Below are 115,343 nucleotides of genomic sequence, written 5' to 3' on the forward strand. Positions count from 1 at the left end.
GCCCACATAATGTAAAAAAACAGAATAACGCCAATTATTAGAGCTAATAGCCAACCTAAAACCAAACTTATAATAAAGGTAATATGTTTGTGTTGAAAAAATGTTGTCAATACTTCCGCCAAAGCTGATAGTAGAAGACCTAAGGCGCAAACGCTTAAATCAACAGATTTGAAAAACGGTAAGATTAAAACCAATAAGAATGCGCCTAATACAATAAACCATAAATATTTATAGCCATGATCTTGTAACAGTTGTTCTTTTATCGTAGTCTGGTTTCTGGTCATTATCGATAGTTCCTCTAATCATGATGTTGTCAAAATTTATTATGCACAAAGCAATATTAAGTTTTTCACAGATACAAGAAACAGTTATAATTTAATTTAAGCTTTTAGTTATATCAGTGATAATAATTACTTATAGGTTAGTACATAAATATTAAATTGTAAAATTTTTAATTAGAGATAAATTAAGCTGATTTTTGACCAATCTGAAACAGATACAATAGCTGATATTTCTAACGGAACAACTGCAGTGACTAATAGAACCTTTGATTAATACCACATTTCATTTATAATTATAAATAATAAAATAATTAAAATAATTCGAAAAAGAAAGGCTGTGGGAAATAAGATGAAAATGAAATTAGCAAGAGCTGCTTTACTATTGTTGTGTCCATTTGGAATGGCGCTTTTTTTCTCCAATAAGCCGAACTATAACTTAATATGGTCAATTAGTGCGTTCATCATGACAATAATTGCTACAGCTTGGTTTGAAGTAAAAGAAGATACATTTATTGACCAAGTCGAAAATGATTTAATTTACTGTTTGGCATTACAAGGCGTACCCATTAGTTTTGAAACTTTATATTTATTGAATATGACAGATGAGCAAGAAGACCACCCGTTATTGATACTCTTGATTATTGTCTTAAATTTAATCTGTGTGTTCTTATTTGACTATTTACTTAATCGAGTTAAATTTTACAAGGCTGAAGGTAAAAATGAGTAAAATTTAACAGGATTTGAGTACCAGGCATATAAAAATGCTTGGTACTTTTTTCTAGCGTAAAGTTCGTCAGATTATTTGATATATATCGGTTTTTTAGTTTAGAGTAGTAAAAGTTACGAACTTTTATTTGATAAAAATTGCGTCAGCCTTGTAAATATAATTTGCAATTTACAAAGCAGAGACATTAATAATATACTTAAATAAAGTAGCAGTGTATGCATAATAACAAGCGATTATATGAATATAGGCAAAAAATGAGTAGCACATCAGTAATAGAAAACGTCATAATTAACGGCACTAAACTTTATTTTTCAATTAGTTCAAAGCAAGGCCGGAAACCAATCATTTTATATTTGCATGGTGGACCGGGTGATGCCTGCATCCCCTTGACCAAAAAATTTAATAGCGAACTAGAAGATCATTTTATCTTTGTCAATCTGGAACAAAGAGGCAGCGGACTATCGTATTACAAATTTTCACCTGAAGAAAACTTGTCCATTAATACCATCTTGGCAGATATTCATCAGTTTGTGCTTTATTTATTAAAACGGTTAAAACAAGATAAATTGATTATCATGGGTCATTCTTGGGGCACGGTTTTAGGGCTCAATTTTATTCAAAAGTATCCAGACCTAGTTACGCAATATATCGGAATTGGTCAAGTCGTTAATATGAAAAAGAATATTGCTTTACAAAAAGCTTTTTTACGAACAAAAATGAAAAATACTGCCAAACTTGACCAACTTGATTTTGTCCATGAACCAACTAAAGCCAGCCTCAAATTAACTAAAATGATTGTGGCTTATGGCGGCTCAATCTACGGCGCTAAAAACTACCGCAAATTAATTGGTCCTTTTATATCGGCTAAAGATTATTCTTTTAAAGACTTAATTCATCGTTTGCAAGGCTCGAAGCAATCAATTCAATATTTTTGGGAAGAACTGATGAACGTTAATTTTGAAAATATCCTGCATTTTGCCGTTCCCATCGCTTTCTGTGAGGGCAGGCATGACCACCATGTGTCCTCGCAATTGACTGCAGAATATGCTGCTAAAATTACTAGTCCGTGCAATATAATTTGGTTTGACCATTCCGGACATTTCCCGCAGTGGGAGGAACCAACTAAATTTAATCAGGAAATTATTGGACTTTTAGAGCCACAAGCAAACTAAAAAACTGATAAATCACGTTATTCATCACGTAGATTTACCAGTTTTTTATATTCAATTAGACCTTATTAATTATTCTGAAAATTACTCAAAAACTTGACGGTTTTTTCATTTTGCGGGTGATTGAATAATTGATCTGGCGTGCCTTGTTCAGTAATTACGCCATCGCTAATGAAAAACATTTGGTCGGAAATCTCCTTCGCAAACGCCATTTCGTGGGTTACGATAATCATCGTTAAACCAGTAGTAGCCAGATTCTTCATGACGCTTAAAACTTCGCCGACCATTTCTGGATCCAAAGCACTAGTAGGCTCATCAAATAACAAAATTTCAGGATCCATGCAGATTGCCCGGGCAATCGCAACCCGTTGTTGTTGTCCACCTGAAAGTTGGCTGGGACGAGCATTAACGTATTGCTCCATACCTACTTTTTTCAGATTAGCAAGCGCAATTTTACGTGCCTCGTCTTTTGACCGTTTCAATACTAATTCTTGACCTACCATACAATTAGCTAAAACGTTCTTATTTTCAAACAAGTCAAATTGTTGGAAAACCATGCCGACTTTAGCACGATAAATATTGCGGTTGTAGTTTGGTGCCAAAACATTTTCACCATGAAAATCAACTTCACCGGCAGTAGGTTCTTCAAGCAGGTTAATACAGCGCAAAGTAGTTGATTTACCGCCACCTGAAGGACCGATAATGGTGGCAATTTCACCTTTATTAATGTCAAAAGAGATATCTTTTAAAACTTGGTGTTCACCAAATGTTTTCTTGATGTGCTTTAAACTTAAAATAGTTTCGTTTGTTTCAGTCATTAGTTCTTAGCCTCCATGTCTTTTGGTGTGCCCACTTGAACTTGGTTTGCCATTAAGTTGTAATTCTTACTTCCTTGGAGGTGTTTTTCAATTAAGTTGAATATTCTGGTAATGGTAAAGGTCAAGATGAGGTAGATAGCAGAAATTGTCAGGTAAGTTGGGAAGAACTTAAATGTCTGACTCGCAATCGTCGAACCAACGAAGAACAACTCTGATACGGAGATGATACTCAAAACTGAGGTATCCTTGATATTAACGATAAATTCATTAGTAATTGAAGGAAGACAATTCTTGATTGCTTGTGGCAGAATAATATGCCACATTCTCTGGTTGTGGGTCATTCCTAACGCACTGGCTGCTTCAAACTGACCTTCGGGTGTAGAAATAATTCCGCCGCGGATGATTTCTGCTAAATACGCTCCAGTGTTGATCGAAACAATGATTAGTGCCGCGACCGTTCTATCAATATTCAGGTGCCAGAATTGGGCAATACCATAGTAAATCACAGCTGCTTGCACCATCATTGGCGTACCCCGGAAAATTTCAATATAAACCGAAAGCAGCCAGTTGACAAACTTGAGCAGCCATCTTTTACCACTGGTAGTTGGTGTAGGAATAGTTCTCACAATACCAACGGCTAAACCGATAAAGAAACCTGCAATGGTACCAACTGAAGCCAAAAGTAAGGTCATACCGATACCGTTTAAAATCATGCCGCCATATTGGCGCCACATTGATACTAACCACGGTTCTGACTTAGCCTTTTTACCTTTTTTATCATTATCAGTTTTAGGCTGCTCCTTAACAGCTTCAGTCATTAACCTAACCCTTTTTGCTTGAGGAATAGTAGCTAAAATTTGGTTGACACTCTTGAGCAGCGCCTTGTTGGGCTTGGCAATTCCGATTGAGGTAACAGATTCTTCCTTAGTAGCGTGGAAACCAGCCATTTTGCTGACAGGAATTGACTTAATGTCAGGATCAACCATCTTAAAGGAAGTTGATTCAGTGTCTTCGGCAACATAGCCGTCAATGGTGCCGGAGATTAAACTTTGCCGCATTGCCGCAAAATCGCGCATAGCTGGTTGTCTTTTAGCGCCTTTTAACTGCTTGATCAGGTCATAGTGGAAAGTACCTTGTTGCGCCGTTAATTTAGCACCCTTAAAGTCAGTCAGCTTTTTAGCATTGGCATATCTGCTGTTAATCTTGGTAATTACCACAAAAGTACTGTTTCTGTAAGGCTGGGAAAAATTAATGGCTTTTTCACGTTCAGCAGTTGGACTCATGCCGGCAATAATCAAATCGGCTTTGCCACTAGTCAAGGCAGGAAGTAAACCGTCCCATTCAGTCTTAACAACTTCGACTTTTCTGTGTAATTTTTGCCCAATGATTTTAGCAATCTTGACATCATAACCATTGGCGTATTCTTTTGAGCCCTCAATTGGCACAGCACCGTTGGCATTATTAGTCTGCGTCCAATTGTACGGTTGATAATTAGCTTCCATGGCTACTTTGAGCGTACCGCCGTCCTTTTTGGCATTAACTTCATTCAGGCTAAAATCAGCCCCAATGCCTAAACAAGTGAATAAGGCAACTAAGGTAGCCAACCACTTAAATCTTGACTTCATTTTGAAAACCTCCACAAAATATGTTTCAAATAAAGCCAACACAATAAAAGCGTAAATAAAAAACTCGCTGTTACGCAAAACAACGAGGTTATAATCTATTATTAGAACAAATCATATAGCGCTCCCCGGGGACTAACCGGGACAGTCTGCAAAATATTCTCTTGCAGCCCAACAAGAAGATTGAAACGAACAACATCCTTGTTTCGGCGGTAATTCTTACGTTAACCTTCAAAGTGTTCGCTCACTCAGATTAGTTTCGTAACAACCGCGACCTCTATTGCATTGGAAATTATTTAACTTAGAAAAATAATAGGCTATTAAGAGTGACTTGTCAATAATTTTATTTAAAAAATATTTTATAATTATCTCATTTATTTTCTTTTACTATTTTAAAAGACTTCTGCAAGCTGCTCTTATTGCCAGCCATTACCCGCCTGATAAGCGCTCTTTTTCATTCTAGAAACATAGGGGTTACCGGCAACATAATAACGTAATTCTTTGTTAGCCCATTCTAATTCAGATTGACTAACACCAATTCTGGGGCTGGTTTTAATCTCCTTAGCCTTCTTTTTGTGACTGTCATCTAAGTCAATTTTGAAAGGGGAAGCGGTTAAGAAATGTAAATTCCATTTTTTATCGTGAATGCCAAATGCCTGCATCATTTTGGCTGGTCCATTAGTTAAAAGCACGCCATTTTTGCCCCCACGGTTTTTAATCATCTGCTCTATACCCCAGGCTGGTTCGATAGCCCTGATTAAAACTCCTTGCGGCTCATTATATTCCTGTGTTGCGATATCGAAAAAGAAGTACTGCCTTTGAGCGTAAATATAAATGGTTCCGCCTTTACGATAAAGGCCTTCATTAGCTGGGCTGCGATGACCGCCGTAAGAATGTGCTGCCCGGTCTTTGACCCCTAAATACGCTTCAGCCTCCACAATATAGCCGCCCATTATATTCTGACCATCATTATATGTTAATGGTCTGCCGATTAAGTCTTTAGTAATAGCAGCAGTTGGTTTATTAGTAAAATAAGTTGAATAATTCATTTTTCTTTCCGTGTAGTAAACTTAAACTAAAAGGAGATATTATGATGACAAAAATAAAAGTAGTGCGCATTTATGAACATGAGCAGCCTGCTGGCTACCGCATTTTAGTTGATCGTCTGTGGCCACGAGGCAAAAGCAAAAAAGATGCTAATTTGGATGAGTGGGTCAAAGAAATTGGTCCCAGCACCGAATTGCGTAAGTGGTTCAATCACGATGATACTAAATATCCTGAGTTTAGGCAAAAGTACATTGCTGAATTAGAGCATAATTCTGTGACTGTTAGTTTTGTTACCCGAGTGAAAGACGAACTTGCAAAACAAGATGTCCTTTTTCTTTATGGTGCAAAGAATAAAGAGCACAACCAGGCAGTTGTGCTCAAAGAATACGTTGAACAAAGATTATAGTTTCCGTCTTTTCTTTTTTGCTCGTATAAAATGAAAAGCAATAGTTAAGAGAAGAATACCGAACACAATAAAGGCAAAAGTTGTATTAGGCAGTTCGTAATGTAACGGTGGTAAAGACAATAAAAGTTTAAGAGCAATGATAGCAATTAAAACGTAAGCCATTGGTTGCAGTTCAGGAATAATGTCCATCAATTTGATTATGATTTCGGCAACACCGCGCATACATAAGATACCAATCATGCCACCAATTAATACTACTACCGGATTATTGGAAACCGCTAGGGCAGCTAAAACTGAATCAATTGAAAATACGATATCCATTGCTTCAATTGAAATAACGGTTCGCCAGAAAAGTGACAGAAAATGTTTGCCCTTTTTGGAAACATGGCTGGTGCTTTTTTCAGTTGTAATTTTTGTGTTGGCTGCTCTTTTTTGGGGATGCTTTTGCTCGTAAAAAAACTTGAACGATAAATAGAAAAGATAGAGACTTCCTGCTAATTTAATTTCCCAAAAATTGATTAGATAAGTACCAATGCCAATCACAATGAAACGAAAAATGTATGCGCCCCAAAGACCATAGAATAATGACTTTTCCTGTTGTTTCTTGTCAGGCAAAACCTTGGTTTGAGCTGCCAAAACGACTGCATTATCAACAGAAAGCAAGCATTCCATTAGAATCAGGGTTAAGATGACGAGCCAATCTTTGCCGCTGGTCAGTACGTGAATCCAATTACTTCCACTGAAAAAGGGAGCATACATTTTAAAAATTGCCATTTAAAAGCTCTTTTCTAGTTCAGAATTATTTTTAATTACTGAGTCGTATTTTAGCACTAGTAATTTATAGCATCCGGGTAAAAAAGCAATTCTGATGGTTTAAAGTGCTTTCTTTTTAGAAACTAGTTAAAGCTGTTTAAAAACATCCAGTGCGTCCGCAATAATAGCAGAAATTCCTTCTGCTGGAATGGCAGTTTTATTAATTGCCCAAACTTTAGCTCCAGACTGTCTGTAAGATAAAAGCTGGGCAAATGGATACACAACAAAACTGGTGCCTGAAATAATTACGAGGTCAGAATTTTGCATTGCGTTGACAGACTTGGCTAAACTGTCGCCGTTAATTGCTTCACCGTATAAAACAATTCCTGGTCTGATAATACCACCGCAATTTTCATGACGGTAAGATTTGGCGTATTCAGCGTAGTCAACGGCTTTATGACATTTAGTGCAGTAGATATTATAGAGACAGCCGTGAAATTCAGTCACGTGTTTATTGCCCGCTTTGGTATCTAAGCCGTCAACATTTTGGGTGATTAAATCGCCTTTTTCGTTGCAGATAGCAGCAATTTTCTCGTGGATTTCGTTTGGCTTGGCGTCAGGGAAGTACATATTATCCATTACGAACTTGTAGAAAAAGTCAGGGCGCTGATAAAGAGTTTCTTCGCTCAATATTGTTTCTGGACTTTCAGAAACGCCGTCATAAATGCCGTTTTTAGAGCGGTAATCGGGAATACCTGAATGGGTCGATACTCCCGCACCAGTCAAAAAAGTAATGTGGCGCGCCTGATCAATATCATTTTTTAACTCAGTTATCTTGTTAGAATCAATCATAATTTTGCCTTTCTTAAAACTAGTTCTGCTACTGCTAGTTTACTACAAGATTTTGTCTAACATATAGGGTTATTGTAATAAAACCATGCCATCAGTTATTGACAGCATGGTTTTTATTTATTAAAGAATTTGGATACCGTGTTCTTGGCACTTGGTAATCATGTCATGCGGCCAAACGCTGGCTTGAACTTCTCCTATGTGAGCTTTGCCCAGCAAAAGCATACATAAGCGTGATTGCCCAATACCACCACCAATGGTATAAGGCAATTCCCCGTCAAGCAGCATCCGGTGAAATTCCAGCTTTTCGCGTTCAAGGCAATCAGCCTTTTTTAATTGTGCGTGCAAACTTTCAGGACTAACGCGAATACCCATTGAAGAAATCTCGATTTTTTGCTTTAAAGGTTCATACCAGAAAATCAGATCGCCGTTTAGTTGCCAATCATCATAATCCGGGGCACGACCATCATGAGGTTTGCCGCTTTTCTTCAGTTTGTCGCCAACTTTCATAATAAAGACTGCCTTTTCTTCCGCGGCAATCTTGTTTTCTCTTTCTTCAGGACTGATGTCTGGCCAGCGGTCTTCTAATTCCTGTGTAGTGATAAAGTAAAGTTTTTCCGGTAAACGATAAGTAGAGGCAGGATAGCGGAAAGCACAGCCAGCTTCAATTTCTTTAATTGCAGCAAAAATTTTAGTAACAGTATTTTTAAGGGTTTCTTCTGTTCTTTCCTCCTTGGCAATAATTTTTTCCCAATCCCATTGATCAACATAAATTGAGTGGAAATTGTCTAAGTCTTCATCGCGGCGAATGGCGTTCATGTTGGTATAAAGACCTTCGTGCATGTTAAAGCCGTATTTTTTCAGTGCCATTCTTTTCCATTTAGCAAGGGAATGGACGATTTCAACTGTATCATCTGCCGGTAAGTCCTTCGCATCAAAAGCAACGGGACGTTCAACGCCATTTAAGTTATCGTTTAACCCCGTATGTTTTTCAACGAACAGCGGGGCAGACATCCGTTGTAAGTTTAATTTTTTAGCCAAGATCTTTTGAAATTCTTCGCGAATGAAAACAATCGCAGCTTCAGTGTCACGAATGGTAAGAGTAGGGTGATAACCTGCAGGTAAAATTAAAGTCATTGTGTTGACCTCCTATGAATTTAAGGAAAAGAAAAAGCCTCCATCCCGTTTTTAATAAAACAAGGACGAAAGGCTTTTTCCGCGGTACCACCTTAATTGCCCCAAATAAGGGCCAACTCATGAAGCACTAACATGCTCCACCAGCGTGGTAACGTACTGGAGACGACACAACCTACTTTCACGTAAATTTCAGCGTGCTGCTAAAAGTGTTTTTCAATAATTCAGGGTCTAACGGTTTTGCACTATCACCATTTCACTTAAAGAAATAAATTATTTACTCGTCTTTTTCACTGCATTTAATTTAATAGTAATTTAACAATAATTTCAATAAAAATTCAAGTAATATTTTATTTATTTTGTGAATATTTGGTGAAGAAATGCTACTCGTTAAATTTTATCTGCCAGTACGTGCTTAACGTCAGAAAGCGAATCAACTAAATAATCTGCTGCAGCTTGAGAAAAGGGAAAGCGTTCCTCTTTTAGGGCAATAGTGAACATTCCGGCATTTTTACCAGCCGCAATGCCATAATCCGAATCTTCAATGACCACGCATTGTTTGTTTTTCAAGCCTAGTTTGGCTGCCACAGTATTATAAATTTCAGGGTTGGGTTTTGATTGCTTGAACATGTTGCCACTGATCACCGGATCAAAAAATTGCGTTAGCTGACACTGCGTCAGTACAGTCTTGATTTTTTCTGGAGCTCCAGAAGACGCCAAAGCAAGTTTTAACGCCTGCTTTTGCAGCCACTTTAATAACGGAATCGCATCAGGATTTAATAATTTCCGGTAGTTAATTGGGCGGTCTTTAAAGTATTGTTGAAATTTTTGATAATATGCACGGTAATTAGGTTCACCAGAATAGTATTTTGAAATAATGTCAAAGTACATTTTTTTATTTCCGCCAACCATTTTGATGAGCTCCTGATCGGGAACGGCAACACCTAAATAGTCCAAGTATTCTTTTTGGCGTTTCAACTGTAATGGTTCGCTATCAATTAACACGCCATCCATATCAAAAATAACAGCTTTGAACATTATATTTTTACCTCTGCTTCTTGATCTTGTCGTATTCTGCAGCAATTTGCTGAACCACAGTATTAGTGGTTGGTCGTTCAATGTACTTGGAAATGGTCTTGGTGATACCCATTTCTTTGATATCTGCTTGAATTTTCATCGCTTGAGAATCACGAGGCTCGTCATAAGCAAATGCTGCTGCTAATGCTTTTACGTGGGCGGTATATGGCAGATGATATTTTTCACACAGATTGATTACGCCCATTAAGCGGTCATTTTTACCAACTTTACGGATAGGATCAAAGCCTACACGATAAATTGAATCTGACATTTCGTCCTTTGCTGCCGGTAAATATTCCAGTTCCCGAATTTGATCACGTGTTACCGGATATTCATACAGGACGGCTTCTATTGTTTCATCATGGACACCCTGAACTAGTTGGTGGACTTTCTCGTCAGTTTCAGCTTTTGCAATATCATCATATCCTTGCAGGTAGCCTTCATAGGCAGTCGTAGCATGGGGACCATTAATGGTGAAAACTTTGATATCTTTTAACATTTCTACATTGTCCCGCACATCAAGCCACTTAACATCGCTAAAATCTGAGTATACGGGACCTTGGATAATAAGGGAAGCTACAGCCGTTGTCACTAACTTAGTTGCATAATTTGAGTCAGCGTCGGTTGAACGGCGAACGATCGAGTCTCTTATTACCACGTTTTGATCAAACCAGTTTTTTACTTCGTCATCAGCCAAGTGACTGCGGAAGTCTTGGGTTATTTGATTAATCAAATGGTTTTTATTAGTCAGGCAAATTAGAGTCTTTTTTGCAGAGGGATCAACTTTAAATTGTTGGTTGAAGTAAACAGCTAATTCATTTGCTGCTGCTGGAAAATCACTGGGATAGAGGGGCAGCATCAATAAATCTGCCTTTAAAAAAGCCTTTAACACATGCTCGTAATCGTCTACCAGGTAGGCGTCATAATTTTTAATAGTATTCGTGAAGACGCGCTTGGTAGTGTGAACACTTACTTCATAGGTATGGGTCCGGTTCAATTCCTGAATAACGCGGGGATCATTATCTAAGAAAGTAATTTTCCACCCGGCATTATAAAATGTTTCTCCCATAAAGCCTTTACCTAAACGACCTGCACCAACAATTATTACATTTTTCATGTTTAAAATAATCCTCCGATAAAATTTTTTATTCAAATACTGCTAAAATTTCTTCAGGACTTTTGGCAGTCCTGATTTTTTCTACATTTGCTTCATCCATTAAAGTCTGAGAAATCACTTTCAGAATATTGAGATGATCATCGCCTTCGCCGGCCAATCCCAAAAGGACATAAGCAATTTCGTTTTTACCAAACTTGACTCCGTCAGGAACTTGAATAATTGATATTCCTGTTTTCTTAATTGCACCCCGTGTGTCTTCAAGACCATGGGGTACAGCAACGTGGTTACCAATATATACCGGCAAATCTTGATTTCTTTCAATCATTTGGTCGATATAATCTGGTGTAACGTAGCCGTTATCAACTAATATTTGCCCCGATGCTCTAATGGCATCATCAACACTGGCAAATTTTTGATTAAGACGGATATTGTTAACGTTTAAGATTTGAGGATCAAGTTCTGGCTTTTTGGCCTGCTCCTTAGCGGGAGTTTCTGCTGTACCGCTGCTGTTTTGCTTTTTAACAAAATCAATTACTTCTTTATAATTAGTATCTTTTAGAAAGTTATTGATTGGAATAAAAGTGGTATCCGGGTTATTACTGCTTGCTTTAGCCCGGTCAATTAGAGAATCAAGTGTAACTACCAGATCCGCATCTTGATCAATTTGGTTGGCAGAAGAATTTTTAACCTGAATGTCCGTTAAATTCTCCTTTTGCAATAATAACTTTAAGACAGAAGCACCCATTGCACTTGAACCCATTCCGGAATCGCAGGCAACGATAATTTTCTTAATTTTGCCTTTTGCAGGCTTAACAACAAAATCATCTGTAGTTTTAACTTCATGATCGTCAACCGTGAAGGATAAAGTGGGGTTAACATCTTCTTTTGGTGGGAAGACCTTTAGTAAAAACGTACCGATTGCTGCAGCTACAAGGAAACCCGCAACAATTGAAACTAAATTAGCGAAAATAGCATCACGTGGAGTCATAATTGCAATATTGATTAAACTGCCGGGTGATGCTACACCGATTAGACCGCCACCAAAAATAACTTGCAGATAAAGGGAAACTGCCAAACCACCCATTGTGGCAAAAATCATGATTGGGTTTCCCAGCACAAATGGAAAGTAGACTTCACCAATTCCAGCGATACCAGCAATAAACATTGCCATAGGTGCAGTATTTTTTGCCTTACCCTTGCCAAAGATCGAGATTGAGAGCAGAGTGCCAAGAAGTGGTCCACAGTTACTGTCGACTAAGAACATAATTGATTTTCCGGCTTTAGCTGCTTGTGCAAAACCGATAGGAGCTAAAATTCCGTGATTAACAACATTATTTAAAAATAAAACTTGTGCGGGAGCCATGAAGACAGACAATAACGGAATTACCTTATTCTTAGTGGCCCAGTTAACACCTGCTGTAATTACTGAAATTAAACCCCTAATTGCGGGCCCAATCGTGATAAACGCTAAAATACAATAAAATGCCCCGATAATGCCTAAACTGAAATTATTTACCAGCATTTCAAAACCGGGTCGGATTTTGTTTTCGACGGCATGGTCAAACTTTTTCAATGTCCAAGCTGCTAGTGGCCCAATAATCATCGCACCACTAATCATTGTGATATTTGAACCCACGATAACGCCCATACTGGCAAAAAGCCCGATGACGCCACCTCTTTGTCCGTGAATGTTATATCCTGCTGTATAAGCTATTAATAAAGGAAAAACGTAGTCCAAGATTGGTGCGATCAGCTGATTTAATTCCTTGTTAGGCATCCAGCCATGCGGAATGAAAAGAGCAGCCATCAGCCCCCAACCAACGAAAGCGCCCAGGTTGGGCATGACCATTGCGCTCATAATGCCGCCAAAACGTCTGATTTTGGTTAAAACGGTTGAACTATTGCTATTTTGGTTCATAATCTCCACCTCCTATCTAGTGGATTTAGCTCCTGTAATGTTAATGGTGGTGCCAGAAATATAGGAAGCATGGTCGGAAGATAAATATGTAATTAAATCAGCAATCTCACTGATTTTTCCGGGACGACCCAAAGGAATAATCGCTTTGTAGTCTGAACTGATATTATTAGGATCCTGTCCTCTGGTGTAAGCCAAGGCTTTGAAGGCTGCGTCATTATTCATTGGCGTACGCTCATTAACACCGGGTGCCACAGCAACTACTCTGATGTTAAATTGACCTAGTTCTTTGGCCCAGGCTTTGGTGTAAACTGCGACTGCTGCCTTGTTTCCTGAATAACAGCTCTGACCTTTAGATCCTTCTAAACCTGCTTCAGAAGACATGTTAATGATCACGCCTGATTTTTGTTTGATCATTACTCGTGCAACAGCTTGGGCACAGAAAACCACGCCTTTTTGATTGATATTGGTCATGAAGTCAAAGTCATCTTCACTAAGTTCATATTCGGGATGTGTGCCGTAATAATCGACTAACATACGTGGTCTGCTTACTCCCGCGTTATTAACTAAAACATCAATGTGACCGTATTGGTCGACAATTTGTTTGACAACCGCTGCAACTTCTTTTTGATGTGAGACGTCACAAGTCATTGTTGCAACATTTGCCTGATTTTTATGTGCGTCATTTGCGGCAACATCTAGTGAAATTACTTGAGCCCCATTTGCGGCTAATTCATTAACCATTGCTTCGCCAAGCCCCATACTGCCTCCAGTAACGATTGCAACTTTACCTTCTAAACTAACCCATTGTTGAGTCATAATCTGTATCTCCTTTTCTATATATTTCGGTCAAAATAGATACCGCTTTCATTAACCACCTGTATTCTATATGCGATTTATGCAAAAATCAATATATTTTTGCATGTTTGTTCAAATTAATTGCATAAATGTGCAAAAATGTGCTGAAAAAGCTCATTTTTTCTGCTAAAATTGAAACAAGTTAGTAAAAAGAAAATATGTTAAAATTAGTGAAGATAAACACGTTAAACGTAAACTAGGGATGCCTAATGTTAAAGAAAGAGCGCCAAAACCTGATTATTCAGGCAATTAATTTTCACAAACACGTTACTACAGCTGAATTGGTGGCTAAGTTTAACTGCTCAGAAGATACTATCCGCCGTGATCTGCGGGAGCTGGACCAAAAGGGACTAATTAAAAGAATTTATAATGGAGCCATCCGCATAGGACCTCCTGTAACTACTTTTGAACAGCGCTTAACGATTAAAACCGAGATTAAAAAGCAGTTGGCCCAAAAAGCCTTGTCTTTTTTGCGTGAAGACACGGTTATATTAATTGATGGCAGTACAACCAATTATTATTTAGCACAAGCTATACCCGAAAATTTTGCTGCTACGTTTATTACCAACTCGCCTTATGTAGCAATTCAGCTATCAAATAAAAGAAATGTTAATATCATTACTTTGGGCGGTATTTTTGCCAAAAGAGCAGCTGTCAGTTTAGGAGTAGAAGCACTTGATGCCTTGAGAACGTTTAGAATTGATACCTATGTCATCGGCATTCATAATTTGGATCCTGATAACGGCGTATCATTTCATAGTCAACAAGAAGCGCAGGTCAAAAAGAAAATGATTGATGTTGCTGATAACATTATTGCCTTGGCTACTAGTGATAAGTTGGGCTTGTACAGCAATTTTATTTGTTGTGCCGCAGACAAAATTGATCAATTAATTACTGATTCTCAAGATGAAGAACTTTTAGCTCAATTTGCTAAAAAGCATATTGAAGTTGATCAAATAAAAAAAGCTTAGAGCCGCTTATTTAGCGGGCTTTAAGCTTTTAATGTATTAAATTTGTTTTTTACGTAAACTGGAATCTCTTTTAAGAGATAGCTATGAAATAATTTGCTGAATTAATTTTAAAAAACTATGTAGTTACATTTACTTTATCCAACCAAAACGCCCCAGTCTGTTATAATGAGAATGAACAAATGTGAGGAGAATTCTATGGTAATTTTTTATCTTATTTTAGATGCTCTGCTTTTAGGCTATACTTGCTATAGTTGGTACTGGCAGGCAAACATTGATTTAAAAGGGCATTATCGCTCCTCTTCAATTATTTGGGCAATAATTTTTATTTGGATTGGCTTTACTTGGCAACTAATTGAAAAAAGTGATCCGGGACTGAGCTTCTTTTTAGCTATCTTTTTAATGATTGGAATTATAGACGGCTTTACGGGGTTCGCTCCCAAAAGGGCTGTCGTGTCGGGCTACTTTCGCCGCACCATTTCATACGCGGATGTGGTGATGGTGACTTTAATCAAAGTACCTAACCCTAATAAAAAACAGGTAATTTGTATCTTGACAACCCAGAAGAATAAACAATATTATTTACGCTTTTCTTATGGTGTAGCTCAAATTATTGAAGCACTAAAAAATCATATTCATCATGATATCCGCATTGAAGTACAGGATATCTTTTAAGACCACGCGGTTAACGTGGTCTTTTTTGATGGCAAATTATTCTTCCCAGTTCATTTCCAAAAATTTACTGAAGCCGCCTTTAAGAGCGCGTTTCTTATTAACTTGCTTTAAAAAGGTCTCTTGGTCAACATTTTTGAATTTAAGGTAAGCTAAGATTACCTCATAAACATCACCCAGTTCTTCAACAAGGTTTTCTTCGGTTTTAGCAGCAAGAACTTCATTAGTTTCTTCAATTAATTTTTGCTTTAAAGCCGGCTCAATTTCTGCAGGTGCAAGTTCACGATAAGTCGCATAATGTGCAAATTCTGGAATTTTGTCTCTGACCAATTTTTTCATCTTTTAAGCCTCTCATACAAACTAAATTTTAGTATTATTATACTGCTAAAAATTGTAAAAATATTGTGAAATATGTAACAAAAAGTAAAAGAAGCTTAATTTAGTTAAGAAAGTGTGACTGCTATCCGCAATAATGATTTTAATGATGTTGTTCAAAATCGTCATTCGGTTCGGAATTTTGATAAGACGGTCAAAATCCCGCGCTCAGAATTTAAAGAAATGTTTGCCGAAACGATCACAGCGTCAACTGGTTGCTATTGACAAGAGTAATGAAACTGAAGCAACTTTAGCAAGGACAATTCGCTATCCGGTTGAAACTGTTTATCACTTTGCTGAATAAATAAAAAATTTGTACTTTAAAAACCTTCCCTGAATGGAAGGCTTTTTGCTTACTATAAAATTGGTGAGAGCATCCGTGAAAAGCTCTGCAAGATCTTAAGCCACCGACCTTGTTTGGCAATATCTTCTGGGGTTAGTAGTGATGAAACTTTCATATCATCTTCAAATGATTTGGCAACCTCAAGCGTGAAATTTTTATCATAAAAAACGGCAACATCTTCAAAATTGAGATCGTATGAGCGGTAATCTTGGTTCATAGATCCGACCGTAGAGAAAGTATCGTCAACTACTATGGTTTTGGCATGGATAAATCCCTTGTTGTAAATGTAAATTTTGATACCATAACGGGATAGTTCGTTAGCGTACCACTGCGTTGCCCGGTAAATGAAGGGGTGATCCGGTTTACAAGGAATCATAATTCTGAGATCTACTCCTGAGCGCGCAATGGTCTGTAAAGTCGCAAACATCGCATCGTCTGGAATTAGGTAGGGCGTTTGAATCCAAACCCTTTTTTTAGCCAGCGACATGAGCCGCATAATCCCATTGCGCATATTAGCATTATAACTGTCTGGCCCATCTGAAACTATTTGGGTTGCCACGTCACCACGATGAATGTCGTTTTCATCCAAATTTGGGAACAGAATAGTGTTAAATGTGATTACTTGGTTCTCTTTTTGAATAGAAGCATTCCAATCCATGACAAAACGCTCTTGCAGTAATAATGACGCTGAACCAACAATTCTGACTTGACTATCACGCCAGTAGCCAAATTTCTTTTTTCTGCTTAAATACTGATCACCGATATTAAAGCCACCAGTCCAAGAGGTTTTACCATCTACTACGACAATTTTACGGTGCAAGTGGTAGTTAATCCGGTACCGTGTAATCATGTTGCGCGAGGTAATAAAGGGCAGCACAACCCCGCCTGCTTTTCTTAATTGGTCAAACCAAGCTTTGTTAGCTCCCATGGAACCCCAAGCATCATAGAGCAAGCGCACAGATACGCCTTCTTGGGCTTTTTTAATTAGTAAATCAAGAAAGTCATTGCCAATTTCATCATTATAAAAAGTGTAAAACTCCACGTTCACCGATTGCTTGGCTTTTTTAATATCACGCATCATGTCGTGAAACATGATTTCACCATCGGTGTAGAGCTTAACGTGATTGTTTTTACTTAAAGGTGATTCACCATCATGGTCAAAAAAATGTACTACCATCTTGGCCTTATTAGAGGTGTCAGAGGTGCTGATCTTTTTGGGAGCCGCAGTAATGGACTTTTGAACGTTGCGCAGACCAATGTGGTGCTGTTTGTTAATCGCAAAAATATTTTCCTGCGAAATTCCCCGCCCGAAAAAGCCGTAAATAATCATTCCTAAAACTGGAAAAACCAGCAGGATAATCAACCAAGCCCAAGTTGTTGAAACAGAACGCCTTCTGTGAAAGACGATGTAAAAGGCTAAGATAGTATTAGTAATAATGATGATGCGTCCTATGTCACGGAGCAGAATCACACGTATTTCCTCCAAAAATTAAGTTACTTTTTAAGACCAATAAATTTATCAATAATATCAATCACAAACGGATTATCATGCATCCAGCTGTGTTCGGCGTATTTTTGCCCTCGTATTTCAACTTCATGGTATGACTTAGCATACGGAGCTAAAATATAACGGATGCTCTTAGCAGAAGTTACGGAGATAAACTTGTCGCTGTTTGTGTTATCTAAGACATTGCCGTAAATATTTAACACAGAAATGTTGGGATTGAACCGTTTGCGTCTTAGTAAGAGGTAAAGATAATGCAAATTTACTACAGCTGGACGACCTTTTTGGTTAAAGGCGTTCACATTGGGAATATCTCCTAAATAAACTACCCCGTCAAACGGTCCGGCTATAAAAGCACATTTTACCAGATGGGGAAAATTCTTTTTACGATATTCACGCATTTCTGTCCGCACTATACAAGGGCAAGCCAGAGAGTGGGCAATTGCCGAATAGTGTGAAAAGTGGTACCTTTGAGCTAAAAAGGGTAGGGTAAAACGGAGATAATAGTCGATTGCATACACTCCGATCAATCTCTGCCGAAAAACCACTTGTACAATCGGATTGCGATCTCCGGTCCAAGTACCTTCCAACTTAAAGTTACCAAACAAATCTGCGGTAACTTTAAGATATTTCGAAGTCCCTTTATCGGCAAGTGCCTGTTTAACCATTACCCTTGTAGTATAGTCACCGCCGCGAAACCCGTGAAAGTAAATAATGGGTATCTGCTCAAAGTTGCCTTCTTTTGGTTCAACCGTGGCATTATCTTCTATTCTTTTTTTATGCAGGCGTAAGAAAACGCGAGTGGGTGCAAAAGTTGCTAAAATAGCAAGAAAAAGCATGCTAATCTTACTTGGTTCTTTTGCGAGGTCGCGCTTGTGGTTTTTCTCTACTTCTTCCTTGTATTTTTTAGTATTGAAGAACATAATACCACCTTAAAAATAGAACTAATTCTATTTTAGCATTGACAGAAGAATTTAGTGATAGGGGAACATATGAAATTTTACGCAGTCAAAAAGGGCCGCCAACCAGGTGTTTATCGCACGTGGGAGGAAGCCAAAAAACAAGTTGATGGTTTTTCTGGTGCTGAGTTTAAATCTTTTGCCAAAATAACCGATGCCACAGAATACTTAAACTGGGACAAAGAAACAGTTAATCAGGTCTTTCAAAAAGGGGAAGACACTTTGCAAGAAGCGATTGCCAAGATCCAAAGAGAAAGCCGAAAAATTAATAGCAGCAATGAAACTGCTATTAATTCCGAGCAGGCACCAAAATCTGCAGCAATAAACAAAGCTGCGAGCAACTATTTTGCCACGATTTATACTGATGGCGGCACGCGCAATACCGGCAATTTCAAGGGTGGTCATGTGCGTCAAACAGACAAGGCAGCTTGGGCCTATTTAATTGAGTGGCAAGAAAATGGTCAGTCTAAGTCAACTTACAATTCAAATGGTGAGTTTGGCGCTACCAATAATAAAATGGAACTGACAGCTCTGATTGAAGCCCTTAAAAAATTACTGGAAATGGGTTTTAACGACAAGCCGTTATTATTTGTGCTTGATTCCCAGTACGTTTTAAATCCAATCACCAAAGGCTGGCTTAAAGGTTGGAAAAAGCGTGGCTGGACCAAGTCTACTCCGGGAGCGATTGCCAATCTTAGTTGCTGGCAAGAACTTGACCAACTATTAAGTAAATTTACTCAGACCAAATTTGAATGGACTAAAGGGCATGCCAATAATCGCGGCAATGAATTTGTTGACCAAACTTTAAATAAGTTTATGGATCAAATGTAATTAGTTAGTATTAAGCAACCATTAAGCCACTGAAAAGGTGGCTGAAGAATGCAGTGATATTATGCCAAATTTGTTCAAGCCAGTTACGGTTTTCTGGTGTATTGATCTTATCAAAAATGCCTTTGGCATTCTTTTTAATGTTTTTTGAAAGTGCATCTGCCTGATCTTTAAATTTGTGATTTTTTAAAGCGCCAGAATCGCGTACTTCAATGAGAACGTTAATAATCTGTTGTTTCTGGTTATTATTAATCACATCACCAAGATGATTGATGTTGATTTGGTTTGTAACAATGTCATGAATTTGACTATCGGAAACGTTGTTGCCGATTTGTCCCATTTCCTGTTTGGCACCGGCAACGGCATTGTTTAATTGGGCATCGCTATAGCCGTCTTTATCCTTATTTTCTTTAGTGATTTTGCTTAAAGTGTTCATTTCATCTTGAGCAGCATTAACTTGACTTTGGTTTAAGTTTTCGCCAGTTTTACTGTAAGCAGCGTAAACACCGGCTAAAGCACCGGAGCCATCAATCGGCACAGCGCTGGTAACGTAGATATTGGCATCAGAGATGCCGGCGGTTAAAGCCGCATTTTTGTATTGGTCGGCAGTAATGGTAGTAATGTTGTTGTGCCCGTTATAATCAAGAATGTGGACGTTAATACCATTACCTGCAGCTGTTTTTTCGATCATAGCACTGGACCAGACGCCCGATTGGGTCGTGAAATTAGCACCAGAAGGGTTGAGATACTTCACTAGATCGGCACCTGTGATAGTTATAGTTTGATAGCTGCTGCCGCTTAGTGGATTGCTAAGCGTTTTTAAAGTACCGCTTTTTTGAGTTTCAGTCAGGGATGTTCCCAAACAAATAACAGGCAAGTCGTCTGCTTTAACCGTCTGTTCAAAGGCACCGCAGACAATTGTACTTAAAAATAACATGGTAACAATAGTTAAAAAAGTTTTTGCTTTTTTCATATAATAATTAACTCCTTTTGAATGAACTAATTATACTAAATACTTAAAACAAAAGTTTAAATTATGGTTATGTACCACCTAGTTTACGTTATTTTTAAGATTTAAGATGGTATAATAACAAAAGTGAAGGAGGGAACTATGATTCAGCAACCTGAATTAACAGTTATCATGCCAATTTACAATGTTGAAAAATATTTAACTCGGGCTCTTGACCATTTAGCTAAACAAGATGATCCGAATTTCAAATTGTTAATTGTCAATGACGGTTCAACGGATAATACCAGAAAAATAGCTGAGAGCTATCGTGAACGCTTCCGTTACTTTAAAATAATTAATAAACATAATGGCGGCTTGTCTGATGCCCGCAATGTAGGCATTGCCAACGTTGATACGCCTTATTTTACATTTCATGATGGTGACGACTGGGTTGATTCCGGTTATACTGCCTTTTTTGTCCGTGCCTTTCACGATCATCCTGATGCAGCGATGGTTTCTTGTGGCTTTTGGCTTGATTATGAAAATAAACAAGGTTCAGTTCCTGTAACTAAAAAAGAAGTACGGGGAATGAAAGGTAAAGCGCGAACATACCAGTTAATCAGCAATCCTTTTGGCTCTTTATGTGATAATCATTGCTTAGCTACCCCAGTAAAGGGCTATACTTGGAACAAAGGCTATAAGTTATCAGTTGTACGGCAAAATCATTTGCATTTCATGAAAGACTTAGCCTTTATGGAGGATCAGATTTTTAACGTACAATACTTGGCACTGACCGAGGGCTTTTATTGCGATAGTACTCCTATCTACCATTACTGGCAGCGTAAAGACAGTATGGTTCACCACTTCAACTTAAAAATGATACCCGACAATTTTAAGGCAAATTATATTGTTGCTAAAACTATTGTCCGCAGTCTATGGCAAGAGCATAGAAAAGAAAATGGTTCTGAACAAAAGTTAATAGAGGCTAGTGAAAGAGACCAGAGATGAGAGTAAAAGTTAATGGTAATGAGCTTTATTATAGTAAATTAGGTAAAGGTGCCCCGCTTTTGTTACTGCATGGGCACCATTTAGATGGTGGCATGTTTGACCAGATTGTTGCACCGCTATCTCTTTATTACACTGTTTATGTACTGGACATGAGAGGGCACGGATTGAGCCAGGGAGAAGCAGCAGAACACTATCAAACAGAAGTTGAAGATCTGTCTGCTTTTATTAATCAGGTAAATATCAGAGGGTGCTATTGCTTTGGCTTTGATGCCGGTGGTTTGGTGGCAATGATGCTTGCCAGTCAAGATCAAACTGTGTTTCAAAAATTGATGGTAGCCGGTGTCTTTGTCAATGGCAACGGTATTAGGTCATATCATTATCTGACTGAAGGGTTTCTGCGTTTCTTGCGGATGAACCGCGATAGTAAGGTAGAACTGTCAGAAAGTTTTATGTCGGTCGACAGCTTGAAGGCAATCAAAATTCCAACCTATTGTGTTGTAGGAGAAAAAGACTGGGTTAAAGTTGAACACGTTAGATGGTACAGCCAAATTATCCCTCAGGGTCAGCTTCTCGTTATGCCTAGACAAAAGCATGACAGTTATGCCGTTAAGAGCTTCAAATTACTGAACTTAATGGAAGATTTTTTTAAATAGATTACTAAAATTTAAAATAGAAACTTGAATAAAAAAAGCCGAAAACTACTTTCGGCTTTTTTTCAATTTATTACTTTGCTAGGCACTAGGGACTTTTTTGGTTATAATAGACATGCAAAGATTGTATTTTAAATAAACGAGGTAGCTATGAACAAGGAAGAACTTCTTCAGTTAATGCACCCAATGAAGCTGATTGGGTTAGGCGGAAATCCCGCTTTAAATGAAAAAATTGCGCAAATTTTGAAAAAACCGTTAATCGAAACTGCTGTGCAGCATTTCAGTGACGGCGAAATTCAAGTCAATATTGGTGAAAGTGTCAGGGGATGCGACGTTTTCGTTATTCAATCAATTCAAGACCCTGTAAATGAAAACTTTATGGAACTGGAAATTGTTTTAGATGCTTTACACCGCGCGTCAGCTCATCGGATAAACGTAGTGGTGCCATATTTAGCATATTCGCGCTCAGATACCAAAACACGTTCGCGGGAACCAATTACTGCTAAACTGGTAGCTAATTTGTTGCAAATTACTGGTATGGATCACTTAATCGCACTGGATTTACACGCTTCGCAAATCCAAGGTTTTTACAATGTTCCGGTTGACCACTTACATGCTATGCCGTTATTAGCACAATACTTTATTGATAATGGTATAGCTACTAAGGAAGAAGACGATATTGTAGTTGTTTCACCAGACCATTCTGGTGCTAAGCTGGCTCGTAATTTTGGGCAATTCTTTGACGCTCCAATTGCAATTGTAGATCAGCGCAGGGCTCGTTACGATGCTGATGTGCATAGCATGATTGGTGATGTGAAGGACAAGAAATGTATTATTGTTGATGACCTGATTGACACTGGTTCACGTATTTCTTCTTCAACCAAATCAGTTTTAGCAGCGGGTGCTAAAAAGGTTTATGTTGCTGCAACGCACGCACTGCTCTCACAAAATGCACTGGAAGTTCTGAATGAATTACCAATTGAACAAATCGTAGTAACAGATACAATTAAACACAGCCATTATCCAGATAGAATGGTTCGTATCTCAGTAGATTTGCTTTTAGCGCGGGGAATTAATTATGTATATAATGACCGCTCAATGCACTCATTAAGTGAAAGTGATTTGAAATAATCACATGATAAATGGCTTACTTTTTGTACGTAATTAAAATAGTTAAATCTATAAGCTAATAATATACCAGTGCCTTTTTGTTTATTTATTCTATATCATTGGTATAATTAAAGCAAAATGTATAGGAGCTGAGAAAACATTATGGCACGACGTAAAAATTATAAAAGAAGACGTACTATTTTAAGTAATACTTTTCACTTAATCAGAGAAAACGGAATGGATAGCGTTTCGTTTCAAATGATTGCAGAAAAATCGGGGATTTCTAAATCTTTGCTGCAATCTTATTATCCACATAAATCTGGCTTAATTGCAGATGTTGTCCGCAACATTCTCAATACGTTAGACAAGCAAGTGCAAAAATTTAGTGCTACTAAAGAGGACGAAGTATGTGCCCGCACCAAAGCCTTTATTTATGCAATTGAAATGTTGGGAATTTATGATGAAGGTCTTAAGCGGATCATTACAGAGGTATTCAAGAGTAATGAATCACTCGACTTTTGGAGTCAAACAATCAATGATTGGTTAAAAGAAAAACAACTATTTGACCATCTTGACTTTCAACCTAAAGAAGTACGAATGGGAATTGCCTTTGTAGTGACCGGTATTAGTCGTCTTTATTATGATAATAGGAAATATGAAGTTTCTCCTGAAGAAATAGCAGATTATGGTACAGAATCATTTATGTACAGTTTTCTGCATTGCTCAAGAAAAACTATTGAAAAGGCGCTCAAAGAGGGTCATGATATCATTGAATCTACTGATATCAAGACCATTCATCATGCAATAGATACAATGTTTGATGAAGACAAGGAGATTGTCTGTTAGGAAGGAAAAATATGGCAAATGGCGCGCGCAATGGTTTGCACAGAATGAGCGAAGAACAAAGCAGTCAATATAAAAAAGCTTTGTCCTTTATTATCTTTCTGATTGTATCGCTAACCATGATTACCGCGACTTTCCTTAATCCCTTTTTTATGAAGGGACAAATTAGAAACAGTAGTAACGAAGCTGTAGTGGTTAGACAGGTTAATAAGCATTTTGATACATTAGCGGAAATAATTGGTGCTAATAAAAATGGTAGTGCCAACCTGCTAACTACTAAGCAAACGCAGCCGATTGCTGATCATATTATTGATTACACGTTGGGTACTCCCTGGTTTAAATTTAATAACATGAATTTAGCTAAACAAATTTTGCATGATATTGAATTAAATATTGACCAGGATTCTTCTAGTGATGCGCAACTAGTACAACACAAATTAAAAGAGCAAGCAAATAATGCTCCCTTTGACGTGAAGGATGCTTTTAATCTGAACACGATCACTTTGGGAGGCAATATTGCATTTATTTTGTTAATCGTTAACGTAATTATACTAGTCATGGCATTTATTAGTTTGCACTCACTGATTAGTGATATGAAGTTATTGCTTAATTCAAAAATGCTGACCCATGAAGTTACCGCATCTGGGATGTGGGCAGGATTTTGGCTAATGCTAAGTGCGGGAATATTAGCTATTATTCCTGTCATATTTGATGTCGAAGGCTTGGCTGTATTGGGCTATGTCTTAGAGATCGGTAGTAGTATTTTCCTCGATTTTGTCATTGCAGGTGTCATTCTTTATATCCTGAGTGCAATTCCGTGGGAAATCAGCTCGCCAAATAATTAGGCAATTTAGGTGTCAAAGAAGCAACTTATCATTGCTTGCCAAAGGAAGTTCAAATGAAAATTTATTTTGCTAATGCTCTGTTTTCACAGGCAGAAATTAATTATAATGCGCAATTGGCTGCTAAAATTCGTCAAATTGATGATGCAATTGATTTATATTTGCCCCAAGAAAACGCGTCAATCAATGATAAACAAGCGTATGCTGATTCTAAAATGATTGCTCAAGCAGATACCGAGAAGTTGGTTAATAGTGATTTAATGATTGCGGTGCTTGATGGGCTTAGCATTGATAACGGTGTTGCCAGTGAAATAGGCGTCGCTTATGCAAAAGAAATTCCGATAATTGGCTTGTACACAGATACACGTCAGCAGGGCGCTGATAATCAAGAAAAGTTGCAGGCTTTGACCCAGATTGCTGAAAACCAGTTTCACTACGTTAACTTGTATACTACGGGTCTAATTAAACTTAATGGTACCATTGTCAATAATGAAAATGATTTATTGGCAGCCGTAGCCAATTACATTTAAAAATGTGCTCAGTTTAAAGTAATACATTAAAAAACCGCGAAGAATTAACTTCGCGGTTTTTTATATTGATCTATTTAGTTGCAAGTTGAAACAGTTTAAAACTATAACTGATTAAGCCCGTGATTTTTACTTCATATTCATGGCCAACTATTAGCGGCATTGATCCAGGATAATAGGTAATAATCGTTTCAAAGTTGCCGTAACCGGTCTTACTATAATTGTGTACGTTTTTTGCTTGATAAGTTTCACCATTATCTTTATCGGTAATAGTAATGGTTGGCGTTCCCTCAAAATGACGGCTAGAAAGATAAACTGACCAGGCAATATTTTCACCTGCTAAAAGTTCAATAGGGAAAACGCCAGCACTAGGATATGTGACCATTTCTTGGCTCGGAGAGCGGAAAACGTCAACCGGATTGAATACTTTTTGCACAGAATAACGGTAGCCGTTCGTACCATAAGCCGCACCGATACCAGTTGTAGTTAAGCGCGTTGATAGCAGCCAAGCACGATGACCGGTGTCTGCTCCGCCTAAGTTATAGCGGTCAGTCAATAAATCAGTGATAACTTCTCCTGCAGATTGGTCAGTGGTATTGAAATTAAGATTTGCTTGATTAGATGTGTTACGAGCAAGTTGCCAAGTATCTTTGCTAATCAATTTGGGACGCTTATCATGAGGTAAATTATGCTGGTTAATCATCGGGTTAGCATTTAAGGCAGCTAAAACAGCTGCGGTTTTTTGCGCGGCAATATTGTCCTCCGAGTTTTCATTTACCGGATTTAACCCAAACAATTCGCGGTAATAGTTTGTGTACGCCAATTGACTAGTGAGATATGCAGGTACAAGCACACCCTGCTTAAATTTGGTTTTAAAATGGGGTTTAGTTAAATAAAGGTTATTAAAGTTAAAAGCAGTTTTATCAAGCTGCGCGTATTCCTGTTGCAGCTTGTTTATCTTGCTCGCTTCACTTGGTGTGAGTTCCGCAGCGTATGTTTGTGTATTGCTAAAAGGAAAAAAGAAAAGCAAACATAAGAGGGCAGTATATATTTTTTTGAACATTTAAAGATGCTCTCCTTTCTTTAACACTAATTATAGGGCAAAATAAAAATAGGTATGTGTAAATTACCAAATGATAGTTATATTTAATAATTTGAATGGCTTTTTGTAAAGAACTTTTATAAGGAAAAGATTTTGACTAACAGTGAAGGTATGCGACTAGCAAAAAATATCAGTATCACTTTAACAGCTAATTTAGATGACTGGGACGGGGTCACTGGACCAGTAGACCAGGACTTGCGACAGGTAGTAGTGCAAAAAACCAGTATCAATGATGGCAAACTCTATGCTATGCAGCGCGTTGCGGGTGATACTCTGGTTTATCGCGGGCAAAATAACATTAATGCTGCTTTTAATAAAAAGATACCAGTTTTACATTTAACCGGTTCAGCAGCAGGACATACACAAACATTGGAATTTGCCGGCAGATCTGGTCAATGGTTTATAGGCACCAAACCGAATGATTTAAATCAAAGTTGGTCGACATGGTCTAAGCAAGTCGCACGTATCAAAATGCCGCATTATTTTAAAATTGCTGCCAATACCAAAATGCAGCAGCGATTATCAAATTTGAATTATGCAGGAGCAGATTTGGGCATCAGCTGCTCTGGAGAGCAGTTTGCACGTGTAGAAGTCGCTGTGTCACCTGATCTGCGCTACTTTTTAGTAGCTTATGGCGATAATGACTACACCGGCTATTTTGCGCTTTATTATCTAACTGATATTAATAATGCTCTTGATCATGCTGTAACTACAACCAAACATGTTGATATTAGAACGATAAATTGCATTGCTGCATTTAAAGCGCCCAATTTTTCTGGTCATGGTGGGTTAGTTGGTTCGCTGCAAGGCTTTGCTATTAGTAATAACCGTGATATCTATCTTTCCAGCCAATTTGCAGATGATAGGTTAGGTCGGGATAGAAAGATTATTAAAATTCCTTGGGCAGCAGTTGATCCTCAGGCTTGGGAATTAGTTGACTTAGCTGGTGCAAACAAGCTAGAAATTCCCGGCTATTATACAGAACTGGAGGGCTTACAACTAGCTAGTACGAATGATGTTTACCTGACTGTAGCTTATCATCAGTCTTTTGTCCCAGCTGCTCCGGACAAACACCCAACAAAGATCAATAAACTTTATGAAATCACTTGGGATTCAGATAACGATTTTTAATATAGTATAAATTTTGGGGATATGATTTTGCTTTATGCAAGACTTTTTGCTTATAATAAAAAATATTCCTAAAAAATTGTCTAATTTACAATTCTTCGGGTTTTCTTGCCGTATAATTAAAAGTTAGAAACAATGACTAAGAGGTAAAAATAATGACTAAGAAAACACAAGTTGGTTTAATTTTTGGTGGTAATTCATCCGAATATGAAGTATCAATTATGTCTGGCCATAATATTTATAATGCCATCGACCAAGATAAATTCGATGTGCATCCAATTTGGATTACTAACGACGGCTATTTAGCAAGTGAAGAAGACTCTTTTAAAGTCTTAAAAAATCCTAAATATACCATTGAAAATCCTCATGAAGTTGCCAACATTTCAAATTTAATTCAATTAAAGAATTTACCGGAAATTGATGTTTTCTTTCCGATTGTACACGGCAATTTAGGTGAAGACGGTTGTTTGCAAGGGCTATTCCGCATTTTAAATAAGCCTTTTGTCGGTGATGATGTGTTAGCTTCGGCTGTGACAATGGATAAGGAATTTACCAAAATTTTAGCACAACGCGTCGGCGTTCCTGTAGCTGACTGGATCGCGATTAAGCGGTTTGAATATGAAGACGCTGCTAATGCCAAGCGGGACTATGACAAGGTCAGTGCTAAACTTGGTAGCGACCTCTTTGTTAAGCCGTCAAACCAAGGTTCTTCAGTTGGGGTTCATCATGTTACTAACAAAGAGGAGTTTGATGATGCTCTAGCCGATGCTTTTAGATATGATGATAAAGTTTTAATTGAGGAAACTATTCACGGTACCGAAGTTGAGACTGCGGTTTTAGGTAATGATCAACCAATTGTTTCCGGTGTCGGACAAATTATTAATGCAGCTGGTACTTTCTACAGTTATGAAAATAAATATGATGATGATTCCACTACTACCTTGCAGATTCCTGCCAAATTACCTCAAGAAATTGTAGATAAAGTTAGAGCTAATGCCCTAAAAGTTTACCAAGTCACAGAATGTAGTGGGTTAGCTCGTGTTGACTCCACACTGCGTGCCAGCGATAATAAGATCATCTTAACTGAAGTGAACGCTTTACCCGGCTTTACCAATATAAGTATGTATCCTAAACTTTTTGAAGAAGCAGGTATTTCATATTCTGAATTAATTACCAGCTTGATTGAGAAAGCCCAAGAGCGTTTTAACCATAAGAAAAACTTGTTACATAAGATTGGTTAATTTAATTGTGCTAGGGAGTATATCTGATGAGTGAAGATAAGCATAATTTTGAAGAATTAACCGCACCGGCTGCAACGGCTAAGAGATTGCACATTAGTGTGGCTACTTTACGCAAATATTCTTTAATTGTAGAGAAAATTACCGGTAAACCCGATTATTATGCACGTACTAAGCAAAATGCCCGCTTATACAGTAAGCAAAATGTGCGTGATTTGGAAGATTTTCACCAATTGGCTCAGGATAACGGCTTAACCTTGCAGGAAGCCGCACAGCAAATTTTTGCAGTTACTGACAAAAATGAACGGATTAAGAGAAAGGAAAGTGGCAAAAAACAAGAAGTAATGTCCACTTCCCAAATGGTGAAATTGCTGAACGCTTTGCAGCAAACGATTGGCCAGCAAAATACGGCTCTTAACAATCTGCAAAAACAGTTAAACCAAATTGAAGAACAGAATAAAGAGCTGCTCAAAAAGCAGGAGCAATTAGAACAGCCTGCTGCCAAAACAAGTGGTGCTGCAGAAGATTTTAGTGTGTTACCGGATATTTCGGGAATTGTGACTGATGATCCTATCACGGATGTGCAAGAAATGCCGGCAACTAAACCGCTAACTGCGGCTGAAAAGCGGGCTCAAGTAGCGCAGGATGAAGGAAAGTCAAGTGAGCAGATGCATGAGGAAATCTTGGCCAAGGCAAAGGAAAATGCGGAAAAGAGTGCGAACGCCAATGCTCACCGCACTTTAGCAGATATGCAGGTGGAACCGGAAAAGACACATTGGTGGCAGCGGTTCTTAGATATGTAATAATTGAAAACGACTTTTAACCAAAAGTCGTTTTTTATAATAGTTAAATTTTGCAAATTTAACTAAAAATTTATTTATATTGACTGCTTTTAAGTTACAGTAGGTAAGTATAAATTGATGGGAATGATTTTGATTGAAAAAAATTAAGAAGCGCTACTTATTTGCGGTATTAATTGCAGTCGTGGGTTTAATTTTAACCACTTGCACCTACTTTGCGACAGATATTTATTCTAAAAATGATGTAGCCGTAGTGACCGATAGTCAAATTAAGGATGCTTTAGAAGAAAAAAGTACCGATGTCTATGGCAACAAAGACGAAACCAGAAAGCAAGTTCTTCATTTAAAGGTCTTGTCAGGAAAATTTAAGGGTCAGACATACAAAACTACCAATATGTATTATCCGTCACAATTAGTCACCCAGAAGTTCCGTGCCGGTCAGCGATTATTTGTTAATATCAAACATGGCGAGCCGATCATCCAAGACCCTAAGCGTGATTGGGTATTAGTTTTAGCAATGACTGTGATGTCTACGCTATTAGTGGCAGTTTCAGGTAAGAAATCTTTGAGTTTAATAGCTTCAATGATACTTAGCTGGGTAATTTTCTACCTCGTGATCATGCTCGATATTAAGCTGAATGGTTCTTATATTGTCTTGCTGTTTGGCTTAGCCGATATTGTCTTCTCCTTCTTTAGTTTATTGGTCGTTCAGGGCTTTAACCGCAAAATGTTGGCAACTTGGCTCGCGACTATTCTAGGCACCTTCGTTTCTTTTGCACTATGCTATTTAATTATGCGTCTGACAGGGGAATCGGAAATTAAATATGAAACTGGAGATTATGCCACCCAAGATCCACGAGGTATCTTTTTAGCACAAACCTTATTAGGTATTTTAGGAGCGGTAATGGATGAGGCCACCGATATCATTTCCAGTCTTTACGAACTAGTTCAGACTAAGGCAGACTTAACTGCCAAGCAATTAGTTCACAGCGGGCGCACAATGGGTCAGGAAATCATGGGGCCACTGATTAACGTTTTGGTATTAATTTTTATGTCTGAGGAACTGCCACTGACAATTATTTATTTACGGGATAACAACAGTTTGCGCTCCACTTTCGGTTTTACACTCTCTCTTGGTGTTACCCAAAGTGTCATTTCCGCGATTGGAATCGTTTTGACAGTGGTCTTCGCGACTGGATGCAGCCTGCTATTTTTAGAAGAAAAAAAGTGGAAAGCGGGGAATAAAAAATGAGTACGTTAACTGCTTTATTAATTGTGTTAGCAATTTTAATGACAATTGTTGGTGGAGAAACCGGAATTCGCAGTTTTTTCAGCGTATTAATCAACACATTGTTGTTAATTTTAGTGGCTATTCTAATTTCTTGGGGCATCAATATTCCACTTCTGATTTTGATTTTTGTGCCGCTAAAACTGGTAACCATAATTTTTCTTGGAACACATGATTATCAAGTTGCGAAAAACTCTTTTTATTCCTCACTAATTGTGTGTCTGGCAGTTAGCGTAATTATCCTAGGCTTTGAGTGGCTGGCACAAGCTGCCGGTCTTGGTCCTGAAGCGGGCGAAATTCTGGTGGGCTTATCGCAAATGCCGGGATTGAGTTACCCTTTAATTGCAGTAGCAGTTGCTATCTTTTCCACACTGGGTGCTGTAGCTGAATCTGCCGTTGCGATGAGCTCCGGTTTGCTCGAAATCAAAAAGCATAATCCGAAAATATCGTATGAGGAACTCAAGGCCAGTGGTGCTAAAATTGGTAATGACGTATTGGGAACGGCGATGAATACCATTTTGTTTGGGATGTTCGGCAGCTTTCTTTCGTTATTTTTGTGGTACATACGTTTGAATTACACTTTGGGTGAAGTATTAAATGAGAAGATGTTTGTCAATGAAGCTTTGATTATAATGTATTCTTTAATTGGTGTATTATTAACAGTACCATTAACAACAACATTTTTGGCGAAGAATATGATAAAAGTGGGGCAAAAAGATGAAAGTAAATGATCTAACGTTAACTAATTTTAACCAGCGCAAATTCCAGCTGCATACATATACATTGGGATCAATTGGCGAATTGGTGACTCCCAAACATCCCCTCGCAATAGTAATACCTGGTGGTAGTTTTGACCATTTATCAAAAAGAGAAGGCGAGCCGGTTGCATTGGCTTTTAACAATTGCGGTTTCAACAGCGTGGTGATGGAATATAACTTGGTGCAAGATGAAGGCGACATTTATCCAGATGCTGGTCTTGATGTCTTGACCACTGTTAAGTATTTTCGTGAACATGCGCAAGAATACCAGATTGACCCTGAAAAAATTGTGACGATCGGCTTTTCAGCCGGTGGACACGTTACTAGTTTTGCCAACAGTATGGCTAATTCTGCCAAATACCAGCAAGAATTTGGCTTTAAGAGTGAAGAAGTTCTGCCTAATAAGACTATTTTGGGCTATCCCTTAATTAATTTGACCAAGATCGGTTTTGATATTCCGGCAGATGAACAAGATAAAGTTCCCGCTGATGAATTTATTAAGGACAGTTCTTTAGGTGTGACTGCAAATACGCCGGCAACTTTTATTTTTCATGCTTGGGATGACCCCATTGTTCTTGTGACTAATACGTTTGAGTATATCGAGGCCTTACAAGAAAAGGAAGTGCCGTGTGAAGTTCATATTTTCAATCGTGGTGGTCACGGTTTTTCTTTGGCACGTAAAGACATGGTGGTTAAAGGCAGAAGATGGCAGGAAAATCCGCATGCGGCGCATTGGTTTGAACTAGCGCAAGAATGGTTAACAAGTGAATGGCAATAAAAAGGAGTACGAGTTTTGTACTTCTTTTTTGTTCGGATTTAGAAGATTTAATTATAAAATTCTAATAATATTCATATTAGAAACAAAAAATTTAAATTATTTTAAGCAAAGGGGTTGCATTTATTTTTAAAGGGTATATAATGCTGGTATTTAAATCGAAAGAAAGGACATGATTTTTTGAAGTTAACGAAGATGAAAATTTTAACGGCAATTAATGGTTTACTAACTCTAAGCAGTCTAATCATGTTATTCTTTGGATTATGCAACCAAGTTAATGAGTCAAAGAATCTGCTAGATGAGGAACAGACAATTACGCTGAACAATAATAATATGATTATTTTGGCAGCTGTAGTTGCGTTGATGGTCTTCGGCTATGCGTTCTTTGCGACTTGGTTAAAAGGTGAACCCGCAAAGGCTCATTTGTTAAGACACAGAGCGTAGCTGATTAGGAAAAAGCGGGCTGTACTTCAATAGTTGAAGTATAACCCGCTTTTTTTGCGCCCAAAATTAGGGAGCGAGCTTATTCTAATTACTTTTTTAGATAAAGTTGCTTGTTTAAATAAAGATATTTATGATGAACATAGTAGTGAAATAATAAGAAATGCTGAAAAGGAATTTTGCCAATGAGTAAAATAAAAGATGAAGTTTATGATCCATTTTTACCCACTTTACTAATATCTCTACATCAAGAGTATGTAAAAGAAATTTTAACTGGTCAAAAAATAATTGAATACCGCAAAAGTTTTTTCAAAGATAGTTTTCAAGCCTTTGTCTATACTACTGGCAGTGCTGGCGGCATTCAATTATTTATTAAGTGTGCCCCGCTAATTCGCAATAATGCTGCTAATTTAGCGCAAATTGGTCAGGAAATTCAAAATGATGATTATGCTGAAATTTATGACTATTTTATGCCTAAAGATGATGGTTGCATTATTCCGATTTTAAAATCTAGTGCTGTTAAAAAAATTACGCTTGAGCAGCTGCGAGCAGTTTTACCCCAAATTGTTGTTCCGCAAAAATATTTGTTTTTAGATCGACCTGATAAAGCAGATTTGCTCAATTTTTTATTAAACCAAGAATGCGATAATTTAATCATTAATAACTGGGATAAGCGGTATGCGCTAATTAAAAATATACTTGCCGGCAAAAACTGAGTGGTAAAAGAAAAAATAAGTCTTGAAGGACCTAAATCTTTCAAGGCTTATTTTTATTGGCAATTTACCAGATAAGTTCAATATCATGCTTATTGCAATACTTGATCGTATCTTTAGGCGGTTTCTTGTCAGAGATGATCGCCTTAAAAATCTTTAAAGTACTTGCTTTAATAAAGTCGCTTTGTTCAAACTTGCTGCTATCCATTAGGAGCAAACTTTCCTTGGCATTGGCAATCATTGCCAAACGAAAGTTGGCCTGCTCCTTGTCAGTGATATAAACACTGTCGTTTAGCAGGCTGCCAAAAGAAACAATTGCCAAATTGGTATTGTAATTATTGATTTGAGCAATCGTGTCACTGCCAACGGTTCCTCCGAAACTTCTGGGGTTATGCCCGCCCAAAGTATATAACGTCACATTTTCTAATTTACTCAATTTATAGGCATGCAGCAGCCCGTTGGTAATAAACACCAGCTTATTCTTTCTAAATAAGTAGTCTGGAATAAAGCTGGTGGTAGAACTTGAATCCAAAAATACAGCCATATTGTTGGTAATAAAAGAAGCTGCTTTTTCACAAATGTATTTCTTGCCCTTAACATTCTCTTGTTCACGCACGGAATAAGGAAACTCTAAGTTTGTCTTGCCTAATAAGCTGACATAGCCAAACTTCCTGCTAATCATGTTTTGCTTTTCCAGTAAGACCAAGTCCCGCCGCAGGGTTGACTGACTAACATAAATTTTAGTGGCTAGTTCTGACGTTTTAATTTTTCCAACCGAATTAAGAATATTCATAATTTGTTGCAATCTACTATCTTTATACAAAATTTATCCTCCATTCACAACTAATTTACTAATTTTGATGACTAAGTATGAACAAAATAATCAAAAAAAGTGAACAAAAATCATAATACGTGAAACGTATTGCTTATGAAAAATAGTGTCATTACAATTAATTTTGAAATCGGTTTCTAAAAAAATTATATAGAAAAATTAACGTTAATGAAAGGAAAAGTAAATTGATAAATTTTGTAAAGGCGCTTAATGATCTTTTTTTGGGCAATCTGGGCAAAGGAATCATCCATAATATTTCAACAAACCGAATATTTTATGCAATTGGCTTCCTAATTTACGGCTTTTTACTAATGTATGCTCACATTATTTATCTTTTTTATGTTCCTAAGGAGATTGAAAAAGTTGTATTAAAGAATCGAGATTTGGCTCTTGGGCAAATTTATGAGTTATGGCTTAAGCATAAAATGGCAATGAGTTTTTGGTTGCTAGTACCAACTAGAAATGAGCTTTGGGTACAAACACTTAGCTCCTCAAGCGGTAGTTATGATGTTTTGTTTTTTAACAAAAAGAATAGTTACCAGTCTGAATATGATTTATTAACTGCTATCTATCGAAAACTCTAAGGAGTTAGCTTTTGGTCAATTAAATACTGGGAGAACAATTATGAAAAAGAAATTATTATATGTTTGTTGTGGTACAGGGATAGCCACATCAACAATTTTAAACAAGAAAGTAACTGATATTGTATCGGACTTGAAAATTCCCTTTGAGATAGTCCAGTGTACTGTCGCTGATATACCAGCAAAAGTAGCTAGTAGAAGGCCAGATTTGATAGTGTCTTCGACAATGATTTCCGCTGATATTGGTGATGTCCCCGTAATTTTAGGGCAATCACTTTTAACAGGTATCGGCAAAGAAAAGACAGTCGCTAAAATCAAAGAAATATTCGAAGGCTAAACGGAGGGCAATACATTATGGAACTAATTCTCAATTTTTTCCAATATATCGTAAATTTAGGTGTTAGTGTCATGATGCCAATAATAATTACCATACTAGGTCTCATTTTTGGCAAAAAGATTGGGGTGGCTTTTAAAGCAGGATTGACTGTTGGAATTGGCTTTGTCGGTATCAACGTGATGTCGGCAATGATGATGAATTCAATTTCGCCAGTAGTCAAAGCTCTCGTGAAACAGTATCACTTTCATCTGACAGCAACTGATACTGGTTGGCCGGTGGCTTCATCAATTGCTTGGGGGACTCCGGTAGTACCCTTTGTTTTCTTAGCAATCATTTTGACTAATATCATTATGATTGCATTCAACTGGACCAAGACTATGGATATTGATATCTGGAATTATTGGCAGCCGTTGTTTACAGCCAGTGCGCTTTATTTAACTACTAAAAATATGTTTATAGCAGTATTAAGCGCGGTGATTAACATGGCAATCATATTTAAACTGGCTGATTATACGCAAAAGGATGTGGAAGAAAATCTAGGTCTGGAAGGAGTTTCGTTTCCAGGATTGCAAACTACGAACTGGGCGGTGATAGGCTATCCCTTAAATTGGCTGCTCGATCAGATACCGGGCGTGAAGAAAATTAGCTGGACGCCGGAAAAATTACAACAACATTTGGGTATTTTCGGTGAACCAATGATGATGGGCTTAATTATCGGTGGTGCTATGGCGGCAGTTGCGAGAATGTCTGTTGCCAAAATATTGACTACAGCAGTAGCAATTTCTGCGAGTTTAGTCTTAATTCCGCGCATGGTAGCCATTTTAATGGACGGACTATCAACTATTTCCGAAGCAGCGCAGGAATTTATGCAAAAAAGATTTAACGGTAAAAAGCTCTACATCGGGATGGATGCAGCTTTAGGAATTGGCAACCCGTACGTCTTAACGTTGGGATTAATCATGGTTCCGATCACAATGATTTTAGCTTTTATCCTGCCGGGCAATAAGGCAATGCCACTTGCCGATCTAACTGCCTTACCGTTTTACGTTATTTTTGCCATTGTGCCTTCAAAAGGCAATTTGTTCCGCGGCATCATCATTTCCTTATTTATTTGTAGCATTACGCTTTACATGTCGAGCTTTGCCGCACCGCTTTTGACTAATTTAGCTTCTTCAATCGGCTATCACGTTCCGTCTGGGATAACACAGATTACTTCTCTGGCAATCGGTACGCAGTGGTATTCATGGATAACATATTACCTGCTTAAGTTGTTAGCCGGAATTTTGTAGCTGAGGTGGTAACAAATTATGATTCATTTAATTTGCCCTAATCCGGCAATTGACCGGACTTTACTTTTTGAAAAAATTGTACGGGATAAGCCTAACCGCCCGTTAAAAATGAAAGAAGTGCCGGGAGGCAAGGGTTTTAATGTGGCTTATGCACTGAGTTTTGACCACGATGTTGACTTTAAAATTCACACAATTCTGGGTGGTAAATACGGTGAGCACTTTATTCAGCTGGCTGATTATTATCATTACCCCATAGTCAGAACAGCCGTTGATACTAATACTAGGCTATGTCACATATTAGTTGATGAAAGTGACAGATCGCTGATTTTGTCACAGGAATATGGTTTTAAACTTAACCAGCGCTTATTTAACAGTTTTACTAATACATTGCTGGATAGTGTTAAAAATGGTGACTATATCGTTTTTTCCGGCTCTTTAATGCAGGGAATGCCTGAAACCTATATCAGTGATGTGGATGAACAGCTGCAGCAGCGCGGTGTTAAAGCCAGAATGGTAATTGATACTAGTGGGGCGCCGCTTAGGCAGGCGTATAAATTAGCTCCTTACATGATTAAGATCAACAATGAGGAAATTCTTGATATTTTTCCGCAGAAGAAATTAGAAACAATTCAGGACTACCTTCATCTTCTTCAATCTGATGTTGATCCCGCAATTAGCAATTTTATTATTACTCTGGGAGGCAAAGGAGCGATTGGCAGAATTGGGCACAAATACCTTTATGGTTATTCACAACCGGTAGAAGTTAAAAACCCTAATGCCAGTGGTGACTTTTTCTTAGGGCGGTTCATGCACGGATTGGCACGAAAAGAAGAAGAAACGACAATACTGCGGGAAGCGTTAGCTTTTTCAACTAGTAATGTGGAAAACTGGTTCCCAGAGGTAACGCCAAAGCAATTAGCAAATGCAAAGATAGAGATACAAGATTTAGAACTAGGAGCAAAAACTAAGTAATGAAAGCATTAGTAATTACTGCCAAAAATAAAATGGAATTACAGGATATTCCCGTTCCAGAAATTGAAAATGACCAAGTACTGATTCATGTAGCGTATGCAGGAATTTGTGGTTCAGACTTGCCACGTTACTATGAAGGCAAGGTGCATCATTTTCCCCAGATACCCGGTCATGAATTTTCAGGAACTGTGACCAAATTGGGCAGTGCGGTTACCGGTTTAAGCGTCGGAGATCGCGTTAGCGTGGCGCCACTTATTCCCTGTGGCAAATGTGCTGAATGCCAAGCGGGCTTACCGTCAATGTGTACCAATTATACTTTTATTGGTTCAAGCGTCCCGGGAGCATTAGCTGAATACGTGGCGGTGCCGGCACAAAACTGTCTAGTCTTACCCGACAATATTTCTTTAACTGAAGCAGCAACTATTGAACCACTTACGGTAGCTATTCATGGAATTGAGCGGGTCAATTTTAAAGCGGGGGCAAACGTTCTGGTCTTAGGCGTGGGCTCCGTCGGCTTATTGACCGTGATGGCACTTAAAGCAAGAGGTGCAGGGAAAATTACGGTGGTTGACATTAAAGATGCCAGTTTAAAGGTCGCTCAAGAATGTGGTGCAGATGTTGTCATCAATTCAGCCAAGGTCAATTTAGACCAATATTTGTCAAAGCGTAAATTATTTGATGCGGTTTTTGAAACTGCGGGTAACCCTATTACTCAAGTTCAAGCATTGAAGTATGCCGCTAAACATGCCCAAGTGGTTTTTATCGGTAAGACGACTAAGCCCACAACGTTTCAATATCAGGAATTTGAACAGATTTTGCGCAAGGAGTTGGAGATTACTGGTTCGTGGCTGTCATTTTCTGCACCGTTTCCCGGGTACGAATGGCAAGCTGCTATTGCTTATCTTTCATCAGGCAGGATCAGTACGCAAAAACTGATTACGGGAGTCTATTCACTAACAGATCAAGATAAGCCGTTTGCAGTATTAAGTGATAAAAACGCTGGCGCAATCAAAGTAATGTACAAAATAAGCTAAGGAGAAAAATAAAAAATTATGCTATACCAAAGTGAACGTGAAAAACTGGTTAAATTTGTCAAAAACATGTATGAACGTAAAGTAACTAATTCCGCTGGCGGAAATGTCAGTGTGAAGGTTGATGAAAATCACTATATTATGACGCCCAGATTGATGGCAGAAGATTTTCACTGTGATTTGCGTCCTGATCAAATTCTGGTTTTAGATAAAGACGCAAACGTCATTGAAGGCGACGGCAAAGTAACACGGGAAGTTAACATGCATCTGGCTTGTTATGAAGAAAATCCGGAAATAGGTGCTGTTGTCCACGCTCATGCTCTTGAATCAATGACTTTTTCAACGCTGGGGATTGATATGCCTAACTTAACCGAGGCAACCCAGAAGATTGGGACTATTAAGTGTTTTAAGTATCATCAGGCGATGACAATGGATCTTGCTAACACTGTGCGGGCACAAGTACGCGCTGATCAACAAGCGACTAAGGCATATTTACTTAATCGTCACGGCATCTTAGTAACGGGACCAACCCTTGAAAAAGCCTATGATATGGCGGAAAGGCTGGAATGGAATGCCAAAATTGCCAAAGAGAGCTTTGTTTATAAAAAGCTTTCTTAAAAGTGAAAAGAGAGTTGACCAATGAGTTTGCAGGATATTTTTAAAACTGATTTGATAGATATAAACATTGAGGTAGACAATGAACCCGATTTGTTTGCTTATGCGGCTAAAAAGTTATTAGCAAAAGGTTTGGTAAAGCCGGGATATGCGGCGGCTTTGACCAAAAGAGAAAAAGAATTTCCCACCGGCTTAATGACTAAAAACTTTAATATTGCAATTCCGCATGCCGATCCCGAAAACGTCAATGCACCGTTCATTTATATTTTGCGCTTGACTAAACCAATTGTCGTGGAACAGATGGCTGACAGAGAAAAGATTAAGGTTAAAGATGTCTTTATTCTAGGGATTAAAGACGGCCGCAAGCAGGTTGATGTTTTAGCAGCGCTCATGAACTTATTTGTGAACGATGCATTCGCCCAAGATTTTTTGGCAGCAACTACAGCTCAAGAAATATCTGCCAGTGTTACCAAACATTTACAAGTTGATTAAGAAGGTGCAGTAATAAATTGATCAAGATTGAAAATGACAAATATCAAGCAGAAATAAACGAGGTTGGAGCAGAATTAACACATTTTGTGCTTAAAGATGTCAATTATGACTTAGTTTGGAATGATCCAGACGGCTCAATTTGGAAACGCCATGCACCAATTCTTTTCCCTGCTATTGGTCGGTCAAATGAGGGCAAATACCTACTGAACAATAAATTTTATAAGATGAAACAACACGGCTTTGCTCGTGACTACCGGTTCGACGAAGTTAAGCGGTATGGTTCTGCTAAAGTAGAGCTGGTGCAACATGCGACGCCTGAAACTAAAAAGGTTTTTCCTTTTGCTTACGTATTACGTGTCATGTATGAGCTGGTTAGTGCAGGTTTGAAAATCAGTTTCACTATAGAAAATCCCAATCAAACAATAATGCCGTTTGCATTAGGCTTTCATCCGGGCTGGAACATTAAAGGTTTTCTGGAAGAATACAGTATAGAACTTGAGGGTAGTGCTACCCCTGTTGCAAGATACGGTGTGGGTCCAGTACCCTTTCGCAATGGCATGATTGCACCGTTAGCCGAGGCAATCTTTAATAAAATTCCGCTTGGTCATAGTTTCCTAGATCAGGGCTTGGTCATTCTGGATGCGCATAACGCTAATTCAGTCTTACTAAAACGCAAGCCTGACAGCAATATTTTGCGGATTAATATTAAAGATTTTCCGTACTTAACTTTATGGAGTCCAGAAGGCAAAAACGCACCGTTTGTTTGTATTGAGCCATTTGCGGGATTGCCGGATAAAGCCGGAGAACCAGTAGATTGGTATCAAAAATTGGGCAATAATTTGCTTGCTCCGGGAGAAAGCAAGCATTTTGAAACGGTCATCGGAACATTTTAACAAGTGATTTTTACTAATAAAAAAGGCAGCCTAACAATTAGTTAGGCTGCTTTTCTTAATGGGATATTTGTATTAAAGAGGTATTTTCTAATACCAATGATGTGTTAGCCAGAAGTTCTTGGCATTAACCCATGAACCATAACGACCGTAAACGTATCTGTCAGCGGTTCTTTCTTGGTTCTTCTTAGAGTAATTACCGTTCAGGTAAGCAATGTTTAATTGATATTTGCCATAACAAACACCGTTGCGTGCGTAGTAATTACCGCCTGATTCACGCATAGCAATCCATCTTTTAGCTGCACGTTCAGCTTTTGACATCTTACGAGCGGCTTGTACAGTTTGTGTACACGAGCCGGTGTTAGTTGTTTCTACCGCAGTGACAAAGCTAAATGAAAGCGCCAGTGCTGTAATTAACTTAAGTATTAAACTTTTACTGTTCTTCAATATATTTCAATCCCCACAATTAACTATATTAATTCTATGGATAATCATACACAGTCAATGTGTCATTGTTGTTACAGAAAGAACACGCAACTCTTACAATATTTTTTAAAAATTTAATAATTTTGCCACTATTGAAAAATAAAAGCAGCCTAACTATAGTAGTAGTCTGCTTTATTTAAATTTTACTTTTTTACAACATTGACGGCGCGAATGTAGCGGTTTTTAGCAATGCGGTAGTATTTTTTGCCTTTAATGCGGTAGGTCTTGCCGTTGATTTTGACAATTGAGCCTTTCTTGAGTTTCTTCTTCGAAACACGTTTTCCTTTGTGGGTGTACTGGTAGGAGGCTTTACGTAATTTTACTTTGCGTGATTTAGATTTTGGCTTGGCAGAGTTAGTTGTGGCATTGGAGCCAGAACTTGAATCACCGCTCACAAAATGACCAGTTTTCTTATGATTAGCAACGGCATCATTAATTTCTTTTGTTAAAGCATCTACGCTTTCTTGAGTGGCACCCATTGCTTTTGCTGCACTGTAGCGCTTATTCATTGATTCTTCCCAAATTTCATCTGCTTTTGAACGGTGAGGAGGATCAACTACATCAGTATAATGTGCAAAGGCAGCATCAAGTGCATCGGTATTTGCATAAGGTACATCAGGATTATTGCTATCTACAGGATGATAATCACCAGATTTAAGATCAGTATAATCAGTAGTATTTTGTACTAAAACCGTTGTATCTGATGGATAATCAATTTCATGCCAGTCTTCATAGTTAACATAAGCTTCGGCAATTTCACCGCCACCAATATCCTGTAATAATTCATTACCAGGTAGACCACCAATTTGCATAGTTAAATAAAATGGTCTTCCGGGAAATGAAATAACTGGTTTATCATCATTACTTAATTTACGTACCACCTTAGTTCCCGCAGGGTAAACTCTGCCTGATGGTCCTTTTAAAGCGTACTTTAAAGTACCGTATTGCAGCCAAATCTTTGTTCCTTGGTGGTTGGCTGAAACAGTTTGAACATTGTCAAAGTTAAAGACAGCTGTCATTGGTGCAGCCAGACTTAACGCGGCAATTGTCGCAAAGATTATGCGTTTATTCTTTTTCATTCTTTACTCCTTATAATTAATACTTTGCAACATTGACGGCGCGAATGTAGCGGTTTTTGCCAATACGGTAGAAGGTCTTCTTCTTAATACGATAAGTTTTGCCGTTAATTTTGACAATTGCGCCTTTCTTGAGTTTCTTTTTCGAAACACGCTTTCCTTTGTGAGTGTATTGGTAAGAGGCTTTACGTAATTTTACTTTGCGTGATTTAGCTTTTGGCATGGTAGGGCTGCTTGAATTACCAGAGCTTGTATCACTACTTACGAGATGACCAGTCCTTTTATAGTTAGCATATGCACTAGTAATTTCATCAGTAAGTGCATCAACTGTAGATTGAGGAACGCCCATTGCTTCAGCTGAACCTACGCGCTTATTGATATCTGCAACCCATGCCTTATCAGTGCTATCTAGTTTTGAAAAGTTTACATTAAATACGTATTCATTGTAGGCAGCGTTCAGCTTATCAATATTTGCATAAGGTACATCAGGATTATTGCTATCTACAGGATGAAAATCACCAGATTTAAGATCAGTATAATCATTAGTATTTTGTACTAAAACTGTTGTATCTGATGGGTAATCAATTTCATGCCAATCTTCATAATTGACATAAGCCTCGGCAATTTGTCCACCACCAATATCCTGTAATAGTTCATTACCGGGTAGACCACCAATTTGTAAAGTTAAATAAAATGGCTCGCTTGGAAGAGAGGTTGGCGGAATATTATCGTTGCTTAGTTCACGCACAACTTTTGTTCCAGCAGGATAGATATGACCTGATGGCCCTTTTAAAGCATACTTTAAAGTGCCATATTGTAACCACACTTTGGTTCCTTGATGATTAGCAGAAACTGTTTGAACATTGTCAAAATTAAAGACTGCCGTCATTGGTGCGGCGAGACTTAACGCGGCAATTGTCGCGAAGATTATGCGTTTATTCTTTTTCATTTTTCACTCCTTAAGCATAGCTGGCTTATTTCTTGGCAACATTGACAGCGCGAATGTAGCGGTTTTTGCCAATACGGTAGAAGGTTTTCTTCTTAATGCGGTAAGTTTTGCCGTTGATTTTGACAATCGCGCCTTTCTTGAGTTTCTTCTTCGAAACCCGTTTGCCTTTGTGGGTGTACTGGTACGATGCTTTACGCAACTTTACAAAACGTGACTTGGACTTGCGCTTTGCCGGAGTAACTGTGGTAGAGCCAGAGTTACTATTAGATGAGTTAGATGAACTGCTAGAGTTACCAGAATCTGAATTACCACTTACGAGGTGACCAGTTTTCTTGTAGTTGGCAACAGCATCATTAATCTCTTTAGTTAGAGCATCAACAGTTGATTGTGGAACACCCATTCCCTTAGCTGCATTATAGTCCTTCTGCAACTTTGCACATAAATCTATATCAGCTTTAGATAATTTTGAAAAGTTAATATCATCAGTATAATGTGCAAAGGCATCATCTAATTTATCAATATTAGCATAAGGTACATCAGGATTACTGCTATCTACAGGATGAAAATCGCTGGATTTTAAATCTGTGTAATCTGATGTATTTTGAACTAAAACCACATTATCTGCTGGATAGTCAATTTCATGCCAGTCTTCATAATTAACATAGGCTTCGGCAATTTGTCCACCACCAACATCTTGCAATAACTGATTGCCGGGAATACCACCAATTTCAAGCGTTAAATAAAATGGTTCACTTGGAAGAGAAGTAGGTGGAATGTTGTCATTACTTAGTTCACGTACTACTTTAGTGCCGGCAGGATAAACTCGACCTGATGGTCCTTTTAAAGCATATTTTAAAGTACCATATTGTAGCCAGACTTTAGTACCTTGATGATTAGCAGAAACTGTTTGAACATTATCAAAGTTAAAGATTGCCGCCATTGGTGCAGCCAGACTTAAAGCGGTAATTGTCGCAAAGATTATGCGTTTATTCTTTTTCATTCTTTACTCCTTATAATAAAAAAATAATTGTTTCACAGGCAGAAAGGCACCTAACCGAACTGAGAGTAAACTGCTATCTTTTTCTATCAGTATACTACATGAAAGTACCGTAATGGTAATTATTATGTGAAAAGCAAGTCTTAGCTGCAATTAAATTTTAATGTTATTTCCATATATGTCTGTTAAAATTGATAATAACTATTATTTTAGGAGGTAAATATGGCTGCTAAACATTTTTATGAAACTTTTCACCCTGAACACTATGACTTGTTCATAGACATTAATCGGGCACAGAAAACTATTAACGGTACTTCAACAATAACAGGTGAGGCACTTGAAAATACTATTTTAATTAATCAGAAGTATATGAAAATTGCTTCTGTTACCAGTGCGGGCAAGGATGTACCGTTCACTGTCAATGAGGACAAAGAAGCAATTGCTATTGAACTGGGTCAGACCGGTAAAGTCACAGTTGAGATTAAGTATTCGGCACCGCTGACTGATTCTATGATGGGAATTTATCCGTCATACTATCAAGTTGATGGTGTTCAAAAACAGATTATCGGTACTCAATTTGAAACAACAGCTGCACGTCAGGCTTTCCCATGTGTTGATGAGCCGGAAGCCAAAGCTACTTTTTCTTTAGCACTTAAGTATGATGAGCATGAAGGTGAAACTACGATTGCCAACATGCCGGAAGTTAAAGTTGAAGATGGCGTGCACTACTTCGAGCAAACCGTTAGAATGTCCAGCTACTTGATTGCCTTTGCTTTTGGTGAATTACAATCAAAGATCACTGAAACCAAAGACGGCGTTAAAGTGGGAGTTTTTGCGACTAAAGCACATCAAGCAAAGGAATTAGACTTTGCTTTGGATATCGCAAAACGGGCAATTGAATTTTACGAAGAATTTTATCAAACCAAGTACCCGCTGCCACATTCTTGGCAATTGGCGCTGCCTGACTTTTCTGCCGGAGCAATGGAAAACTGGGGCTTAGTCACATACCGTGAAGTCGCAATTTTGCTTGATCCTGATAATGCTACTCCTTATCAAAAGGCGTATGTGGCAACGGTTATCACTCATGAATTAGCGCACCAATGGTTTGGCGATCTAGTTACCATGAAGTGGTGGGATGACTTATGGCTCAATGAAAGTTTTGCCAACATGATGGAATATGTTTCAGTTGATGCTTTGGAGCCGAGTTGGCATGTTTGGGATAATCTTTACCAAATTTCTGAAGTGCCAGCAGCTTTAAAACGTGATGCCACTGATGGTGTCCAATCCGTTCACGTTAATGTGGAGCATCCAGCTGATATTGATTCGATTTTTGATAGTGCGATTGTTTACGCTAAAGGTTCAAGAATGTTGGTTATGGTACGGGCACTCTTAGGAGACGATGCTTTACGTAAGGGACTTAAGTATTACTTTGAGCAGCACCAATATGGCAACGCTACGGGTGACGACTTGTGGAATGCTCTTTCGACTGCCACCGATTTAGATATTGGTAAAATCATGCATACTTGGCTTGACCAACCGGGTTACCCTGTTGTTTCCGCTAAAGTAAACTCAGCTGGTCACTTAATTTTGAGCCAAAAGCAGTTCTTCGTTGGTGAAGGCAAAGAAGTTGGGCGCAAGTGGGCTATTCCTTTGAACGCAAACTTTGAGGCACCGCAGATTATGTCTGAACGAGAACTGGATCTGGGAGATTACCAAGAATTACGCAGTGCAGCTGGTCACGCTTTGCGTGTAAACGTAGGCAATAGTTCACATTTCATTGTCAATTATGATGAAACCTTGATGAACGATATTATGGCTGAATTTAATCAGCTTAAACCGGTAGATCAATTGCAATTATTGCAAGATTTAGGACTTTTAGCAGAAGGCAAGCAAATCTCATACGCTGAAATTGTACCGTTGCTGCCGAAATTTGCGGATTCCAAATCATACATTGTCATTAGTGCCTTGTTATCTAGTATCCGTTCATTATTTAAATTTGTTACACCTGATTCAGCTCAAGAAAAAGATTTGAAGGCGTTTGTTAATAAATTAGCCCAAAAGCAAGTTGAACATTTAGGTTGGCAGACAAAAGATTCTGATACAGATGATGATAAGAGAATTCGACCACTAGAAATAGCCTTAGCTTTGTATGCCGATAATTCTGCTGTGATAAAAGCTGGTCACCAAATTTTTGCTGAGCACGATCAAAACTTAAACGAAATTGATGCTTCAGTTAGACCGTATGTTTTAATGAATGAAGTTAAAAACTATAATAAAGCGGGTCTAGTTGATCGTTTGCTGAAAGAATATCAAGCTGCCATCGATCCTAACTATAAGGACGATCTTACTGATGCTATTACCAACACCAAGAATCCCGCTGAAATCAAGAAACTTATTGAGAATTTTGAGAATGCTGCAGTTGTTAAGCCTCAAGATTTGCGTTCTTGGTTTGCGAATGTCTTAGCTAATCCAAAAGGCGAACAATTTGCTTGGGACTGGTTACGGGACCAATGGTCATGGCTGGAAAAAACAGTCGGTGGTGATATGGAATTTACCACTTATATTACTGTGGCTTCAAACATTTTCCATACTGAAAAGAGATTGGAAGAATTCAAAGAATTCTTTGAGCCAAAGGTTGATCAGCCGGGTCTTGGTCGTGAGATCAGAATGGATACCAAGAATATCGAGTCCAAGGTTGACGTGATTAATGCTGAAAAGGATGCTGTCAATCAAGCAATTAAAGCTGCTCTTTAATAATTAAAATTTAAGTAATCTATTAATTATATATTCAAATATTATTTCAGAAAGTTGGTAAGACAATGCTTCAAAGGCATGATTTACCGGCTTTTTTAATACTATTACTAACTTCAAGCTTTAAAAAAATAATACTAAATTTGAGTGCTTTTAGTTGTGGCAGAAAATAAAAAATGCTATATTCTAGCGTGAAAGAGCTTACAAATAAGTAATGATATTTCATACGGAAGGAGTTGTAAGTAATGAAAAAACGATGGTCTAGATTGTTAACAATCGGAGCAGGCGTGTTGCTCGGCTTGGGGAGTGCACAGGCAGTCAAGGCTGCTGATGAAGCACCAGCTAAACCGGGATATACACTTGATTTTGATGATGAATTTAACGGTCCAACTTTAGATAAGTCAAAGTGGACTGATTATTATTTACCTCATTGGACTGCTGATCCAGAAACTGCGAAGGCAAACTATCGCTTTGAAGATGGCAAGTTGATAGAATATATTGCTAAAGATCAGAAACCTTGGTCACCAACTTTGGATGGTACGGTGAAATCAAGTGCGATTATGTCGTTTAATAAGAATTGGATCCATAATTTCAGTGGCAATAGTCAGATCTTAAGCAACCAGAAAGAGTGGCAGGGCTATGTCACAAAATATGGTTACTTTGAAATTCGTGCCAAACTTTCCGATGTTGGTGGCGGTGGTCACCAAGCTTGGTGGATGGTTGGTATGCAAGATGATACTAATGACTGGTTTAATTCCAAGCAAACAGCCGAAATTGATGTTTTGGAAACTTTCTTTAGAAGACAAAACACTTGGCGAATTGCGGCTTTTGGTTGGAACGATCCGTTCTTTGAAAACCAATGGGAACTATTTGAAGATCCTGTTCCAGAAGGAAACCCAACAAAGGAATACCACACCTATGGTCTTGATTGGGAACCGGGTTCATTAAAGTTCTACTATGATGGCAAACTGTATAAGCAAATTAATCAGGCACCGGATTACCCAATGGGTACGATCTTGAATATTTATACTGATGCCGGTTCTGGTAAGGGGAATGATATCTTCCCTAAATCATGGTCAATCGACTACTTCAGAGTTTACAAGAAGAACGGTGGCTATGATCTGCCAAAGAAAACGCTGCAAAATTCTGCCAGCAAGAAGTATGTCACTTTAGATCCTAATTCTGCTGCAGTGCAGATTACCTCTGAGCCAACAGAATATTCGACTTGGCAATTAGTGCCAAAGGGCCGCTACTTCTTAATTCAAAATGTTGCTACCAAGGAATTACTCCATATTGAAGATATGAAGGACTATGTAGAACATGGCAAGGTACCAGCTACTCATTGGAGCGCGCAATGGCAAAAGATTACTAAGGATAACCAAATTTATTTTGTCAATCGCTGGCAGCCAAATAAGACAATTGCGGTTGATTCAACGAGTAGTAATTTGCAAAATAAAGATTTTACCAGTCCAGCTGCAGACAATCTCTGGAACAATTAGTTCAAAACTAAAGAAAATTTAGCTAAAGTCATAAAAATAATAGTCAAGGTTAAAAGAAAAATAATTATATAAGTAAAAATTCCTAACAGATTTGTTGTTAGGAATTTTTTTATTTTGTTATAAATACTGGTTAACAATATTTTCAATTAAGTTAATAGTATTGCCGTAAAAATAGTTGAGGTTGGTATTTTCAGGATCAGGCACGCCACTGCCACTGTCTACGACAAAGGCAAGGTCGCCAATGTTAGCATAAGTGCTATGCGGTGTAGCAGTGATGGTAATGATATTGCCTCCATCCTTTTTACAACCTGCAATTTTGATTAAACCATTTTTATTTTCTCCTGATTGCGAGAATGTAATCAAAGTGTGGGGTAATTGGTCAGACGCAATTGAAATTTCAACGCCATCAAGATCGACACCATAAATTCTTTTGAGTAAGAGCTTGCGGTAAGTGTAATTAACCAGAATTTTGCAAAAACCCTCACCAAATAAATAGGTTCTTTTTTCCAGCTTGATTTTCTGAAAAAAGTCGGCAACTACTTCAGTACCTACATTACAGTGGACATACGGCAGGTTGCCATAAGTTTTTAACGGCTGATTTTTATACCGAGAAGAAAGAAAAAAGATAAATTCTTTAAAATTGGCAAAACCTGCCCGCTTGACCAATCTGCTGATTGAAGCAGTAGAAAGATAGTTTTTCTTAGCTATAAAGCGAATATCTAAATTGTCGTTTGCGGTAATTGAGTCAATAATCGATTCAATCACTTTAATATCTTGGGGACGCAAATGATTATTAGGGAATAACCGGTCAATTTGGAAGATTTTGGTCATTTATTATATCACCCTGAAAATATTTTCCTTTTTTGAAAATCACATCATAATTCGAGTGATTTATTGTTATTACACTTTCATTATACTATATTAACTTTGTTGAAAGAAAGCGTTTTAAATAATTTGAAAGGCGTGTGTGCATGAAGCAAGTTGTTATTAATGCCGATGATTTTGGCTATTCACTGGCTGTAAATCGAGGAGTTATTAAAGCGTATAAAGATGGGATGGTTTCTTCTACAACACTTATGGCGAATATGCCAGGTTGTTTAGAGGCAATCAAGTTAGCAAGTGAAAACAAAGATTTAGGAGTTGGTTGTCATCTCAACATCACAACAGGTAAACCCATGACGGACGCTAAGTCACTAGTTGATGAAAACGGCGAATTTTATCATTTGGCCGGCTATAAAGAGCATCGCAGTGAAATGGATCCGGAGGAAATTTACCGTGAGTGGTGCGCGCAAGTCGATTTCTTATTAAGTAAAGGAGTGAAACTGACTCATTTAGATAGTCACCACCATGTTCATTCTTTTCCTGAGAACTTAGCTCTTACTCAGCGTATTTCTGATAAGTATCAGTTACCGGTTAGAAATTGCTACGGTATCGAAGATCAAGTTAAGTTGTCATATCAAAGAGGAATTACTGGTTTTGATGATCTGATGAATTACCCGCATATTCGCAGTTTGGATAAATCTTATCATGCGGATCAAGAGCAATGTTTAATAGAAATACAAGCGGTTCTTGATCGCCTGCAAGACAATCAAATAACTGAGTTTATGGTTCATCCCGCATTTGTGGATGAAACTCTTTACTTTGGTTCTTCATTTAATATACCCCGAATTAAAGAAGTGACAGTTCTTTGTGATTCGGCTTTTAAACAGAAGCTGCAAGAAAATCAGGTAGAAGTGATTCCATATCCTAATTTTTAAATAAAAAAGTGTAAAGGAGGCAAAATTATGAAGGGTAAGTTTATGAAGTCCGCGAATGTATTTTCGCGGGCAATAATTCAACCCGTTATGTTTATGGCGGTAACTGGTATTATCTTATCAGTTTGTGCCATTTTGAAGTTGGACTTAATGCCGATCGTTTTGAAAGATACCGGTAATTTTATTTACAATATTCTCTCAAGCGGTATGATCGGACAATTAAGTTGTATTTTCTGTGTAGGTATCGCTGCAGCTTTAGCTAAGCCTAAATATAAAACTGATGCTGCTATTTTAGGTATCGTTACTTATTTAATCTTTTTGTTCGCCAACAACTCTTGGCTGCAATTGACTCACCGCTTGGCTAAGCCAAATTCTCAGGGACTATATGGTACTGGACAAAACATGGTTTTCGGTATTCAAGTCACTGATATGGGAGTTTTCCTCGGGATTATTTTAGGAATCCTAGTAGGCTGGATGGTAAATAAATGGGGTAATATTAAGCTCCATAAGTATTTATCACCTTATGCAGGAACAAAATCTGTTTACATTATTTTAGTATTTGTCACAATTCTGTTCGCAATTGCGATTACTTATGTTTGGCCAGCTGTTAACTGGGTCATTGAAAACATTGTTAAGGTAATGTCAACTACGGGATCCATTGGGTTCTTCCTCTATGGACTTTTGAACCGTTTGCTGTTACCTGTTGGTTTGCACCACTTCTTATGGATGCCTTTGTTCTACACGCCACTTGGTGGTACTGCCAGAATTGCCGGCAAACTATACACTGGTGCGTTTAACATCTGGCTAGCTGAATTAGGTAACCCAAGTCATATTACTACAATGCACCAATCTATTGGTTATCTGTCTAACTTTGGTTCAATTTCATTACCTATCGGTATTGCTTTTGCCTTCTGGAAGATGGCAGAGCCGAAGAATAGGCAAAAAGTTGCGGCTATTCTAATCCCAACTGTTACTACAGCCTTTTTAGCAGGTGTTACTGAACCTTTGGAATTTATGTTCCTGTTCTTGTCACCATTACTATGGCTGGCTCACTCAGTTGTTTACGGAATTAGTCTATTTTTGACAAATATAGTTGGTATTGATATTCAGTTTGATACCGGTATTAATATGATTATTAACAGTTTTGCCTTTCCGGCAAGGCTGGGGCACCAGTATCTCATACCAATAATGTTTGTCGTCACCGGTTTACTTGAATACTTTGTCTTCGTCTTTATGATTAAGCGTTTCAACATTCCAACTATTGGACGTGCTAATGCTGACGAATCACTACTTAATGGTGCAGAAAGTGAAGATGAATCTGTTCAAGAGGCAGAAGAAGAACTTGCTCAAAGTGACAGTGATGCAGAATCTGCAGACACTGCAAAATTTGATAATCAAACTAAAAATATTGTAACTGGTCTAGGTGGTCCAGAAAACATCGATGAAATGGTTAATTGTTATACTCGGCTTCGTGTTGATGTTAAAGATACAAGCAAATTGGATATGGATCTATTGAAGCAAAAGACCGGTACTAAAGGCGTCATGCAAGATGGTCATAATATTCAGATTGTATTCGGAGTCGATGTCGAGAATATTCATGATAAAGTCGATGAATATCTTGATTATCTGAAAAAACACCCATCCCAAAGCGGAAAGTAACATAGGAGGCTTATTGAAATGGCAAATAAATTTGTAATCATTGGTGGCGGATCAACTCAATCACCAAGTATCTTGGAAGTTTTACGTCAACGCTCTGCTGACTTGGATATGAACCAATTGGTTCTGTATGATACTGATGAAGAAAGAGTATCTCTTTTAGGGCAATACACCAAAATGTATTACAAAGAGACAGGTTCACCGGTTCATGTTTCTTATACAACCAATTTGGAAGAAGCTCTGCAAGATGCCGACTTTCTCTTTATGCAAATTCGTCCAGGTCTAAATAAACAACGGGCAATAGACGAAAAAATTTGTATTCGTAATGGCGTTATTGGACAAGAAACTTGTGGACTTGGCGGTTTTTCCTTCGCGATGAGGGTAATCCCAGATATTATTGCTATCATCAAGAAGGTTAAGCAAATTTGTCCAAATGCGTGGATTTTAAATTACACTAACCCTGAAGCGATTTTATCAGAAGCAATTTACCGCGAATTTCCAGAAGCAAAAGTTATTTGTATCTGTGATATGCCAATTTCAATTGAGGGCGCAATTGCACAATACTTCCACAAAGATTTAAAAGATATTACCTTTAAATACTTTGGCATGAACCACTTTGGTTGGTGGACGTCAATGATTGATGAGAATGGTAAAGACTTGTTGCCACAACTGCGTGAAGATGTGCAATCCGGTAAGATTGACACCCTTGCACAATGGAATGACGAAACTCTTGATGACCAATATTGGATTGATACGTATAAGCGTATGATTACCATCTTCAAGCGTTTCCCTGAATATTTCCCTAACTGCTACCTGCAATATTATCTGATGCCTGATGTAATGATGGCTGAATCAGATGTTAACTTCACACGTGGTGACTGGGTAATGCAGGGACGTGAAAAGAGAATCTTCACAGAATGTCGTCGGGTTTTAAAAGCCGGCACAGCTAAAGGTTCTTCACTTAACTCCGGTGTTCACGGCAACTATATCGTGGATATTGCCAACGCAATTATCCATAACACCCGCGAGCGTTTCACTGTTAACCAAAAGAACAATGGCGCAATATCTAATTTTGATACAGATGCTGTTGTAGAAGTGCCGGCATACATTGGCAGTATGGGTGCAGAAACCATTAGTATTGGTAAGATTCCAACTTTCCATAAAGGACTGATGGAACTGCAAAAGGCTTATGAGAAACGGACAGTAGACGCCGCTCTGTCTGGTTCATATCAAGTCGCTTTGGAAGCAGTTGTTCTTAATAAGACTATTCCAGATTATCACGTTGGTAAAAAGGTTTTGGATGAATTATATGAGGCCAATAAAGAATACTGGCCAGAATTGCACTAATGTGTTTGAAATAAAAATCTAATTACTAAAAAGATTAGCTTTAACTGTAGTTATCGCTAGTCTTTTTTATGTGAGTAATAATTTTGGGGAACAAAGAAAAAGACTAGCTTTGAACTGAAAGCTAATCTTGCAACGTAATATTTTGACTTTTTTGTCTAAAATTTAGTCGTAAATAATAACTGGCTGGTGCTTACTTACATTGCGCCAGACTTGTTTGATTTCTCTAGGCTTAATATTAATGCAGCCATGTGAACCGCCTCTTAAATAAGCTTTTTTACTCCAATCACCGCGCCAACCGGCATCGTGAAAACCACAACCAGTTAAAGTAAATGGCATCCAGTATCTGACTGGTGAAGCATATTTAGAGCCGTCATTATTGCGCCCGCGTAAAACTGCATGACCTTGTTTATAGTGAATATACCAGACTCCTTGAGGAGTGCGGTTATTTTTATTACCGTCTTTTGTTCCAGTAACTACGTCATTAAGGTGAACGACCACCTTGCCTTTACGCACAATCCACATTTCCTGCTTTTTAATTGAAACTACAATATAGTCATTGCCTATGCCATGATTGCTTTTGCCATAGCCTAAACCATAAGTGCTGTAGCCAAGACCATAAATATAGTTCTTGCCATCCAGATTTTTAGTTCCGTTCAAAAATGCTTGTTCTACGGCTGTTTGGGCTCTTTTGACATGTATACCCCAACCATAGCTTTGATTTTTAACAGTAATTTTCTTTCTTGCTATTTTATTACCTTTTGGCACCGCAAACTTATAACTCTGGTGAATTGTTGACACTTCTTGATCAATTTTATTCAGTTCCGCCGTTAAATTTTCGGAATTAAGAAAACTGTACTTGCCTTTTTTATAAATTGCCTGGTTAATTAACTTTTGTGCTTTGAGCTGATAATCTTTGCCGGCAACATGATAATTAACTACAGCATGACTGACTGCATGCATCTTTTTGTTTGCGGCATCCAAATCAGTATTGCGGTATTCATAAACTTGTTTGTCAGGCATGGTTGTATGTTGCTTTTTAAAATAATTTGCAACTTCCTGCTTTTTGATAGTGTCAATATTGGGATCGCGTTCGATCGCAACTTTGCCGTTTTCCAAAGAAACGATATTATTCGCTTTCCGATTAATCTTGGCAGTTGCTTTAGTAATTGTTAAGTTTCCAACTTCGACGCCATAAATATTAACATTAGGGTTAAAATGATTTGTAGCAAATGCTTTGGCCTGCTTTTGCGATTCAACATGATTATTATATAGAACCACGCCAAAGACAACTGCTAGAATTAAGATTATTCCAATAATAATCAGAAACAAGTTATTGCGGTTATTATATTTTTTTAAGTTTCTTTTTGATTGCATAGTCCTACCACCGTCAAACGTAATTTCAAAAAATAATTGCGGTTACAGTTTACCATCTATTGCGGCTCTAGTAAAATGCAAGCTTTAAGAAAAATTTTTAGGAGGGATTGCCAAATGGAAAACGACCCATTAGTATTTGATGTTAACATAGCTAAAGATAAACCTAATTCTTACCGTAAAGTTAAAAATAATTCCGGCTGTCCCTTTTGCGACCCCGCAGGGCTCACTCATATTTTTAGGCGTGAGGGTGGCATGATTTGGCTGCTTAACAAGTATTCCACACTCCATGACACTTTCCAAACGGTTCTAATTGAATCTAGCAAACATCAAGGTGACATCACTTCTTATTCAGTGGACTATAATCGCGCTTTAATGCGTTTTTCGCTATCCTGCTTTAACCAAGTGAACAATTCTGGCAAATTTAGGTCTGTCTTATGGTACAAAAATTATGGTCCGCATTCTGGTGGTTCATTAGAACATCCCCACATGCAGATAGTAGGATTAAAAAAGCTGGACGGCTACCAATTCATTGGACCCAGTGCTTTTGCCGGCATCACTTTATATCAACATAATGGTTTAGAAGTTAACGTTTGTACTCATCCCGTTCAAGGCTACATCGAACTCGATTTTAACCTGCTTGAAGAAAGCAGCATCGATGAGTGGTCTGACTGGATTCAGAGTGGGGCAAAATACATGCTGCAAGTTTTGTCAAATGGCAGGTGCGATTCTTATAATCTGTTTTTCTATCCGCGCAGCGATCGGGGCATTTGTGCGAAACTAATTTCGCGTTTTACTGTGTCACCGTATTTTGTCGGTTATAAATTATCGCAGGTAGACAACAGAGAAAAGTTAATTATAGAAGCAAATAAGTTCAAAAACTTTTTTGCCTCCGGCTCGATTGTTCAAGAGTAATTAGCAGCAGACACTAATTAAAAGCATTTAAGTATTTTTAAAATTCACTAATAGCGACGCTAATATTTGCGGCAAATAACTGTAAGCAATATAATAGCAAGGTGTTTTTTAAGGAGGACTTAGATGCGTAGAAAAGAAACTAAGAACCTGGCTATTACAGCCATATTTGTCGCAATCTTTTTATTGCAAACTTTCATCCCTAATATCGGTTATATTCGAATATTGCCAACACTTCCTGCTATCACAACTGTTCCCTTGACTGTTGCCGTCTATTCTTTAATTATGGGACCAATAGCCGGGACTTTCTTTGGTATTTTCTGGGGTATTGCCCGTTTGGTGCAGGCTTATACCCAGCCGGGAGATATTGTGAGTTTAATGCTCTTTCAGAATTTTGTTATCGCCGTGATTCCAAGTGTCTTAGCGGGACTATTCCCCGGACTAATTGGCAAATTAACCGTTAAAAAGAAAAACCGTTTTAAAGAAGTAAGTTATACCGCCGCTGGTGCTATTACTTCTTTGACCAACACCATTTTTGTAATTTTGCTAACCAGCCTTATTTTTATGGGTAATCCCGCTCAACTAGTAGGGCACTTAGGCAATTTTAGCCACGGCACGCCCTTAATTAAAGCTTTAATAATTGCTTTAGGCATGAATGGTCTGGTTGAAGCAGTGTTTACTGCGGTGGTGACACCAATTATTGTTACTCCGCTCAATAAGGTTTTAGCTCGACTAGGGTAAACCCAGTAAATTTTTAAACAAAATTTAATATTTCTTGTTTACCAGTAGCATCAAGGAAAAAAGCTGCTATAAGTCTTTCAATTTTTGAAAGGCTTATTTTTTTATTGACAATGTTAAGTGGTTAAATTAGTGTATTAGATAAATAGTACACAAGTATTACAAAGAGGATTATACAAATGACTGAAATTTTACGAGTAGATCAAGTCACTAAGACGTACGGCAAGCGGGGCGAAAAGCAGTATCAGGCTCTCAAAGGAATTAATTTTGCGGTCAATTCAGGCGAATTTGTAGCAATTATGGGTGCTTCTGGTTCTGGTAAAACTACGTTGCTCAATATCTTGTCGACTTTAGATAAACCAACAACGGGCAATGTTTTTATTAATCACGAAGATAACAACACGCTCAATGCTAATCAGCTGGCTGATTTTAGGAGTCAGCAAATTGGCTTTATTTTTCAAGACTTTAATCTCTTGGAAAATTTAACTAATCGCGAAAACATTGCTTTACCTTTAAGCTTACAGGGTATTTCTCCCAGAAAAATTGATCCGCTGGTTGACAAAATTGCGTCTAGGTTGGGGATTAGAGAAATATTGGCTAAATATCCTGCTGAAGTATCTGGTGGGCAAAAGCAGAGAGTGGCAGCTGCTAGGGCGTTGGTGCATGAACCGGCAATTCTGCTGGCGGATGAGCCGACGGGAGCCTTGGATTCTAAGAGCGCGCGTGAATTGCTTTTTACTATGGCAGATTTGAATCAAAACGACGGTATCACCACTCTCATGGTTACCCACGACCCGTTTGCCGCCAGTTTTGCCAGCCGCATTTTATTTATTAAAGATGGCAAGATTGGTGAACAAATGTTGAAAAACGGGCAGTCGAGGCAGGAATTTTATCATCTGTTAATTGATCACTTAGATACTGCTGAATAAGGAGCACAAAAATGATTTGGAAGTTGTCCTTAACGGGAATCAAGAGTCGCTTTAAAGATTACGCGGTTTTGTTTTCCGGCCTAGTTGTTGCCAGCATGATTTTTTACATGTTCCTCACAATCACTATTAATCCCACCTTTATTAAAAATGATATTGCAGCACCAAGTAATTATGTCCGTTTCACCTTTGGCTTTGGTATTGTCTTGCTGGTAATCATTACTGCTATTTATTTGGTTTATGCTAATTCTTTTTTATTGAGCATGCGCAAACACGATTACGGCATGTACATGATGCTCGGAGCTAAGAGTACTAAAATCGGGGCACTAATTTTTCTGGAAACTTTGATAACCGGTATTTTTGCCACAATAGTTGGTATTATACTGGGCGTTGGTCTGACCGCCATTGTATCGCAGCTGCTGATATCTCGTTTAGGCTTGACGGTAAAACATTTTGCCGTTATTTTACCCAATGCCATTATCTGGACGATTATCTTCTTCATTTTCATCTTCTTATTTGGCGCTTTGAAAAATGTCCGTAAATTAGCCAAGACACCGATAATTGAATTATTGCGTGATGACCAAAAGCCGGTTGCCTACAAGCGCCAGCCGGTCTTGCACTGGATTCAAGGAATACTGGGGCTGGTGCTCTTAGCTGCAGGCTACTTTATTCTGGGTCTGCCGGGTAACGCTATTTTGTTTATTATTCCAGCAGCGTTAGTGACCATAGTTGCCGGTTCATACTTCACATTTAATGCTTTTTTCAGTGCCTTAATTGGGTTCTTGCTTAACCGCAGAAGCTATTCTTATCATGGCATTCGGGTATTTACTTTAGGCCAGTTGAAGTTTCGGCTGCATGATTATACGCGAATTTTGACAGTAGTTTCACTGCTTTTTGCCTTGGCACTTGGTGCTATTACTGTGGGACTTAATTTTGGCACTCTCAGTGAGCAGCTTAAAGGCAATTTTTACTATGACACCACTATTATCAGTGATTCCCCCAAAGTAGCGCAGGCTAAAAGCAAACTGACGATTACTCGTCAGCAAACTTATCATTATAAGGAACAGGGCAAGTATTTATACTTTAACCGCAGTGAATTTAATAATAATCCAGTTAAAAACGTTAAGTTTTACATGAAAAATGGTCAGCCTGCCTACAAGACGATCAACTTGCCTACTAAAAAATTAGATGTGCCAGCAACGTATGCTAACAATGCTTTTGGCGCTATGGTTCCTAATGGTATCGCTAAAATTATTCGCTTGGTTTCACCTGAAAAGTGGGCACAGAAAAAAGGGCAGAATAAATTTGTCAGTTTCGTAAATGTGAAAAATTTCGATCAAGATTACCCCACCATCTTAAAATTACAAAAACAGCAGTTAAAAGAAAATTCTGCTTATGAGTATATATATACTTCGAGCAAGGCTGGCAGTTACCAGTTAATCAAGAATTTCAGCAGCGGGTTTGAATTTATGGGCTTCTTTTTAGGTATCGCCTTTCTAACCATGCTGGCTTCGACCTTAATGTTTAAGGTGTTAAGTGGTGCTGCCAGTGACAAGGTGCGCTACCAAATGTTATTTGAAATTGGCACAAGGGTAAAGGTATTGCGTCAATCTATCAGAAATGAGATTGGAGTGCTGTTTCTTCTGCCTGGTGTATTGGGCGTGATCGACGTTCTCTTTGGCTTAAGATTATTTAAACTGCTCTTACCGCACCCCTACCAGAACTTGTGGATTCCCTTTACGATTTTTATTGTGCTTTATCTGATTTATTACTTATTAACGGTGAAATTATATGAAAAAATCGTGCTTGCACATGAATAAAATTGGGGCGGTAATTGATACAAGTTTGTTTTTAGTAAAAGAAAAGGAGCAGCAATGATTTGGAAGCTGTCCGTGACGGGTATTAAGAATAGGCTGAAAGACTATCTGGTATTATTTTCCGGCTTGATTGTAGCCAGCATGATTTTCTATATGTTCTTGTCAATTGCTACTAACCCTGTATTTATTAGTAAAGATGTCTATGGTAGAACAGCATACCTGACGTATATTTTTACCTTTGGCATTATTTTGTTAGTAATCATTACATCCGTCTACCTAATTTATGCCAATTCATTTTTGTTAAGTATGCGTAAACATGACTATGGCATGTATATGATGCTCGGGGCCAAAAGCACGCGGATTGGCTTACTAATTTTTTCTGAAACTCTGTTAACCGGCTTTTTAGCAGTTCTACTGGGAATAATACTGGGGCTCGGGTTGACCACAATAGTTACCAAGGTGCTGGTAGGTAAATTAGGGCTCGAAATTACGCACTATAAGGCAATATTACCCAGCGCAATAATAGGGACTTTGCTTTTCTTTGTTATTATTTTTCTCTTGGGTGCACTGAGCAATGTGCACAAACTTACACATACTCCGGTAATTGATCTTTTACACGAAGATCAAACTCCCATTAATCTTAATCATCATCCAGTTTTGCGGGGAATTGAAGCAATTTGCGGTGTGCTTTTGCTGGCTGTCGGTTACTATGTAATGACTTTGTCCACCAGATATATTTACTTTCTTATTCCCACCGCCTTAGTAACAATTATTGTTGGTTCTTTCTTCGTCTTTAATGGTGTCTTTACAGCTATAATTAATTATTTACTTAATAAAAAATCTTTTTCGTATCGTGGCATTAATGAATTTACTCTTGGGCAATTGAAATTTCGTTTGCAAAGCTATACCAAGATATTAACTATGATTTCAATTCTGTTTGCCTTGGCACTAGGTGCAATCACAGTGGGGCTTAATTTTGGCTCCATGAAGGATGAGACGCAAAAAAGCATTTATTATGATGCTACAATTGTTAGTCATACGCCAGCAGTTAAAAAAGCAGAAGCTAAGTTAACCATTACTAATAAGCAGACTTATCACTACAAAGAAAAGGGGATGCATCTTTACTTTAACCGCGCGGAATTTGAAAAACAGCCGCTGAAAGAAATAGAAATCTATTTTCATGACAATCAAGACAATTTACCTACATATAAAGTGAAAACACTGGTTACTGCCGAACTGGATCGACCGGAAACAGCTGCCAACAGCATTTTTAGTCAAATGGTGCCTAACGGCATTCCTAAGAAAATTAAGCTAGTTTCACCAAAAAGGTGGAGTACACTTAGTGGTCAGAAAAAATTCGTCAGTTATATTAAAGTTAAAGACTTTGCCCATGATTTTCCAGTAATTAAACAAATTCAAAAACAGCAACTAAGGGAAAATCGCAATTACCAAGATATATACCTTTCTTCCAAATCATATAACTATAATAATATGATTGGTTTTACCAGTGCGTTTGAATTTATGGGCTTTTTCTTAGGAATAGCATTTCTGACTATGCTCGCTTCGACGTTAATGTTTAAAGTTTTAAGTGGTGCGGCCAGTGACAAGGTGCGCTACCAGATGCTACATGAAATTGGTGTCAGGCAACGGTTGTTACGTAGTTCAATCAGAAAGGAAATTGGTACTTTGTTCACCATGCCTGCAATTTTAGGCATAATAGATGTCCTTTGTGGCTTACAACTGTTTAAAACATTGCTGATATCTCCATACCATAATATCTGGATTCCATTCACAATATTTATTGTGCTTTATCTGGGTTATTACTTGTTAACAGTTACGTTATATCAAAAGATTGTCCTAACAACTGAATAATTTTAGGGTGAGTTCCCAAAGTTAGATTAGAATTTTTAATAATTATTTTGTTAAGGCTTGATGTCGATATTCAATCGGCGTCAAGCCTTTTAATCTGCTCTTGATTCTTTTATTAATGTAATCACTGATTGCCCTTCTCCAATTCGATTAAGTTTTGATGGCAATCCCCCGGACTATAAAGCATTTCTGCTTTTAAGAACTCAAAGAAGTTCTTTGTTGAGTCCGTGATCCAGTGATAAGTTTATCCCCGAAAGCATGTAACGAATGCAGGAGGGTAAGTAGCTGGGTTCTGGTTTGTGAAAGTTAAAGTGGGCAGCCTAGGCTTTCTTTTAAAAAAGCAAAAAAGCAATCCACTGGATTGCCTAGACGTCTAGTACGCCTCTTTTGCATGCAAAGATCGCACTTTATTTCTTCTACTGAAATTATAGCATAAGAACACATGAGAGAATAGTGAAGTACGCCTTTCGATCCTCCCCGAAAAAAGGTGATAGCATGGGAAGGATTGTACATTTATTTCTTCTGAAGTGTTTACTACTAACAAGTCTAACGCCTGCATTGCGCAAGCTAGGACAAGATTTTGATAAATTAGCCAATTTAATCGAAAAGATGCTTCGGTTATTTAAGTAGTAATCAGAAAGAAATGGACTTTTGTCCTACCTCTTTTTGATTACTGCTTTATTTTTTATGTACCTTTTAAAATTGCTAGTTACTTGGCTTTAGCTCTATTTCAATTAATATACTATGTTAAGCTACTTTGGTATAGGTGAAAGTCGATAGGAAATAAATTCTGCTAGCTTTTGGATTTGTCATATCCACCTTATTTGCGTCAAATATGACAGTTTTATTAATAAAAATAAAAAGGCAATTATATTATTTATATAAATAACGAAGGTTTTTTGAAAGGAAAAGAAAATCATGGTTTATAAATATTATTCGCATTTTAAGTTTTTTTGTTTAAATATTTTTGGATTAATTTCCAGTATGCAGAATATAGTTACAGCATACATTGTTGGTTCGTTAATTAATTTGGCAACAGCTAAAAATTTTGCAGCTATTCCAGTCTTTTTTGGTAAAAATATTTTGTTATTGATCTTAATTTTAGTCGCTACTTTAATTTTTGATTATCTTAAAGCAGACGCTGCTAAGCAGGTCAATACTAAGTTAAGGCTTAAAGTGATGAGGGGTATGCTCTCGGATGAGCAAGAAAATGCTTCTAATTTAGGTTTTTTAACTAATGATTTTAAACTTTTGGAAACAAATCGCTATGATGCTGAAATAGGAATTTTGATTTATTCATACACTGTCGTATTTGCTATGGCATTCGCTTTGTATCTAAATTGGCAGCTTACAATAATATTCTTTATTGGTTCGGTTATACCAACAATTGTTTCCACCTTTTTCCAAAAGCCTATTCAAAATGCTGCAGAGGCTTGGACAAATGCTAATGATAAATATGTTAATCAAACTAAAAATTTGTTATCTGGTACTGCTACCTTTAATTTATATGATAAGCAGGATAATGCAGTTAAACAAAATCAGTATAAAGTTAACCAATTAGAAGAAAAATTAGCCAAGATGAATGTGCTTAATACTAATACCAGTGCTTTTCTTAATGCAATTGCAATTATGGGTACTTATTTATTGCCGTTTGCAATTGGTATTGCATTAGTAATTAAAGGCCAAACTACTTTAGGTGCTCTTTTTGCAATAACGCAATTATCGAATTCATTTGTAAATCCAATTTTACAAATTCTGCAAGAACGAAATAATTTGTCTACTACAAAGCCAATTGTTCGAAAGATAAAGCAATATATACAAAAAGCAGATAATGTGGAGCGTGAACAAACCAATGATCCTACATTTAATGAACTACAAGTGCAAGACCTAGATTTAATGCGTCAGGATAAGGTATTAGCACAACATATTAATCTTGATATTAAGTCTGGCCAAAAAGTTGCGGTCATCGGACCCTCAGGATCAGGGAAATCTACGATGTTACAGTTTCTAATGTATGGTAAGTATGGTAAATCTAAAAAAATTATACTTGATCATAACGAAGTAGCGGCAGGATCGTTTACTAAGTTGTTTGCCTATTCCAGCCAGAGTGCAGTTATTTTTTCTGATACGCTTTGGTTTAATCTAACTCTAGGAGCCAATATAGCTAAAGAAAAAGTTCTTGAGGTATGTCAAGGACTACAGTTAGGACAATTAATTAAAGAAAAGGGATTTGATTATCAATTAGGTGACAATGCAGATCAACTATCTGGTGGCCAATTGTCCAGAATTGAGGTGGCACGGGCTATTTTAGCCAATCGACCAATTTTATTACTGGATGAAATTAATGCTTCACTTGATAAAACTTCATCAAAGGCAATTCACCAATATATTTTTGATTCAAACTTTACTTTTGTTGAAGTTATTCATCATTACGATCCAGAAGAACTGCAAAAGTATGATGTAGTTGTTGATTTTAATCAATACCAATTTAACGATAAGAGCCTGTCGTAGTCAGATAGATAATAACCCAATTTACCTCAGCATTATATAATTTTCATTTTTAATTTAATAATACTTTTATATTTTTTGATTATAATAGATTATAATAAAATTAAAGAATTTAATATTTGATAGTTAATCAAATAGTTGAGGAAATTTAAATGACAATTGGTGAATTACTAAAAGACTATCGCATTCAGCAAAAGAAAACACAAAGGCAATGGGTTAATGATGTGGTAAGCCCGTCATTTTATGCAAAAGTTGAAAAAAATTTAAGCAGCATTTCAGCAGATAATTTAATTGAACTATTAAACGTTAACAAAATTTCATTAACTGATTTTTTTGGTAAGTTAAACCACCAGGCGAAGACCGTACATGACGAGAACCTAGAGATTGATAGAATGGTTAATGAAGCGTATTATCAAAATTCTGTGCATGATCTGCAGCAAATACGAAATTTTGTTGCGGAAAGTGATTTTCCAAATAAAGAAGATAAATTAGATATAATTGATATCTTTATTGCAATAATTAACAAAAATCTTTCCAGTATTGATAGTGGCGTTATAGATAGATTGAAAGAAAGAACGTTTGATGTTTCTCATTTTAATTCTGATAGTTTAAGATTGTACTGCAACCTTATGAGTTTTTATGATTTAGATAGTAATTTATTGATTTCAAAAAGAGTAATACGTCAGTTTATTGGTTCAAGTAGCATAGATATTCAGAAGTTAGTTTTATCTATAATTATTAATATGATGATTTTGTGTATTCGTAACAAAAAATTCGAAGAAACAGCATTTTATGTTAGTAGTGAACAACAAATCAAAACAAAACCAGATATATTTTTCTATAAAACTATTGCTCCAGCTTTTGAAAATATAGTCAAATATCATTATGATCAAAATCCTAAGTATCTTAATAAAATACAAATAATAATTAAAAGTGTAAAAATTGCTGGCATGCCCAGTTATGGTAAAGAACTTGAAGAACTAATGATTGCTAATAAATAAAATTTTTAAATGTCATATTAAACCATTAAGAGTTAAATATGACATTTTTAATATGCTTATATAAAATCGTAATAAACTGAGAATACATAGAAAGGAGTAAGAAAATGGAAAATTTATTACGTGAATTAATTCTTATTGTGCTCAATTTAGATTAATTAGAAACATGGGAAAAATGTTTTGTAAGTTAAGCGAAGATTTAAAAATTATGTCTAAAGTAGATGATCATATTTATGAAGCATTTGTAGATGGATTATTTATAAAGTTTAGACCGGAAAAAAATTATAAAGATAAGCAAGTTTTCTATAAAGGGAAATGCTTTAAAAACTAAGTATTAAAATATGCTAAAGAAAATAGATAGCTTATTAAAAAGTTGGTAGCGCTAACTATAATTAAGTTAAAAGGTGGTCTGCTTGAAGGAGCGAACAGAAAGTTTGGTGATCTTGATGCAAAAATTAAAAAATATGCGCGTTGGACTGATAGAACTTTGTGCGACACTCATTATTGGCGGTTTGATGATAATTGCTGGTATTATTTTAGGGTTGGATATAGCTTCTTTAATTATTAAGTTATTTAGCGGTTTAATAAAACCAAATGTGCCGAATTTTAACGTCATTAACAGTTTTCTGCGGATAAATTCAGGCATGCAAGTGGCTATGTTACTGGCGGTTCTAATAATTGTTGGCGGCATAGTAGTAACTTATAGGCTAACCAGAACTATTTTAAACAGTTTAGAAAAAGAAGATATTCCTGCTTTTCATAAACAGAAGTGGCTAGAAATAATTGCACTGGCAGCTGGACTAGCTCTAATAGGTGGCGGCTATTTCGTATTGAATTTGCCCGTCCAAAATCTGTTTAATACTTTATTACCGGCATTTGTCACAATTGTGGCGGGCACTTATTTAATTTGTTACTCGTTATTAAGCTTACTGCCTGCAACTTGGTTTAACAAAATTAAGTTAACTAAAGGAAAAACGCTGCTGGGACTTCATCATTATGCCGGCGTTTTTACTATCATTTCCTTACTTTTCGCCTTGACTATGGGTGCTCTTGCTTTAGGTCATGACGTTAATGCTTTTCCCCAAGATATTAAAAGGGGAACTTATTATGATGGTGTAATTGCCAGCAACACCGCTAATATTAAAAACGAGGTGGCGCAATTAAAAATAAAAAAGCAGCAAACATACCATTATAAAGAAACAAAAGGACATTTTTATTTTGTTCGTAATGAATTGGCAGATAATCCAATTAAGTACGTCAAAAGCACCGGCAGACGCAATTTTCAAGTCAAATCTATTAAGTTAGACCAATTGAATAAAAATTCTCTAGCAGATGACAGTTTTCGTGAACTCGTTCCCAATGGTTTTAAAAATAAAAAAATTGCACTTCGTTCAACTGCAGAATTAAATAAGATTAAAGGTAAAACTAAATATCTGACTTTGGTGCAGTTAAACAGTTTTGATAGGGATTGGCCATTTTTACTAAAAATTGAACATAAACGGGCTCAAAGTAGTGCCGTCTATAGTCGTCTCTATAGCAACTCTAAGGCTGCTACTTATCAGCTGATTTTGGGGATGAGTAAAGAAATGAAGATCTTGGGCTACTCACTGGCATTTGTATTTGGTGCAAGCCTGATTGCGATCTTGATAATAGCAGTCAAAGCTGCTAAACGAGATCAGAAATTTGCGAATGAAAGACTGGCTCAAAGAACATGGCAGAGCAAAACAGGGCTTTTATTCTTTATTCCCGCAATATTTGGGGTCTTTGATGTTTTGTTTGGCTTGAGATTTTTTAATCAGGTTTTGCCAACAGCATATTATGAAGTTTGGCTGCCAATAGTGCTAATGTTGCTGGCTTACTTTGCTATTTATCTGCTAACAGTGATGCGGCATCACAAAGCTGAGTTTTAAAAAAATCAGACAATAAAAAAGCACGCTAAAGAGCGTGCTTTTTTCAGCGTCTTTAATTAATGAAAGATAATGCCTAAAATTAGTCCACAGACTTGCATTAATTGAAACCAAAACAAGTTTTGCGGTGCTAAATCAAAAGTTGTGGGTACCCGGTGTTTGATATTATCTTCATCAACCCAAAAAGCCATATCCTTGGTCTGCTTCTGTCTGAATGCCTGCACGTTTTTATAGAGCTTCGGCAAAGTTACAAAAATTAATAGTTGCCAAACTGGTAAAAGACGGAATATGACGCTGATAGCGACTATTGCAAATGGAGCCAGGGTTAAAAAACTGAATAAGTTTAATGAATTTTTTACGCCAATGTATGAGGGGAGGGTATGGCGCCCGTTAGCCAGATCTTGCTTTAAGTCGCAGGTATTATCCGCCAGCATTGTCGCCGCGTTAAAGAATGCTTGGGGTAAAGCTACCCAAAAAATTAACAGGAGGTTGGCTAAATTACCCTCAACAATAAATTGAGGCCAATCAAAGTTTAAATAGGCTAATTGACTTACTGGTGAATTGATGTAAACGGCTAAGAACATAATTCCCAGTCCTTCGAATAAGCCAGCAAGAATTTCGCCTAGCGGTACTCTGGAAAAGGGGATGGGCCCGTAAGTATAAAATACAGCCACAAAAAGTCCGGGGGCACCGATCAGTAAAATAAAAAGATTGGTTCGCACAGTTAGCCAAATTCCTAAGACTGCTGCAATTAAAAGCAGAGTAAGCATAACCACCATTGCAGTTGTCGGCGATAAATTACGTTTACCAATTAAATTATGTTCTTTTTGATAATCTTTGCTTTTAGCTAGACGATAGTCTTGAACGTTATTAAAGCCAGTCACAAATAAAGCTATTGCGCCTTGAGCAACTAGGTATATTAAAGAATTTTGCCAATTAAAAGTATGAAAATAAAAATAAGCAAATAGAATTCCTAATAAATAAGGCATTAAACTATTGAGCTTGGTATTAAGCCGCACCAACTCAAAAAAATCGGTTACTGTAAAATGACTGTACTTCTTTTTAGCCTCCATTGATTTTCCTTTCAAAATATTGTCTTTATTTATCCAAAATTAATTGCTGGTTTTTAACTTTGCCAGTTGATAACCATTATCCGTAAACAGTTTGAATTTATCTTTTAAGCCCGAGGTGACGTAGACTTTTTTCTTTTTAGTAATAAAAATTGCCTCTACGCCAGACAGATGTTCTACATAGTCATAGCCCTTTTTCAAACCGCGATTAAATACTGCAGTTGACAGTCCATCACCTGTGGTTGACCGCTTGGCAATAATTGTGACACTTAACAAGCTGTTTTGACAAGGGTAACCCGTTTGGGGATTCATTAAGTGACTATAAATTTTGTTTCCGACTTTGAGATAACGTTCATAAATGCCTGATGTTACTGCAGTAGCATTCTTTTCCGGTAAGGAGCCGATCGCATCACCCCGCGCAGCACTGGGGTCTTGAATCCCCACGGTCCAATTACTGTTATTGGTTGGGGAGTTGCCTAAAACGTAGATATTGCCGCCCAGATCAATAATGGCACTGGTGACGCCCTTTTTTTGCAGGACTTTCATGACTTCATCAGAAATAAAGCCTTTAGCCATTCCTCCTAAATCAAGCATCATCTTCTTTTTCTTTAAGAAAACGGTGCGTTTTTGGTCGTTAAAAACCACATTACGGTAATTAACTAATGGTAGCCGTTTTTTGATGGTACTTGCTTTAGGTTTATGGGCATCGGGGAAGCCTATTCGCCATAAGCTGGTAATTGGTCCAATTGTTAAGTCGAACGTACCAGCAGAAATTTTGCTGTAATGATAGGCGTCTTTACACATACGGTAAATAGTAGGGGTAACTTTGACCGGTTTAATTCCGGCATACCTGTTGATTTTGTCTATTTCACTGCCTTTTTGGTTAACCGTGGTTTGAGCTGCTAATTCCTTAATCCGGTTAAAGCCGGCCTTCAGGGCTTTTTGTTGGTGTTTGTTGTAAATTTTGATGGTGCAAACTGTTCCCATTAAAAATTGGGTATCTGAAGTGGGATTAGTGGTAACAGGTGTTTTTACCGGGGCACTAGTTTTACTTTGAGTTGAGCAAGAAGTTAGGCTAAAACATGCTAATAATACTGCAATTACCAGCATAAACTTGTTTGGTTGCTTGGTCATATCATTTATTTCTCCTAATAAAAAAGAGCGGCTAAATGTCACTCTTTTTGTAATTAACTAATTAACTTTTTATTCTTGATAAACAATATTGTCAACCTTGATAGTTCCGCTTTCACCCTTTTGTGCGGCATTAATTAGTTGATCAGCATAAGCGATAAATGAATGAGAAGATTCTGTTGCTCCTGAAACTGCTTGAACTTTTTCGGTATTTCCTTTAGCTTTTAAGAATTCTTCCTGTAATTTTGGAATGTACTCTTTCGGTCCAACTTTGTTAACTTTCTTCATTTGCTTTTCGTAAGCAGCATTCTTGGTCTTGGAAACACCTTTTTTGTTAATTTGGTCGTATTTAAAATCACTGACTTTGCCTTTTTTAACTACCATGGTTAACACTTGACGGTAGCCGTGGCTGTAGTTCTTTTCTGCTAATTTATATGTGCCGTCTTTTAATTTTTGATTGTTATTGATGTGAATGGTAGCAGTATCACCTTTTTGAGCTGCCTGTGTTAACTGGTTGACATAGTTCTTTAAAGTGGTGCTTGAACTGGTAGCACCGGAAACGACTTGGATAGCGCTTGAATTAGCGCCACTAGCGGCAAATGATTTTTGCAATTTAGGGATGTATTCTTTAGGACCGATTTTTGCTTGAGAATACTTCTTCATTTGTGCTTCATATTTAGCGTCTTTCGCCTTTGATTTACCATTCTTGTCTACATTATCATAGCTGGTGTCTGTAACCTTGCCATCTTTAACGGTCATAGAAACCTTTACTTTATAGCCATTGAAATAATTGTCTTCGACTAATTTGTAAACCCCGTCTTGCAATTTGCCACCGGCAATCTGCTTAGGAGTTTTCTTCTTTTCGACCTTACTTTCTTTCGGCTTAGAATCGCTTGAAGAACTTTTCTTAGCCGTAGTTGAACAAGCACTAAGCAAAAGCGTAGAAAGTGCCAAAATAGCTGTGCTGGTTATAAATTTATTATTTTTCATAATATCTCCCTCAGTGATAATATCAAACCATATAACATTGTGTACACATTCACTTACTTAGATTATAAAATACAGTTTTACTTTCTGCAACTACAAAATTTAAAAACAAAAAAGTTATTTTAACAACAAAGAAAGCGCGTAACAAAAACAAAATTAGGAAAGATTGTGAAAGTAGCTACTTTACCATAATTGTAAATACTAGTATAATAAAAGACAACTAGTACATTTGCATTAAGGAGTGTTAAAAGTGGCTGAAACGAATATTGTAGTAATTGGCGGCGGTTACGGCGGTCTGTATACCACCAAGCATCTTGCCAAAAAATTAAAAAAGCGGCATGATGTTAAAATTACGCTGATTGATAAAAATCCCTATATGACCATGATGACTTCTTTACACGAAGTAGCAGCTAACCGAGTAGAAGCTAAGAGTCTTAAGTATGATCTGCAGCGTTTATTTTCACGGAGAAAAAACGTTGATGTAGTAACTGACAATATTACTAAAATTGATCAATCTGCCAAAAAAGTTATTGGCGATAACGGCACTTATCCATACGATTACGTCATTTTAGCTATTGGTTCACAGCCTAATGACTTTGACACCCCCGGTGTTAAAGAAAATGGCTTTGTTTTGGGTAATCTTGATGATGCAGAAAAACTGCGGGATCACATTGATATGATGGTTCATTTAGGCTCTCAAGAAAGAGATCCTGAAAAAAGGGCACAATACCTCAACTTCGTCGTTGTTGGTACTGGCTTTACCGGAACCGAGATGGCTGGGGAATTAAACTCCTGGCGTGGTGATTTAGCTAAAAAATATAATTTGCAAAAAGACGACATCAAGATAACCATGATGGAAATGGCGCCAACGGTAATGAATATGCTTGATCGCGCTGATGCTGACAAGGCGGAGAAATATCTCTTAAAGCAGGGCGTAGATATTAAAGTCAATACAGGTGTAGTTGGTGTTCATGAAAATTATATTGACCTGAAAGACGGTTCAACGTATCCAACGAGGACATTGATCTGGACTGCTGGTGTTAAGGCTGTTGCTACAGCTAAAAACTTTGGTTTTGAAACTGGTAGAGGCGGCAGAATTTTAGTTAATGAATATTCACAAATTCCAACCGATCCCCATGTTTATGTCATAGGTGATGTGGCTCTTTATGACGCTGATGGCAGCGGTCGTGGTGAACCACAAGTAGTTCAGGGAGCTGAATCTGCTGGTAAATGTGCTTTGAGGAATATTTTAAGTCAGATTAACGGCGGTGAACCCGTTAAATTTAAGGGTACCTATTCCGGCTTTATGGTTTCGCTTGGACCTAGTTGGGGTGTTGCGTCTTTAGTTAACACTTTCCATCTGAGTGGCTTTTTCGCTATCTTGATGAAAGACGTAGTGGACATGATTTACTTTATGGAAATCTATTCCGGTTACTATCTTTTCCACTATGTAATGGACGAATGGTTCAGAATTAAGCGTCCAACTTTATGGCGGGGCAATCTTAATAGGTACGGCAATGTTTTATGGGCAGTACCATTGAGAATTTATTTAGGCTTGATGTGGTTAGTTGACTGCTGGTACAAGGTACAGGGCAGTGGCTCTTGGTTCACTAATAAGCTGCAATTACAGTTTCCTTGGTTAGTTCAAGCTGCTACTAGCGGTGCTTCACAAAAGGCAGCGGCTACGACTGCCGCAAGTGGTAAAGCCGCTACAACTACTGCTCCTGCTCTATTTTCTCTCAATTATGATTATGGTCATTCCCCAATGGCAGTTTTTGATAAAATGCCAAGTTGGGTGCAAGCAGTAACTAAAGTTCTAATTCCTAATAAAGAAGCTGCACTAGTAGCACAAAAGACTATGACGTGTTTGGAAATTGTTTTAGGAATTATGTTAGTATTAGGCTTATGCACGTGGTTTGCTGGTGGCATGAGCGCAATCTTCGTAGCTATTTTCTGCTTATCAGGGATGAACTACTGGGTCAATGTCTGGATGGTATTTGCTGCTATCGCTGTAATGAACGGCTCGGGTAGAGCATTTGGTCTTGACATGTGGTTTGTTCCGTGGCTGCAAAAGAAACTTACTAAACTTAGATATGGCGTCTTGAAGCCGATTTACCACGTTGATAAAAATGGAATAAAAAACTAACAATGGTAATTCTAAAAAGTCCTATGGTTTTATCTATAAGACTTTTTTAGTTTTAATTGTTAGTGAGGTAAGACATGGAAATTTTAAAGAGGCTTAAACCTGGTGACTTTTTAATTGTAGTAATTTTATTAATGATCAGTTTCACGCCCTTTTTTATGGTACATAATTCTAAAAAAGAGGGTAATCAGGTAATCGCTATAGTAAAAGTTAATAATCGCCAAGTTAAAAAGCTTTCTTTAGATCATGACCAAAAATGGCAGTATCAAAGAGACGGTAAAATTAATATTTTACAGGTGAAAAACCACAAAATTCGCGCAATTGATGCTAACTGCAAGGACCAAGTATGTGTTAAAGAAGGCTGGAAAAGTAAAAGCGGAGATACAATTGTTTGTTTGCCACACAAATTTTTAGTTGAGTTAAAAAACGAAAATCAAATTGATGATGATAAATAGATTTAGATATTATGACTGAAACAAATAGTTATTTACGCACGTATGTGTTTACAGGAATTTTATGCTCCCAAGGAATTATTCTTAGCGTGGTTGAGCAAATGTTTCCTGCACCCTTTTTCTTTGCACCTGGTGCTAGGCTTGGCTTAACCAACATTATTACGATGATGGCATTAATGATTTTGCCTTTTAAAGATTGTATTTTATTGACGTTTTTGCGCTTAGTATTAGCCGCTTTGATGACAGGGGGCACCAGTACCTTTTTATTTGCTGCTGCAGGTTCATTTTTAAGTCTGTTTTTAATGAAAATGTTCTTACCGTTGGTTCCCAGATTTTTGAGCATAATAGGAGTATCAATTCTTGGCGGCGTCTGTCATAATTTTGGTCAATTATTAATTGCCGTGCTGATAGCGCAAAGTAAATATGTTTTATTATATCTGCCATTATTGACAGTATTCGGAATTCTTTCTGGAACAATAGTTGGTCTTGTCAGTAGTTTTTTAATGCATTACGTTGATGCATTGAGTTTTATTAAAGGGATAATTAATAAAGGTATTTAACATGTCAAGGCTAGAAAAAGAATTAAGAAAAGTCCAAAGCAGCATTCAAAAAAATATCAGAGCACCCAAAGGTAAACTGGGAGAAGCAATCAGGTACACATTTTCCAAGCCCGGCAAACAATTGCGTCCCAGTTTTGTCTTACTTTTTGGCAATATGGGTGATGAGCCAAAAAAGGAAAGACTAATTAATATTGCCGGGTCAGTTGAAATTCTTCATAACGCTACCTTAATTCATGATGATATTATAGACAATTCCAGTGTCAGAAGGGGTAGGGAATCAGTGCAGGCGAAATATGGCAAGACCATTGCGCTCTATGCTGGAGACTATTTATTTGCACTTTCATTACAATTGCTCAGTGAGAATACTTCAAAAATAACTAATCTGCGCGTTAATGGCTCAACTATGCAAAAAATTCTTGCTGGTGAGACTACTCAATTTGGTAATGAGTACAATACTTCGATTACTGAAAAAGAATATCTTGAACAAATTCGGGGCAAAACGGCAAGTCTGTTTGGTTATGCCTGTTATATTGGGGCGCTTGAAGGTGGTCTTAACAAAAGACTGGCCAGAAGTGCTCAGCAAGTAGGTGTGCTATTTGGACAAGCGTTTCAATTACGGGATGATATTTTAGATTACACTGCGTCAACTGCCGAATTAAAAAAGCCGGTTTTATCTGATGTAGTTAACGGTGTTTATACCGGGCCACTAATTTTTGCCTTAAAAAAAGATACTACTGGTAAATTAAATAAGCTGGTTAAGAAAGGTAGAAACATAAGTTCTAGTGAGTTAGCCCAAATAGAATATTTAGTCAATGAATTAGGCGGCATTAGGCACGCCCAGAAGCTGGCAAATGACTTTACGAGTAGTGCGTTAGCACTGCTTAAAGATAAATTTAGCAATTATTCTGGATATGATGAGGTTGTTGAGATAGTTCAAAAAATGCTTACCAGAAATTATTAAATAGCAAAAAAGGAGGTTGATTATTCAACCTCCTTTGATATTAGTAAAAACTTTTTCAGGTACTAAAGATGATTGTTAGTCTTAACCTTAAGCTTTTTTAGGCTTACGTGTAATGCCAAACAATACTTGCAAAACTACCAAAGCGCAGTAGACAAAAAGCATATATACTAAAAGGCTAATGTCTGCCCTAGTGGAAGAAAACCAATACCACTGATTGCCCTCAGTGCTATAGATCAAATCAGCCAGACCTAGTAAAGCTAAAATCAAAACATTAATTATTGCAAAAATCCATAAGTTGCCGTTTTCATGTTTAGCAACATATATCATCGACCAGGCTGCTGACCATATTCCCCAAAGACCGGTAGCAGCAATTATAATCCAGTAAAAAACTGTAGCAAACATATTATGCCTCCTTCTCAACAACTTTATTTTACCATAAAGTTCATAAAATCACATGCTTAATTTGTGAGCAAGTGCAAATAGTATTTTGCCAGCTGCTAATCCTATTGCCAGCAGGATTAATAAAAAAAACTTAGAAATTTGTTCAAAATAATTACTAATTGTACTTGACATGCTACATACCTTTACTTATAATCCTAAGTATTAAATTAAATTTTGAGGAGGCAATTTTAATGAAATATCAATTTTTAAGTAAACGAATCAACATTAGAAACAGCATTTCTCAAAATTTGATTGCCTTGTTGTTGTCGCGTAGGACTTAGCGTGAAAGAATTACTTTTAGTAATTAACATGTTGAGCCCTTGTTTGCGTCTTAATGAATAGGGCTTAACAAATAACTATCTTGGGCCTCATTCATTAAGTTGAATGAGGTTTTTGTTACCAGGCTAGTTAGAGAAGGAGAAAATGATGAACAAGTTTACTAAAAAAATGATGGGTATCCTAACGGTAGGAACAGCCGCCTTTATGATGGCAGGTTGTTCAGTTGCCAAGAATAGTAACAGTAGCGGTACTCATCAAGATAAAGACACTGTCAAAATTGGTGTCAATATGGAATTATCTGGCACGGCTGCAGGTTACGGAAATGCCCAGAAACAGGGAATTCAGCTAGCAGCAGCTGAAATTAACAAGGCTGGCGGCATTGATGTTAACGGTCATAAAAAGAAAATTAAGCTGATTATTCGCGATAACAAAACAGCGATTGCTACTTCTGCTTCGGTAGCAGCACAACTGGTAAATAAAGATAAGGTGGCAGCAATTGTTGGGCCGGCCACTACTAATGCGGGAACAGCTGAAATTCCTAATATTACTAAAGCAGCAGTTCCCAGCGTGAGTCCTTCTGCAACTGATCCTGATTACACTAAACAGAAAAACGGCAAGGTTCAACCATACGTTTTTAGAGCCTGTTTCCAAAACAATTTCCAAGGAGAAAGTGCCGCTAAGTTTGTCACAAAGAAGCTGAAAGCAAAGCGTGTAGCCGTTTACGCTGATAATTCAAGTGATTACGGTACTGGTTTAGCAAAAGCCTTTAAGAATACATATAAGGGTAAAGTAGTTGATAGCCAAACATATTCAGAAGGTGACAAGGACTTTAACGCCGTTTTAACTTCATTTAAGTCAAAGAAGATTGACGCTATTTATGTTCCGGGCTATTACACAGAAGTTGGTCTGATTGTTAAGCAGGCACGGCAAATGGGTATTAAAGTACCAATCGTGGGTAGTGACGGTATGGCTGATCCTAAACTTGCCCAAATTGCTGGTGCTAAGAATGCTACCAAGGTTTACTACACCACGCCATTTTCCACTCGTGTAGCTGCTAAAAATCCAACAGCTGTCAAGTTTATGAATGCCTTTAAAGCTCGTTATCATGCACCGGCTCCAACATTTTCAGCTTTAGCTTATGATGCGGTCTATATGGTAAAGACTGCCATTGAACAACAAAAATCAGATGATTCAACTAAAGTTGCTGCTGGCTTAGCTAAGATTAAAGATTTTGATGGGGTTACCGGTAAGATTACAGTTAATAAAACTCATGACCCAGAAATGCCAATTGCAATTGAAGAAATGACTAATGGCAAAGTAAGTAATTCATTTAGTGTTGAATAGATCCAAAATTTAAAAGGGGCGCTTAAATTTGCAAACAGTATTACAGCAAATCATTAATGCCTTGTCACTGGGCTCAATATATGCCTTGCTGGCGTTAGGCTATAGCATGGTTTACGGCATTATTAATTTAATTAACTTTGCTCATGGCGATATCTACATGCTAGGGGCATTCTTTGCCTACTATGTAATTAATGCTTGGCATTTTAACTTCATCACGGCATTACTTTCAGCAATGATTGTTGGTGCGGTTTCGGGTGTAGTGATCGAGTATTTTGCTTATAGACCATTGCGTAAATCACCGCGAATTGCTGTCTTAATAACAGCTATCGGAGTTTCATTTTTACTTGAAAATGGCATGTCTTACTTTGTGGGTTCAAACGCACGTAGTTTTCCGCAGGTAATTGAACAAGTCAACTATGTTTTTGGCGGCGTTCAAATTTCCAATATTCAAATTTTAATTTTAGTAACTGCTTTGATACTAATGGTTTCACTGCAACTGATTATTAAAAAAACTAAGATGGGACGTGCAATGCGGGCTGTATCTGTTGATCCTGCTGCTGCCGAATTAGTTGGGGTTAATGTTAATCACACGATTTCTTTTACTTTTGCCTTGGGTTCAGCTTTAGCTGGTGCGGCAGGAGTGTTGATTGGCATGTACTATAATCAAATTGATCCTTTAATGGGGATGACTCCCGGCATTAAAGCCTTTGTGGCAGCCGTTTTAGGAGGAATTGGTTCGGTACCCGGTGCCTCACTTGGTGGCTTCTTAATTGGTATTTTAGAAACATTCTTCCAATCTATCGGTTTGTCCGCGTATAAAGATGCAGTAGTTTATCTTGTGTTAATAGTCATTTTGCTCTTTTTACCAGCAGGTATTTTCGGCAAAAATGCCAAGGAAAAGGTATAGGTGGCAAAATGAAGGTTAATTGGAAATACATTTTATCGTGGCTCGTAATTATGGTAGCCGGCTTTTACTTAATCAACGCCTTAATCATAGTTGGCGTAATTGATGATTTTATTGAAAACATGCTGGTTACGATTGGCATTAATATTATTTTGGCAACAGGTTTGAACCTGATTATCGGCTTTAGCGGTCAGTTTTCACTGGGTCATGCCGGTTTTATGGCAATTGGTGCGTACGCTACTGCAATCATTACGCAACACATGAGTAATGAAGTTGGCTTTTTGCTTTCACTGCTTGTAGGTATGCTTTTGGCCGTTATTATTGCGGGTGTGATTGGAACAGCCACGTTTATTCGCTTGAAAGGCGATTACTTAGCAATTGCCACATTAGGGGCTGCCGAAATTATTCGCAACGTAATTAATAATTTAAAAATTACGGGCGGCTCTGCCGGCATGTTTAATATTCCCCAGTTATGTTCATGGCCTACCGTTTATATCTTAGTTTGTGTGACTACAATCGTTTTGATGAATTTTATTCGTTCCAAAAATGGGCGTGCAATTAAGGCTGTGCGTGAAGATGAGATAGCCGCTGAAGCAATGGGCATTAATACTACTAAATGGAAATTAGCTGCTTTTGTATTGGGCGCAGCTACTGCTGCTATCGCCGGCAGTTTACATGCCTCTTATTTACAAACAATTTCACCATCAAATTTTGGTATCATGGAATCAATTTCTATCTTAGTTATAGTTGTTTTAGGTGGTGTTGGTAGTATGACAGGCACATTTGTAGCAGCAACTGTGCTGGGAGTTTTAGATACTGTTTTACAAAACTTTGGTTCTTTGAGAATGGTTATCTATGCTATTGCTCTCATATTAATTATGATTTTCAAACCATCTGGGCTTTTAGGTAATTGGGAATTTTCACTTAAAAACTTAACCCGCCATTTTGGCAAAAAGGAAAGAGGCTAGTATATGGCACACTTATTACAGGTTGAACATGTAGTGCGCAAATTTGGCGGATTGACTGCAGTTAATGACGTTTCACTTCATTTAGATAAGCATGAACTAGTTGCCTTGATTGGACCTAATGGTGCGGGCAAGACCACTTTATTTAATTTGTTAACTGGTATGGTGCAGGTAACAAGCGGCAAAATCAATTTACAAGTTAATAATCAAAATTATGACTTAACCCATAAAAGTGCTGTCCAAATTGCTGACTTGGGCTTATCCAGAACTTTTCAGAATATTCGGTTATTTAAAAACTTGTCTGTCATGGATAACGTTTTAACTGCAATGACCAATGAGTACCAAGAAGGCTTTTTAACCACTGTCTTTCGTTTGCCCCGTTATTATAAAACTGAGAAGGACATGAAAGAAGCGGCACAAAAACTACTAGCAATTTTTGATTTAACTGAAAACGAAAATACTCTTGCTAAAAACTTGCCCTATGGTACACAAAGACGGTTAGAAATTGTCCGTGCTTTAGCTACACAACCGCAAATTCTTTTCTTAGACGAACCCGCTGCCGGTATGAATCCCGAGGAAACAGCTGACTTAACCAATCTTATCAAATACATTCAAAAAGAATTTCAAATTACCGTTCTACTAATAGAACATGACATGTCTTTAGTAATGAATTTAGCAGAACGAATTTATGTTCTAGATCAAGGAGAAATGCTTGCTACTGGCAGTCCAGAAGAAGTTAAAGCAAATCCTAAAGTGATTGAAGCATATCTAGGAGAGGGTGAAGACTAGATGGCTATGTTAGAAGTACGAGATTTGTCTGTTAACTATGGTGTCATTCAAGCAGTTAAAAACGTCAGTTTTGAAATTAATCAAGGTGAAATAGTAACTTTAATCGGAGCTAATGGTGCCGGCAAATCAACTATTGTCAAGACAATTTCAGGATTGCTCAAGCCTAAGAGCGGTCAGATTTTATATCTTGGTAAAGAAATTGAACATAAAAGTGCCCCGCAAATCGTCAGTGCCGGCATTTCACAAGTTGCAGAAGGCAGACATATTTTTGCAGGGATGAAAGTAATGGAAAATCTGCAAATGGGAGCCTTTCTCCAAAAAAATCATGAAGAAACTGCAAAGACTTATCAGGAAATCTTCAAACGGTTCCCAATTTTGCAAAAAAGGCGTCACCAAGATGCCGCCACACTGTCTGGTGGTGAGCAGCAAATGCTGGCAATGGGTCGTGCCTTAATGGCAAAGCCCAAATTGCTGTTATTAGATGAACCCTCAATGGGGCTTTCGCCTTTATATATCCAGGAAATTTTTAAAATCATTAAAGAATTGAATGAAAAGGGCACGACTATTTTATTGATTGAGCAAAATGCTAAACAGGCATTATCAATTGCCGATCGGGGGTATGTGCTTGCAACTGGAGTAGTGCAATTAAGCGGCACTGGTAAAGAACTATTAGCTAATCCGGAAGTCCAGAAGGTCTATTTTGGTGGTTAACTGATAGCATCTTTTTAAGTAAAAAATTTTAAATACAATCTTAGGTCAAAAATAAACTAAACTACATTAAAAGGCTAACTTTTATAATTATAAAAGTTAGCCTTTTTAGTGAATTTAAGCGGGTTTATGATAATTTTTGCGCAACTACTGAAAAATCAAGCGGAAATTGTGGTGAATCAGGGGGAAGAACCCAGCCCTCATCTTCTTTACTATAGATTAATGATGGCAAAGCTTTCCAATCAGTAACTTTTTCCTCTCCAACTTGTTTAATGGTTAAGCCCGCAGCAATCAATGAATTAATAATTTCAGCAAAATCATGGGCCCAATTATGATTAGTCTGGTGCTTAATTTTACCAGCAGAATTAGGCGTATACGAAGCATCTGACTGATAGGTAACTTCAGTGCCGCTAAAATAATCTTGAATAATTTCCAATCCCGCATTGTCTAAAGCAAATAATATTGGATGACTGTCCCTAATCATAAAAGTGCCACCGACCGCTAACAGTTGCGCAATAGAGTTTGCCCATGATTTAAGGTCAGGAAGCCATGTAATAGTACCAGCACTAGTGACAATTAAGTCAAATTGACCTAATTTTTCAGGCATGGCTGCAGCCGCAAAACGAGCATCGCCTTCGACATAAGTAATTGGTGTTTTAGCTTGTTTAGCTAGATTACGCGCATATTTCAAAGCCGTAGGTGAAAAATCCAACCCATAAACGTCTTTAGCTCCCAGACGTGCCCAGCTGAGTGTATCGTCACCAATGTGACATTGCAAATGCAGTAGGCGCTTGTTTTTAACAGAATTGGCAGGTAAAAAGGGCTTTAATACTGCTAAGTCATGTTTCACTGTAGTAGTGATAGCCTCGGGGTTCTGGGCAAATTCAGACAGATTGCCATAACCGCCATGGGCATGAATATCAGCCCGGTCGTTCCAATTGTTCAAATTATCCGTAATTGCAGAGTGGTCATCCTGAGACTGCATAAGTTCTCCTCCTAATTGCAGGAAAATATCATATTTTTGTGTTGTTGTATGAAACAACTTTCATTTTTTGCTCAGTCATATTCATAACTGTTACAGAAGCATTGCGTGGATCTGCGGTAATAGCAAAATCACCATAACGATCTGCAATACTGCGGATAGTAAAACCATGAGTTACAAGTAAAATATTTTCGGCACCATCTAATTGGCTAATTAATTTAAAGCCTTTATCAAGTCTTTGCCAATATTCTTGCGCGTTTTCCGCGTCATGAAATGGGTCTGCATCTTTAATCCAGTTCTTAATGGTGTCAATTGGTTCATTTTTAAATAAGTCACTGTGGTTCTGGTAGCCGTGAGGACCGCCAATCATTTGCCAAGCAGCGTCAATATCCATGCCTTCAAAGTAGCCGTAAAAGTGTTCACGGAAAAAAGGCGTCGCAATATGCTGAATTTCATCATGATTGATATTGTGCTTAACAATGATGTCGCAGGTATCACTAGCTCTTTTCACATCACTTGATAAAGCAATATCAAAAGGAATATCTTTTAAAATTTCACCAGCTTCGTCAGCGCCGGCTATACCTTTGTCTGTCAAGGGTGTGTCACACCAACCCTGCATTTTGTGGTAACGGTTAATGTAAGTTTGACCATGACGAACAATATATATTCTTTTCATTTTCTCCTCCGCACTTCTAAAAATTTATTCGTGATATAGTTTCTCTACTCGGTCAATATCGATAGGCTCAATAGGGTAAAGTGAGCCCGTTGGGTACATTACAGACACACCGTTATTATGCTTAAGTCCAATTGCGTGCCCTAGTTCATGTTCTACAGTATTGAGAATACGTTCGTAGGTATAATTATACGGTGAAAAGTTCTGTAAATAATAAATGTTTAATCTGGTAACGGCAGAATACATAATTCCCGTCTTCACGTAGTAATGAAAAGTGGTGTAACCAGCATAGTTGGTGTTGGGACTATAAACTTGTTCAACAACAATATTGGCTTTTTTCCTACTGCTTGCTTTGGTAAAAGTAAAGGCATCGGTCTTGTTCCATGCCTCAATCGCATCGTTTGTAGCAGAAATAAGTTCCTGGTTGTCTTCAAGATCAATATAGACTGATGCCTTAGGTTTTTTCCACCGCCAAGATGTGGCGACAGCAGCTGCTTTTTTCTTCTTGGCTTTTTTACTTTTCTTGGCTTTCTTCTTAGCTTTTTTGGCATAAATGACTTGAGAAGACCACACAGATGATGAATTATCTGTAATTGCTGGTAAATTACTCCCAATTGTTAAAACGACTATTAATGCACAAGCCAGTTTAGCTAAGAAATGGCGCATATTTTTCATGCCTTGATCAACTCCGTTACCTTTCATTATATAAGAAAAATAGTAAAAGTATCATATTTTACCAACTTTATTACTTAAAATTATAGTTATTAATTGCTCAACTTTCATAAATTTTTTCCTTTTTGTAAAAATAGTTAATAGGTTTTAATATAAACCGATTTCATGGTAAAATAGTATGCAAGTTTTGAAAAAAATAGGTGAGTTTATGACAAAAGCGATGAATGATAAAGAATTCGAACAAAAACATCTCGACCAGATTTTGAAAATGATCAGAGCAAAGAAAGCCGAGCTGTCTTCGTCAATTAGATCCGCTGAAGGCGAGGCCCAAGATCTTAATTCACACTTTTTTGATGACGTAAAATTGGATTATGACGGTTATTCAACCTCAATGGAAACTGCACTGTCTATTCATCAGCAACAACAACTACTTGATGAACGGCAAAATGCCTGGCAACATGCAGCCAAACAGCTAAGTACAGTACAAAAACTAGAGCAAAAACCGTATTTTGCCAGAGTTGATTTTAAAGAAAATGGTGAAAAGCCGGAGACTATTTATATTGGTCTGGGTTCCTTTGCTGATAAAAATAATCATTTTCTGATTTACGACTGGCGGGCACCAATTTCGTCGATATACTATGATGGCAAGATTGGCAAGGTTTCCTATATGTCGCCAGAAGGTGAGATTACCGTTGACATGACCAAAAAGCGGCAGTTCATGATTGAAGACGGCAAAATCACTAATATGTTTGATACTAATGAATCCATTGGTGACCAAATGCTGCTGGAAGTGTTAGGCGAAAAATCCAGCACACAGATGAAGTCGATTGTCACGACAATTCAACGCGAGCAAAATAAAATCATCAGAAATACCAGTGCTGATCTGCTCTTTGTACAAGGTGCTGCCGGCTCAGGTAAAACCTCTGCTATATTGCAGCGTATTGCCTACTTGCTTTACCGCTACCGTGGCAACTTAACCAGCAGTGACGTGATTATGTTTAGCCCCAACCAGTTATTTAACGATTATATTAAAAACGTTTTGCCTGAAATGGGCGAGCAAAACATGGTGCAAATGACTTATTGGCAGTTTGTGGCTAGAAGGTTGCCGGGAATGACCGTGGAAAACTTATTTGATCAATTTGAAGACAGCGCTGCTGATTCCGCCATTAGTCAGTTTAAAGACTCTACCAATTTTTTCAATTTACTGCACCATTATGCTAAACACCTTAATAAGCGCGGCTTAATTTTTAAAAATATTTATTTCCGTAATAAAAAACGACCATTTTTTACCAAAGAAAAAATCAGTGAACTCTATTATTCCTTTAACGATAATTACAATTTAAGCAACAGAATTGATGCTACAAGAGAGGAATTAATTAAGTCACTTAACCGCAAGATTAATGGTGAAACTAAGAAGGCTTGGGTGTCTGACGCTATCCAAAACCTGAGCCAAGAACAGTTGAATGCTCTTTATGATCATCCTGACCAAGAATTTGAATCTGAAGAAAAAGAAGAAAAGTTCCTTAGTCGTAAAATCGTTGTGAAAGCACTAGATAAGGTTTTCCAACAAATTAGGCGCAATAATTTTATCAACATGAGAGCGCAGTACCTGAATTTTCTCCGTGCAGTTCCTAAAATGACTGATTTAGCTAAATGGCAAATCACAGTGGAGGATTGGGAGAAGCATGTTACAGATGTTAAACAAAGCTTTATGAAGCATTACATTCACATGAGTGATGTTTCCGCTTATTTATACCTCTATGACCTAATTACCGGGCGTCATGTTGATTATGAAATGCGGTATGCGTTTATTGATGAAATTCAGGACTACACTCCGTTTCAACTTTGTTATCTGAAATATAATTTCCCGCGTGCCAAATTCACAATGCTGGGAGACTTGAACCAAGCTATTTTTACTAAAGATGAAAGTAGAAGTTTGCTTAAGCAGATTAGCGGTTTATTTGATCCTGAAAAAACAGATGTCGTTCAGTTGACAAAGTCCTACCGGTCGACTGAGCAATTGACTAATTTTACCAAGCAAATTTTACGGCAAGGTGAAAAAATTGAGTCTTTTAACCGGCAAGGACCTAAACCGGCACTTTGGGGACGCTCCACTAATGCAGCGGCTGTAGCAGTGCTGGAAAAAATTTTAGCTCAAAATAATGAAGGTAAAATGACAACAGCTGTTATTACCAAAGATTTAGCCAGTGCGAAGATTGTTGCACAAAAACTGAAAGATGATGGGGTGAAGGCCACATTGATTGCCAGCGCCAATCAGCGGTTAGTCGACGGCACACTGGTTATTCCGTCATATTTAGCTAAAGGACTTGAATTTGATGCTGTTATCATGTGGGCAGCTTCAAAAGATAATTATCATCGCGTTGATGAAACGCAATTAGTTTATACAATAACTTCCCGTGCGATGTACAAGCTTGACATTATTTACACTAATGAAAAGAGTCCGCTGCTCGAGGTAGACCGGGAAAGTTATGTAGAAAAATAGGCGATTCTATGACTAACACTGAAAAATTTACCTTCAAACCAATTGCGCAAATGACCGGGCGGGAAATGTTTTGTGTTGCCCGTTTAAGGATTGATACGTTTGTAACTGAACAGAAGATCACGGTACCGGAACTTGATGCTCAGGATCTAGATGCTATTCAAGTTTATTTGCTAAATAAAGAAGAAACTGCCGCTTTAGCTGTTTGTCGTATTTTTCCAGAAAATGGCAAGTGGATGTTAGGCAGAGTAGCGGTTGCTGCAGGAGCCCGTGGGCAAAAGCTGGGGACCAAAATGATGGCACAAGTTGATGAATATTTGCGTAATCAAGGCGCTAACCGGCTGTATTGCCATGCACAATGGCAGGCCAAGCCCTTTTATGACTTTTTAGGCTATAAAACAAAAGGAGAGCCCTTTGTAGAAGCTGACATTAAGCATGTCATGATGTATAAAGATTTATAACAAAATAACTTGCACTATAATTGTGCAAGTTTTTGTTTAATTGCTGCGGCTACGAGATTAATTAAAATTTCGTTACCTAAAGCGGTAAAGTGCTGTCCATCTTTTTGATAATATGAAGATAGATTTGCCAATTGGCTAAAATGCGCAATCAAATTAATAAAAGGAATATTATTTTTAGAGGCACAATCTGCAGCAATCTGATTGTAAGTTTCCATGTCCTTTAGAGTGTAATATTGCATGATATCCTTGTTATTAGGGTCTTGATAAGACGGACCTGTAATAATCATGCGGGAAGCGCCAATATTTTGAACCATGTGATTAAGGTTGGCAGCATAATTACTGCTGCTGATGCCCCAACTATTTGACATGTCATTTGTGCCATATTCAAGCACTACTATATCTGCCTCCTCAGGGATTAAATCCAATCTCTGTATTCCTGCAGTAGTCGTTGCCCCACTTAAAGATAAATTGATAATCTGCACGTTATCCCCAAGTTTTTTCTGCACGCCGCTGGTTATGACATTGGTATCACGCCCAGCACGATAGCCGTTAAATAAAGAGTCACCAAAGAGAACTATTTTTTTCATAAAAGCACCTTTCTTTTAGCTAGCAAATTAACTTGATGAGTGGTATTAATTTACTTTATATATTAAAACAAAAACTTAAGGAAGATTAAGATGAAGAACTATTTACAGTTTAACAGGGAACAATGGCAGTCTTTTTCTACTGCTGCACCAGTCAAAATCACTGATACGGAGTTAACACAGATTAAATCGGTGGGGGATATTATTAACTTAACTGATGTACAAGAAATTTATAGCAGTTTGGTTAAATACCTTTTTTTAATTTACCAGGAAAAATTGTCTTTACAACAAAAGCAAGGTGAATTTTTGCACCAAAAAGTAGCTGCTGCGCCCTTTATTATTGGTATCTCCGGTTCAGTAGCGGTGGGTAAATCTACTACTGCTAGACTGTTAAAGGTTTTATTAAGCCGTACTTATCCTAACTTAAAGGTCCATTTGATGACCACGGATGGTTTTATTTATTCAAATCAAGAATTAAAAAGGCGTAATTTACTTGAGCGCAAAGGTTTTCCTGAAAGCTATAACATGAAGTTGCTTACCGATTTTTTGCAGGATGTATTAAGTGGGAAAAAAGATATTGTCTACCCGCTTTATTCACAGGAACTGAGTGATATAGTACCAGGGAAATACGGACATGTGCGCCAACCTGACATTTTAATAATTGAGGGTATTAATACGCTACAGCTGCCCACCAATGGTCAAATAGTGACCAGTGATTTTTTTGATTTTTCTATTTATATTGATGCACCTGAGGATCTGATTGAAAAATGGTTTATGCAACGCTTTGTCAGGTTGCTGGAATTAAACAAAGATAATCCGCATAATTTTTATTATGAAATGGCAAATGGTCCAAGGGATGCAGCTTTGCAGTTTGCGCAAGAAACTTGGCAAATGGTAAATTTGGTTAATTTACGAGAATATATCGCCCCTACTAAACAACGGGCAAGCTTAATTTTGCATAAAACGGCAGGACATGTGATTGACCAAATATATTTAAAGCAAATATAACAGCTTAACGGCACCAAAGTCTATTGTGCTCAAGTGTTAGACAAAGAGTCAGCATCAATGTCGCAATTTGCTTTTTTACTAGCTAGAACGTAAACTTTTTCAAAAATAAAAATGCTTGATTTTAAGGTGTTGGTAAAGGCTAAATTTTGCTATACTAATCATTATGAATGAGATTTATTTACTATTAATAAAAAAATTTGCTTTGCCTCCAGCGTGGTTTCCTCTAATTATCAATTAATTTATAAATAGATTTAAAGGAGTAAAAAATAATGCAAGCAATTAACTTAAAAAAAGGTATGGTTTTCAGTCAAGACGGCAAATTGATTCGGGTTTTAAAAGCTAATCACCATAAACCCGGAAAGGGCAACACTGTTATGCAAATGGATTTGCGTAATGTGGAAAGTGGTGCTGTTGTTCATAAAACTATGCGTCCAACCGAAAAGGTTGATTTAGTAGAAATTACTAAGAAGAATGCCCAATATCTCTATAATGAAGGTGATATTTATACCTTTATGGATACAGAAACTTATGAGCAATATGAAGTAGCAAGCGATCAATTAGGTGATGATAAGCTTTACTTAATGCCTAACATTGAAGTGCAATTGGAATTTGCTAATGATCACAAATTGCTCGGAGTTGAGTTACCGGCAACTGTGACCATGAAGGTTACTCATACTGAACCGGGAATTAAGGGTGCAACTGTCACTGGCTCGGGCAAACCGGCTACTATGGAAACTGGTTTGGTTGTGCAAGTTCCTGACTTTATCAAAGAAGGAGAAGAACTGGTTATCAATACCTCTGAAGGTGTCTACAAGTCAAGAGCAGATAGTGCTAAGTAGCTCTGTCATTAACTGAATAATAAAAGGACGTAATTTTTACAATTACGTCTTTTTTTCTGGTTAAATATCACCCACAGCTTTTCTCGTGGTAAGCATTGATTCTTGTAAAGCAGTTTCTTCTTGCAAACATGAGGTCAAAATATCAATTAGATACATATTCGAGAATTGCGAGTTGATAAATTTCTCATTATTAGCAAACCGCGGGTTATAGACATGAAAAATCAAGTCACTAAGTTGAGCAACCGGATTTTCGAGATAACTGGTAATCGAAACAATTTTGGCATGGTGTTTTTGTGCTGATGTCAATGTTTTAACAATGCAATCGGTTGTACCACTATTTGATACCGCTAAAAAGAGGTCATTGCTTTTGGCAATACTGGCACGCATTTCCATCCAATTAGGATCGCTGAAGCTCTGGGCATCAAATCCCATGCGCATTAGTCGTAAACCCAGTGTAGCAGCAGAAACCCCGGAACTACTCGAACCAATTACAATAATATGTTCCTGCTTTTTTAACAACGAAATAAATTGCTTGATTAAACTTTGATCGATCATTTGTTGAGTATTTTTAATAACTGTTTGATAAAAAGTGAAAACTTCACTCAAAATGTCATCTTTTTGTTTAGGAACAGTATTAATTAGATGATGACCAATGTTAACCTTCATATCGGAGTAACTTTTGCAGCCGATTTTTTTGACAAATCTGGTAATAGTAGAAATGGAAGTCGAAGTACGGTTAGCCAATTCTGTAATTTTCATATTATTTATTTCTGGACTGTTTTGCAAAATGTAATTGGCAATAACTTTTTCGTTCTTAGAAAAATTTAAATAGTTTTTTTGAATTGCTATAAGTGGATTCAAAATAATTTCCTCCTGACAAAGCCTTAAAATTTATTGTAAGTGGATAGGTTTGCTTTTTTTCATTGTACTCTTTTTTGTCAAAAATGAAAATAATTTTCTTTAAAATAAAATTGCGAAAATTATTTTCCTGTAGTATTATCAGTAATGAAAGGGGTATCAAGAGCTAATGAAAAAGCAACCATACATTCTACCAAATATTTATATGAAGCGTGATGGCAAGCAGCTGACTATTAAATTACAAAATGAAAACAGTGGTCCTTATCAACTCTTAATGGGTGATGTGCCAGAAGTTAAACATATTCAAAAAGTTGTAGCAGAAAGTTCTACCGGTGATTTTACAATAAAAATCGCGCGTAAAGACCTGCCAAAATACTACATCATCAAGAGTGCAGAGCCTGGCTTTGCAACCAATATCTTTGCTGAACGTGTTATTCCCCTTGAGAATGCAATTAATATTCGGGATATGGGCGGATATGCGGCTAAAGATGGACGCTTTTTAAAATGGGGCATCTTGTTTCGGGGAGACCAGTTATCAAAGCTTAATGACAGCGATCAACAAATATTAACGAATTATCATTTGCAGACAATTGTTGATTATCGTTCACCACATGAAAGACAGTTTCATCCTAATAAATATTTACCTACGGTTTTAGAAATTCTCAATTGTGATCCACAGTCAAGTTTTTCTGAAGCCGCCGCAAATGTAGTTGATTTAAAGGGTGAAAATGAAAAATTAGTCCAGTCTTTAGAAAATGGAGAAGTCCCAGAAAAGTATATTAACGATCGGGGCGAAAACGTCATTGAAAGTTATGAAGACTTGGTAACCTCTCCAATTGCGCAAAAGTCATACGGCAGAATGCTAAAAGCTGTTGTGCGCAGAGAAGCTTTGCCATTGCTCCATCATTGCCGTGGTGGCAAAGATAGAACCGGTTTTGGCTCAATGCTGATATTGCTGCTGTTGAACATCAAAGAAGAAGATATAGTGCGCGATTACATGCTGACTAAGATTATTCGCAAAGAAAGAAACCAGTTAAAGTATGACTTGTATCATAAACTAGTTCAGAAAAAATCATATCTTGATTACTTGATGGCTATGATTGACACGCGTGAAAGTTACATTAAAGCGGCAATCAATAAAATATACGAGCTCTTTGGTACTCCCGAAAACTACTTTCAGCAACATTTTAAATTAACTATGGCTGAAATTAACCGTACTAGAGATTTTTACTTAGAAAAGGGGAATGAAAATGGCAAATAACAATTCCGAAGTTGCAGTAATTTTAGCCAGTCATGGCTATTTGGCAAAAGAAGCATTGCGGAGCGCAGAAATGATTGTAGGCAAGCAAGAAAATTGTGCTTATTTGGCTGTGACTGAAAATCTGAATCTGGATCAAGCAAAAGAAAAAATGAATCAAATGTATGATGAGCTTGACACCAGTAATGGCACCATCATTATATGCGACATTTTAGGTGGCACCCCATCAAATGTCAGTGGCACCTTTTGCTTAGAAAAAGAAAATATCTTGGTGTTAAGCGGGTTGAACTTGCCAATGCTGTTAGATTTATTTACAAATCGTAATCGCAGCTTGGCTGAGCTAGCAGAATCACTGGAGAAGTCCTACAACATGGGATTTCAGAATATTTCAGAAAGATTTAAAGAAGAGGAGCAAGACGAAGATGGCAGTGGAATTTTGTAGAATTGATGATCGTTTAATTCACGGACAAGTGGTAACAACTTGGCTTAATGTTAAGCAAATTGAGCAGGTAATCATTGTTGATGACAAAGTTGCTAAGGATAAGATTCAATCGAATGTTTTAAAAATGAGCGTTCCGCGCAATGTTAAGTTACATATTTTTTCGACTGAAAAATTTTTAAAAATTGTTCCTCACAATCCGGTAACAAGGAGAACCATGCTTTTGTTTGCCTCTCCATTTACGGTGGAAAAAATTGTTGACAGTGGTTATCAAATACCAAAATTAAATATTGGCGGTATTCGCGGCAATGATGAGCGTAAACAATATACGAAAGCTGTTTTCTTAACTGATGAAGAAAAGAAAGCATTGGAGAAGTTGCTGGACTTAGGAGTAGATATAGAAATTCAAATGGTTCCAACAGATGGAGCCGTCAAATTAAGTGAGGTTTTACAGAAATGAAAGTCTTTATCTTAACGGCTTTGGCCTTTCTCTTAGGAATTGATAATGTCAGTACAAAGATGTTCAGGCGTCCTTTGTTAATAGCACCAATCGTGGGCATTATTTTAGGTAATTTACAAGCCGGACTTATTATTGGTGCAACGCTTGAAGTTATGTGGATGGGTATTGGTGACGTTGGTGCCTATATGGCTCCAGATATCATTACCGGTACGATGATCAGCACTTCACTTGCAATAATGGGTAATACCAGTGGCAATATTTCGACAATGGTGGCAACTGCAATTACACTTGCTGTTCCAACATCAATTTTGGCGCAACAATTGCTGGTCTTGATTGAAACAGTTAACTGTTCTCTTAACGGCTGGGCCAAACGACTAGCTGATAATGCTGACGTTAAAGGTACATTTTGGCTGACTTGGCCACCGGCATTTTTATACGGTTTTGCTTGTGCATTTCCTACTTTTTTGGCTTTACAATTTGGTGCTGGCGCAATTCAACAAGCAATAAATGACCTGCCTAAATTTATCATTAATGGTTTAAGCACAGCAGGTTCAATCATTCCTTCTGTAGGTATTGCATTATTAATGATGACAATGCTTAAAAAAGGTGAATTATGGATGTTTATTATTTTAGGCTTTGTGTTATCGTCCTATTTAAAGCTGGATATCTTACCGATTACATTGATCGCCTTAGTATTTGCCTTCTTATATGAAAGAGCAACTCGTGAGCCTAGTGCTAAAGCGCAAGTTTCACCAAATACTCAAGTCGACAATTCAAATAGCGCTGAAGAAGACGATGAGGAGGACTATGACCTATGAGTGAAGGAAAATTAACTGCGCCAGAACATAAATTGAACAATAGAGATATTTGGCGCATGTTTATGCGACTCAATACTATGCGCATTACCCTAAACTATGAAACACTGCAAGGTGTAGGATTTATGCGGGCAATCGCACCGGCTCTGGCAAAGATTTATCCTGATAAAAAAGACTTATCAGAAGCTATGAAGCGGCATTTGGTTTTCTATAATTCCCACGTTAACTTCGATGCCGTGATTTTAGGATTATCAGCTGCGATGGAGGAAACAACGACTCCCGATGAAAAAGATGGGATCAACCCGTTAAAAACCGGTTTGATGGGACCACTAGCTGGTTTAGGTGATAGTCTGATTAAATTTACCTGGCTGCCAATCGTTGGTAGTATAGGTGCCTCAATTGCTTTTGGTGGCAGTATCTTTGGCCCGATTTTAATGTTTATTCTCTATAACGTAATTAACATGGGGGCAAGATACTATGCCGTCTCATTTGGTTATAAGAAGGGCATTGATTTTTTAAATAATAATGAACAAAACGATGTTATCCAGCGTATTTCCACAATGGCTAATGTAGTAGGACTAATGGTTGTTGGTGCTTTGATTTCAACGGTTATCAAAGTCAAAACACCATTAAAAATTGTGGTTCATTCTAATGTCTCTAACAAAGTTGGTGGCAATGTCATTAGGTTGCAAACAATGTTTGATAAGATTATGCCAGGTCTGTTAAGTCTACTGGTAACTGTTTTGGTTTACTACATCTTAAAGAAGACGAATGGTAAACATGCGGCAATGTTAATTATTGCAATGATGGTGGTAGTAGTGGGCTTAACTTATTTCAAGATTTTATAATACAAGTCGATTCTTTAGTTTAAAGCTTTAATATAATTAAAAAGGCTGCTAAATTGCGTTAACAAAACGCTAATTTAGCAGCCTTTTAAGGTATAACCAACTTGCTATTTCTTCCTTATTAAAATACTTTTCTAGGGCTTTTTATTGAGTTCAGAAACATTATTTTTAACGTCTTTGGGATTAATTGGCTCTCCAAATGACAGTGTAGGAATTTTTAGTATAGCCCAAATAATTAAAGGATAAATCCCTATTTTCAGTTGTCCAAATACTGCAAGTACTGTTCCCAGCCATAAGAAGCAGGAACGGACAATTTTTAGATAGTATAACTGGCGGTTAGTTTTGATATCTTTTTGGTTTTTAATTTTAAAATATCTAATTTGTGCTTTTGGTTTACCTGCTGTTGAATGAAGATTATTTTTATTACTATTCATGTTTGCCTCATTTTGATAATTCATTTTATGTTGCTTATTAATAGTGCCGAAAGTTGACTTATTTTCACTGGAACTATTGTTAATAAATAATTTGCGAGTATCAAAAGTAGTCTTATTATAAATTGTATTATATATTTTTCTTTTAGGATGGGCCCAACCCATGCCGCGCTTGCCATAGTTGGGAATAATGGCTTTTTTAATAGCTCTCGTCGCTCTGCCTTTTGTTCTGGCAGAGATAGACTTTCTTAAACTGGGTTTTCTAAAACCAATTTTGACCATCATTTATTCTTCTCCCTAATCTTCCCATTTACATAAGGTGTAACCCTCGCTAATAGCTTCTTTTAAAGGCATTTGCGTAATGTTGCCATTTGCCGGACGCAATCCGCGGCAATTAGGATCAAAATGGTAGCGTCTGCCAGAGGTGGGAGCTACGTAAACTGTCCGACTATTGCGGTCATTAGCTGCAGCCTGTTTTGCTTGTGCCTTTTTTTGCGCCAGTAACTGCTTTTTTTGCTTTTGCTGTAAAGCCAGTTGCCGTTTTTGCGCGCGTCTTCTTTTTTGGGCTAGTTGTCTGGCGCGCTTTTCCCGCCGCTTTTGCGCTAACTGCTTTTTCCTTAATTTTGCTTTTTTAGCTGCCAGCTTTTTGGCTTGGGCTTTTTTTCTTTCAGCGGCTAATTTTCGCGCTTTTTCTTCTTTTCTTTTTTCAGCTGCTGCCTTTTGCTTACGGCTTTTTTCTACTTTTGCTGAGCGAGCTTCAGTGGAATGGTGTGTACTTTGCGTTTCATTGTTATTGCCAGAACCGAAATTAGTAAAAACAGTGATTACTGCAATAACAAGCCAAAACCACCATTTTTTATAAAAAGGTCTTTTATATTGCATATTTTATACCCCCATATACTAAATAATTATTTAATATAATCATATCGCATATATATTTAAAATGCACAACTTTTTTGTATAAATATATACAATATAAAGTAATAGCCACTTTTAACTTATTTGCCATCTAGAATAAAAATGGCTGTTAAAAAGTGGTTCGCTGCCCATCTGTTAAAGATATAATAATAGCCGGGAGAAAAATGACTATGAGTATAGGACCATTATCTGAGTGGGTGACAGCAGCAGCTGAGATTGCTGCTGTTTGTGTCGCGTTATTCTTGCCGGTTTATGATAAAAAACAGGAAAAGCGCAAGAAAACGCGAAATATGAAGGCTATTTTTAAATTCTTGATCAAAAAAGCTCTTGCAGAAAATGATACATCTAACTTGGAATCGTAATTCAAAATTAGTTATCTGGTAATAGATAACAATGATGATAAGCAGGTGTATTCAATAGTGCAGCATATTATCGAAATTCTGAATAATGATAATATGCCACATGCCAAAAAAGAAAGGGATGTTGAACAATTGCTGCAATATCTCAACTAAAAGGGTATCTAGTTTAAAAGTGATATGACCCCCAAATTTGTCCTAAATTTGGGGGTCATATCAAAGCTAGATACTTTTTTTAATGGCAAAGAGCAATTAATAATCATGAAAAAGTGACATTTATCATCTTTGAGTCTTGTTATTTTACCGTTATAATGACCTTGTCATGACTTAGAAAGCGCTTTTAAAAATGTAATTTAATTTTTAGGAGATAACTATGAAGTGCAGCAAATATCGTTTTATTACTCAAATCACTGTGGCAACACTTTTGGGTTTAAGTCTAGAAGCTTTAAGTACAACCAATGCCAAAGCAGCTCAAATTGATGTTCCAGCAGTACTGATACAGCAAAAAGATTTTGAGCAGAAAGGTCAAGATCCCTTGTTAAATGGCAAGTATGTTTCTAATGGTTACACGGATGGTGGTTATACATATCTCAATCCCAGCGACACATCACCGGAGCGGGAGAGCTCCTATCATCTGGATACGGATGAAGGTTGGTCTAATGACTTGCAAACAATAGTTTATGATGATGCAAATAAAGAGTGGGTTATTTATTATTTACATACAGCAAAAGTAGTCAATGGTGATGCTGGTGCCCAGCAAAATTGGCAGCGCGTAACCACAAAGGACTTTATTCATTTTTCTCAGCCAACTATCGCCATCAAGGATTTAAAAGGTGATATAGGTGATGCCTGGAGTAGTGCTTGGACAGGTTCAATCATTGTTAACGCAGGCAATATTGCGGGCGTTCCCAAAGGTGCTCAAGTCGCATTCTTTTCAGGCTTAAGCAATAAGGATAACCAGCAGAATATCTGGGCAGCTTGGTCTGATGATAACGGCAAGACCTTTGCTCATCCTTTAAATGATAAAAAAATCATATTAGATCATTATTGGCCGTGGACTTCAATTAATAGGTCAGATGAAAGAGACCCTGCTGTTTTTTATTGGCACAATAAACTCATTATGTACGTAGCTGAAGGCGATAATATTGGCGTTTACCAGTCTGATGATGGTCTTAACTGGTCTAACGCAAATGGTAATCAGGCTGACAGCAAAATTGCCAGCAGTACTTTTTTCAAAGGACTGCCGTTTGAAGCACCTGTCGAATGCCCTGCTTTAAGGAGCATGAAAACGGCAGGCGGAGAAACAAAACAAGTGCTTTTCTTCGGTGCCAAAGCGCCACAAGCGAAACAGACAACTGGCACTTATTATATAGTCGGACACTTGGACGACAAGGGAATGTTTACTCCCGAAACGGAAGCGAAAAGATTAGACCAGGGTACTGATTATTACGGTGCCAACTTCAGTGGCAATTACGACTTGGAAAAAGCGGACGATTCACTCATCTCAATGGGTTGGATTGGCAACTGGAACTATACCAATTCAGGGATTAAGGCGAATCAAGAAGGCTTTTTACCAAATTCAACGCGGATAGGAACGTATTCCTTAGCCAGAAAAATAAGTTTAAATGACGATTTGACAATCACTAGTGTGCCATTAACTACTGGACTAGAGGAAAAGAATGTTCAAAAGAGTGTAGGAGAGGTTGCCAGCCAAAAGCCGATTGCTGATGACTACTACAGTTTGTTAAATTTAAAAAAGCAACCAGCAAATAGTAAGTATGTGTTGCACTTTTCAACTAAAGACCAAAGTGCATATCAAGGAGCTGTGAGACTGGTGCTTAATCAAGGGCAGGACAACAACATTCTAATTTTTGATCCAGCAACCGGCAAGTACCGTCTTGACGGCGTAAGCAGTGAATTATCAGGAAACGCAGCTAGTTATTATAAAAATGGTTATGAAAGCGGCATGGGCTATATCAATGACTCCGGCTTGAAAGGGTCATCTGAATTTACAATCACAGTTTATACTGATAAAAATGCTATTGAAATTTTCTTTGAGAATGGTCAAGCGGCAACTGTAGCACGCTTTTGCGTTAACAATGTTCAAGACGTGCAAATAGATGCCCAAGATGAAAGTAAGAAGAATCAATACGAAATAAACTATGGTCAAGTAGGCAAAGACCTGATCGGCTTTGAAGAAAAGCCTGCAGCAAGTGAATCTGGTGGAAGTACTAGTAGCGGAAATAACGTAATTAACACTGAAACTCCTACTGTAAATAACCCTGTAACTAATAAGCCTGAGACAAATAAAGAAACTGATAATTCAGCAAAGAGAAAACAGGCACAAAAAAGGGTTGTGATACATAATTCTTGGGTTTATCACAGCAATGGCAAAAAGTCTTTTCTTAAAATAAATGCCGGGGCAACGATTTCTACGTATGGTGTAAAAGAAATCAAAGGCAAGAAATACTATATTTTGGCAGATGATAAGTATATTCTGGCAACTAATGTGACGGGCAAGAAACGGCAACTACGCCACAATGCTTTTGTCTACAATCAAAAAGGACAAAGAATTAAACGTTACTACTTCAAGAAAGGCAAAAAATTGGTAACTTTTGGTGGCAGCGTGAAACTCAAGCATAAAGCCTTTTATATCATTGGCAAGAACATGTATGTCAAACGAGCTAATTTTTAACTACTCTAAATAGATAAAAATGCACTTTCACAATCTGAAAGTGCATTTTTGCTATTTAATTTGTTTCACTCTGATTAACCTGTAATTGGATATTGAATAGTTGGGTTTCTAAATTGCCGGCTTTGAGGGCATTTTGTATTTTGTAATCTAACTTTTCCAGATTATCGTTGTAATCCTTGAATTTAGGTAAAACCGCACCGTCTTTCATAATTAAATCAAGCTTTTTAATAGTTAGGTTATGAAAATTGATTACCTTTTCATCCAAAATTTTTTGTGATTGTGTACTTTTTACGACCGCTGGTAAAACCGAGCAGCCCATATTGGTCTTCATGACTTCTCTTTGGACTTTTTTATTAGTGCATAATAACTTCATGAATTCCCAAGCTCCCTTGGTGTTTTTGGCTTTACTTGAGATTGCAAACATGGTGGTCTCAATTGGAGTCGCTTTAATTCCTTCCATACCGGGCATTTTGGTACACTTCCATAAAAATTTGTTATTGCGAGTGATATGGAAAGGATAAGAAGTGTAAGTCCGGTATTGGGCCAGCCCCAACGGCATGAAGGCTACACGTCCTTTGTCAAATAACTGGGAGGTAACGTTAAAAGTCGACTGGTCGTTCACAATATTTTCTATCAGAGCAAAAGCACGTCTGGAACGATCTGAGGTCAATTCAACGTTGCCGTCATTTTTATTAAATATTTGAGCACCGTAGGCAAATTGGGCGTCTTGCCAATTGTAATTCATCGTTACACCATAGTATTTTTTCTTGGTATTGGAATAAGTGACTTGGTGGCACAGTTTATAAAATTGCTGCGGTGTCCAGTCATAACTCGGCGTCTTGATTTTGAATTTCTGCAGTAGTGTTTTGTTCATGACCATTAGTGTGGGATTAGCTTCATAAGGCAAGGCCAGCTGCTGACCATTATATTGACCTGCTTTAAGCGTACTGGCATAAAAAGTTGAGTTTTTGATGTTATCTTGCCACATGAAAGAGGATAGATTTTTAAATGCTCCTTCACTGGCCAGGGCATTAAAATCGCGGTTAGGCACAATTATCAGGTCCGGGGTTTTATTTTCAATGATTTTTTCACTTAACCAATTGCGGTAATCATCTTGTTGAATACCACTTTCATACTTTATTTTGATGTTAGGGTGTTCCTGCTTAAATTTGCGGATAGCATAATCAATTACTTTATATTGGTGTCCGTTGGGTACGTTCCAGCTGCTGCTGGTATAAAGCCCGATGGTTAAGGTTTTTTCGTTTTCTTTCACACGGTAGCGCCAATAAAAAGCACCACTGATGACTAGGATAAGTGTAACCAGTATTATGATAATTTTATTTTTGCGTTTCATTGTCATCCTTAATATTTTCGCTTGTAACTCCAGTTTGCACAGCCCAAATTGCTAGTTGTGTGCGGTCGCGTAGTTGCAGCTTATCCAGAATTTTTGAAATGTAGTTCCGGACAGTTCCTTCTGATAAAAAGAGTTTAGCTGCAATTTCTTTGTTGGATAAGCCTAATCCTACTTGCTGGATTACCCGCCATTCGTGTTGGGAAAAATTCTTAGTATCTTTATCGTTTACTTGAATAGCATAGTTTGCCTGTGCCATTTTGGAAAAAAGCCGAAAGACCTTTTCAGCAATATCAGGATTGATCATTGCTCCGCCGTGATACACAGTTTTAATTGCCTGATATAGCTCCTTGGTTGAAGCGCCTTTTAACAAATAACCTGAAGCACCATATTTTAAGGCGCTGAAAATAAAATCATCGTCATCAAAAGTAGTTAAGATTATTACCTTAATACTAGGATATTTTTCTTTGACATATTTTGTGCAAACAGTACCATCCATGACCGGCATCCGCACATCCATTAGGATAATGTCTGGCTTTTTCTTTTTAATACTCGCCAATACTTCTTGACCATTCGCAACGGTATCCGTAACGGTAAAGTCGGGATTGGCATCAAGAATTATTTTTAACGAGTCTCTTATTAATTGTTGATCGTCAGCTATCATTATTTTAATCATACATATCACCCTCTGCTGGAATATCAACTACTATTGTAAAACCGTTTTGGCCGTCAAAACTAATTTTTCCATTTATTATAGCTACCCGTTCTTTCATTTGCGTAATCCCATAGCCGGGGACAATTTTTTGGGCTCCCGTGCCGTTGTCCTTAATTACCATTTGGTATGTCTTTTGATCCGGTTTAGTGCAGGCAATAGAAACTTGACTTGCGTGACCGTGTCTGAGCGAATTTGTAATTGATTCCTCAATTATCCGAAAGACCACATCTTCGGTTGTTTTTTCAAAATCTGCTGAGCCCCAATGGTAAGAAAAATCAATTTTAATACGGGAAATATCAGCATATTCCCTTAGCATTTTTTTCAGAGATTCTTGTAAAGTATAATTATTTAGCGCGCCGGGGCGAATACGGTTAAGAGCTTTACGGACATCCTTAATTCCCTCTTTGACTGCTGTTTGAATTTTTACCAGCTGCTTTTTGGTGGCATCCTTATCGACATCAATCAGTACTAAGGTAGCGTCAATACCTGCCGCGATCCCAGTTAGTGCGTGACCTACTGAATCGTGGATATCGCGGGCAATGCGCTTTCTTTCACGGTCTTTAGCGATATATTCTGATAAAGCAGCATAGTTTTTTAATTCGTAATTTGCTTTAGAAGCTAAAGCTAACTTGTTTTGGATGTCATTTTCTTGGTTTAACTGGTAAATAGCAAAATAAATTAATATCAAGATAAAGAGCGTTAAGTTCAAGATGGTAATAAAATTTTTCCAGACTAACAATTTGGGCCCAATGTTAGAGGGTAAGAAGTTTAAGTAAATGGTCAAATCGGGTAGAGTCATGAAGTGGCTCAGAATTGAATAATCTGTAATCACTAATAAAAATAGCAAAAAGACTACTACCATCATCCACACAAAGTAGTCGCGAAAATCATATTGGTTGCGATTACTAATAATAAAATCAACAAAAATCAGCAAAAAAATACCATTGTATGTCAGTCGTAGAGATAGAAAAACAAAAATGGCTAAAATGAATTCTACGAAGATTATAGTGTTGTTTAACTCAGTGTCTTGTTTAAAAGCTGAATAATGGTGGTGAAAAGACATTACAACTGCCAAAACGGAGAAACTGATGATGCTTTCTCCAAAAATTGCTCGGGGCGAATCAGGAATATGGTGTAATGATTCCAAAAATTGGTAGGATTGAGATGTTTTAATGACATAATCTGTGGCATAAATAAATAATGTGGCATTAAATAAGATGGCAAAAAAATTGAGCCATAACATTGTTCTGCGTAAAGAAATTAAAACTTTGAATTTAGGCATTATTGCCACCCTAAGACGTTATAACGATTGATATTTTTATCAGTAATTAAATAAACCGGTAAGATAATTGTTCGTGGCACTTTTTTGCCGGCAATTAACCTGTATGCTATTCTGACAGCTGTCTTACCCATATTTAAAGGGGTCTGAGCTGCTGTGGCGATGGCATTATGATTGACTCCTAACAGTTTTTTCATATTTTCAGATCCATCCACGCTATAGACATCTATTTGTCGTTTTAACTTAACCTCATCAATTGCAGCTAGGGCACCAACAGCTGCTTGGTCATTCAATGCCATGATGGTATCAAATTTGGGTCCTTTTTTAAGCGCCTTTTCTACTAGTGGCAAAGTTATTTCAGACTGCCCGTAGGTATTAATTTTGCCCACGATGTGAAAACGATCGGCTCTCGGTGATTTTCTGATAGTATCAGTAAAGCCCTGTATCCGATTATTTGCGGAATAAGCAGAATAGTGTTCCAAAAGCAAAATACGAGCAGCAGTTTTACGTTTCAGCAAATGCTGTGCGCACAATTGTCCCGCATGATAATTGTCGGATAGAATCGTACAATCAGCATACTTATCCGATTTCATCTGTGAGTCAACAACAATAATTTTAATTCCTTTTTTCTTAGCTAAACGCAGCGCATTTTGAATTTTTCTACTGTTGCCGTCAACCGGATTAATAATGATGGCATTCATTCTTTGCCGGATAAAAGTATGCAGTTCTTCAACTTGTTTATTCACAATTAGTGCCGGATCCCTATTATATAAGCGGTCGTGATGGTCTTCGACATAATTAGCAATTTGCTCGTTTAAGACGGGGTAAAAACTATTATTCATTGTCATATAAGTTGAACCGATTTTGACCTGCTCGTCCTGACTGGGATATACGATAAACGTTACATACACTAGTAAAATAAAAAAAGCAGCAAGAACCAACTCGCTTGCAAGCAGGATACTTGTTTTGCGGTGGGAATGTGGGTTGTGCTGCTTTTTTAGTTTAGTTAAATTCATTCCATCATCTCATTCACTATTCAGAATATCACTTATATAGTAATTATTGCCGAAAAAATAATTTCCTTCAACCATATTTTAGGAAAGCGCTTTTAAAATGTGACAATTGTCATATCCGATTTTATGACATTTAGCACTATTAGCACAGACAAAGATTGTGCTAATTTTAACTTATACTAACGAAGAGAGGAATGAAGTATTGAAATATTTAATTTTGGTTTCTCACGGACAGTTTGCTGAAGGGGTAAAAACTTCATTGGAAATGTTTGCTGGGGATGCTATTAAGCGTTGTTTTGCATTATGTCTTCATAATGGTGATTCTGCAGAAGACTTTACTAAGAAAGTTACCGCCTTTTTGCAAAAAGAAGAGTTTAAAAAAGAAGATGAATTTGTTGTTATTGCCGATATCATTGGCGGCAGTCCGTTAACTACCTTTTTAAATGTCTTCTCTGAAAAGGGGTATCTAGCAAATTCTGTAGTAATCGGTGGAATGAACTTTTCAATGGCACTTACCGCGCTAATCTCCTTGGACACTATGCCTAAAGAAGAATTGGTTAAGTCAGCTTTAAGTGAAGGTGAAAAAGCAATAAAGCAATATGAAATTCCACAAAATTCAGTTGATAACGAAGATGACATTTAAATCTAGGAGGAAAAACAATGACTGTTTCATTGATTAGAGTCGATGACCGGATAATTCATGGTTTAATTACTACCCGTTGGGCAAAAGAACGTCCTTGTGACGGAATTATAGCTGTAAATGACAAGGCAGCTACCAACCCTATCTTAAAATCCGCATATAAATCCGCGGGTGAAGATCAGGGTAAGAAAACTTTTATATGGACAATGGCTCACTTTAATGATGTTAAGGATAAAGTATTGAATTCTAAGACGCGGTACTTTTTGATTACCAAGAATCCACAAGATATGAAGCACATTTTGGTCGATCTTGATTTTGTCCCAAGTGACCAAAAAGAGTTGATTGTGGGTCCAGGTAATGACCGTCCGGGAGCAATCAAATTAGGCAGTAATCAATCTTTTACACAAGAAGAAGGTGATGCTTTTGAGGCAATTAGCCAAAAAGGATATAAGGTTCACTTTGCTTTATTACCAGATAAACAATTAGGCTACTGGGATAAATTCAAAGGGAAATTCGGTTATTGAGATATATTTACTCAAACGAGTATCTAGCCTTAATAATTTTAATAAGAAGAAGGAGAAAAAATGACTATAAGTTGGTTACAAGCCGCCATTTTGGGAGTATTTGCGTGTTTATGTTCAAACTCCTGTATGGCTGGTCAAGCAGTCGGTAATTATACTATTGGACGGCCACTAGTTGGTGGATTGGTCTGTGGTATCGTTTTAGGCAACTTGCCGCTAGGAATTGCCTGTGGAGTTGCTACCCAGTTGGTTTACATTGCGTTAGTTACACCTGGTGGTACGGTTGCTGCTGATGTGCGGGCAATTTCATATATTGGTATTCCTCTAGCTATGGTTGCTATTTCATCACGTGGACTTAATCCAATGGGTTCAGCAGCTGCAAACATGGCAAAATCTCTTGCCACTTTAGTAGGTACAGTCGGATCAGTCCTATTTTATGCAGTGGCATTTATGAACCTGATTTGGCAGGCATTTGGCTGGAAAGATATTGAAAACGGTAAGTTAAATCGCCTCTACGGAGTTGATTTTGGCTGGCCTTGGTTATCTCACTTAGTATTCTCATTCCTGCCGACACTTTTGATGACTCACTACGGTGCAGAAGCCGTAACTGCTCTGAGAACAGCCTTACCAATGAACGGCATCCCAATGAAGACCCTGTTTACTGTTGGTGCGATGCTGCCATGTGTTGGTATTGCTATCTTGCTGCGTCAAATTATTAATAAAGCGACTGATTTCATTCCATTTTTAGTTGGTTTCACTTTAGCAGCTTCATTACACTTAAACCTTGTTGCTGTGACAGTTATTTCATTATTATTTGCTGTGATTATGTATGAAATTGAAATGGCTAAGGGCTCAGGAAATTCAAGTACTAGTTACGCCTCATCAAATGAAAATGCCGTTGGTGACGATGAAGAAGAGGAGGACATCTAAAAATGGATGCAGAAAAAAAGAGAATTAGTCGTAAGACCCTGAGTAAGTCTTTTAATATCTGGTTTTGGGGTGCATTAACCTGCTTTTCTCAAGAGCACATGCAGACGTTTGGCTATTTATGTTCGATGTTGCCAATTATCAAGGAATTATATCCTAATGATAATGAGACACAGACTAATAACATTAAGGCATATACAGCGTTCTTCAACACCAACCCAATGTTAGGTTCGGTTATCATCGGTGCTACTGCCAGTCTTGAAGAAGCACGTGCAAACGGTGAAAATATTGATGGTCAAACTATTAATGACATGCGTGCCGGTTTGATGGGACCAATAGCTGGTATTGGTGACTCTTTAATTGACGGTACTTTGATTCCGATTTTACTTGGTATCGCTTTGGGTATGTCAAGAAACGGTTCACCAGTTGGTGCTATTTTTTACATCATCGTTTGGGATCTCATTGCTTACTTTGGTCAACGTTTCCTATACTTTCGTGGTTACAAGCTGGGGGATAAAGCTGTCGGCTTTTTAGTAGGTAAGCAAGGTAAAGCTGTTAGACGTGCGATCTCCATTGTCGGTGGTATGGTTGTTGGTGGTGTTCTGGCTACCTGGGTTAACGTCACTACTTCTTTACAACTGAGAGATAATACCGGACACGTTTTCCTTGATTTGCAAAAGCAGTTAGATGGTATCTTCCCTGGTATCTTAACAGTAATCGTTACTCTTTTCTGCTGGTGGTTAATGTCCAAAAAGCATGTTTCTGCTATCTGGACAATGATCATTTTGATTGGTGTAGCTTTTGTCGGTGTTGTCCTTGGCGTATTCAATCCAGGACTCAAATACTAGAAGTAAAAACGGTGTAATAATGGACCTTAAGAAAATAACTGCCGGTTATCAAAACGAAGTTAATTATCAAAAAAAGATGCTGCAAAATTTACAGTATTGGTTGCAGACTTTATTGGCAATTGCCGCAATCGGCTTGGTCTTATGCTATTATTTCTATGGCAAAACAACTTGGCTCTTTATTGTGGGCGTGATTTTACTGGTATTTGGTGTTCTTGGCGGGGCTATTGTTGCTTATGGCAGGCACCGTGGTAAGCAGAATGTCAAACTGATAATTTCTGATTACGAAAAGAAAGTTAACTATTTAAAAAATAAATAAAGAGTAAATCAAATAGGGCTGAAGAAATAATTCTTCAGCCCTATTTTTATATTTAAAATAATATTTAAAACTTGGTTTCTTTAATGTCGTCTTCTGGGCGGTGTTCTTGGATTCGTATTATTTGCCAGTCATAATCGTTTTTGTTGCTATTAGTTAGATCAATAGTCAGTTCATTATTGCTAAACTCAAACTCTAATTCTGTTCTTTGATCAATCAGTTCGATGCGGTTAGGTTTAGCAGTTAGACCGATAATTTTGATAGTTTCGGGTAAGGGAGCCTTAACAAAAATATATTTTTGATATTTTGCATGTCTGTTTTGCAAGATAAAGCAGCTATCTTCTGCTACATTGCCAACTTTAAGGGTACAAGGCTCGCTTTCATTAAAAGCATGACCAAAAATGTGCATCCAATTGTTGATTTGTTTCAGCATTAATTCTGTTTCAGGTGCTAGCTTGCCATCTTCAGTGACTGGAACATTAATGATCGTTTTTGCTCCTGCTTTGCGGTTTAAAACCAGTCTGTTTATTGCGTCTGTCGCAGTCAAGTCAATACCTTGTACGTGCTGTTCTGTTAAAGAAATAGTGTATTTTGCACATGCTTTCTTAAAATCAGGAATATTTGCAGCAGCAGCAATAACGCGGGCGCCAATATTGCGGGCAGTTTTTACTAAAAAATCAGCAGCTACATCTTTTGCATTTTTTAGTTTAAAATTTAATACGATGGCAAAATCGGGATTCATTAATTTCTCTCCTTTAGTAAATATTATTAATAAGTTTAACCCAAAAGGTGGTAAAGATGAAAATTATTATTTCACCAGCAATGAAAATGACAGTCGACCGCGAATCTTTTCCAGCCAAGTCGCAGCCGCAATTTTTAGTCCAAGCACAAGAATTAGCTGCTTTTTTAAAAAAGTGCAGTTTTAATGAATTACAAAAAATCTGGCAGTCAAGTGAACGTATGACTAAGGAAGGCCAGAGACAAATAAATGAGCTTAATTTAAGCCAAAAAGATGGCCTGACTCCAGCAATCATCTCATATTCTGGCATTCAGTATCAATATATGGCGCCTGATCTGTTCACAGCACCTGCGATATCTTATTTACAAGAAAATGTCCGCATCTTATCCGGATTATACGGCGTTCTACGTCCTTTTGACGGAGTTTGGCCCTACCGTTTGGAAATGAAAAATAAAGTTACAGGCTTTAAACAACCTGACTTATATCAGTTCTGGGGAGCAAAAATTGCTGACAACCTTTTTGATGAAGATCAGATACTCATTAATTTGGCTTCAAAAGAATATTCTCGTAATATTAGCCCTTATGTGACAGCAGGCAGGCAAATGATCACCATTAATTTTCAGGAAAAGAAAAATGGTCAGTGGAAGACGGTTGGTGTTCACGCCAAAATGGCTCGTGGAGAAATGGTCCGGTATATTGCGGAAAAGCAATTGACCAGGCCGCAGCAGCTACGTGAATTTACTGATTTTGGTTTTGCTTTTATGCCAGATTTGAGTACTGCTGCTTCTTATGTTTTTAGAACAGAATATGATTTTAAGCGGCGGTAGAACAAAAAGATATTTGGGACAAAGCACACTAAGTAAGATTATGAATGAGGGGATAATATGGAAATAGTTTTTGTACGACACGGCTTAACTGATTTGAATAAGATTGGCCGCATGCAAGGGTCATCATTTGATCACGATTTAGATGAAATTGGTCAAAAACAGGCAGAGACAGCCGCAGCAAATTTTGATCCTGCACCTTTTGACGTCGTTTTTTCAAGCCCATTAAAAAGGTCGTTAACAACCGCTAAAATTTTTACCAAGGGTCAAAAAGAAATTAAAATTGATCAACGCCTGACGGAAATTAATTTCGGCGAATGGGACGGGCAATTTTTAACCGCGCTGGGGCAAAAATATCCCGATGCAATTGATCCTTGGGGTAAAGCGGCTGCTGACTACATTAAATATGCACCCAGTGGCGAGTCATTTACGGCGCTTAACCGCAGGTGCGGCAGTTTTATGACTGACATGGAAAAGAATTATCTGGATAAAAAAGTTTTGGTATTTTGCCATGGCACCTTAATTAGGATGATGTTTGCCCACTGCTTAACTAATGGCGACATGAATTGCTTTGAAACTATGGCTAATTGCGCATTAGCTAAAATGTCCTATCGTGACGGCATTTACAGGTTGAATTACTATAACCGGATATTGACATTTGAATAAAAATAATAGGCCTTGAAGTAAGGCCTTTTTTTATTGGTGCATTTTAATTGACTAGAGCTAATAAAAAAATTATTCTGTAATAAGTGACACAGTGTCACTTATTAAAATTAGAAGGTAAATGAAGAGATGGTTAAAGCTACTTTTATTAACTTGCCGGCAAGCAAGAAAAAGATAATCAGACAGTCTTTGGTAAATGAGTTTAGTACCTATCCACTAGCAAAGGCGCAGGTGGCACGGATTGTTGCTCAAGCAGGTATTGCGCGCGGCGCATTTTATAAATATTTTACCGATTTAAATGATGCTTACCAGTATATGTATGGGATTGCCATAAAGGCGGTCCATTCACCGGTTGAATTAACTTCAGCTTTTGAGCCGCAACAATATTACAAGAATGTAGCCAATTTCATTGAAAAGGCGCAACAAAGTTCTTATGCAGGTCTAATCAAAATGCACATTTTGTACAACGAGAATTCAGTGGGTCAACCTTTTCCGCGAGAATTAATCACTAAATTAGATCCGCAAAATTGGAGTGCAATGGTTCTTAGTCATGCGACAATCCGCTTGGTGATGGAAAATCCAGAACAAGAAAAAGAGGTTATGGCTCGCTTTAAGGCCAGTTTAGAACTATTAAAAAGGGGAACAAATTAATGTTTTTAGCAATTAAAGAAATAAAAAGAGAAAAGCTGCGTTACGGACTAATCATTTTGATGATTTTTTTAATTAGTTACCTTATATTTGTCCTTTCGTCTCTGGCAGTTGGTTTAGCCAGTGAAAATACGCAGGCATTAAAGTCTTGGGATGCTCAAAAAGTCGTTTTAAATAAAAATGCGAACGTTAGTATGAGCCAGTCAGTTTTAACTAAAAGTGATTTAGCAAAAACTACTTTAACTAAAAATGAGGCGCTGGTGGGACAAATACCAGTTGTAGTTAAAAAATCGGGAAGGCCGCAAATCTCAGCGCAATTTATTGGTGTCAAAAAAAGCCAGTTCATTTATGATGATCAAGAATTAATTGCAGGCAGAAAAGCCAAAAAGAACTATGAAGTTACTGTGGATCAAGCTTTTAAAACTAAGGGCTACCAATTAGGCGATCGTTTAGAGTTAAATGGTTCAAGCAAGAAATATCGCATCGTTGGTTTTGTCCAAAATGCTAAAATCAATATTGCCCCAATTGTTTATGGTACATTGCAGTCGTGGAAGAAGCTGCGGCAAGGACTGCCGACCTTAAGGGCCTCGGCTATTATTTCACGTGATCATAATTATAAATACAATCACAAGGACAGTAAGACATATCCCATTGCGCAATTTATTAAAAAGCTTCCGGGCTATACTGCACAAAATATGACATTCGAGTTAATGATAGGTTTCTTATACGTTATTTCACTGATCATAATTGCCGTCTTTCTTTATATTCTAACGATGCAAAAAATGCACAATTATGCAGTGATGCGGGCACAGGGGATTCCGAGCAGCACGTTAGTTAAGGCAACAATCAGTCAAGCGTTAATTTTAGTTTTAGTTGGATTGGTTATCGGGTTAGTGGCTATGGCGGTAACTGTCAAAGTTTTACCAGCTGCAGTGCCTATCAGTTTTACCCCGGGCATCATTTTGTCAGGTACGTTGGGATTACTGCTAACAGCAATTGTTGGCAGCTTAATTCCAATCAGATCAATTCTCAAAGTAGATCCAGCACAAGCAATAGGTGAGTAATATGGCAATTATTGAATTAAAAAATGTTCAAAAAGTATATGGTAAAGGTGCCGCAGAAGTAACAGCACTTAATAACGTAAATTTTAAGGCAAATTTAGGTGAAGTGGTATTAATCATGGGGCCTTCAGGCGCTGGTAAAAGCACGTTTTTAACCATTGCAGGCTCTTTACAAAAGCCAACTGCAGGAGAAGTCATAGTTAACGGTCAAAATATTGCAGATATTTCTGCTAAAGACAGCGACCGTTTACGTCTGACTCAACTTGGTTTTGTATTGCAGGCGTACAATTTAGTTCCCTTCTTAAAAGTCAAAGAGCAGTTTGAATTAGTTGATAAGGTTAAAAAAACAGGCAATATCAATGAAGAAACGTTACAAAAATTGCTCAAACAATTAGGTATCAGTTCATTGCTTGATAAGTATCCCGCTGAATTATCTGGTGGACAGCAGCAGCGTGCTGCTATTGCCCGTGCACTTTATGCTAATCCTCAAATTTTATTGGCCGATGAACCTACAGCTTCTCTAGACAGTAAAAATGTCAGTGAAGTGGGGCAACTTTTTCAAAACTTGGCTAAAGAATATCACAAGGCTATTCTACTGGTAACTCATGATCCTAGACTCAAGCAATACGCAGATCATATTTATGAAATGATGGATGGTGAGATTGAACAAAAGGTTTAGTTATTAAATTCTTGTCACAAAAATAACACTATAAAAAATAACCATAGAATAGAATTTAATTAAAAGCAAAAAATTAGCTAAACTTTTTTTCTCAGTAGTAATTTTATTATTTACAATAAAACTGTTTTATCCGGATTTTTGTTATTAATTAGAATTAACTATTTAAAATCGAAATTTTATAGAAAATCACACATTTCTTTTATATTATAAAAAGTACTTTGCTCTTGACAAAGTACTTTTAAATTTACTATTCTTATATGTGAAAAGAAAATGTTATTTTTTGAGATAAGATAACTGGAAAAATTAAAAATAAAATTATTAATTTGTTTTTTAACTATTTGAGTAAATTACTAGGAAATAATAGTTTCTTTGCTAAAATAACAAAAAGTTATTTTTTTGTATATGTTTTTGTTTGGTATAATTTTTATTTTATTTTATTAGTGGCAATCAGAAAAGCTACTATAATAAATCAATTTATGTAGAGGTACAAAAATGAATGATGTCCCTGAAGATAAGTCGATTGAATTATCGACCGACTATCAAAATCACAGTATTAATATGAACTTTTCAGATAATCTGACAGAAGATTCTGAAGTAGGCTATATTCTTTCTGCTGCTTTCTTTTCTTTTTGCGCTGCTCAAGGTTTGAGCAAAGATGAAGTAAGTGACATGGTTTCACAGTATTATGATGAGTTTATAGAAAATAATGGAGAATAATTTTCTTCATTAAAATATATATCATTCGGCAATAATTTGATTGTCGGGAAATAGCTGGTTTTTGTTAGGAATAACAGTACGTTTTAAAGTTAATCAAGGAATACCAAAATGGCTAGAAAAAAAGAAATAGGAAGAAATAAAATTTTAAGCATTGCCTATAAGATGGTTGTTAAAGATGGTATTGAGAGTTTGACTGCCCGCAATATTGCCAAGGCAGGGCATTTTTCAACGCAGCCTTTATATCTTGAATTTAACAGTATGGAAGACTTGCGCAAAGAAGTATTGCGTAAAATTGCGGACAATTTAAAGAATAATATTTTGCAGAAAAGGTATACGGATAAGCCTTTAATTGATATGGATTTATCTTATATTGATTTTGCCAAGGAACAGGAAAACTTGTTCAGAGCAATGTTTGTTGATGGTAAGTTCGGCAGTAAGATAATTGCTGATACTTTAATTGACTTTGGTGTGGAAAAGTTCAGGGAACAATATCCTAAGACTAAATACCCAGAAGACAAAATAAGAAGCATTATCATTGCCAATTGGATTACTACTAGCGGTATCGCTTCACTACTCGTTAATAAAATAGCAACTTTTACCCAAACGCAGATCATCAATGTTTTAACAGCTCAAATTAATGATGCCATTTTAAATGATTGGCTCAGTAAGACTAATAAAGTTTCATTATTTAAAACTGGCGAAGCGGAAAGCAAAAGTAAAAGCAAGAAGTAATTCTTAGTGTTTGCAGAGTGCTTATAATGTACTAAATCAACCATTTTACAGAAATTATCTATATAAATCTTTTTAAGAGCAGGAAAATGTTAAAAGCATACGGATATGCTATAATTAATCTTGAAATTAGTTTCTGAAAGGTGGTTTTTATGAAAATTCTTGCATTATCTGGCTCAAATGCCAATAATTCATTTAATGAGGCATTGCTTAAATTTATATCTAAGCAATTTGCCGACAAGTATGATTTTAAACTGGCAACAGTAAAAGGGTTGCCAATGTTTAAAGAGGGCGAAGATGCTCCAGAATCTGTTCAAGCTTTGACAAAAGAAATTGAAGATGCCGATTTAGTATTAATTGGTTCTCCTGAGCAGCAACACTCTGTTACTAGTGCGTTAAGTAGTGCTTTAGAATGGCTTTCTTGCGTGACTCATCCGTTTAAGAATAAGCCAGTTGTGATTGTTTCTACTTCACCAATGCCACAAGGTGGTTCTCGTTCACAAGGTCGTTTAAAGAGCGTGTTGACAGCACCTGGTTTTGATGCCCAAGTCTTTAATGATGACGAATTTATGTTGGGAGTCGCACCAAAGCAATTTGACGAAAACGGTAATTTGACTAACAAGGAATCTGTTGAATTCTTGGGTCATTTCTTCGACGAAGTTGATAGTTGGTACGCACAAGTTACTAAGTAGGAGGGTCGAGAATGAAAATATTAGCAATTGTTGGTACAAATGCATCTTTTTCATATAACCGTTTTTTAGCACAATTTATCGCTAAGCGTTATGCTGATAAAGCAGACATTGAAGTAAAAGAAATAGATAAGTTGACACCATTCTGCAGAACAGAAATGGCTGATGATACTATTAAGGCTTGGATTGAAGAAATTAAGAGCGCTGATGGTATAGTAATTACTACACCTGAATATGATCACACTATTCCTGCTCCGTTAAAGAGTAGTCTTGAATGGTTGGGTTCACATGCTGGTCCTAATGTCATGAAGATGAAGCCAGTAGCTGTTGCTGGTGTATCATACGGTTCACAAGGTACTGCTCGTGCTCAAGAAGATATGCGTGAAATTTTGCTTTCACCTGATATGAGCGCAAATGTTTTACCTGGTAACGAAGTTTTAATTGGTCAAGCTCCAGATAAGTTCAATAAAGAAACTGGTGAATTGACTGATGAAGCAACCATTAAGCAAATTGATGGTATGATGGACAACTTCTTCAAGTTTGTTGAACAAGCACATAAATAAACTTTTGCTAGATTGATTAGCAGAGAGTAAAATAACCGGATAGGAGTGTCCTATCCGGTTATTTTTGTTTGAAAGGAAGTTGGCATGTCTAAACCTGTTGTTCTGCCTCTTAAATCTGTGCGTAATCCCCGAGATTTAGGGGGATATACTGGCTTTAATGGGCGCAAAATTAAAGCACACCGTTTATTGCGGTCTGGTAATATTAGTCAGATAACTGCTGCCGACCAGCATTTTTTGCTTGATTACGGTTTAACTAAAATTATTGATTTGCGCTCGCCAGCAGAATGCAAGGCAAACCAGGATCGCGATCTACCGGGCGTTACGCATTATGAGTTTCCGCTATCGGCTGAAGATAATACTGGTGGTCATGGCTTGGATATGAGTAAAGAATTCGCCAAATACCGTCGTGATCAATATGCTGGGTTTGATATGATGTGCAGGCGATACCGTGAACATATCAACAATAAGCAAGCTCAGCGCAGTATTCATCAAATTGTAAGTGTCGTAGCTGATACTGCTGATGGTGCAGTTTTGTATCATTGCTCAGAAGGCAAAGACAGAACAGGTTTGGTAACAGTGGTGCTTTTGTATATTTTAGGTGTTGATCTAGAAGTAATTAGACAGGACTACCTTTATTCAAACTATCTGCTGAATAATTATCGTCACGTTCGGGATGAGAAATTTAAAGCAGCGGGAGAAAATGATAAGTTTCGTGCCAATATGCGCATTCTTGGTTCAGTAGCTAATGCTTTCTTTGATACCAGCTTGATTACAATTAATGATAATTTTGGTGGTATTGATTCATACATATCTAATCAGCTGGACATAAACGCAGAAATGCAAGAAATGATAAAAGAAAAATATTTAGAGGATTAGGGATAAGATTATGATTAAAACTTTAGCTTTAGAACAACAGGTAGGACAACATCATGCTTTAGGAACATCGATTACTTTACAAGTTTTTGGCGCCAGAGATAAGAAAGTAATTAACGATTCTTTTGCTTTAATTGACCATTACGAAGACATATTGACGGTTAACCGTGATGAATCAGAAGTAATGGATGTTAATCATGCTGCTGGGAAGAAGGCTGTGCAAGTTTCCAGCGGCACTTATGATTTGATTAAGCTTGCCGTAGAGGAAAGCCGGGAAAACTTTGGCTTTAATGCTCTTATTGGTCCGATAGTTAAATTGTGGTCAATAGGCTTTAAAAATGCTCATGTACCAGAGCCTGAGCAAATTAAAGAAAGAATGAAACTGATTGACCCTTATAGCGTTGACTTAAATGATCTTGACCAGACAGTTTACCTGAAAAAGGCTGGGATGGAATTAGACCTTGGTGGTATAGCTAAAGGCTGGATTGCTGATCGAATCAGGGATTTGTGGCGTGCTTATGGTGTGCACGCTGGAATTATTAATCTTGGCGGCAATATCTTGCTAGTTGGTGATTCTCCTAAAAGAGCCAATGGTCAGTGGTCAGTCGGGGTACAGGATCCAAAAGAGCCCCGGGGCAAAAATATTACTTCTGTCATGGTACCGCAATGTTCAGCTGTTACTAGTGGTACCTATGAACGCTACTTAGAAGTTGCTGGTCATAAATACCATCATTTAATTGATCCCCGTACAGGCTATCCAGTTGAAACAAATTTAGCAGGAGTCACTACATTTACTAAAGATTCTGTTGAAGCTGAAATTGAATGTAAAAGGTTGTTTTTTGCAGGTAAACCTCTTGCGGGGTGGCATGACGACCCCGACCGCATTGGTGCCATCTTTGTGTATAATGATGAACACATTGAGTATGACAATTTTCAAAATTGATAAATAAAAAGTGCCTCAAAGGCACTTTTATTTTACCGTCATTTCCTGCAATTTAAGCAGCGGTACGACTAATACTAAAAATACTGTTAAATAGACCGTTGGATAAACCGGGAGTGTTGTAGATAATGAATCTAATGAAGGAAGAATCAAGGGTTTGCTGAATGAACCACGGATTCTGTAAGGCGTTAAGCATTGATAATATAATGTAGACAAAGAAATAACTGGCGAAAAAGGACACTATCGCGCCTAAAACGCTGTCCAGCAGATTGCCAAAATTGGTAGCATGGGGGTTTTTATTTGGCACCCAGCTTTTAAAAACCTTAACAATCATTTTGCCTACAAAAACGATCACGAAAAATGCTAAAAAGCGAAACAACATCAGGTTGGTTCCGGGAGTTAAAGTGGTCTGAATATTTTGCCCTGTTATCTGACTGTATAGCCAATTGCCGACTGGATTTTGAAAAAGAATTGCAGCAATAAAAACAATAGCAGCAAAAATCAAATTAATAATTAATCTGGTGAAGCCGGTTTGAAAACCTTTGTAGGTTTTTAGTGCCAAGTAGGCCAGAACAATTAAAGTAACTATCATATTTATCTCCTTTGACGATATTATAGCTTATTTTAGTCGTTTAGACTTTGACGACAGTCGAAAAATATTTCATAATTAAAGGGATGCATTGACTTTACATTAAGCCAATTTTAGCGTTAAATTTAAAGGGTGTGAAACAAGGTTTCACGGGTGAAAAATGAATCCTGAACAGTTTGTCCAAGAATTATCAAAACGTAATTTTAAATTAAATGAAAATCAAATCAACCAATTTAACCAATACTTTAACAGTCTAATTGAAGCCAACAAGCACGTTAACCTCACGCGAATAACTGCAGAAGATGATGTTTATCTCAAACATTTTTATGATAGCATCACGCCGCTTTTGACCTTTAGTACGGTTTTTAAGTCAAGCAGCTCTTTATGCGATGTTGGTGCAGGTGCCGGTTTTCCTTCTATACCATTAAAAATTATGCAACCGGACCTGCAAGTAACAATAGTTGATTCTCTTGGTAAAAGGCTGAATTTTTTGCAGGATTTAATTGCACAATTGGGCTTAAAAGATGTTGCTTTAGTGCATGGCAGAGCAGAAGATGTTGGTCAAAATAGCCGCTACCGTGAACAATTTGATATTGTTACAGCTCGTGCTGTAGCCAACATGGCTGTTTTAAGTGAATACTGCTTGCCACTTGTCAAAAAAGGCGGCAATTTTATCGCCCTCAAAGGTCCAAAGGCAGAAGATGAATTAGGAACTAGTAAAAAAGCGTTAAGCATTTTAGGTGGTAAAACAGTAGCTGTTAAACAACTGCAACTACCCCAAAGTACAGAGGAACGCACGCTTATCCTAATAGAAAAAGTAAAGGCAACGCCTAAAAAATATCCGCGGCAGGCGGGAACGCCTCACCGTAAACCAATACATTAAACAGGGGGACTCGAAATGTCATTATTTTCTTCTTTGCGTCATCATGAAGAAATTCCTAAAAGTAAACAAATTCAGGATATTGAGTTAAGTAAAATTAAACCTAATTCTTATCAGCCACGACATGAGTTTTCCGAGGAATCAATTCGTGAATTAGCATCGACTCTTGATAAAGAAGGCTTACTGCAGCCGATTATTGTACGTGAAAAAGATGACGGTTATGAAATTATTGCTGGTGAACGCAGACTAAAGGCAGCACAGCATCTGGCTTGGGAGAAAATTCCAGCAATAGTCAAGAATATGGATGACAGTCAAGCAGCGTCACTAGCCTTGATTGAAAACTTGCAAAGAGAAGATTTAAATCCAATTGATGAAGCTCAGGCCTACAATAATTTAATGAAGTTAAATAAGCTCACGCAAACTACATTGGCGCAAAATATTGGTAAGTCCCAATCTTATGTCGCTAACAAGTTACGTCTACTCAAGTTAACGCCCAAGGTGCAAAGCTATTTAGCTAGTGGTGAAATTTCACCGCGTCATGGACGCTGTCTGGTTGGACTGAGTGAAAAAGATCAGAGCCGCGTTCTCGATGAAATCATAGCAAATAACCTGAATGTTAATGACACTGAAAAAATTGTCAAAAACGTTGACCAATATTTTGCCGGCAAAAAAAATCAGGTGAAAGAAAAAGAGCAGTCTGAGCAAACGAACAGGTCGGTTAATCGTATCCCTAAGGACTTAAAAGTACAGATAAATACGATTAAGAAGGCAATTAAGCTTGCCCAACAATCAGGCATCAAGGTCAAATTTAAGGAAAACAACGATCCTGATGATTATATGATTACAATTGAATTGAAAAGAAAGTAGGAAGGCATGGAAAATATGGTGAGTGTAATTTCGGTTGCTAACCAAAAAGGTGGCGTCGGTAAAACGACAACTACAATCAATTTAGCAGCTTCAATTGCGGAACGTGGGTACCAAGTTTTAATTGTAGATATTGATCCACAAGGTAATGCAACTTCTGGATTGGGAATAGAAAAATCCGAGATTGATCAAGATATTTATAGTGTGTTGATTGACGATGTTCCTCTTAAAGATACGATTTTCCATACTTCTACTAACCGCCTCGACTTAGTTCCAGCAACTATTAATTTGTCAGGAGCTGAAACAGAATTAATTAGCATGATGGCACGGGAAACCCGCTTAAAATCTGCTTTAGACACAATTAGTGAAAATTATGATTTTATTTTTATTGATTGTCCGCCGTCTTTAGGACAACTGTCGATCAACGCTTTTACAGCATCAGACTCAATTTTAATTCCTGTTCAAAGTGAATATTATGCTATGGAAGGTCTAAGTCAACTACTCAACACCATTAGATTAGTCCAAAAACACTTCAATAAAGACTTGGGAGTTGAAG

At 37.4% G+C, this 115,343-nt stretch carries 119 protein-coding genes, 2 pseudogenes, 1 riboswitch and 1 other annotated feature (2 of these 123 only partly in view); of the genes and pseudogenes, 80 read left to right on the plus strand and 41 right to left on the minus strand.

Translation table 11 applies throughout. The annotated features are described in order from the left end of the window. Nucleotides 1–284, minus strand: the 5' portion of a protein-coding gene (locus tag LACWKB8_RS00790) for a hypothetical protein (protein WP_038520810.1). 28 nt of this gene lie to the left of the window's left edge; 284 of the gene's 312 nt are visible here — the first part of the coding sequence; its start codon is at nt 282–284; its stop codon lies beyond the left edge, outside the window. A 352-nt stretch (nt 285–636) separates the two neighbouring features. Between LACWKB8_RS00790 and LACWKB8_RS00795 the strand changes: the two genes are divergently transcribed. After that, a complete protein-coding gene (locus tag LACWKB8_RS00795) occupies nt 637–1,008 on the plus strand; it encodes a hypothetical protein (RefSeq protein WP_166484934.1) in 372 nt (123 codons plus the stop codon). Nucleotides 1,009–1,262: 254 nt separating this feature from the next. Next, nucleotides 1,263–2,180, plus strand: a complete 918-nt coding sequence (locus LACWKB8_RS00800; RefSeq protein ID WP_038524868.1) for an alpha/beta fold hydrolase — start codon at nt 1,263–1,265, stop codon at nt 2,178–2,180. 65 nt (nt 2,181–2,245) lie between these two features. Here LACWKB8_RS00800 and LACWKB8_RS00805 read toward each other — a convergent pair whose 3' ends face one another. From LACWKB8_RS00805 to LACWKB8_RS00815, 3 genes are all read right to left on the minus strand, one after another. Beyond that, nucleotides 2,246–2,995, minus strand: coding sequence for an amino acid ABC transporter ATP-binding protein (locus LACWKB8_RS00805; protein ID WP_038520816.1), 750 nt, complete (start codon nt 2,993–2,995; stop codon nt 2,246–2,248). Beyond that, nucleotides 2,995–4,620 (minus strand): ABC transporter substrate-binding protein/permease, encoded by a 1,626-nt coding sequence (locus tag LACWKB8_RS00810; protein ID WP_038520819.1) that lies wholly within the window; start codon nt 4,618–4,620, stop codon nt 2,995–2,997. The genes LACWKB8_RS00805 and LACWKB8_RS00810 overlap by 1 nt, the downstream gene beginning before the upstream one ends. A 108-nt stretch (nt 4,621–4,728) precedes the next feature. Continuing rightward, nucleotides 4,729–4,905: riboswitch (Lysine riboswitch) on the minus strand. A 128-nt stretch (nt 4,906–5,033) separates the two neighbouring features. Further along, nucleotides 5,034–5,666, minus strand: coding sequence for a DNA-3-methyladenine glycosylase (locus LACWKB8_RS00815; protein ID WP_038520822.1), 633 nt, complete (start codon nt 5,664–5,666; stop codon nt 5,034–5,036). Between the two features lie 44 nt (nt 5,667–5,710). Between LACWKB8_RS00815 and LACWKB8_RS00820 the strand changes: the two genes are divergently transcribed. After that, on the plus strand, nt 5,711–6,070 hold the full coding sequence (locus LACWKB8_RS00820) for a DUF488 domain-containing protein (RefSeq protein ID WP_038520825.1): 360 nt from the start codon (nt 5,711–5,713) through the stop codon (nt 6,068–6,070). Here LACWKB8_RS00820 and LACWKB8_RS00825 read toward each other — a convergent pair. The 7 genes from LACWKB8_RS00825 to LACWKB8_RS00855 all read right to left on the minus strand — a co-directional run bounded on the left by LACWKB8_RS00825 (nt 6,065) and on the right by LACWKB8_RS00855 (nt 13,734). Beyond that, a complete protein-coding gene (locus LACWKB8_RS00825; RefSeq protein ID WP_038520828.1) occupies nt 6,065–6,844 on the minus strand; it encodes a TerC family protein in 780 nt (259 codons plus the stop codon). The genes LACWKB8_RS00820 and LACWKB8_RS00825 overlap by 6 nt on opposite strands. A gap of 126 nt (nt 6,845–6,970) precedes the next feature. Continuing rightward, complete coding sequence (locus tag LACWKB8_RS00830) at nt 6,971–7,675, minus strand: NAD-dependent protein deacylase (RefSeq protein ID WP_207204685.1); 705 nt, start codon at nt 7,673–7,675, stop codon at nt 6,971–6,973. 120 nt (nt 7,676–7,795) lie between these two features. Then, nucleotides 7,796–8,809: an aspartate--ammonia ligase gene (gene asnA, locus LACWKB8_RS00835; protein ID WP_038520831.1), complete on the minus strand. Its 1,014-nt coding sequence runs from the start codon at nt 8,807–8,809 to the stop codon at nt 7,796–7,798. Nucleotides 8,810–8,867: 58 nt separating this feature from the next. Continuing rightward, nucleotides 8,868–9,109 (minus strand) — a binding site (T-box leader). Between the two features lie 87 nt (nt 9,110–9,196). Continuing rightward, a complete protein-coding gene (locus LACWKB8_RS00840) occupies nt 9,197–9,844 on the minus strand; it encodes an HAD family phosphatase (protein WP_242491931.1) in 648 nt (215 codons plus the stop codon). A 7-nt stretch (nt 9,845–9,851) separates the two neighbouring features. Continuing rightward, the gene (locus tag LACWKB8_RS00845; protein WP_038520834.1) at nt 9,852–11,000 is read right to left on the minus strand and encodes a mannitol dehydrogenase; all 1,149 of its coding nucleotides are present in this window, start codon (nt 10,998–11,000) and stop codon (nt 9,852–9,854) included. Between the two features lie 28 nt (nt 11,001–11,028). Next, nucleotides 11,029–12,927 (minus strand): PTS mannitol transporter subunit IICBA, encoded by a 1,899-nt coding sequence (locus LACWKB8_RS00850; RefSeq protein ID WP_371211447.1) that lies wholly within the window; start codon nt 12,925–12,927, stop codon nt 11,029–11,031. A 3-nt stretch (nt 12,928–12,930) separates the two neighbouring features. Next, nucleotides 12,931–13,734 carry a sorbitol-6-phosphate dehydrogenase subunit gene (locus LACWKB8_RS00855; RefSeq protein WP_038520841.1) on the minus strand — a complete coding sequence of 268 codons (804 nt, stop codon included), beginning with the start codon at nt 13,732–13,734 and terminating at the stop codon, nt 12,931–12,933. Nucleotides 13,735–13,982: 248 nt separating this feature from the next. Here LACWKB8_RS00855 and LACWKB8_RS00860 point away from each other — a divergent pair, with 248 nt between their 5' ends. Together LACWKB8_RS00860 and LACWKB8_RS00865 are read left to right on the plus strand one after the other, a co-directional pair. Further along, nucleotides 13,983–14,744, plus strand: a complete 762-nt coding sequence (locus tag LACWKB8_RS00860) for a DeoR/GlpR family DNA-binding transcription regulator (protein WP_038520843.1) — start codon at nt 13,983–13,985, stop codon at nt 14,742–14,744. 195 nt (nt 14,745–14,939) lie between these two features. Further along, nucleotides 14,940–15,416: a hypothetical protein gene (locus LACWKB8_RS00865; RefSeq protein WP_038520846.1), complete on the plus strand. Its 477-nt coding sequence runs from the start codon at nt 14,940–14,942 to the stop codon at nt 15,414–15,416. 36 nt (nt 15,417–15,452) lie between these two features. Here the strand turns inward: LACWKB8_RS00865 and LACWKB8_RS00870 are convergent, their stop codons facing one another. The 3 genes from LACWKB8_RS00870 to LACWKB8_RS00885 form a co-directional block, all read right to left on the minus strand. Beyond that, complete coding sequence (locus LACWKB8_RS00870; protein WP_038520849.1) at nt 15,453–15,752, minus strand: nucleoside triphosphate pyrophosphohydrolase; 300 nt, start codon at nt 15,750–15,752, stop codon at nt 15,453–15,455. A gap of 392 nt (nt 15,753–16,144) precedes the next feature. After that, nucleotides 16,145–17,608, minus strand: a complete 1,464-nt coding sequence (cls, locus tag LACWKB8_RS00880; RefSeq protein ID WP_371211453.1) for a cardiolipin synthase — start codon at nt 17,606–17,608, stop codon at nt 16,145–16,147. Nucleotides 17,609–17,625: 17 nt separating this feature from the next. Then, on the minus strand, nt 17,626–18,558 hold the full coding sequence (locus LACWKB8_RS00885) for an alpha/beta hydrolase (protein WP_038520858.1): 933 nt from the start codon (nt 18,556–18,558) through the stop codon (nt 17,626–17,628). A 69-nt stretch (nt 18,559–18,627) separates the two neighbouring features. Between LACWKB8_RS00885 and LACWKB8_RS00890 the strand changes: the two genes are divergently transcribed. Further along, nucleotides 18,628–19,425, plus strand: coding sequence for a ribonuclease H family protein (locus tag LACWKB8_RS00890; RefSeq protein WP_038520861.1), 798 nt, complete (start codon nt 18,628–18,630; stop codon nt 19,423–19,425). 10 nt (nt 19,426–19,435) lie between these two features. On the opposite strand, the gene LACWKB8_RS00895 is transcribed toward LACWKB8_RS00890, so the two are convergent. Beyond that, on the minus strand, nt 19,436–20,395 hold the full coding sequence (locus tag LACWKB8_RS00895; RefSeq protein WP_038520864.1) for a DUF1002 domain-containing protein: 960 nt from the start codon (nt 20,393–20,395) through the stop codon (nt 19,436–19,438). Between the two features lie 138 nt (nt 20,396–20,533). Here LACWKB8_RS00895 and LACWKB8_RS00900 point away from each other — a divergent pair, with 138 nt between their 5' ends. From LACWKB8_RS00900 to LACWKB8_RS00925, 6 genes are all read left to right on the plus strand, one after another. Then, nucleotides 20,534–21,379, plus strand: a complete 846-nt coding sequence (locus LACWKB8_RS00900; RefSeq protein WP_038520866.1) for a glycosyltransferase family A protein — start codon at nt 20,534–20,536, stop codon at nt 21,377–21,379. Further along, a complete protein-coding gene (locus LACWKB8_RS00905) occupies nt 21,376–22,032 on the plus strand; it encodes an alpha/beta fold hydrolase (protein ID WP_038520869.1) in 657 nt (218 codons plus the stop codon). The genes LACWKB8_RS00900 and LACWKB8_RS00905 overlap by 4 nt, the downstream gene beginning before the upstream one ends. A 147-nt stretch (nt 22,033–22,179) precedes the next feature. Next, nucleotides 22,180–23,160 carry a ribose-phosphate pyrophosphokinase gene (locus LACWKB8_RS00910; RefSeq protein ID WP_038520871.1) on the plus strand — a complete coding sequence of 327 codons (981 nt, stop codon included), beginning with the start codon at nt 22,180–22,182 and terminating at the stop codon, nt 23,158–23,160. A gap of 141 nt (nt 23,161–23,301) precedes the next feature. After that, nucleotides 23,302–23,985: a TetR/AcrR family transcriptional regulator gene (locus LACWKB8_RS00915; protein ID WP_038520875.1), complete on the plus strand. Its 684-nt coding sequence runs from the start codon at nt 23,302–23,304 to the stop codon at nt 23,983–23,985. Nucleotides 23,986–23,996: 11 nt separating this feature from the next. After that, complete coding sequence (locus LACWKB8_RS00920) at nt 23,997–24,827, plus strand: hypothetical protein (protein WP_038520878.1); 831 nt, start codon at nt 23,997–23,999, stop codon at nt 24,825–24,827. 53 nt (nt 24,828–24,880) lie between these two features. Further along, the gene (locus LACWKB8_RS00925; protein WP_038520880.1) at nt 24,881–25,354 is read left to right on the plus strand and encodes a nucleoside 2-deoxyribosyltransferase; all 474 of its coding nucleotides are present in this window, start codon (nt 24,881–24,883) and stop codon (nt 25,352–25,354) included. A gap of 70 nt (nt 25,355–25,424) precedes the next feature. On the opposite strand, the gene LACWKB8_RS00930 is transcribed toward LACWKB8_RS00925, so the two are convergent. Then, the gene (locus tag LACWKB8_RS00930) at nt 25,425–26,414 is read right to left on the minus strand and encodes a CAP domain-containing protein (RefSeq protein ID WP_052059616.1); all 990 of its coding nucleotides are present in this window, start codon (nt 26,412–26,414) and stop codon (nt 25,425–25,427) included. 132 nt (nt 26,415–26,546) lie between these two features. On the opposite strand from LACWKB8_RS00930, the gene LACWKB8_RS00935 reads away from it, so the two are divergent. From LACWKB8_RS00935 to LACWKB8_RS00970, 8 genes are all read left to right on the plus strand, one after another. Continuing rightward, entirely contained in the window at nt 26,547–27,584 is a 1,038-nt protein-coding gene (locus LACWKB8_RS00935; protein WP_052059617.1) for a helveticin J family class III bacteriocin, read from the plus strand. Between the two features lie 152 nt (nt 27,585–27,736). Next, entirely contained in the window at nt 27,737–28,822 is a 1,086-nt protein-coding gene (locus LACWKB8_RS00940; RefSeq protein WP_038520881.1) for a D-alanine--D-alanine ligase family protein, read from the plus strand. A gap of 26 nt (nt 28,823–28,848) precedes the next feature. Beyond that, entirely contained in the window at nt 28,849–29,622 is a 774-nt protein-coding gene (locus LACWKB8_RS00945; protein WP_038520884.1) for a transcriptional regulator, read from the plus strand. A gap of 133 nt (nt 29,623–29,755) precedes the next feature. Next, on the plus strand, nt 29,756–30,871 hold the full coding sequence (locus LACWKB8_RS00950) for a YibE/F family protein (protein ID WP_038520885.1): 1,116 nt from the start codon (nt 29,756–29,758) through the stop codon (nt 30,869–30,871). Next, nucleotides 30,868–31,638 (plus strand): YibE/F family protein, encoded by a 771-nt coding sequence (locus LACWKB8_RS00955; protein ID WP_038520887.1) that lies wholly within the window; start codon nt 30,868–30,870, stop codon nt 31,636–31,638. The genes LACWKB8_RS00950 and LACWKB8_RS00955 overlap by 4 nt, the downstream gene beginning before the upstream one ends. Beyond that, nucleotides 31,625–32,443 (plus strand): alpha/beta hydrolase, encoded by an 819-nt coding sequence (locus LACWKB8_RS00960; protein ID WP_038520889.1) that lies wholly within the window; start codon nt 31,625–31,627, stop codon nt 32,441–32,443. The genes LACWKB8_RS00955 and LACWKB8_RS00960 overlap by 14 nt, the downstream gene beginning before the upstream one ends. Nucleotides 32,444–32,620: 177 nt before the next feature. Next, nucleotides 32,621–32,884, plus strand: a complete 264-nt coding sequence (locus LACWKB8_RS00965; protein WP_038520892.1) for a hypothetical protein — start codon at nt 32,621–32,623, stop codon at nt 32,882–32,884. A 182-nt stretch (nt 32,885–33,066) separates the two neighbouring features. Then, nucleotides 33,067–33,597: a hypothetical protein gene (locus LACWKB8_RS00970; RefSeq protein WP_038520894.1), complete on the plus strand. Its 531-nt coding sequence runs from the start codon at nt 33,067–33,069 to the stop codon at nt 33,595–33,597. 64 nt (nt 33,598–33,661) lie between these two features. Here the strand turns inward: LACWKB8_RS00970 and LACWKB8_RS00975 are convergent, their stop codons facing one another. Continuing rightward, a complete protein-coding gene (locus LACWKB8_RS00975) occupies nt 33,662–34,417 on the minus strand; it encodes a DeoR/GlpR family DNA-binding transcription regulator (protein WP_038520897.1) in 756 nt (251 codons plus the stop codon). Between the two features lie 194 nt (nt 34,418–34,611). On the opposite strand from LACWKB8_RS00975, the gene LACWKB8_RS00980 reads away from it, so the two are divergent. Genes LACWKB8_RS00980 through LACWKB8_RS01015 form a run of 8 tightly spaced genes read left to right on the plus strand, consistent with a single transcriptional unit; the run spans nt 34,612 to nt 40,636 of the window. Continuing rightward, entirely contained in the window at nt 34,612–35,010 is a 399-nt protein-coding gene (locus LACWKB8_RS00980; RefSeq protein ID WP_038520900.1) for a hypothetical protein, read from the plus strand. Nucleotides 35,011–35,050: 40 nt separating this feature from the next. Beyond that, entirely contained in the window at nt 35,051–35,344 is a 294-nt protein-coding gene (locus LACWKB8_RS00985; protein WP_038520903.1) for a PTS galactitol transporter subunit IIB, read from the plus strand. 17 nt (nt 35,345–35,361) lie between these two features. Continuing rightward, entirely contained in the window at nt 35,362–36,633 is a 1,272-nt protein-coding gene (locus LACWKB8_RS00990) for a PTS galactitol transporter subunit IIC (protein WP_038520906.1), read from the plus strand. Between the two features lie 18 nt (nt 36,634–36,651). Then, complete coding sequence (locus LACWKB8_RS00995) at nt 36,652–37,605, plus strand: 1-phosphofructokinase family hexose kinase (protein WP_038520909.1); 954 nt, start codon at nt 36,652–36,654, stop codon at nt 37,603–37,605. Further along, a complete protein-coding gene (locus tag LACWKB8_RS01000) occupies nt 37,605–38,639 on the plus strand; it encodes a galactitol-1-phosphate 5-dehydrogenase (protein WP_038520912.1) in 1,035 nt (344 codons plus the stop codon). Before LACWKB8_RS00995 ends, LACWKB8_RS01000 begins: the two co-directional genes overlap by 1 nt. Nucleotides 38,640–38,657: 18 nt before the next feature. Beyond that, nucleotides 38,658–39,254 carry a class II aldolase/adducin family protein gene (locus LACWKB8_RS01005; RefSeq protein ID WP_038520915.1) on the plus strand — a complete coding sequence of 199 codons (597 nt, stop codon included), beginning with the start codon at nt 38,658–38,660 and terminating at the stop codon, nt 39,252–39,254. Nucleotides 39,255–39,275: 21 nt separating this feature from the next. Continuing rightward, nucleotides 39,276–39,743, plus strand: coding sequence for a PTS sugar transporter subunit IIA (locus tag LACWKB8_RS01010; RefSeq protein WP_038520918.1), 468 nt, complete (start codon nt 39,276–39,278; stop codon nt 39,741–39,743). A gap of 17 nt (nt 39,744–39,760) precedes the next feature. Next, nucleotides 39,761–40,636, plus strand: a complete 876-nt coding sequence (locus LACWKB8_RS01015; protein ID WP_038520920.1) for an aldose 1-epimerase family protein — start codon at nt 39,761–39,763, stop codon at nt 40,634–40,636. A gap of 87 nt (nt 40,637–40,723) precedes the next feature. Here the strand turns inward: LACWKB8_RS01015 and LACWKB8_RS01020 are convergent, their stop codons facing one another. From LACWKB8_RS01020 to LACWKB8_RS01035, 4 genes are all read right to left on the minus strand, one after another. Beyond that, on the minus strand, nt 40,724–41,083 hold the full coding sequence (locus tag LACWKB8_RS01020) for a hypothetical protein (RefSeq protein WP_038520922.1): 360 nt from the start codon (nt 41,081–41,083) through the stop codon (nt 40,724–40,726). A gap of 179 nt (nt 41,084–41,262) precedes the next feature. Next, complete coding sequence (locus LACWKB8_RS01025) at nt 41,263–42,198, minus strand: SLAP domain-containing protein (protein WP_038520925.1); 936 nt, start codon at nt 42,196–42,198, stop codon at nt 41,263–41,265. A 16-nt stretch (nt 42,199–42,214) separates the two neighbouring features. Then, the gene (locus LACWKB8_RS01030) at nt 42,215–43,144 is read right to left on the minus strand and encodes an SLAP domain-containing protein (RefSeq protein WP_038520927.1); all 930 of its coding nucleotides are present in this window, start codon (nt 43,142–43,144) and stop codon (nt 42,215–42,217) included. Nucleotides 43,145–43,169: 25 nt separating this feature from the next. Further along, complete coding sequence (locus LACWKB8_RS01035) at nt 43,170–44,144, minus strand: SLAP domain-containing protein (RefSeq protein WP_038520930.1); 975 nt, start codon at nt 44,142–44,144, stop codon at nt 43,170–43,172. Nucleotides 44,145–44,363: 219 nt separating this feature from the next. Between LACWKB8_RS01035 and LACWKB8_RS01040 the strand changes: the two genes are divergently transcribed. Both LACWKB8_RS01040 and LACWKB8_RS01045 read left to right on the plus strand, forming a co-directional pair. Further along, a complete protein-coding gene (locus tag LACWKB8_RS01040) occupies nt 44,364–46,895 on the plus strand; it encodes a M1 family metallopeptidase (RefSeq protein WP_038520933.1) in 2,532 nt (843 codons plus the stop codon). A 242-nt stretch (nt 46,896–47,137) separates the two neighbouring features. After that, entirely contained in the window at nt 47,138–48,391 is a 1,254-nt protein-coding gene (locus LACWKB8_RS01045; protein ID WP_052059618.1) for a glycoside hydrolase family 16 protein, read from the plus strand. A gap of 117 nt (nt 48,392–48,508) precedes the next feature. Here LACWKB8_RS01045 and LACWKB8_RS01050 read toward each other — a convergent pair whose 3' ends face one another. Then, nucleotides 48,509–49,222, minus strand: a complete 714-nt coding sequence (locus LACWKB8_RS01050) for a MurR/RpiR family transcriptional regulator (protein ID WP_038520936.1) — start codon at nt 49,220–49,222, stop codon at nt 48,509–48,511. Nucleotides 49,223–49,362: 140 nt separating this feature from the next. Here LACWKB8_RS01050 and LACWKB8_RS01055 point away from each other — a divergent pair, with 140 nt between their 5' ends. From LACWKB8_RS01055 to LACWKB8_RS01065, 3 genes are read left to right on the plus strand one after another with little or no spacing between them, the layout of a single operon-like run. Next, a complete protein-coding gene (locus tag LACWKB8_RS01055; RefSeq protein WP_038520938.1) occupies nt 49,363–50,148 on the plus strand; it encodes a carbohydrate deacetylase in 786 nt (261 codons plus the stop codon). Between the two features lie 27 nt (nt 50,149–50,175). Continuing rightward, nucleotides 50,176–51,804: a PTS transporter subunit EIIC gene (locus LACWKB8_RS01060; protein ID WP_038520941.1), complete on the plus strand. Its 1,629-nt coding sequence runs from the start codon at nt 50,176–50,178 to the stop codon at nt 51,802–51,804. 18 nt (nt 51,805–51,822) lie between these two features. Continuing rightward, a complete protein-coding gene (locus tag LACWKB8_RS01065; RefSeq protein WP_038520944.1) occupies nt 51,823–53,148 on the plus strand; it encodes a maltose-6'-phosphate glucosidase in 1,326 nt (441 codons plus the stop codon). 162 nt (nt 53,149–53,310) lie between these two features. Here the strand turns inward: LACWKB8_RS01065 and LACWKB8_RS01070 are convergent, their stop codons facing one another. Beyond that, nucleotides 53,311–54,522 (minus strand): L,D-transpeptidase, encoded by a 1,212-nt coding sequence (locus tag LACWKB8_RS01070; RefSeq protein WP_038520947.1) that lies wholly within the window; start codon nt 54,520–54,522, stop codon nt 53,311–53,313. Between the two features lie 114 nt (nt 54,523–54,636). On the opposite strand from LACWKB8_RS01070, the gene LACWKB8_RS01075 reads away from it, so the two are divergent. The 5 genes from LACWKB8_RS01075 to LACWKB8_RS01095 all read left to right on the plus strand — a co-directional run bounded on the left by LACWKB8_RS01075 (nt 54,637) and on the right by LACWKB8_RS01095 (nt 60,784). Then, nucleotides 54,637–55,434 (plus strand): DUF4931 domain-containing protein, encoded by a 798-nt coding sequence (locus tag LACWKB8_RS01075; RefSeq protein WP_038520949.1) that lies wholly within the window; start codon nt 54,637–54,639, stop codon nt 55,432–55,434. Nucleotides 55,435–55,557: 123 nt separating this feature from the next. After that, complete coding sequence (locus LACWKB8_RS01080) at nt 55,558–56,172, plus strand: ECF transporter S component (RefSeq protein ID WP_038520952.1); 615 nt, start codon at nt 55,558–55,560, stop codon at nt 56,170–56,172. Nucleotides 56,173–56,348: 176 nt separating this feature from the next. After that, nucleotides 56,349–57,098, plus strand: coding sequence for an ABC transporter ATP-binding protein (locus LACWKB8_RS01085; RefSeq protein WP_038520956.1), 750 nt, complete (start codon nt 56,349–56,351; stop codon nt 57,096–57,098). 11 nt (nt 57,099–57,109) lie between these two features. Beyond that, nucleotides 57,110–58,915: an FtsX-like permease family protein gene (locus tag LACWKB8_RS01090; RefSeq protein WP_038520958.1), complete on the plus strand. Its 1,806-nt coding sequence runs from the start codon at nt 57,110–57,112 to the stop codon at nt 58,913–58,915. Nucleotides 58,916–58,969: 54 nt separating this feature from the next. Further along, nucleotides 58,970–60,784: an FtsX-like permease family protein gene (locus LACWKB8_RS01095; RefSeq protein ID WP_038520960.1), complete on the plus strand. Its 1,815-nt coding sequence runs from the start codon at nt 58,970–58,972 to the stop codon at nt 60,782–60,784. 42 nt (nt 60,785–60,826) lie between these two features. Here LACWKB8_RS01095 and LACWKB8_RS09360 read toward each other — a convergent pair. Further along, a pseudogene (locus LACWKB8_RS09360) lies at nt 60,827–60,992 on the minus strand (IS3 family transposase); the annotation flags it as partial. Between the two features lie 707 nt (nt 60,993–61,699). Between LACWKB8_RS09360 and LACWKB8_RS01100 the strand changes: the two are divergent. From LACWKB8_RS01100 to LACWKB8_RS01110, 3 genes are all read left to right on the plus strand, one after another. Then, nucleotides 61,700–63,292 carry an ABC transporter ATP-binding protein gene (locus LACWKB8_RS01100; RefSeq protein WP_038520963.1) on the plus strand — a complete coding sequence of 531 codons (1,593 nt, stop codon included), beginning with the start codon at nt 61,700–61,702 and terminating at the stop codon, nt 63,290–63,292. A gap of 149 nt (nt 63,293–63,441) precedes the next feature. After that, nucleotides 63,442–64,290 carry a helix-turn-helix domain-containing protein gene (locus LACWKB8_RS01105; RefSeq protein WP_038520966.1) on the plus strand — a complete coding sequence of 283 codons (849 nt, stop codon included), beginning with the start codon at nt 63,442–63,444 and terminating at the stop codon, nt 64,288–64,290. Nucleotides 64,291–64,700: 410 nt separating this feature from the next. Beyond that, nucleotides 64,701–66,197, plus strand: coding sequence for a hypothetical protein (locus LACWKB8_RS01110; RefSeq protein WP_038520968.1), 1,497 nt, complete (start codon nt 64,701–64,703; stop codon nt 66,195–66,197). A gap of 56 nt (nt 66,198–66,253) precedes the next feature. Here LACWKB8_RS01110 and LACWKB8_RS01115 read toward each other — a convergent pair whose 3' ends face one another. The 3 genes from LACWKB8_RS01115 to pplA all read right to left on the minus strand — a co-directional run bounded on the left by LACWKB8_RS01115 (nt 66,254) and on the right by pplA (nt 69,385). Then, complete coding sequence (locus LACWKB8_RS01115; RefSeq protein ID WP_038520971.1) at nt 66,254–67,267, minus strand: UbiA family prenyltransferase; 1,014 nt, start codon at nt 67,265–67,267, stop codon at nt 66,254–66,256. A 39-nt stretch (nt 67,268–67,306) separates the two neighbouring features. Further along, nucleotides 67,307–68,398: an FAD:protein FMN transferase gene (locus LACWKB8_RS01120; protein ID WP_038520974.1), complete on the minus strand. Its 1,092-nt coding sequence runs from the start codon at nt 68,396–68,398 to the stop codon at nt 67,307–67,309. Between the two features lie 69 nt (nt 68,399–68,467). Then, on the minus strand, nt 68,468–69,385 hold the full coding sequence (pplA, locus tag LACWKB8_RS01125) for an extracellular electron transfer flavoprotein PplA (RefSeq protein WP_038520977.1): 918 nt from the start codon (nt 69,383–69,385) through the stop codon (nt 68,468–68,470). A 247-nt stretch (nt 69,386–69,632) separates the two neighbouring features. Here pplA and LACWKB8_RS01130 point away from each other — a divergent pair, with 247 nt between their 5' ends. From LACWKB8_RS01130 to LACWKB8_RS01145, 4 genes are all read left to right on the plus strand, one after another. Beyond that, nucleotides 69,633–71,528, plus strand: coding sequence for an FAD-dependent oxidoreductase (locus tag LACWKB8_RS01130; RefSeq protein WP_038520980.1), 1,896 nt, complete (start codon nt 69,633–69,635; stop codon nt 71,526–71,528). A gap of 74 nt (nt 71,529–71,602) precedes the next feature. Continuing rightward, nucleotides 71,603–71,980: a NusG domain II-containing protein gene (locus tag LACWKB8_RS01135; RefSeq protein ID WP_038520983.1), complete on the plus strand. Its 378-nt coding sequence runs from the start codon at nt 71,603–71,605 to the stop codon at nt 71,978–71,980. Between the two features lie 11 nt (nt 71,981–71,991). Continuing rightward, nucleotides 71,992–72,537, plus strand: a complete 546-nt coding sequence (locus LACWKB8_RS01140) for a Gx transporter family protein (RefSeq protein ID WP_038520985.1) — start codon at nt 71,992–71,994, stop codon at nt 72,535–72,537. 1 nt (nt 72,538) lies between these two features. Beyond that, on the plus strand, nt 72,539–73,498 hold the full coding sequence (locus LACWKB8_RS01145; RefSeq protein ID WP_038520988.1) for a polyprenyl synthetase family protein: 960 nt from the start codon (nt 72,539–72,541) through the stop codon (nt 73,496–73,498). Nucleotides 73,499–73,585: 87 nt separating this feature from the next. Here the strand turns inward: LACWKB8_RS01145 and LACWKB8_RS01150 are convergent, their stop codons facing one another. Further along, a complete protein-coding gene (locus LACWKB8_RS01150; RefSeq protein WP_038520991.1) occupies nt 73,586–73,900 on the minus strand; it encodes a hypothetical protein in 315 nt (104 codons plus the stop codon). Between the two features lie 462 nt (nt 73,901–74,362). Here LACWKB8_RS01150 and LACWKB8_RS01155 point away from each other — a divergent pair, with 462 nt between their 5' ends. The 5 genes from LACWKB8_RS01155 to LACWKB8_RS01175 are packed head-to-tail and all read left to right on the plus strand — an operon-like array spanning nt 74,363 to nt 78,931. Continuing rightward, nucleotides 74,363–75,562: an ABC transporter substrate-binding protein gene (locus LACWKB8_RS01155; RefSeq protein ID WP_038520994.1), complete on the plus strand. Its 1,200-nt coding sequence runs from the start codon at nt 74,363–74,365 to the stop codon at nt 75,560–75,562. 28 nt (nt 75,563–75,590) lie between these two features. Further along, the gene (locus LACWKB8_RS01160; protein WP_038520996.1) at nt 75,591–76,469 is read left to right on the plus strand and encodes a branched-chain amino acid ABC transporter permease; all 879 of its coding nucleotides are present in this window, start codon (nt 75,591–75,593) and stop codon (nt 76,467–76,469) included. Between the two features lie 8 nt (nt 76,470–76,477). Then, nucleotides 76,478–77,434, plus strand: a complete 957-nt coding sequence (locus LACWKB8_RS01165; RefSeq protein ID WP_038520998.1) for a branched-chain amino acid ABC transporter permease — start codon at nt 76,478–76,480, stop codon at nt 77,432–77,434. A 3-nt stretch (nt 77,435–77,437) separates the two neighbouring features. Further along, a complete protein-coding gene (locus LACWKB8_RS01170) occupies nt 77,438–78,220 on the plus strand; it encodes an ABC transporter ATP-binding protein (protein WP_038521001.1) in 783 nt (260 codons plus the stop codon). Beyond that, entirely contained in the window at nt 78,221–78,931 is a 711-nt protein-coding gene (locus LACWKB8_RS01175) for an ABC transporter ATP-binding protein (RefSeq protein WP_038521004.1), read from the plus strand. Between the two features lie 124 nt (nt 78,932–79,055). On the opposite strand, the gene LACWKB8_RS01180 is transcribed toward LACWKB8_RS01175, so the two are convergent. The 3 genes from LACWKB8_RS01180 to LACWKB8_RS01190 are packed head-to-tail and all read right to left on the minus strand — an operon-like array spanning nt 79,056 to nt 81,285. After that, on the minus strand, nt 79,056–79,913 hold the full coding sequence (locus LACWKB8_RS01180) for a bifunctional 2-polyprenyl-6-hydroxyphenol methylase/3-demethylubiquinol 3-O-methyltransferase UbiG (protein ID WP_038521007.1): 858 nt from the start codon (nt 79,911–79,913) through the stop codon (nt 79,056–79,058). 28 nt (nt 79,914–79,941) lie between these two features. After that, nucleotides 79,942–80,586 (minus strand): histidine phosphatase family protein, encoded by a 645-nt coding sequence (locus LACWKB8_RS01185; RefSeq protein ID WP_038521009.1) that lies wholly within the window; start codon nt 80,584–80,586, stop codon nt 79,942–79,944. Nucleotides 80,587–80,610: 24 nt separating this feature from the next. Further along, the gene (locus LACWKB8_RS01190) at nt 80,611–81,285 is read right to left on the minus strand and encodes a M57 family metalloprotease (protein WP_052727754.1); all 675 of its coding nucleotides are present in this window, start codon (nt 81,283–81,285) and stop codon (nt 80,611–80,613) included. Nucleotides 81,286–81,463: 178 nt separating this feature from the next. Between LACWKB8_RS01190 and helD the strand changes: the two genes are divergently transcribed. Together helD and LACWKB8_RS01200 are read left to right on the plus strand one after the other, a co-directional pair. Continuing rightward, nucleotides 81,464–83,758 carry an RNA polymerase recycling motor HelD gene (gene helD / locus LACWKB8_RS01195; protein WP_038524889.1) on the plus strand — a complete coding sequence of 765 codons (2,295 nt, stop codon included), beginning with the start codon at nt 81,464–81,466 and terminating at the stop codon, nt 83,756–83,758. A gap of 8 nt (nt 83,759–83,766) precedes the next feature. Continuing rightward, entirely contained in the window at nt 83,767–84,216 is a 450-nt protein-coding gene (locus LACWKB8_RS01200; protein ID WP_038521011.1) for a GNAT family N-acetyltransferase, read from the plus strand. A 14-nt stretch (nt 84,217–84,230) separates the two neighbouring features. On the opposite strand, the gene LACWKB8_RS01205 is transcribed toward LACWKB8_RS01200, so the two are convergent. Then, nucleotides 84,231–84,803, minus strand: a complete 573-nt coding sequence (locus LACWKB8_RS01205) for an SGNH/GDSL hydrolase family protein (protein WP_038521013.1) — start codon at nt 84,801–84,803, stop codon at nt 84,231–84,233. A gap of 90 nt (nt 84,804–84,893) precedes the next feature. Between LACWKB8_RS01205 and coaA the strand changes: the two genes are divergently transcribed. Beyond that, nucleotides 84,894–85,808 (plus strand): type I pantothenate kinase, encoded by a 915-nt coding sequence (gene coaA / locus LACWKB8_RS01210; protein WP_038521016.1) that lies wholly within the window; start codon nt 84,894–84,896, stop codon nt 85,806–85,808. Between the two features lie 266 nt (nt 85,809–86,074). Further along, complete coding sequence (gene efp / locus LACWKB8_RS01215) at nt 86,075–86,647, plus strand: elongation factor P (protein ID WP_038521018.1); 573 nt, start codon at nt 86,075–86,077, stop codon at nt 86,645–86,647. Nucleotides 86,648–86,707: 60 nt separating this feature from the next. Here the strand turns inward: efp and LACWKB8_RS01220 are convergent, their stop codons facing one another. Then, nucleotides 86,708–87,508, minus strand: coding sequence for a MurR/RpiR family transcriptional regulator (locus LACWKB8_RS01220; protein ID WP_046326661.1), 801 nt, complete (start codon nt 87,506–87,508; stop codon nt 86,708–86,710). A 166-nt stretch (nt 87,509–87,674) separates the two neighbouring features. Between LACWKB8_RS01220 and LACWKB8_RS01225 the strand changes: the two genes are divergently transcribed. Genes LACWKB8_RS01225 through LACWKB8_RS01245 form a run of 5 tightly spaced genes read left to right on the plus strand, consistent with a single transcriptional unit; the run spans nt 87,675 to nt 91,325 of the window. Then, entirely contained in the window at nt 87,675–88,766 is a 1,092-nt protein-coding gene (locus LACWKB8_RS01225; RefSeq protein ID WP_038521021.1) for a tyrosine-protein phosphatase, read from the plus strand. Then, nucleotides 88,756–89,205, plus strand: coding sequence for a PTS sugar transporter subunit IIA (locus LACWKB8_RS01230; RefSeq protein ID WP_038521023.1), 450 nt, complete (start codon nt 88,756–88,758; stop codon nt 89,203–89,205). The genes LACWKB8_RS01225 and LACWKB8_RS01230 overlap by 11 nt, the downstream gene beginning before the upstream one ends. Beyond that, nucleotides 89,186–89,662 (plus strand): PTS sugar transporter subunit IIB, encoded by a 477-nt coding sequence (locus tag LACWKB8_RS01235; RefSeq protein WP_038521026.1) that lies wholly within the window; start codon nt 89,186–89,188, stop codon nt 89,660–89,662. Before LACWKB8_RS01230 ends, LACWKB8_RS01235 begins: the two co-directional genes overlap by 20 nt. Continuing rightward, complete coding sequence (locus LACWKB8_RS01240; RefSeq protein WP_109917970.1) at nt 89,659–90,480, plus strand: PTS sugar transporter subunit IIC; 822 nt, start codon at nt 89,659–89,661, stop codon at nt 90,478–90,480. Before LACWKB8_RS01235 ends, LACWKB8_RS01240 begins: the two co-directional genes overlap by 4 nt. Continuing rightward, nucleotides 90,477–91,325 (plus strand): PTS system mannose/fructose/sorbose family transporter subunit IID, encoded by an 849-nt coding sequence (locus LACWKB8_RS01245; RefSeq protein ID WP_038521029.1) that lies wholly within the window; start codon nt 90,477–90,479, stop codon nt 91,323–91,325. The genes LACWKB8_RS01240 and LACWKB8_RS01245 overlap by 4 nt, the downstream gene beginning before the upstream one ends. Before the next feature lie 515 nt (nt 91,326–91,840). Here LACWKB8_RS01245 and LACWKB8_RS09365 read toward each other — a convergent pair. Both LACWKB8_RS09365 and LACWKB8_RS01255 read right to left on the minus strand, forming a co-directional pair. Further along, nucleotides 91,841–92,035, minus strand: a pseudogene (locus LACWKB8_RS09365) (hypothetical protein); the annotation flags it as partial. Nucleotides 92,036–92,050: 15 nt separating this feature from the next. Continuing rightward, nucleotides 92,051–92,635, minus strand: coding sequence for a hypothetical protein (locus LACWKB8_RS01255; protein WP_038521035.1), 585 nt, complete (start codon nt 92,633–92,635; stop codon nt 92,051–92,053). A 206-nt stretch (nt 92,636–92,841) separates the two neighbouring features. Between LACWKB8_RS01255 and LACWKB8_RS01260 the strand changes: the two genes are divergently transcribed. Continuing rightward, complete coding sequence (locus LACWKB8_RS01260; RefSeq protein ID WP_038521037.1) at nt 92,842–93,033, plus strand: hypothetical protein; 192 nt, start codon at nt 92,842–92,844, stop codon at nt 93,031–93,033. A gap of 367 nt (nt 93,034–93,400) precedes the next feature. Then, nucleotides 93,401–95,722 (plus strand): SLAP domain-containing protein, encoded by a 2,322-nt coding sequence (locus tag LACWKB8_RS08950; protein WP_052059620.1) that lies wholly within the window; start codon nt 93,401–93,403, stop codon nt 95,720–95,722. A gap of 55 nt (nt 95,723–95,777) precedes the next feature. Here LACWKB8_RS08950 and LACWKB8_RS01270 read toward each other — a convergent pair whose 3' ends face one another. From LACWKB8_RS01270 to LACWKB8_RS01285, 4 genes are read right to left on the minus strand one after another with little or no spacing between them, the layout of a single operon-like run. Continuing rightward, nucleotides 95,778–97,076 carry an ABC transporter substrate-binding protein gene (locus LACWKB8_RS01270; RefSeq protein ID WP_052059621.1) on the minus strand — a complete coding sequence of 433 codons (1,299 nt, stop codon included), beginning with the start codon at nt 97,074–97,076 and terminating at the stop codon, nt 95,778–95,780. Beyond that, nucleotides 97,060–97,749, minus strand: a complete 690-nt coding sequence (locus LACWKB8_RS01275; RefSeq protein WP_038521043.1) for a response regulator transcription factor — start codon at nt 97,747–97,749, stop codon at nt 97,060–97,062. Before LACWKB8_RS01275 ends, LACWKB8_RS01270 begins: the two co-directional genes overlap by 17 nt. Next, the gene (locus LACWKB8_RS01280) at nt 97,742–99,070 is read right to left on the minus strand and encodes a sensor histidine kinase (RefSeq protein ID WP_038521047.1); all 1,329 of its coding nucleotides are present in this window, start codon (nt 99,068–99,070) and stop codon (nt 97,742–97,744) included. Before LACWKB8_RS01280 ends, LACWKB8_RS01275 begins: the two co-directional genes overlap by 8 nt. Beyond that, nucleotides 99,070–100,083: a sugar ABC transporter substrate-binding protein gene (locus LACWKB8_RS01285; RefSeq protein ID WP_052059622.1), complete on the minus strand. Its 1,014-nt coding sequence runs from the start codon at nt 100,081–100,083 to the stop codon at nt 99,070–99,072. The genes LACWKB8_RS01280 and LACWKB8_RS01285 overlap by 1 nt, the downstream gene beginning before the upstream one ends. 199 nt (nt 100,084–100,282) lie before the next feature. On the opposite strand from LACWKB8_RS01285, the gene LACWKB8_RS01290 reads away from it, so the two are divergent. Genes LACWKB8_RS01290 through LACWKB8_RS01310 form a run of 5 tightly spaced genes read left to right on the plus strand, consistent with a single transcriptional unit; the run spans nt 100,283 to nt 103,332 of the window. Further along, entirely contained in the window at nt 100,283–100,723 is a 441-nt protein-coding gene (locus LACWKB8_RS01290) for a PTS sugar transporter subunit IIA (protein WP_038521050.1), read from the plus strand. Nucleotides 100,724–100,740: 17 nt separating this feature from the next. Next, nucleotides 100,741–101,244 (plus strand): PTS sugar transporter subunit IIB, encoded by a 504-nt coding sequence (locus LACWKB8_RS01295; protein ID WP_038521053.1) that lies wholly within the window; start codon nt 100,741–100,743, stop codon nt 101,242–101,244. A gap of 60 nt (nt 101,245–101,304) precedes the next feature. Then, nucleotides 101,305–102,171: a PTS sugar transporter subunit IIC gene (locus LACWKB8_RS01300; RefSeq protein ID WP_038521056.1), complete on the plus strand. Its 867-nt coding sequence runs from the start codon at nt 101,305–101,307 to the stop codon at nt 102,169–102,171. Between the two features lie 2 nt (nt 102,172–102,173). Then, nucleotides 102,174–103,016 carry a PTS system mannose/fructose/sorbose family transporter subunit IID gene (locus tag LACWKB8_RS01305; protein WP_038521058.1) on the plus strand — a complete coding sequence of 281 codons (843 nt, stop codon included), beginning with the start codon at nt 102,174–102,176 and terminating at the stop codon, nt 103,014–103,016. Between the two features lie 19 nt (nt 103,017–103,035). Further along, nucleotides 103,036–103,332, plus strand: a complete 297-nt coding sequence (locus tag LACWKB8_RS01310; RefSeq protein WP_038521061.1) for a PTS fructose transporter subunit IA — start codon at nt 103,036–103,038, stop codon at nt 103,330–103,332. 64 nt (nt 103,333–103,396) lie between these two features. Here LACWKB8_RS01310 and LACWKB8_RS01315 read toward each other — a convergent pair whose 3' ends face one another. Further along, a complete protein-coding gene (locus LACWKB8_RS01315; protein ID WP_038521063.1) occupies nt 103,397–104,071 on the minus strand; it encodes a hypothetical protein in 675 nt (224 codons plus the stop codon). Between the two features lie 56 nt (nt 104,072–104,127). On the opposite strand from LACWKB8_RS01315, the gene yaaA reads away from it, so the two are divergent. From yaaA to LACWKB8_RS01370, 11 genes are all read left to right on the plus strand, one after another. Beyond that, nucleotides 104,128–104,895 (plus strand): peroxide stress protein YaaA, encoded by a 768-nt coding sequence (gene yaaA / locus LACWKB8_RS01320; protein ID WP_038521065.1) that lies wholly within the window; start codon nt 104,128–104,130, stop codon nt 104,893–104,895. Between the two features lie 57 nt (nt 104,896–104,952). Then, complete coding sequence (locus LACWKB8_RS01325; RefSeq protein WP_038521066.1) at nt 104,953–105,558, plus strand: histidine phosphatase family protein; 606 nt, start codon at nt 104,953–104,955, stop codon at nt 105,556–105,558. A 126-nt stretch (nt 105,559–105,684) separates the two neighbouring features. Next, nucleotides 105,685–106,206, plus strand: coding sequence for a TetR/AcrR family transcriptional regulator (locus LACWKB8_RS01330; RefSeq protein WP_038521068.1), 522 nt, complete (start codon nt 105,685–105,687; stop codon nt 106,204–106,206). Further along, nucleotides 106,206–107,267, plus strand: coding sequence for an ABC transporter permease (locus LACWKB8_RS01335; protein WP_038521072.1), 1,062 nt, complete (start codon nt 106,206–106,208; stop codon nt 107,265–107,267). Before LACWKB8_RS01330 ends, LACWKB8_RS01335 begins: the two co-directional genes overlap by 1 nt. 1 nt (nt 107,268) lies before the next feature. Then, nucleotides 107,269–107,943 (plus strand): ABC transporter ATP-binding protein, encoded by a 675-nt coding sequence (locus LACWKB8_RS01340; RefSeq protein ID WP_038521075.1) that lies wholly within the window; start codon nt 107,269–107,271, stop codon nt 107,941–107,943. Between the two features lie 492 nt (nt 107,944–108,435). Then, on the plus strand, nt 108,436–108,660 hold the full coding sequence (locus tag LACWKB8_RS01345) for a hypothetical protein (protein ID WP_038521078.1): 225 nt from the start codon (nt 108,436–108,438) through the stop codon (nt 108,658–108,660). A gap of 108 nt (nt 108,661–108,768) precedes the next feature. Then, the gene (locus tag LACWKB8_RS01350) at nt 108,769–109,392 is read left to right on the plus strand and encodes a TetR/AcrR family transcriptional regulator (RefSeq protein WP_038521081.1); all 624 of its coding nucleotides are present in this window, start codon (nt 108,769–108,771) and stop codon (nt 109,390–109,392) included. A gap of 149 nt (nt 109,393–109,541) precedes the next feature. After that, nucleotides 109,542–110,081, plus strand: a complete 540-nt coding sequence (locus LACWKB8_RS01355) for an NADPH-dependent FMN reductase (protein WP_038521084.1) — start codon at nt 109,542–109,544, stop codon at nt 110,079–110,081. Nucleotides 110,082–110,092: 11 nt separating this feature from the next. Beyond that, the gene (locus LACWKB8_RS01360; protein WP_038521087.1) at nt 110,093–110,641 is read left to right on the plus strand and encodes an NADPH-dependent FMN reductase; all 549 of its coding nucleotides are present in this window, start codon (nt 110,093–110,095) and stop codon (nt 110,639–110,641) included. Nucleotides 110,642–110,725: 84 nt separating this feature from the next. Beyond that, complete coding sequence (locus LACWKB8_RS01365) at nt 110,726–111,517, plus strand: tyrosine-protein phosphatase (RefSeq protein ID WP_038521091.1); 792 nt, start codon at nt 110,726–110,728, stop codon at nt 111,515–111,517. 10 nt (nt 111,518–111,527) lie between these two features. Further along, a complete protein-coding gene (locus tag LACWKB8_RS01370; RefSeq protein ID WP_038521094.1) occupies nt 111,528–112,457 on the plus strand; it encodes an FAD:protein FMN transferase in 930 nt (309 codons plus the stop codon). 52 nt (nt 112,458–112,509) lie between these two features. On the opposite strand, the gene LACWKB8_RS01375 is transcribed toward LACWKB8_RS01370, so the two are convergent. Beyond that, the gene (locus LACWKB8_RS01375; RefSeq protein WP_038521097.1) at nt 112,510–113,046 is read right to left on the minus strand and encodes a CvpA family protein; all 537 of its coding nucleotides are present in this window, start codon (nt 113,044–113,046) and stop codon (nt 112,510–112,512) included. Nucleotides 113,047–113,203: 157 nt separating this feature from the next. Between LACWKB8_RS01375 and rsmG the strand changes: the two genes are divergently transcribed. The 3 genes in view from rsmG to LACWKB8_RS01390 are tightly spaced (at most 15 nt apart) and all read left to right on the plus strand, a layout consistent with a single transcriptional unit that may run on beyond the window. Continuing rightward, on the plus strand, nt 113,204–113,926 hold the full coding sequence (gene rsmG, locus LACWKB8_RS01380) for a 16S rRNA (guanine(527)-N(7))-methyltransferase RsmG (RefSeq protein WP_038521099.1): 723 nt from the start codon (nt 113,204–113,206) through the stop codon (nt 113,924–113,926). Nucleotides 113,927–113,941: 15 nt separating this feature from the next. Further along, nucleotides 113,942–114,790 carry a nucleoid occlusion protein gene (noc, locus tag LACWKB8_RS01385; RefSeq protein ID WP_038521102.1) on the plus strand — a complete coding sequence of 283 codons (849 nt, stop codon included), beginning with the start codon at nt 113,942–113,944 and terminating at the stop codon, nt 114,788–114,790. Between the two features lie 15 nt (nt 114,791–114,805). Next, nucleotides 114,806–115,343, plus strand: the 5' portion of a protein-coding gene (locus LACWKB8_RS01390) for a ParA family protein (RefSeq protein WP_038521105.1). 242 nt of this gene lie beyond the right edge of the window; the window shows 538 of its 780 coding nt (coding positions 1–538); the start codon lies at nt 114,806–114,808; its stop codon lies off the right edge, out of view.

The sequence above is a fragment of the Lactobacillus sp. wkB8 genome (assembly GCF_000761135.1).
GTDB classification, from domain to species: Bacteria; Bacillota; Bacilli; order Lactobacillales; family Lactobacillaceae; genus Lactobacillus; species Lactobacillus helsingborgensis.

Coding starts and splice junctions, on each gene's coding strand:
- LACWKB8_RS01105 (WP_038520966.1), top strand. CDS start 63,442: ATGACAATTGGTGAATTACTAAAAGACTATCGCATTCAGCAAAAGAAA.
- LACWKB8_RS01310 (WP_038521061.1), top strand. CDS start 103,036: ATGGACCTTAAGAAAATAACTGCCGGTTATCAAAACGAAGTTAATTAT.
- LACWKB8_RS01345 (WP_038521078.1), top strand. CDS start 108,436: ATGAATGATGTCCCTGAAGATAAGTCGATTGAATTATCGACCGACTAT.
- LACWKB8_RS01275 (WP_038521043.1), bottom strand. CDS start 97,749: ATGATTAAAATAATGATAGCTGACGATCAACAATTAATAAGAGACTCG.
- pplA (WP_038520977.1), bottom strand. CDS start 69,385: ATGAAAAATAATAAATTTATAACCAGCACAGCTATTTTGGCACTTTCT.
- LACWKB8_RS01180 (WP_038521007.1), bottom strand. CDS start 79,913: ATGCAGTCTCAGGATGACCACTCTGCAATTACGGATAATTTGAACAAT.
- LACWKB8_RS00995 (WP_038520909.1), top strand. CDS start 36,652: ATGATTCATTTAATTTGCCCTAATCCGGCAATTGACCGGACTTTACTT.
- LACWKB8_RS01175 (WP_038521004.1), top strand. CDS start 78,221: ATGGCTATGTTAGAAGTACGAGATTTGTCTGTTAACTATGGTGTCATT.
- LACWKB8_RS01260 (WP_038521037.1), top strand. CDS start 92,842: ATGAGTATAGGACCATTATCTGAGTGGGTGACAGCAGCAGCTGAGATT.
- LACWKB8_RS01095 (WP_038520960.1), top strand. CDS start 58,970: ATGATTTGGAAGCTGTCCGTGACGGGTATTAAGAATAGGCTGAAAGAC.
- LACWKB8_RS00910 (WP_038520871.1), top strand. CDS start 22,180: ATGAACAAGGAAGAACTTCTTCAGTTAATGCACCCAATGAAGCTGATT.
- LACWKB8_RS01330 (WP_038521068.1), top strand. CDS start 105,685: ATGGTTAAAGCTACTTTTATTAACTTGCCGGCAAGCAAGAAAAAGATA.
- LACWKB8_RS01270 (WP_052059621.1), bottom strand. CDS start 97,076: ATGAAACGCAAAAATAAAATTATCATAATACTGGTTACACTTATCCTA.
- LACWKB8_RS01325 (WP_038521066.1), top strand. CDS start 104,953: ATGGAAATAGTTTTTGTACGACACGGCTTAACTGATTTGAATAAGATT.
- LACWKB8_RS01235 (WP_038521026.1), top strand. CDS start 89,186: ATGGCAGTGGAATTTTGTAGAATTGATGATCGTTTAATTCACGGACAA.
- noc (WP_038521102.1), top strand. CDS start 113,942: ATGTCATTATTTTCTTCTTTGCGTCATCATGAAGAAATTCCTAAAAGT.
- LACWKB8_RS00795 (WP_166484934.1), top strand. CDS start 637: ATGAAATTAGCAAGAGCTGCTTTACTATTGTTGTGTCCATTTGGAATG.
- LACWKB8_RS01240 (WP_109917970.1), top strand. CDS start 89,659: ATGAAAGTCTTTATCTTAACGGCTTTGGCCTTTCTCTTAGGAATTGAT.
- LACWKB8_RS00970 (WP_038520894.1), top strand. CDS start 33,067: ATGAGTAAAATAAAAGATGAAGTTTATGATCCATTTTTACCCACTTTA.
- LACWKB8_RS00860 (WP_038520843.1), top strand. CDS start 13,983: ATGTTAAAGAAAGAGCGCCAAAACCTGATTATTCAGGCAATTAATTTT.
- LACWKB8_RS00820 (WP_038520825.1), top strand. CDS start 5,711: ATGACAAAAATAAAAGTAGTGCGCATTTATGAACATGAGCAGCCTGCT.
- LACWKB8_RS00865 (WP_038520846.1), top strand. CDS start 14,940: ATGGTAATTTTTTATCTTATTTTAGATGCTCTGCTTTTAGGCTATACT.
- LACWKB8_RS01375 (WP_038521097.1), bottom strand. CDS start 113,046: ATGATAGTTACTTTAATTGTTCTGGCCTACTTGGCACTAAAAACCTAC.
- LACWKB8_RS01365 (WP_038521091.1), top strand. CDS start 110,726: ATGTCTAAACCTGTTGTTCTGCCTCTTAAATCTGTGCGTAATCCCCGA.
- LACWKB8_RS01010 (WP_038520918.1), top strand. CDS start 39,276: ATGAGTTTGCAGGATATTTTTAAAACTGATTTGATAGATATAAACATT.
- LACWKB8_RS00940 (WP_038520881.1), top strand. CDS start 27,737: ATGACTAAGAAAACACAAGTTGGTTTAATTTTTGGTGGTAATTCATCC.
- LACWKB8_RS01300 (WP_038521056.1), top strand. CDS start 101,305: ATGACTATAAGTTGGTTACAAGCCGCCATTTTGGGAGTATTTGCGTGT.
- LACWKB8_RS00815 (WP_038520822.1), bottom strand. CDS start 5,666: ATGAATTATTCAACTTATTTTACTAATAAACCAACTGCTGCTATTACT.
- LACWKB8_RS00890 (WP_038520861.1), top strand. CDS start 18,628: ATGAAATTTTACGCAGTCAAAAAGGGCCGCCAACCAGGTGTTTATCGC.
- LACWKB8_RS00990 (WP_038520906.1), top strand. CDS start 35,362: ATGGAACTAATTCTCAATTTTTTCCAATATATCGTAAATTTAGGTGTT.
- LACWKB8_RS01225 (WP_038521021.1), top strand. CDS start 87,675: ATGAAAAAGCAACCATACATTCTACCAAATATTTATATGAAGCGTGAT.
- LACWKB8_RS01080 (WP_038520952.1), top strand. CDS start 55,558: ATGCGTAGAAAAGAAACTAAGAACCTGGCTATTACAGCCATATTTGTC.
- LACWKB8_RS00810 (WP_038520819.1), bottom strand. CDS start 4,620: ATGAAGTCAAGATTTAAGTGGTTGGCTACCTTAGTTGCCTTATTCACT.
- LACWKB8_RS00920 (WP_038520878.1), top strand. CDS start 23,997: ATGGCAAATGGCGCGCGCAATGGTTTGCACAGAATGAGCGAAGAACAA.
- LACWKB8_RS01355 (WP_038521084.1), top strand. CDS start 109,542: ATGAAAATTCTTGCATTATCTGGCTCAAATGCCAATAATTCATTTAAT.
- LACWKB8_RS01305 (WP_038521058.1), top strand. CDS start 102,174: ATGGATGCAGAAAAAAAGAGAATTAGTCGTAAGACCCTGAGTAAGTCT.
- LACWKB8_RS01280 (WP_038521047.1), bottom strand. CDS start 99,070: ATGCCTAAATTCAAAGTTTTAATTTCTTTACGCAGAACAATGTTATGG.
- LACWKB8_RS01070 (WP_038520947.1), bottom strand. CDS start 54,522: ATGCAATCAAAAAGAAACTTAAAAAAATATAATAACCGCAATAACTTG.
- LACWKB8_RS01005 (WP_038520915.1), top strand. CDS start 38,658: ATGCTATACCAAAGTGAACGTGAAAAACTGGTTAAATTTGTCAAAAAC.
- LACWKB8_RS01135 (WP_038520983.1), top strand. CDS start 71,603: ATGGAAATTTTAAAGAGGCTTAAACCTGGTGACTTTTTAATTGTAGTA.
- LACWKB8_RS01090 (WP_038520958.1), top strand. CDS start 57,110: ATGATTTGGAAGTTGTCCTTAACGGGAATCAAGAGTCGCTTTAAAGAT.
- rsmG (WP_038521099.1), top strand. CDS start 113,204: ATGAATCCTGAACAGTTTGTCCAAGAATTATCAAAACGTAATTTTAAA.
- LACWKB8_RS00855 (WP_038520841.1), bottom strand. CDS start 13,734: ATGACTCAACAATGGGTTAGTTTAGAAGGTAAAGTTGCAATCGTTACT.
- LACWKB8_RS01000 (WP_038520912.1), top strand. CDS start 37,605: ATGAAAGCATTAGTAATTACTGCCAAAAATAAAATGGAATTACAGGAT.
- LACWKB8_RS01295 (WP_038521053.1), top strand. CDS start 100,741: ATGACTGTTTCATTGATTAGAGTCGATGACCGGATAATTCATGGTTTA.
- LACWKB8_RS00895 (WP_038520864.1), bottom strand. CDS start 20,395: ATGAAAAAAGCAAAAACTTTTTTAACTATTGTTACCATGTTATTTTTA.
- helD (WP_038524889.1), top strand. CDS start 81,464: ATGACAAAAGCGATGAATGATAAAGAATTCGAACAAAAACATCTCGAC.
- coaA (WP_038521016.1), top strand. CDS start 84,894: ATGAAGAACTATTTACAGTTTAACAGGGAACAATGGCAGTCTTTTTCT.
- LACWKB8_RS01050 (WP_038520936.1), bottom strand. CDS start 49,222: ATGACCAAAATCTTCCAAATTGACCGGTTATTCCCTAATAATCATTTG.
- LACWKB8_RS00800 (WP_038524868.1), top strand. CDS start 1,263: ATGAGTAGCACATCAGTAATAGAAAACGTCATAATTAACGGCACTAAA.
- LACWKB8_RS00870 (WP_038520849.1), bottom strand. CDS start 15,752: ATGAAAAAATTGGTCAGAGACAAAATTCCAGAATTTGCACATTATGCG.
- LACWKB8_RS00885 (WP_038520858.1), bottom strand. CDS start 18,558: ATGTTCTTCAATACTAAAAAATACAAGGAAGAAGTAGAGAAAAACCAC.
- LACWKB8_RS01205 (WP_038521013.1), bottom strand. CDS start 84,803: ATGAAAAAAATAGTTCTCTTTGGTGACTCTTTATTTAACGGCTATCGT.
- LACWKB8_RS01085 (WP_038520956.1), top strand. CDS start 56,349: ATGACTGAAATTTTACGAGTAGATCAAGTCACTAAGACGTACGGCAAG.
- LACWKB8_RS01150 (WP_038520991.1), bottom strand. CDS start 73,900: ATGTTTGCTACAGTTTTTTACTGGATTATAATTGCTGCTACCGGTCTT.
- LACWKB8_RS00925 (WP_038520880.1), top strand. CDS start 24,881: ATGAAAATTTATTTTGCTAATGCTCTGTTTTCACAGGCAGAAATTAAT.
- LACWKB8_RS00960 (WP_038520889.1), top strand. CDS start 31,625: ATGAAAGTAAATGATCTAACGTTAACTAATTTTAACCAGCGCAAATTC.
- LACWKB8_RS01315 (WP_038521063.1), bottom strand. CDS start 104,071: ATGAATCCCGATTTTGCCATCGTATTAAATTTTAAACTAAAAAATGCA.
- LACWKB8_RS01200 (WP_038521011.1), top strand. CDS start 83,767: ATGACTAACACTGAAAAATTTACCTTCAAACCAATTGCGCAAATGACC.
- asnA (WP_038520831.1), bottom strand. CDS start 8,809: ATGACTTTAATTTTACCTGCAGGTTATCACCCTACTCTTACCATTCGT.
- LACWKB8_RS00915 (WP_038520875.1), top strand. CDS start 23,302: ATGGCACGACGTAAAAATTATAAAAGAAGACGTACTATTTTAAGTAAT.
- LACWKB8_RS01340 (WP_038521075.1), top strand. CDS start 107,269: ATGGCAATTATTGAATTAAAAAATGTTCAAAAAGTATATGGTAAAGGT.
- LACWKB8_RS00805 (WP_038520816.1), bottom strand. CDS start 2,995: ATGACTGAAACAAACGAAACTATTTTAAGTTTAAAGCACATCAAGAAA.
- LACWKB8_RS01155 (WP_038520994.1), top strand. CDS start 74,363: ATGATGAACAAGTTTACTAAAAAAATGATGGGTATCCTAACGGTAGGA.
- LACWKB8_RS00845 (WP_038520834.1), bottom strand. CDS start 11,000: ATGAAAAATGTAATAATTGTTGGTGCAGGTCGTTTAGGTAAAGGCTTT.
- LACWKB8_RS01100 (WP_038520963.1), top strand. CDS start 61,700: ATGGTTTATAAATATTATTCGCATTTTAAGTTTTTTTGTTTAAATATT.
- LACWKB8_RS00985 (WP_038520903.1), top strand. CDS start 35,051: ATGAAAAAGAAATTATTATATGTTTGTTGTGGTACAGGGATAGCCACA.
- LACWKB8_RS01120 (WP_038520974.1), bottom strand. CDS start 68,398: ATGACCAAGCAACCAAACAAGTTTATGCTGGTAATTGCAGTATTATTA.
- LACWKB8_RS01030 (WP_038520927.1), bottom strand. CDS start 43,144: ATGAAAAAGAATAAACGCATAATCTTCGCGACAATTGCCGCGTTAAGT.
- LACWKB8_RS00930 (WP_052059616.1), bottom strand. CDS start 26,414: ATGTTCAAAAAAATATATACTGCCCTCTTATGTTTGCTTTTCTTTTTT.
- LACWKB8_RS00900 (WP_038520866.1), top strand. CDS start 20,534: ATGATTCAGCAACCTGAATTAACAGTTATCATGCCAATTTACAATGTT.
- LACWKB8_RS01060 (WP_038520941.1), top strand. CDS start 50,176: ATGAAGGGTAAGTTTATGAAGTCCGCGAATGTATTTTCGCGGGCAATA.
- LACWKB8_RS01040 (WP_038520933.1), top strand. CDS start 44,364: ATGGCTGCTAAACATTTTTATGAAACTTTTCACCCTGAACACTATGAC.
- LACWKB8_RS01170 (WP_038521001.1), top strand. CDS start 77,438: ATGGCACACTTATTACAGGTTGAACATGTAGTGCGCAAATTTGGCGGA.
- LACWKB8_RS01025 (WP_038520925.1), bottom strand. CDS start 42,198: ATGAAAAAGAATAAACGCATAATCTTTGCGACAATTGCCGCGTTAAGT.
- LACWKB8_RS01360 (WP_038521087.1), top strand. CDS start 110,093: ATGAAAATATTAGCAATTGTTGGTACAAATGCATCTTTTTCATATAAC.
- LACWKB8_RS00945 (WP_038520884.1), top strand. CDS start 28,849: ATGAGTGAAGATAAGCATAATTTTGAAGAATTAACCGCACCGGCTGCA.
- LACWKB8_RS01285 (WP_052059622.1), bottom strand. CDS start 100,083: ATGAATTTAACTAAACTAAAAAAGCAGCACAACCCACATTCCCACCGC.
- LACWKB8_RS01145 (WP_038520988.1), top strand. CDS start 72,539: ATGTCAAGGCTAGAAAAAGAATTAAGAAAAGTCCAAAGCAGCATTCAA.
- yaaA (WP_038521065.1), top strand. CDS start 104,128: ATGAAAATTATTATTTCACCAGCAATGAAAATGACAGTCGACCGCGAA.
- LACWKB8_RS00830 (WP_207204685.1), bottom strand. CDS start 7,675: ATGATTGATTCTAACAAGATAACTGAGTTAAAAAATGATATTGATCAG.
- LACWKB8_RS01350 (WP_038521081.1), top strand. CDS start 108,769: ATGGCTAGAAAAAAAGAAATAGGAAGAAATAAAATTTTAAGCATTGCC.
- LACWKB8_RS01185 (WP_038521009.1), bottom strand. CDS start 80,586: ATGAAAAGAATATATATTGTTCGTCATGGTCAAACTTACATTAACCGT.
- LACWKB8_RS01045 (WP_052059618.1), top strand. CDS start 47,138: ATGAAAAAACGATGGTCTAGATTGTTAACAATCGGAGCAGGCGTGTTG.
- LACWKB8_RS01190 (WP_052727754.1), bottom strand. CDS start 81,285: ATGAAAGGTAACGGAGTTGATCAAGGCATGAAAAATATGCGCCATTTC.
- LACWKB8_RS01335 (WP_038521072.1), top strand. CDS start 106,206: ATGTTTTTAGCAATTAAAGAAATAAAAAGAGAAAAGCTGCGTTACGGA.
- LACWKB8_RS01035 (WP_038520930.1), bottom strand. CDS start 44,144: ATGAAAAAGAATAAACGCATAATCTTTGCGACAATTACCGCTTTAAGT.
- LACWKB8_RS01115 (WP_038520971.1), bottom strand. CDS start 67,267: ATGGAGGCTAAAAAGAAGTACAGTCATTTTACAGTAACCGATTTTTTT.
- LACWKB8_RS00840 (WP_242491931.1), bottom strand. CDS start 9,844: ATGTTCAAAGCTGTTATTTTTGATATGGATGGCGTGTTAATTGATAGC.
- LACWKB8_RS01230 (WP_038521023.1), top strand. CDS start 88,756: ATGGCAAATAACAATTCCGAAGTTGCAGTAATTTTAGCCAGTCATGGC.
- LACWKB8_RS01165 (WP_038520998.1), top strand. CDS start 76,478: ATGAAGGTTAATTGGAAATACATTTTATCGTGGCTCGTAATTATGGTA.
- LACWKB8_RS08950 (WP_052059620.1), top strand. CDS start 93,401: ATGAAGTGCAGCAAATATCGTTTTATTACTCAAATCACTGTGGCAACA.
- LACWKB8_RS00905 (WP_038520869.1), top strand. CDS start 21,376: ATGAGAGTAAAAGTTAATGGTAATGAGCTTTATTATAGTAAATTAGGT.
- LACWKB8_RS01140 (WP_038520985.1), top strand. CDS start 71,992: ATGACTGAAACAAATAGTTATTTACGCACGTATGTGTTTACAGGAATT.
- LACWKB8_RS01065 (WP_038520944.1), top strand. CDS start 51,823: ATGGCAAATAAATTTGTAATCATTGGTGGCGGATCAACTCAATCACCA.
- LACWKB8_RS00825 (WP_038520828.1), bottom strand. CDS start 6,844: ATGGCAATTTTTAAAATGTATGCTCCCTTTTTCAGTGGAAGTAATTGG.
- LACWKB8_RS01245 (WP_038521029.1), top strand. CDS start 90,477: ATGAGTGAAGGAAAATTAACTGCGCCAGAACATAAATTGAACAATAGA.
- LACWKB8_RS00955 (WP_038520887.1), top strand. CDS start 30,868: ATGAGTACGTTAACTGCTTTATTAATTGTGTTAGCAATTTTAATGACA.
- LACWKB8_RS01075 (WP_038520949.1), top strand. CDS start 54,637: ATGGAAAACGACCCATTAGTATTTGATGTTAACATAGCTAAAGATAAA.
- LACWKB8_RS01370 (WP_038521094.1), top strand. CDS start 111,528: ATGATTAAAACTTTAGCTTTAGAACAACAGGTAGGACAACATCATGCT.
- LACWKB8_RS01055 (WP_038520938.1), top strand. CDS start 49,363: ATGAAGCAAGTTGTTATTAATGCCGATGATTTTGGCTATTCACTGGCT.
- LACWKB8_RS01255 (WP_038521035.1), bottom strand. CDS start 92,635: ATGCAATATAAAAGACCTTTTTATAAAAAATGGTGGTTTTGGCTTGTT.